Origin of the sequence: Roseomonas sp. OT10 (genome assembly GCF_020991085.1) — a bacterium.
GTDB classification, from domain to species: domain Bacteria; phylum Pseudomonadota; class Alphaproteobacteria; order Acetobacterales; family Acetobacteraceae; genus Roseomonas; species Roseomonas cutis.
In genome coordinates this window covers 1,260,001-1,370,793 of the sequence record NZ_CP087719.1, presented here as the reverse complement: position 1 = coordinate 1,370,793, position 110,793 = coordinate 1,260,001, and the positions used below count along the sequence as shown (strand labels likewise).

Genomic DNA, 110,793 nt, shown 5'->3' with positions numbered 1-110,793 from the left:
CGGCTGAGCACGATGTCGCCGAACTTCGGGTCGGGCAGGACTTCGCGCTTCTCCGCGCGGTGACGACGAGACATCCGTCTACTTCCTCACTTCGGCCGCTTGGCGCCGTACAGCGACCGGCGCTGGCGGCGCTTGGCGATGCCCTGCGTGTCGAGAACGCCGCGCAGGATGTGGTAGCGCACGCCCGGAAGGTCCTTCACGCGGCCGCCACGGATCAGGACCACGGAGTGCTCCTGCAGGTTGTGCCCCTCGCCGGGGATGTAGCTCACCACCTCGTAGCCGTTGGTCAGGCGGACCTTGGCCACCTTACGCAGCGCCGAGTTCGGCTTCTTCGGGGTGGTGGTGTAGACGCGCGTGCACACGCCCCGCTTCTGCGGGCAGGACTGCAGCGCCGGCACCTTGTTGCGGCTCGGCTTCGGCTCGCGCCCCTGGGCGATGAGCTGGTTGATCGTCGGCATGACGCCCCTTCGTGAACTCGTCCCAGCGGCCGGCAGCCTCGCTTCACGCGAGAGGGCCCGATACGGCGCGCGTTTCCGCGTCCCTCGGGCCACTGTCCCGCCCCCGGTCTCGGCCCGCTCCGGTTTCCCGGAAAGGGCGGCGCCGGCGGCGCAAAGCTGTCGTCCAAGAACAATCTTCAGGGACCGGAGCCCCCGTTGAGGGGCGGACACCTAAGCCCCAGGGGCCTGGGAGTCAAGCAAGAACCCCCCTCGACCCCCTCTTCCAGCCCCGCAGAAAACGAAGGGCCGGAACCCGAAGGCCCCGGCCCTTTGCCCTTGCCAACCCCGGGAAGGCCGGGGTTGGCGATTCGACCCTACTCGGCGGCCTGCTGCCCGCCCGGCGGCAGGGCCGGGGTGTTGGCCGGCAGGCGGCCGCGGTCGCGCTGGGCGGCCAGCGCGCGGAGCCGGTTCATCACCGAACCCGTGCCCGCCGGGATCAGGCGGCCAACGATCACGTTCTCCTTCAGCCCCGCCAGGACGTCCACCTTGCCCGCCACGGCGGCCTCGGTGAGCACCCGCGTCGTCTCCTGGAAGGAGGCGGCCGAGATGAAGGAGGTGGTCTGCAGGCTCGCCTTGGTGATGCCCTGCAGGACAGGCTCGCCCCGGGCGGGGCGCTCCTTGGCCTCCAGGCGGCGGTCGTTCTCCTGCTCGAACTCGATCCGGTCGACCTGCTCGCCCACCAGGTAGGTCGTGTCGCCGGGCTCCAGGATCTCGATCTTCTGCAGCATCTGGCGAACGATCACCTCGATGTGCTTGTCGTTGATCTTCACGCCCTGGAGCCGGTAGACGTCCTGGATCTCGTTGACCAGGTAGTTGGCCAGCGCCTCCACCCCCAGCACCCGCAGGATGTCGTGCGGCACGCGGGGCCCGTCGACCAGCGGATCGCCCGCCTTGACGTAGTCGCCCTCCTGCACGGACACGTGCTTGCCCTTGGGCACCAGGTACTCGCGCTCGATCGGCGGCTCGCCCTCGGGCACGTCCGCCTTCACGATGATCCGGCGCTTGGCCTTGTAGTCCTTGCCGAACTCCACCCGCCCGTCGATGTCGCTGATGATGGCGGCATCCTTGGGCCGGCGGGCCTCGAACAGCTCCGCCACGCGCGGCAAGCCGCCCGTGATGTCGCGGGTCTTCGAGGATTCGCGCGGCAGGCGGGCGATGACGTCGCCGGCATGCACGGAGGCGCCGTTGTCCACCGACAGGATGGTGTCGGGCGAGAGGAAGTACCGCGCCTCCGCCCCGTTGGGCAGCTTCACGATGTTGCCGCGCTCGTCCTTCAGGATCAGCCGCGGCCGCAGGTCGGCGCCCTTCGAGGCCGCCTTGTAGTCCACGACGACCTTGGAGGAGAGGCCCGTCACCTCGTCCTGCCGCTCGACCAGGGTGATGCCCTCGATCAGGTCGGCATACTCCACCACGCCGCTCTGCTCGGTGATGATCGGCAGGGTGAAGGGATCCCACTCGGCCAGCTTCTGGCCGCGCTGGACCTGGTCGCCCTCCGCCACCAGCAGGCGCGAGCCGTAGGGGACGCGGAAGCGCGCGCGCTCGCGGCCTTGGGCATCGAACAGCGCCAGCTCGCAGTTGCGGCTCATCACCACCGGCGCGCCCTGGCTGTTCTGGACCACGGCGAGGTTCTGCACCCGCACCGTGGCGTCCGTGGTCGCCTCCACCGCCGACTGCTCCGCCCCGCGCTGGGCGGCGCCGCCGATGTGGAAGGTGCGCATGGTGAGCTGCGTGCCCGGCTCACCGATCGACTGGGCGGCGATCACGCCCACCGCCTCGCCGACGTTCACCGGGGTGCCGCGCGCCAGGTCGCGGCCGTAGCAATGGCCGCAGACGCCCACGCCCGCATCGCAGGTCAGGACGGAGCGGATGTAGACCTCCTCCACCCCGGCCTTCTCGATCCGGTCGGCCAGCGCCTCCTCGATCAGCGTGTTGCTCTGCGCCAGGACCTCGCCCGTCTCCGGATGGACGATGTCGCGCTGCACCGTGCGGCCGAGGATGCGCTCGGAGAGCGAGGAGACCACCTCGCCCCCGTCCAGCACCGCGCGCACGGTCAGGCCGCGCTCGGTGCCGCAATCCTCGGTCACGATGATGCAGTCCTGCGCCACGTCGACCAGACGCCGCGTCAGGTAGCCCGAGTTCGCCGTCTTCAGCGCGGTGTCGGCCAGGCCCTTGCGGGCGCCGTGGGTGGAGTTGAAGTACTCCAGCACGGACAGGCCTTCCTTGAAGTTCGCGATGATCGGCTGCTCGATGATCTCGCCCGAGGGCTTGGCCATCAGGCCGCGCATGCCGGCGAGCTGGCGCATCTGCGCCGGCGAGCCGCGCGCGCCGGAGTGGGACATCATCCAGACGGAGTTGGTGGGCTTGCCCGCCTCCTGCTTGGAGATCTCCTTCATCATCGCCCCGGCGACCTCCTCGGTCGCGCGCGACCAGGCGTCCACCACCTTGTTGTAGCGCTCGCCCGCGGTGATCAGGCCGTCGAGGTACTGCTGCTCGAACTCCTTCACCTCCGCCTTCGTGCGGTCGATCATGGCGCCCTTCGAGTCGGGGATGACCATGTCGTCCTTGCCGAAGGAGATGCCGGCCCGCGCCGCGTTGCGGAAGCCCAGCCCCATCAGCCGGTCGGCGAAGATCACCGACTCCTTCTGGCCGCAATGGCGGTACACCGCGTCGATGACGTCGGAAATGCTCTTCTTCGTCAGCTGGCGGTTGATCAGGCTGTAGGGCAGCGCCGGGTGCAGCGGCAGCAGCGCGCCCATCATCATCCGGCCCGCGGTGGTCGCCACGCGCTCGGTCTTCGCCTCGCCCTCCGGCGTCATCGCCTTGCGGCGCGCGCGGATCTTGCTGTGCAGCGTGATGTGGCCCGCGGCCAGCGCCTGCTCGATCTCGCCCATGTCGGAGAAGGCCGGGGCCTTCTGCTCGTCCGCCTCGCGGAACTCCGGCGTCTCCAGGCTCAGGTAGTAGAGCCCGAGGACGATGTCCTGCGACGGCACGATGATCGGCTTGCCGTTGGCGGGGCTGAGGATGTTGTTGGTCGACATCATCAGCACGCGCGCCTCCAGCTGGGCCTCCAGGCTCAGCGGGACGTGCACGGCCATCTGGTCGCCGTCGAAGTCGGCGTTGAAGGCGGTGCAGACCAGCGGATGCAGCTGGATCGCCTTGCCCTCGACCAGCACTGGCTCGAAGGCCTGGATGCCGAGGCGGTGCAGCGTCGGCGCCCGGTTCAGCATCACCGGGTGCTCGCGGATGACCTCCTCCAGGATGTCCCACACCTCGGGACGCTCCTTCTCCACCATCCGCTTGGCGGCCTTGATGGTGGTGGCGTGGCCGTACTTCTCCAGCTTCGAGTAGATGAAGGGCTTGAACAGCTCCAGCGCCATCTTCTTCGGCAGACCGCACTGGTGCAGCTTCAGCTCGGGACCCACCACGATCACCGAACGGCCGGAATAGTCGACGCGCTTGCCCAGCAGGTTCTGGCGGAACCGGCCCTGCTTGCCCTTCAGCATGTCGGAGAGCGACTTCAGCGGCCGCTTGTTCGCGCCCGTGATGGCACGGCCGCGGCGGCCGTTGTCGAACAGCGCGTCCACCGCCTCCTGCAGCATGCGCTTCTCGTTGCGCACGATGATGTCAGGCGCGCGCAGCTCGATCAGCCGCTTCAGGCGGTTGTTGCGGTTGATGACGCGGCGGTACAGGTCGTTCAGGTCGGAGGTCGCGAAGCGGCCGCCATCCAGCGGGACCAGCGGACGCAGCTCGGGCGGGATCACCGGCACCACGTCCAGGATCATCCATTCCGGACGCGCGCCGCCCTCGGCGAAGCTCTCGATCAGCTTCAGCCGCTTGACCAGCTTCTTGCGCTTGGCCTCGGAGGTCGTCTCCTTCAGCTCCGCGCGCAACCGCGTGCTTTCGGCGTTCAGGTCGATGCCGGTCAGCATCTGCTTGACCGCCTCGGCGCCGATGCCGACCGAGAAGGCGTCCTCGCCGAACTCGTCCAGCTTCTCCTGGTACTGGTCCTCGGTCAGCAGCTGGTGCAGCTTGAGGTCCGTCAGGCCGGATTCGAGCACCACGTAGGACTCGAAGTACAGGACCTTCTCCAGCTCCTTCAGCGACATGTCGACCATCAGGCCGACACGGCTGGGCAGGGACTTCATGAACCAGATATGCGCGACCGGGCTGGCCAGCTCGATATGGCCCATGCGCTCGCGGCGCACCTTGGCCAGGGTGACCTCGACGCCGCACTTCTCGCAGATGATGCCGCGGAACTTCATCCGCTTGTACTTGCCGCACAGGCACTCGTAGTCCTTGATGGGACCGAAGATGCGCGCGCAGAACAGCCCGTCCCGCTCCGGCTTGAAGGTGCGGTAGTTGATCGTCTCGGGCTTCTTGATCTCGCCATAGGACCAGGAGCGGATCTGCTCCGGCGAGGCGATGGTGATCTTGATCTGGTCGAAGGTGACCGCCTGGCCGGTCTGGCCAAGGATCTTCATCAGTTCGTTCATGGGCCTTCCTTCTCGTCCAGCCGGCGACGGGGGGCGGACCGTCGCGAAATCAGCGGCCGGCCCCGCTGGCGGGGGCCGGCGCGATCCTTGGAACTCAGTTGCTGCGGGTCTCGAGGTCGACATTCAGGCCGAGGGACTTCAGCTCCTTGGTCAGGACGTTGAAGCTCTCCGGGATGCCCGCCTCGAAGCTGTCCTGGTCGCGAACGATCGCCTCGTAGACCTTGGTGCGGCCAGACACGTCGTCCGACTTCACCGTCAGCATCTCCTGCAGCGTGTAGGCGGCGCCATAGGCCTCCAGCGCCCAGACCTCCATCTCGCCGAAGCGCTGGCCGCCGAACTGCGCCTTGCCGCCCAGGGGCTGCTGGGTGACGAGGCTGTAGGGGCCGATGGAACGGGCGTGGATCTTGTCGTCCACCAGGTGGTGCAGCTTCAGCATGTAGATGTAGCCGACCGTCGTCTTGCGCTCGAACAGCTCGCCCGAACGCCCGTCGATCAGCTGCATCTGGCCGGAGGTGTCGAGCCCCGCCTGGGTCAGCATCGACTCGATGTCCGAGATGCGCGCGCCGTCGAAGACCGGCGTCGCGATGGGGATGCCCTTGGACAGGTTCTCGCCCAGCTCGATCAGCTGCTCTTCGGACATGTTCGCGACCTGCTCATCCACGATCGCGTCGCCGTAGATCTCGCGCAGCTTCTCGACCAGCGCGTCCCGGGCGGCGCCGGCGCGACGGTAGTCCTCGACCAGCTCGCCCACCTGACGGCCGAGATTGGCGCAGGCCCAGCCCAGGTGCGTCTCCAGGATCTGGCCGATGTTCATGCGCGAGGGCACGCCCAGCGGGTTCAGCACCAGATCCACCGCACGCCCGTCCTCGAGGAACGGCATGTCCTCGATCGGCACGACGCGGGAGACGACGCCCTTGTTGCCGTGGCGGCCGGCCATCTTGTCGCCCGGCTGCAGCTTGCGCTTCACCGCGACGAAGACCTTGACCATCTTCATCACGCCCGGCGGCAGCTCGTCACCGCGCTGCAGCTTCTCGACCTTGGACTCGAAGCGCTTCTGCAGGCGCTCGACGGCCGCGTCGAACTCGCGCTTCAGCGCCTCGATCTCGGCCATCGCCGCATCGTCGGCGACGCCGATCTGCCGCCAGGTCGCCTTGGCGAACTGGTTCAGCACCTCGTCGTCGATCACCGTGCCGGACTTCACGCCCTTGAAGCCGCCGCTGGCCTTGCGGTTCAGCAGCCGCTCGCGCAGGCGCGAGTGGAAGGAACGCTCCTGGATGGCGCGCTCGTCGTCGCGGTCCTTGGCCAGGCGCTCGATCTCGGCGCGCTCGATCGCCATGGCGCGCTCGTCCTTGTCCACGCCGCGGCGGGAGAAGACGCGCACGTCCACGATCGTGCCGGTCACGCCCGGCGGCAGACGCAGCGAGGTGTCGCGCACGTCCGACGCCTTCTCGCCGAAGATGGCGCGGAGCAGCTTCTCCTCCGGCGTCATCGGGCTCTCGCCCTTCGGCGTCACCTTGCCGACGAGGATGTCGCCCGGATTCACCTCGGCGCCGACATAGACGATGCCCGCCTCGTCGAGGTTCCGGAGGGCTTCCTCGCCGACGTTCGGGATGTCGCGGGTGATCTCCTCCTGGCCCAGCTTGGTGTCGCGGGCCATGACCTCGAACTCCTCGATGTGGATCGAGGTGAAGACGTCGTCGCGCGCGATGCGCTCGCTGATGAGGATGGAGTCCTCGAAGTTGTAGCCGTTCCACGGCATGAAGGCGCAGAGCACGTTCCGGCCCAGGGCCAGCTCGCCCAGCTCCGTCGACGGGCCGTCGGCGATGATGTCGCCGGCCTGCACCCGGTCGCCCACCTTCACCAGCGGGCGCTGGTTGATGCAGGTGGACTGGTTGGAGCGCTGGAACTTGCGCAGCCGGTAGATGTCGACGCCCTTGGTCGTGCCGTCCTCGGCCGAGGCGCGCACGACGATGCGCGCGCCGTCGATCGAATCGATCACGCCGTCGCGCCGCGCCACGATGGTCGCGCCGGAGTCGCGGGCGACCGCGGCCTCCATGCCCGTGCCCACCAGCGGCGCGTCGGACTTCACCAGCGGCACCGCCTGCCGCATCATGTTCGAGCCCATCAGAGCGCGGTTGGCGTCGTCGTTCTCTAGGAACGGGATCAGCGCCGCGGCGACGGAGACGAGCTGCTTCGGCGACACGTCGATCGCCGTCACCTCCTCGGGCTTCACCAGGCGGAAGTCGCCGCCTTGGCGCACGCTGACCAGGTCGGAGCGGAACTCGCCGCTCTCGCGGTCCACCTCGGCATCCGCCTGGGCGACGACGAGCTTCTCCTCCTCCATGGCGGAGAGGTAGCGCGGCTCGCCGACGATCTTGCCGTCCTGCACCATCTGGTACGGCGTCTCGATGAAGCCGTACTTATTCACCTTGGCGAAGGTGGCGAGGCTGTTGATCAGGCCGATGTTCGGGCCTTCCGGCGTCTCGATCGGGCAGATGCGGCCGTAATGCGTCGGGTGGACGTCGCGCACCTCGAAGCCCGCGCGCTCGCGCGTCAGGCCGCCCGGGCCCAGCGCCGAGAGGCGGCGCTTGTGCGTCACCTCGGAGAGCGGGTTGGTCTGGTCCATGAACTGGCTGAGCTGCGAGGAGCCGAAGAACTCGCGCACCGCGGCCGCCGCCGGCTTCGCGTTGATCAGGTCGTGCGGCATGACGGTGTCGATGTCGACCGACCCCATGCGCTCCTTGATCGCGCGCTCCATGCGCAGCAGGCCGACGCGGTACTGGTTCTCCATCAGCTCGCCGACCGAGCGCACCCGGCGGTTGCCGAGGTTGTCGATGTCGTCGATCTGGCCCTTGCCGTCCTTCAGCTCCAGCAGGGTGCGGACGGTGGCGATGATGTCCTGCTTGCGCAGGGTGCGCTGCGTGTCCGGCACGTCGCTGAGCGAGAAGCCCAGGCGCATGTTCATCTTCACGCGGCCCACGGCGGAGAGGTCGTAGCGCTCGCCGTCGAAGAACAGGCCACGGAACAGGGCCTCGGCGGTCTCCGGCGTCGGCGGCTCGCCCGGGCGCATGACCCGGTAGATGTCCATCAGCGCCTCGTCGCGGTTGGTGGCCTTGTCCACCACCAGCGTGTTGCGCATCCAGGGGCCGACCGTCTGGTCGATCGCCAGCGTCGGCAGCTGGTCGTAGCCAGCCTCCTCGATGGCGGCCAGCTTCGGCTCGGTCAGCTCGTCGCCCGCCTCGGCATGGATCTCGCCCGTGGTCAGGTCCACGAGGTCGGTCGCCACGAAGCGTCCGAGCAGGTCGGCGCGGCCGACCAGCACCTCCTTGGTGCCCTCCTCGGCGATCTTGCGGGCGGCGCGCGGGGTCAGCTTGGTGTCCTTGGCGGCCACCACCTGCCCGGTCGCGGCGTCGACCAGATCCTCCAGCAGCTTCACGCCACGGAAGCTGTCCGCCTGGAACGGGCGCGACCAGCCCTTGGGGCCACGCGAGAAGATCACCTGGCCGTAGAAATGGCCCAGGATCTCCTCGGCATCCATGCCGCGGACCTCGGACGGCTCCAGCGGCGTGCTGCCGCGCTCGGCGCGCAGGGCCTCGGTGGCCGCGCTGTCGAGGGCGTAGAGCAGCGTCGTCGCCGGCAGCTTGCGCTTGCGGTCGATGCGGACGTAGCAGATGTCCTTGGCGTCGAACTCGAAGTCCAGCCAGGAGCCGCGATAGGGGATCACGCGCGCGGCGAAGAGGTACTTGCCGCTGGAATGCGTCTTGCCCTTGTCATGGTCGAAGAAGACGCCCGGGCTGCGGTGCATCTGGCTGACGATGACGCGCTCGGTGCCGTTGATGATGAAGGTGCCGTTGTCCGTCATGAGCGGCATGTCGCCCATGTAGACATCCTGCTCCTTGATGTCGCGGACGGAGCGGGAGCCGGTGTCCTCGTCGATGTCCCAGACGATCAGGCGCAGGCGCACCTTCAGGGGTGCGGCGAAGTTCAGCCCGCGCTGCATGCACTCGTCGACGTCGTACTTGGGCTCCTCCAGCTCGTACTGGACGAACTCCAGGCGGCCGCGGCCGGCGAAATCGTCGATCGGGAAGACGGAGCGGAACACCTCCTGCAGGCCCGTCTGGGTCCGGCTGTCCGGATCCACGCCCATCTGGAGGAACGCCTCGTAGGAGGCGCGCTGCACGTCGATCAGGTTGGGCATCGGCGCGATGTCGGGCAGCCGCCCGAACGACTTGCGGATGCGCTTGCGGCCCGTGAAACCCTTGCCTTCGAACGACTTCGCGATAGCGTTCATGCGCGTCCTGCTTCCCTTCTCACCCGGCCCTCACCCTGGCCGGAGGGACCCGCTGCGCGCCCCGGGAGACCCGCGCCTTGCCGGCCCTGGCCCCGAAACGCAGGCGGGGGCAGGATTCCGTTGCCGGAATCCTGCCCCTCAACCCGGAAAAACTGTCGACCGGCCCCGGCAGCGGATGCCCGGGGCCGGCCGTAGCGGTTACTTGACCTCGACCTTGGCGCCGTTCTCTTCGAGGACCTTCTTGATCTTCTCGGCCTCGTCCTTGGAGACGCCTTCCTTCACGACCTTCGGAGCGCCCTCGACCAGGTCCTTGGCCTCCTTCAGGCCCAGGCCGGTGATCGTGCGGATCTCCTTGATCACGTTGATCTTCTTGTCGCCGGCCGAGGCCAGCGTCACGGTGAACTCGGTCTGCTCCTCGACGGGGGCAGCGGCGGCGCCACCGGCGGCCGGGGCAGCGGCCACGGCAACAGGAGCGGCGGCGGAGACGCCCCACTTCTCCTCGAGCATCTTCGAGAGCTCGGCGGCCTCGAGAACGGTCAGGGTCGACAGCTCGTCGACCAGCTTGGCGAGATCAGCCATTGTCTATGTCCTTCGATCTAGTGGCTTGGCTTGACGTTTGCAACCCTCGGCATGGCCACCCGTTCCGGGCGGCCGGCCGGGGCAGAACTACGCGGCTTCCGCCTCGTCCTTCTTGGCATATGCCCCGAACACCCGGGCCAGCTGGGCCGCGGGTGCCTGGACGACGCCGGCGATGCGCGTGGCCGGGGTCTGGATGAGACCGACCAGCTGCGCCCGCAGCGTCTCCAGAGAGGGCAGCTCCGCCAGCGCCTTGACCCCATCCGGGGCCAGGTTCTGGGTTCCGAGCGCCCCGCCCAGGATCACGAACTTCTCGTTACCCTTGGCGAACTCCACGGCAGTCTTCGCCACGGCGACCGGGTCCCGGGACCACGCGAGCGCGGTCGGGCCCTTCAGCAGCGGCGAGATGCCCTGGAAGCGGGTGCCGTCGAGGGCGAGGGCGGCCAGCCGGTTCTTCGCGACCTTGTAGGTCGCGCCCGCGCCGCGCATGCGCCGCCGCAGCTCGCTCACCTCGGCCACGGTCATGCCCTTGTTCTGGGCGACCAGGACGAAGGAGGTCTCGGCGAACACGCCGGCGAGGTTCGCGACGAAGTCGCGCTTCTCCGTACGGTCCAACTCCCGTCTCCAAACGGTGACCGGTGCCTTCTGGAAGGGCCCCGGCCGGTTCACGCGAGGGTGCGGCGGCTGCCCCACCCCCTTCGCCTGCCAGTGAGCCGGAAGGCCAAGCCGAGCCACCCCGGGGACGCGGACAGCGCCCCGGGCCGGATCGTTTCGGCACCCCGTCTACCATCGGCGCGGCTTCCGCCGCCTCAAGGCCGCCCCCGCGAGGGCCGGCCACCCATGGTCTCCGACAGGTTCGGGCAGGGACCTCGGGCCCCTGCCCTGCCCGCGCCCCGTCCCCGGGGCGCGTATTCTCGTCTCGGCCCGCCGGAGCGGGCCATCGGACCGGGCCGCCGCCGGGCCTCAGGCCAGGGGCGTCGTCCCGATCCGCAAAAGCGTCCGCTCAGCCGGAGAGGCTGGCGGTGTCCACCTTCAGGCCGGGACCCATGGAGGAGCTGAGGGCGACCTTCTTGACGTAGGTCCCCTTGGCGCCCGTGGGCTTGGCCCGCTGGATGGCGTCGATGAAGGCGCGGGCGTTCTCGACCAGCTTGCCCTCCTCGAAGGAGGCCTTGCCGATGCCGGCATGCACGATGCCCGCCTTCTCGGCGCGGAACTCGACCTGGCCGGCCTTGGCGGCGGAGACCGCGCCCTTCACGTCCATGGTCACGGTGCCGAGCTTGGGGTTCGGCATCAGGCCGCGCGGGCCCAGGATCTTACCCAGGCGGCCCACCAGGGCCATCATGTCCGGGGTGGCGATGCAGCGGTCGAAGTTGATGTTGCCCGCCTGGACCTGCTCGGCCAGGTCGTCCGCACCCACCACATCGGCCCCGGCGGCGGTCGCCTCCTCCGCCTTGGCGCCGCGGGCGAAGACGCCCACGCGGACGGTCTTGCCCGTGCCGTTCGGCAGGCCGACCACGCCGCGGACCATCTGGTCGGCATGGCGCGGGTCGATGCCGAGGTTCATCGAGATCTCGATGGTCTCGTCGAACTTCGCCGTGGCGTTGGTCTTGGCGAGGCGCACCGCCTCCTCCAGCCCATAGGACTTCTCGAGGTCCAGACCCTCGACGAGCTTCTTCAGACGCTTGCCGGCCATCGGATCAGCCCTCCACCACGGTCATGCCCATGGAACGGGCGGAGCCGGCGAGCATGCTCACCGCGGCCTCCACGTCCTGGCAGTTCATATCCTTCATCTTCACCGCCGCGATCTCGCGCAGCTGCGACTTCGTCACGCGGCCGACCGAGCCGCCCTTGCCCGTCGTCTGGCTGCCCTTGTCGATCTTGGCGGCCTTGAGCAGGAAGTAGGTGTTGGGCGGGGTCTTGGTGATGAAGGAGAAGGTGCGGTCCGAATACGCGGTGATGACGACCGGCGTCGGGGTGCCGGGCTCCATCTGCTGCGTCGCCGCGTTGAACTCCTTCACGAACTGCATGATGTTCAGGCCGCGCTGACCCAGCGCGGGGCCGACCGGCGGCGAGGGATTCGCCTTGCCGGCCGGGATCTGCAGCTTGATGTACCCGACGATCTTCTTCGCCATTGGTCTTCCCCAAGGAACCGGGGCGCGCGGTGGTGTCGGCCCAGGTCTGGACCTCCCGCGTCCTTCGGTGCGAGTGAGCCGCGGCTTCTACGCCCCCGGCCGTGCCGCGTCCAGCCGGAATCCGTGCCGGTCCCCGCCGCGAAAGCGGGTCAGCCCCGCGCCCGCAGCGCCCGGCTGGCCAGGAACCATGCCAGCCCTCCCGCCACCAGGGCCAGCAGCACCCCGCCGACCAGCGCCTCCTCCGCCGCCGGCAGCGCGGTCCTGATCCAGGCGGGCGCATGGGTCAGCCCGACCCGGAAACCCCCGGGCATCACGGCACGGCCGATCGCGTACTCGAGGGGCACCAGCACGCTGTGGGTCAGCGGGTTGCCGGCGAGAAGGCAGGTCGCCGCGGCGGCCGGCACGCTGCCCCGCAGCAGCCAGGACAAGATCGCCGCCACCACCAGGTGCAGGCCGAAGGCGGGCAGCATGGCGGCGGCGGCACCGGCCGCGATGCCGCGCGCGACGAAGGCCGGCCCGCCGGGGGAGGCCAGGACCGCCTCCCAGCGGTCGCGCAGCCCCTGCACCAACCGCCCCCAACGTGCCGACGGGCTCTGGCTCATGCGCCTGCTCAGGGGGAAGGGACGGGTGACGGACGGTTCGCCCCTCGGGGCCCGCCTCTCAGGGAAAGACGGGCGAGCCTTCAGGGCCGAGGCCGGGGATGGCCCCGGCCGGGCGGTCAGGCGGCCAGGGCTGCGGGCGCCATGCCCTGGCTGGTCAGCAGGTCACGATAGACGCCGGGCCGCGAGGCCAGCTCGTCCGGGGCGCCGTCCTCCAGCACCTGCCCGTTCTGCATGACCACGATCCGGTCGAAGCTGCGCAGCGTCGCCAGCCGGTGCGCCACGGCGATGACCGTGCGACCGGCCATCAGCCGCTCCAGCGCCGACTGCACCGCCGCCTCGGACTCGCTGTCCAGGGCGCTGGTGGCCTCGTCGAGCAGCAGGATCGGCGCATCCTTCAGCAGAGCCCGGGCGATGGCGATCCGCTGCCGCTGCCCGCCGGACAGGCGCACGCCGCGCTGGCCGACCTCCGTGTTGAAGCCCTCCGGCAGGGTCTCGATGAAGTGGCGGCAATGGGCCGCCTCCGCCGCCGCCAGGACCTCGGCATCGGTCGCATCCGGGCGGCCGTAGCGGATGTTCTCCAGGATGGAGCGCTGGAACAGCGCCACCTCCTGCGGCACCACGGCAATGGCACGGGCGAGGCTCGTCTGCGTCACGCCGGAAATGGCCTGGCCATCGATCAGGATGCTACCGGACTGCGGCACGACGAAGCGTTGCAGCAGGGAGAGCATGGTGGACTTGCCGGCGCCCGACTTGCCGACCAGCCCCACCCGCTCACCCGGGCGGATGGCGAGGTTCACGCCGCGCAGCACCGGGCCGGCGCCGGGGTAGGAGAAGCGGACGTCGTCGAAATCCACCCGGCCGCCGCGGGGCACCAGCAGGCGCGCGCCCGGCGCGTCCGGCAGGGCATGCGGGACCAGCAGCGTCGCCACCGCCTCGGCCAGGCGGGCGATGTGCTGGGTCATCTCCACCAGCGCCACGGCCAGGTCGCGGGACCCGTGCAGGATGGTGAAGCCCAGGGCGATGCTCATGACGATGTCGCCGGTGGTGGCGCGCCCCTGCTGCCAGAGCAGGATGCACCAGATGAGCAGGCCGACGGTCATCGTCGCCGTCAGCACGGCATGCGTCAGCCGCAGCTTCTCCAGGTAGCGCAGGCTGCGCCGGCGGGCCCCGACCTCCGCATCCACCTGGGCGTCGAAGCGGCCATACTCGCGGATCGTCGCCCCGAAGGCGCGGACGAGCCCGATGTTCTGCACCACGTCCACCAGTTCGCCATCCACCGCGGCGGCGCGCTTGGCGTATTCCTGGTGCAGCGGGCTGCCCTTGCGCCCCAGCCAGGCGAGCAGCGCACCCATGGACAGGGAGATGGCCAGCAGCACGCCCGCCATCGACGGATCCACGCTGGCCAGCAGGAACAGCGCGAAGCTGACCGCCAGCAGCGGCGGCAGGGTGTTCCAGGTGAAGGTGGACAGCACCGTCCAGGCGGCATTGGCAGTCGCCGTGATCCGGCTGGCCAGGACGCCGGGCGAGCGGTCCGCGAAATAGTCCAGGGCATGGCCCGAAAGGTGGCGGAACAGGTCGCGGCGGATGTCGCCGGTCACGCCGGTGAAGGCCCCCGTGGCGATCCAGCCCCCCACCCGCCAGAGCAGGTTGTCCGCGGCGACCACCACGGCCAGGATCGCCAGCGCCGCCCAGGCCGCCGTGCCGGCGCCCGCAGGCCCGGACGACAGCGTGTCCACCAGCCCCTTCACCGCATACTGGGAGCCGACCGAGCAGGCCACCGCCCCCACCACCGACAGCAGCACGATCGCATGGGCCAGCCAGCGATGGCCGACATAGCGCAGCAGGAAGGCGATCGGGCGCGTGCGGTAGGCCAGCAGCCGTTCCGTCGAATCGGTGGCCCGGGACGCGGCGGCCTTCCGGCCTGCGGCCGGGCGCGGGCTCACGACGGACGCCGTCGCAGGAAGCACTGCCTTGAGGGTCGGGGACTGACCGAGGGCGACCATGCTGTCTCCATGACTGGAGGAGGGTGCGGGACCGTCTTGCGGCCGTTGGTCTGGCGTCACGCTCTCGGCGAGACCCGCCTGTCGTGGCGGAACCCGCAGATCCGCTGCGCGATCCCCCGCGGGAAGAAGACTCGGGGCGAATGCGGATGCGCTCATACAACGCGAAGGAAAGCCTGGGTTTCTGGCGAAAGCTTGGGTCCGTCGCCGCATTGCCGACACAATCGGCCTCTCGAGGCGACGCAGGGCGCCGAATGGCCCACCGGCTGCGGCGGGTCAGCCCATCGGGATACGCAGGACCGATCGGTCCCGCCCCTGCTTGGGCAGGCCCCAGGCGTCAGGCCCGGAGGATCAGGTCCCGCGGAGGATCCGCACGCGCGGCAGGGTCAGCCATGCCCGGGTGCCGATCCCGGCGCTGGCCTCGACCCGCAGCTCCCCGCCATGGGCCCTGAGGAGGTCGCGCGCGGTGGCGAGGCCGAGCCCCAGGCCACGAGTCCCCTCCCCTTCGCCAAGGGCGAGGTCGCCGGGCGACAGGCCCGCCCCCTCATCCTCCACCACCAGGGCCAGCGTGTCCGGACCGTGTACGGCGCGCACGGCGATGCAGTCGCCCTGCCGGGTCTCGCGCACGGCGCGGGCCAGGACCTGGGTCATGACGCGGCAGAGGGCACGGCGATCGCCCAGCACCGTCAGCCCCTCCAGCCCGGGGTCGGCACGCCAGTGGCGGACGCCGTCCCCCAGCGGCCGGCGCACCGCCTCCATGGCCTGGTCGATCAGCTGGGGGAGGGCCAGCGGCTCCTCCCGCAGCCGGCGGGCGCCGCTCCGGGCGGCGAGCTCATCCGCGATCTCGTCGGACAGGCTGAGCAACCGCGCCGATTCCAGCCGCAGCACTGCGGCGGCGCCGTGGTCCGCGCCTTCCAGCCGCTCGGCCAGGCCGAGCAGGGACAGGCCCGGCTGGGCGATGTCCTGGGCCAGCAGGCCGAGGCGGCGGGTCCGTTGGGCGGCGAGCGTAGCCTCGTTCTCCGCCCGCGCCTCCGCCGTGACGAGGCGGCGGCGGAGTCGGGCGATCACCAGGGCCGCCGCGACCAGGCCCAGCACGGGCGGCAATGCGGCCAGAAGGGGGGCGATCGCGGAGGGAAGCGCGAAGTCCATGCCGGCGGTCTAGCCGGCGCAGGACTGACAAAGACTTAACCAGTCAGGCGACGGGCGGATATCGTTCCGGAACCGATCGGACGACCGCAAGGGGGGGGCATGGACACCGGGGAAACCCGTCCATGCCCGGTTGCCCTGCGCCTGCGCGCCGGCAACCATCCGGACCGCGCGGGAGGCCGGGCTCCCGCGCCCCTGGCGTCAGGCCGCCTGCTTCTTGGCCTGGGCGCGGGCGATGCGGCGCTTCAGCACCAGCGCCTCGCCGGCCAGCTTGCGGTCGGGGGTGCCCAGCAGGAAGGCGTCCAGCCCGCCATTGTGCTCCACCGTGCGGATGCCGTTGGTGGTCAGGCGCATCTGCACCGCCGTGCCCAGCACATCGGAGAAGAAGGAGGCCTGCTGCAGGTTCGGCAGGTAGCGCCGGCGCGTCTTGTTGTTGGCGTGGCTGACGTTGTTGCCGGTCAGCACGCCCTTGCCGGTGATGTCGCAGCGGCGGGACATGGGGAAACCCTCGGGAAATTGGCGTTCTTGCAACGGAAGGCGCGCGTATGGCCCACCCCCGCCCGCCACGTCAAGCCGGCCGGCCCCCGTGGCGGCCCCGGGGGCGGCAGGGCCGCCATGCGGCGCCCGGGCCGGCGGGCCCTCAGCCCTCCCGCTCGGCCTCCTCGCGCCAGCCCTGCAGCTCCCCGTTCTCGACCGAAGCGAGGGCGCTGCGCAGGACGCGGCAGATCGCCGGGTCCTCCATGCTGCGGGCCATCAGCCCCAGCGCGCCGCCCAGCAGGGCGGAGGCGACGGAGATCGGGGCGATGTTCTGCTCGATCATGTACTCGATCGCCTTGTCCACCACCGATCCGGCGTGGCTCAGATCCTCGGGCGCCATGTCCTCGGGCGCGGTCCCCTGGGGATTCAAGGACATCAGGGGCAGTCTCCCAACTCGTGTTCGGGCGCAGATGGTCACGCCGGCACCGCGGGAGAAGACCCGTGGCGCTGCCGTCCTGCCTCGGGTCCCCGGGCGCTGTCCAGATCGGCCGCCGCCGCCGCCTCGGCCGCCTCCACCGCCTGGGCCTGGCGCCGCCACATCTGGGCATAGAGGCCATCGGCCTGGAGCAGCGCCGCATGGGTGCCCCGCTCGGCGATGCGGCCGTCCTGGAGGACGATGATCTCGTCCGCCTCGACCACGGTGGAGAGCCGGTGGGCGATGACCAGCGTGGTCCGCCCGCGCGAGACGCCGCGCAGCGCGGACTGGATCTCCTGCTCCGTGCGGGTGTCGAGCGCGCTGGTCGCCTCGTCCAGGATCAGGATGCGGGGGTCCTTCAGGATGGTCCGCGCGATGGCGACCCGCTGCTTCTCGCCGCCCGAGAGCTTCAGCCCGCGCTCGCCCACCCGCGTGTCGTAGCCGTCGGGCAGGCGCAGGACGAAGTCGTGCACCTGGGCCAGCTTCGCCGCCTGCTCGATCTCCGCCTGGCTGGCGCCGGGGCGGCCGTAGGCGATGTTGTAGCGGATGGTGTCGTTGAACAGCACGGTGTCCTGCGGCACCACGCCGATGGCGGCGCGCAGGCTGTCCTGGGTGATGTCCTTCACGTCGTGCCCGTCCACCGCCACCCGCCCGCCCGTGGCGTCGTAGAAGCGGAACAGCAGGCGGGAGATGGTGGACTTGCCCGCCCCCGTCGGCCCGACGATGGCCAGCGTCCGCCCCGGCGGCACGGTGAAGGAGATGCCCTTCAGGATCTCCCGGTCGGGCCGGTAGCCGAAATGCACCGACTCGAAGCGCACCTCGCCCGGGCCGGGCGGCAGCGGCGTCGCATCCGGCGCGTCCGGGACCTCGCGCGGCTGGCGGAGGAGGGTGAACATCGCCTCCATGTCCGTCAGCCCCTGCTTCATCTCGCGATAGACGAAGCCCAGGAAGTTCAGCGGCAGATAGAGCTGGATCAGGTAGGTGTTCACCAGCACGAAGTCGCCCACCGTCATGGTGCCGTTGGCCACGCCGCGCGCGGCCATCAGCATCACCGCCGTCAGCCCCAGCGCGATCACCGCCGCCTGGCCGAGATTGAGCAGGTTCAGCGTCACCTCGGAGCGGACGTAGGCCCCCTCGTAGCGGGCGAGGGCCGAGTCGTAGCGGCGCTCCTCGTGCCGCTCGTTGCCGAAGTACTTGACCGTCTCGTAGTTCAGCAGGCTGTCCACCGCCTTGGTGTTCGCGTCCTGGTCCTGCTCGTTCATCGTGCGGCGGAAGCGCAGCCGCCAGTCGGTGAAGAGCAGGGTGAAGGCGATGTAGATCCCGATCGTCCCCAGCGTGACGGCGGCGAAGGACCAGTCGAACAGCCGCCACAGGATGCCCGCCACCAGCAGGATCTCGAACAGCGTCGGGATGATGTTGAACAGCATGAAGTCGAGGACGAAGTTGATCCCCTTCGTCCCGCGCTCGATCACCCGGCTGAGCCCGCCGGTCTGGCGATCCAGGTGGAAGCGCAGCGACAGCGCGTGCAGGTGGTGGAAGACCTGCAGCGCGATCCGCCGCCCCGCCCGCGCCTGCACCCGGGTGAACACGGCATCCCGCAGCTCCCCGAACCCCGCCGAGGCCAGGCGCAGCAGCCCGTAGCCCACGATCAGCGCCACCGGCACGGCGACCATCGCGGCCGCCGCGTTCCCCGCCGTGGCGTGCGGCGTCAGCGCATCCACCGCCCGGGCATAGACGATCGGCACCAGCACGTTCGCCAGCTTGGCGGCGACGAGGAAAAGGAGCGCGACCACCACGCGGGCGCGTAGCCCCGGCTCCCCCTCCGGCCAGAGGTAGGGGGCGAGGCTGCGCAGCGTCCGCAGGTGGCTGCGCTCGGCGGGAGGGGTCTGGTTCGGCACGGATCTCTCGATGACGGCAGGTGGCGCGGGGACAGGAACGGCGCCAGAGCGGCCCGGCGGAGTCGCGGGGGCCGGGTGGAAAGGCTGGGTTACAGATGGGGCGCGTGGCCTCGGAGGGAAAGGCGCCGTTCCGCCGCCCCGCCGTCACGGGAACGCGCCTTGCGCCCCCGGCCCGGCCCCGCGACGCTCGGGGGATGGAATCCCGCGCCGATCCTCGCCTCCTGCGGCACGTGGCCGCCTGCAACAACGCCCCCTCTCCCCACCCGCCCTTCGGCGACCGGGTGGCGCTGCGGCTGGGCGGCGAGGCGGTGGGCTGGCTGCCCCCGGTGCTGGCGGAGGCGCTGCCGGCTGCCGTCCCCGCCTTCCGCCGCGGCCCGGACGGCGTGGCGCTGGACCCGGCCCTGGACAGCGTGCCGGCCCGCAGCGCCGCGCTGGACGAGGCGGTCGGCGCGCTGGCCGGCCAGGGTGGCGTGCGCCGGCGGCAGGAGCCGTTCGACGTGCGCGCCACGCCGGACGGGCCGGTGCTGGCATGGCTGGACCGCGGGGCCGTCGCCCCCTTCGGCATTCCCAGCCAGGGGGCGCATCTGAACGGCCTGGTGCGGCGGGCGGACGGGCTGCACCTGTGGATCGGCCGGCGCGCGAAGGACAAGGCGGTGGCGCCGGGGAAGCTGGACAACATGGTGGCCGGCGGCGTGCCGGCGGGGCTGACGCCCTGGGAGACGCTGCTGAAGGAGTCGGAGGAGGAGGCCTCCCTGCCCGCCGCCCTGGCGGCGCGGGCCCGGCCGGCGGGCGAGGTCTCCTACGTCATGGTCTCCCCGGAGGGGCTGCGGCGGGATCGCCTGCTGGTCTTCGACCTGGAGCTGCCGGAGGATTTCACGCCCCGCCCCCAGGACGACGAGATGGAGGGCTTCGAGCTGTGGCCGGCCGCGCGCGTGCTGGAGGCGGTGCGCGAGGGGGATTCCGTCAAGTTCAACGTCAACCTGGTGCTGATCGACCTGTTCCTGCGGGAGGGGCTGGTGCCCGACCCCGATGGCGCGCTGCGCGCCGGGCTGCGGCGCTTCGCCTGAACGGCGGCCGGGCCGGCGGAGGGAAGGGAGAGGCATGGGCATACGACGCATGACGACGGCCGCCCTGGCGGTCTGGCTGATGGTCGCACCGACCCTGGCCCCAGGGCAGGCCCTCCAGGATCACGCCGGCCCCGGCGCGGCCAAGACGCCCATGGGCGGGCCGCCCTCCCTGCCCTCCCCGCCTCAGGTCACGCCGCCACAGGCCACGCCCCCGGGGGCCGCCCCGTCCCAGGCCGCGTCCGGGGCGGAGGGGCCACGCCTCCAATCCTCCGTCGAAACCCTGCGCCTGGTGCCGCTCCGCAGCCTGCCCCGCGCCCCTGTCCAGGCCGACGCCTCGCCGCGCCGGCTGTGCCAGCACCTGCTGACCGCCCCGCAATCCCCCGAGGCGCGGCAGGTCGAGGCGCAGGGCTGGGGCGTGAGCGGGGAGGTGCTCGTCGGCCCCTACCGGGCCGTCGGCTTCGTCGGGGCCTACGAGGTCGGCACCAGCGGCTCCTGCCGGCTGGGCGACGGCAACCTCGCCCTGTTCCGGGACGGGCGGCTCGCCGCCCTGGCCTACTCCCCCGCGGGCAGCCGGCGGACCATCGGCAGCGTCGAGCCGCTGGAACGGGACGGCGCCCGGCTGTGGGACGGCGACTACCTGCGCCAGCCCCTCGCGGACCTGCGGCTGCGGCCGGACGGGACCCTGGCGCTGCTGCCCCTGGCCGAGGCGGAGCGGGTCTGCGGCGGCGCCGCGACCGTCCCCAACATCTATGGCAGGCCGATCCGCGCGGCGCGGCGGATGCTGCAGGCTCAGGGCTGGACCCCCGTGCCCGGCCCCCCGGCGACCCGGAGGCAGGACGGGCGCGTGGCGGCGATCGTGCGCGGCGGCGTGCCGGAGGTGGAGGACTGCTCCGGCACGGGCTTCGGCTTCTGCAGCTTCGCCTATCGCGGCACGGCCGGGACCCTGAGCGTCACCACCGCGGGCGATGGCAACGACCCCGGCGTCGCGGGCTACGGCACGACGTGCCGCGCCGGGGGCTGACCGGCGTCAGCCGGTGATCAGGTCGGTGAAGCGCTCGTACACGGCGGTGTAGTTCTTCGCGTACCAGGGCTCGTCCGTCATCACCTGCTTCGCCAGGTTCTCCGGGTCCATCGGGTTGTGGGGCCGCAGCTCGGCCGGCACCAGCGGCGCCGCGGCCGGATTGGCCGGCCCGGTGCCGAGGGCCTTCAGCAGGATCACCTGCCGCTCGGGGATCAGCGTGCTGTTGACCAGGCGCATCGCCCAGTCGCGCCCGGCCGGCGGCCCCTTCGGCACCACCCAGACCGCCGGGTGCACGATGCCCTGCTCCCAGCGATAGGCGATGCGGCCCTGGGTGTCCTCGCCGACCAGCCGGGCGCGGGTGGACCAGATGGCGCCCGCCGTCACCTCCCCGGTGCGGAGGAGCTGCTGGCTGTCCGCGCCGGCGCTCCACCAGATCACGTCGTCCTTGATCTCCCGCACCTTGCGGAAGGCGCGCTCGACGTCGAGCGGATAGACCTTCTCCGGCGGCACGCCGTCCGCCATCAGCGCCGCCTCCAGCACCGCGTGCATGGTCTTGCGCATGGTGCGCTTGCCGGGGAAGCGGCGGCGGTCCCAGAACTCCGCCCAGTTGCCCGGCCCCTCGCCCAGCTTCTGCCGGTCCCAGGCGATGATCGTGGAGTAGCCCGCCATGCCCGTGCAGAAGGGCAGCGCGAAGGCCTCGGGGATGCGGGTGCGGTCGATGATGGAATAGTCCATGGGCTCGGCGAAGCCGCCCTCGCCCAGGATGAAGGAGGTCCCGGCCCCGCTGTCGCAGACATCCCAGGTGACCCGCCGCGCCTCGACCATGGCGCGGATCTTGGCCAGGGACGGGCCGCTGCTGTCGATGGCGACCGGCACGCCGTGGTCCTTCTCGAAGGGCCGGGCGATCGCCTCCTCCATCGCCTTCACCGCGTCGCCGCCCCAGTTGGCCAGCACCAGCTCGCGCGGCTTGGGCCCGCTCCCCGCGCCCTGCGCCAGCGCCCCGCCGGCCGGCAGCACGGCCAGCGCGGCCAGCAGGCTGCGGCGGTCCAGATGCCCGGCCGCCAGGCGCGCCCGCGCCACCTCGGCCGCGTCGCGCCAGAACCCGTCGGTCATTCCCTTGCCTCCGCTGCATGGCACGGGCCTGGCGGCATGCCAGCCACGGCCGGGACAGGCTGCCGCAGTCCGGCCGGGCCCGGAAGCCCGGATGCGGGCGTCAGCGGAAGGGGGCGCGGGTCAGCACCTCCGCCCCCGTCTCCGTGATCAGGATCGTGTCGCCGGAGCCGAAGGCCAGCCCCGTCTCCGCATCGCCCAGCATGGCGTGGGGGAAGAACACCATGCCCGGCACCAGCGGCGTCGGGTTGCCCGGATGCAGCATCGGCGGCACGTCCATCCAGCTCGGGCGGAAGGTGGCGCCGAGGGGATAGCCGCAGGCGGCGAACCGGTTCCGGGCCTGGCCGGCCCGGTCCAGCACGGCGCCGAAGGCCTCGGCGATGGCCCCGGCCGGGTGGCCGGGGCGGGCGGCGGCGGCCATGGCGGCGCAGGCCTCGGCCACCGTGTCCGCCATGCGCCGCTGGGCGTCGGGGACGGGGCCGAGGAGGAAGGTGCGCTCGATGCAGACATTGTAGCGGTGGAGCGTGGCGGCCAGCTCCAGCACCACCTGGTCCGTCGCCTCCAGCACCCGCGGGCCGCCCACGCCGCGGCCATAGATCGCGCGCCGCCCGGAATTGCACAGCGGCCCGGCGGGCGGCATGTCGCCGCCCCCTTCCAGGATCGCCGCGAGGGCCGCCGCGGTGAGGACGGAATCCCGCACGCCGGGCGTCGCCCGCTCCCGCGCCGCCGCCACCGCCGCATCGGCCAGGGCGGCGGCACGGCGGATGACGGCGATCTCCGAGACACTCTTCACCGCCCGCATGCCGTGGATGAGGTCCGAGGCGGGCGCCGTCGCCACCACCCCTTCCAGCGCCGCCAGCACGGCCGCGTGGTTGGCGCCGGTCAGGCCGTAGGTGGCGGTCTCGATCCCCACGCGCTCCCCGCGCAGCCCCAGCTCCACCAGGATGTCGCGCAGCTCCATCGCCGGGGCGGCGTCGTTGGCGTCGTACCAGACGCGGATGTCGCCATAGAGCGAGGTGTCGCGCGCCTGGGCCAGGTCGGGCCGGCGGGTGAGCAGGACGGGGCCCTTCGCCGGATCGGCGGGGATGATGCCGCACTGGAAGAAGACATAGCCGCCTGTGTCCAGCCCCGTGGCCCAGTAATGGCTCTCCGGCGCGAAGACGAGCAGCGCGGCGAGGCCCCGGGCGGCGACCGCCTCGCGCAGGCGGAGCAGGCGGGACCGCAGCTCCGCGATCGGGACATGGTCGGGCCGGGGATCGGCCGGCCCCGCGAAACGCTCGTGCATGATGCCTCGGGCAGTGGGAAGGCCCTATTGGGGCGCCCCGTGCCGGGTGGCGCAAGGGAGGGCAGCGGGATGCGCGTCGCGGTGCTGGGCACGGCGGGTTCGGGCAAGACCGCCTTCGCGCGTCGCCTCGCGGCGCGGGCCGGGGTGCCGCGTATCGAGCTGGACGCGATCAACGGGCAGCCCGGCCGGCGCGACCTCGACACCGGCGACCCGGAGGAGTTCCGGCGACGCGTGGCGGTGGCGCGGGAGCGATGGGTGAGCGACGGCCATTACGGCCGGGTGCGCGACATCGTGCCCGCCCGCGCCACCCACCTCGCCTGGCTGGACTATCCCCGCCGGCTGACCATGCGCCGCGTGCTGTGGCGTTCCGTCCGCCGCGCCGCCTCGGGGGAGGAATTGTGGCCCGGCACCGGCAACCGGGAGGATGCCCGGCGCTGGCTGGACCGCGGCCACCCGATCCGCTGGGCCTGGGCGCCCCCTGGCGAGCGCCGCCGGACCTATGCCGCGCTGCTGGAGGAACCGGCCCTGGCCGGCCCGGAGCGGCACCGCGTCACCCGGCCGGCCGAGGCGGAGCGACTCCTCCTCCGCCCGGGCGACGCCGCGGGGGGGACGGCTAGCGCAGCGTCTCCCGCGTGATCCCCTGATCCGCCGGCCGGCCATAGGCGGGCGCGGCCTGGCCATAGGCCTGCTGCTGCTGGGCCGGCGCCGCGGCCGCCGGGGCGGCGCCCTGCATCAGCATGGCCCGCAGCGGGTCGGAGCCGGGGTTGTGCGCCTGCATGTCCAGCAGGACCTGCCGCGCCGTCACGTCACGGCCGTAGTAGGTCCGGTTGTCCGCCTCGTTGAAGTTCAGCACCGAACCTTCCAGCGCCACCCCGGCGAAGAGGCCGCGCGAGCGGGCATAGGAGACGATGTCCGCCCCCGCCGCCGTGGTGGTGGCACCCTGGATGCCTCCGCCGATCGTCGCGATGGCGACGGAGGCGTCCGCCCCGATCTTGAACTGGTTCTCCATCACGGCGCGCAGGCCCTTGTCGGTCATGATCAGCATCAGGACCTGCATGTCCTGCACCCCGGCCTGCAGGCCGAAGGACCCGCCGCCCATGGCGTAGAAGGCCGGCGAGGACCAGGAGCCGGCCCCGTCCCGCGCCAGCAGCACGCAGGGCCCGCCCTGTCCGCCGAAGATGAAGCCCGCGCGGAAGACGCGCGGGCAGACCATGGCGGCGCGGGCGCGGGAGACGCTGCTGCGCAGGTCGGCCAGCATGGCGGCGTCGCCATGGGTCAGCATCTCCTGGGCGGTCAGGGTCGCGCGGTCGACCAGCGCCTGCTGCTCGGCCTGCGCCAGGGCCGGGCGGATCAGGGGCACCGTCGCCAGTCCGAGGCCCAGTGCCAGAAGCCGGATCGCACGGCGCATGAGAAAAACCCCCCAAACCATTGTCCCCGGTCGGGTTCTAACCCCAATGGCTGTGGCGGACCAAGTTTTCTTGAGCGCTTCCGTTCGGCCGCCGCATCAATGGGCGGCCGTGAGCCCCGCCGGCAACTCGTTCACCGCGCCCACGCGCCAGTCGCCGTTCAGGTTCTCCAGCCGTGTCAGGGACAGGTTGCGGACGGAGAACTGCAGCGCCTGGTGCGCATCCAGCCCGCAGGCATGGGCGAGCGAGGCACGGATGCTGCCGCCATGGGCGACGATCACCAGATCCTCGTCCGGGTGGTCGGCCACCAGCCCGTCCAGCACCGGACCCACGCGCGCCACCACGTCGCCGACGCTCTCGCCGCCCGGCGGACGCTCGGCGGCCGAATGCGGCCAGAAGGGGTGCGGCGGGTCGCGCAGCATGCTGGTGAACTGTTCGTGCGTCAGGCCCTGCCACTCCCCCAGGTTCTGCTCCCGCATCGCGGGCAGCACGGCGGGCTCCGCCTCCGGGTAGCCGGCGGCGAAGATGGCCGCCGCCGTGGCGCGGGTGCGGGCGAGCGGGGTGCAGAACCAGCGGGCCGGGCGCGGCAGGCGCTCGGCCAGCCAGGCATGCGCCGCCTGTTCCTGCGCCAGGGCCATGGCGCAGAGCGCCACGTCCATGTCGCCGTACATGGTCAGCCGGGCGGAAGGCTCGACGATGGCGTGGCGGATCAGGAAGAGGCGGGTCAGGGGCATGGCCCGCGGGATTACCCCGCCCGGCCGGACGGGGCCAGACGGCGGGCGCCGCCGCGCGGCCGGCCGCCGCGTCTGGCCCGGCCCTTGCTGGCGGCCGGCCCCTGCTGGCGTGCCTGCCAGCATCGGTGGCAGCGTCCCGCGCGGGCGCCCGCAATGGCCGCCGCCAGACACGAACCAGACGAAGGTCCCCGCATGCGCCGCCGGTCCCTGTTCGCCTCCACCGCCGCCCTCCCGCTCGCCCTGCCCGCGATCGGTGCCCGCGCCCAGGGGGGGCAGCAGGCCGTTCCCCGCGCCCGGACGCTGCGGGTGGTGCCGGAGACGCTGACCACCATCCTCGACCCGCACTTCACCACCAGCTTCACCGCGCGCGACTTCTGCTACCTCACCTACGACACGCTCTTCGCGGTGAACGACCGGTGGGAGCCGACGCCGCAGATGGTGGAGCGCTGGACGCGCAGCCCCGACGGCCGCGTCTGGGACTTCGCGCTGCGCGAGGGGCTGGTGTTCCACGACGGCAACCCGGTGACGGCGGAGGACGTGATCGCCAGCCTGCGCCGCTGGGGGCAGCGGGATTCGCTCGGCGGGCCGCTGCTGGCCGCGACGGACAGCCTGGAGCCGACCGGCGCGGGCCGCTTCCGCCTGACGCTGAAGCAGCCCTTCGGCCTCGTGCTCCAGGCGCTGGCCAAGCCCGGCGCGATGGTGCCGATGATCCTGCCCCGGCGCCTGGCCGAGCAGCCGCTGACGAAGCCGCTGGGCGAGGTGGTGGGCTCCGGCCCCTATCGCTTCCTGGCGGAGGAGTACCGCCCCGGCGACCGCATCGCCCTCGCCCGCCACGACGCCTATCGCCCCCGCGCCGAGCCTCTGGTCTGGGCCAGCGGCGGCAAGCGGGCGGGGTTCGACCGGGTGGAGCTGCTCTCCATGTCCGACGTGGCGAGCCAGGTGAACGCGCTGGCGACCGGCGAGGTGGACTACCTCGAACGCCTGCCGGCCGACGTGCTGCCCGTGCTGGAGCGCAACCGCGCGACGGTGGTGCGGACGGTCAGCCCCTACGGCTACCAGGGCATCCTGCGCTTCAACCACACCCAGCCGCCCTTCGACGACGTGCGGGTGCGGCGCGCGGTGATGCTGGCGGTGGACCAGGCGGACTACCTGCCCGGCGTCGCGGCGCGGCCGGAGTACCAGAAGCCCTGCCTGTCCATGTATGGCTGCGGCACGCCCTTCGAGACGAGCGCCGGCATGCCGGCGAAGCCCGACCTCGCCGCGGCGAAGCGCATGATCGCGGAGAGCGGCGCGGACCTGTCCAAGCCCGTCGTCATGCTGCACCCGGCCGATGCGCCCGGCATCGCCGCGCTGGGGCTGGTGACGCAGGACCTGCTGACCAAGCTGGGCTTCACCGTCGACGTGCAGACGATGGACTTCAACACCATGCTCGGCCGCCGGGCGCGCAAGGAGGGGTGGAACGTCTTCCACACCACCAGCGCCGTGCCCGACACCCAGACGCCGTTGCAGAACGTCTACATGAACGGCGGCGGCGACGCCGCCTTCGTCGGCTGGCCGAACGACCCGGAGGTGCAGCGGCTGCGCGCCGAGTTCGCCGCTGCCCCGGATACGGCGGAGCAGAAGCGGCTGGCGGAGGAGGCGCATCGCCGCGCGGCGGAGGGCGGGTTCTACATGCCGCTGGGGCAGTTCCTGGCCGCCTCGGCCTGGCGGGCGGACCTCGCGGACGTGCCGATGGGGCCCGCGATGTTCCTGTTCGGCATCCGCCGCGCGGGGTGAGGACGGTCGGGATGCAGTGGTGGGGCGGCGGTTGACGGTCGGCCGCAGGATATGGTCTCGGGCGGCTCCTGCCGGCATCGGCGCGCCGCCCTCCTCAACCGCCCCCCTTCCTGGCCGGGAGTGTCCATGATCCGCCTCGACTCCATCACCAAGCAGAACGGCCGGCAGCTCGTCTTCATCGAGGCCTCGGCGGCGCTGCTGCGCGGCGACAAGGCGGGGCTGGTCGGCCCCAACGGGGCGGGCAAGACGACGCTGTTCCGCATGATCACCGGGCAGGAGCCGCCGGATGACGGGCAGGTGCTGGTGGACCGGGGGGTGAGCATCGGCTTCTTCGGCCAGGATGTGGGCGAGATGTCGGGCCGCACCCCGGTGGCGGAGGTGATGGACGGGGCCGGCGACGTCAGCGCCGTGGCGGCGGAGCTAGCGGGGCTGGAGGCGGCGCTGTCGGACCCGGAGCGGGCCGACGCGCTGGACGCCATCCTGGAGCGGTTCGGCGAGGTGCAGGCGCGCTTCGAGGAGCTGGGCGGCTATGCGCTGGAGGGCCGGGCGCGGGAGGTGCTGGACGGGCTGGGCTTCAGCCAGGAGATGATGGAGGGCGATGTCGGCCGGCTGTCCGGCGGCTGGAAGATGCGGGTGGCGCTGGCGCGCATCCTGCTGATGCGGCCGGACGTGATGCTGCTGGACGAGCCGAGCAACCACCTGGACCTGGAGAGCCTGATCTGGCTGGAGCAGTTCCTGAAGGGGTATGACGGGGCGCTGCTGATGACCTCGCACGACCGCGCCTTCATGAACCGCATCGTCAACAAGGTGGTGGAGATCGATGGCGGGACGCTGACCTCCTATTCCGGCGACTACGAGTTCTACGAACAGCAGCGCGCGATGAACGAGCGGCAGCAGCAGGCGCAGTTCGAGCGGCAGCAGGCGATGCTGGCCAAGGAGATCGCCTTCATCGAGCGGTTCAAGGCGCGGGCCTCGCACGCCGCCCAGGTGCAGAGCCGGGTGAAGAAGCTGGAGAAGATCGACCGCGTCGAGCCGCCGAAGCGGCGGCAGGCGGTGGCGTTCGAGTTCGGCCAGGCGCCGCGCTCCGGCGACGACGTGGTGAACCTGAAGGGCGTGCACAAGCGCTACGGCAGCAGGGTGATCTACCAGGGGCTGGACTTCCTGCTGCGGCGGAAGGAACGCTGCTGCGTGCTGGGCGTCAACGGCGCCGGCAAGTCCACCCTGCTGAAGCTGGTGGCCGGTGCCTCGGCGCCGGACGAGGGCAGCGTGTCGGTCGGCGGCAGCGTGAAGATGGGCTACTTCGCGCAGCACGCCATGGAGCTGCTGGACGGCGACCGGACGGTATTCCAGTCGCTGGAGGACGCCTTCCCGCAGGCGGCGCAGGGGTCGCTGCGGGCGCTGGCCGGGTGCTTCGGCTTTTCGGGCGACGAGGTGGAGAAGCGGTGCCGCGTGCTGTCGGGTGGCGAGAAGGCGCGGCTGGTGATGGCGCGCATGCTCTACGACCCGCCGAACCTGCTGGTGCTGGACGAGCCGACCAACCACCTGGACATGGCGACCAAGGAGATGCTGATCGCGGCGCTGTCCGAGTACGAGGGGACGATGCTGTTCGTCTCGCACGACCGGCATTTCCTGGCCGCGCTGTCGAACCGGGTGCTGGAGCTGACGCCGGACGGCATCCACCGCTACGATGGCGGCTATACCGAATACGTGGCGCGCACCGGGCAGGAGGCGCCGGGCCTACACTGAGCGGGCTCGCAAGGCGGGCGGATCGGCGGCCCGTAAGGCCGTACACCGGTTCGGCGGCGGCGCCTTCCGCCCTGCCGCTCCCCTCTTGCGGCCGCGCCCCGCCCGCCCGACTCTGGCGCGCATGACCGCCCCTCTCTCCTTCTCCGACTATCTCGACCTCGTGCCCAAGGTCGAGCTGCACCTGCACATCGCGGGCGCCATCCGCGCGACGACGCTCGTGGAGCTCGCCGCGAAGAACGGCGTGCGCCTGCCGCGCCCGGCGGAGACGCTGTACCAGTGGCAGGATTTCTACGGCTTCCTGGAGGTGCTGCGCCTCGGCGCCCTCTCGCTGCGCCATCCGGCGGACTTCGCCCGCGCCGCCTACGAATGCGTCGAGGACCTGCACCGCCACGGCAACGTCCGGCACGCGGAGATCTTCTTCAACCCGCACTACTTCACCCCCAACGGCGCCACCTATCCGGAGATCGCGGACGGGCTGATCGAGGGGCTGGCGCGCGGGGAGCGGGAATTCGGCGTCTCCTCCCGCCTGATCGCCTGCATCGACCGCAGCGTCTGCCTGCCCTCCGAGGCGTTGCAGATGCTGGAATGGATGGCGGCGCACCCGCGCGAGGCGGTGATCGGCATCGGCCTGGACGGCGCCGAGCGCGTCGGCCCGCCGCTCGCCTGGCTGGAGGCCTGGCGCCGGGCGGGCCGCGCCGGGCTGTTCCGCACCGCCCATGTCTGCGAGGACAACCAGGCGCTGTTCGAGGGCCCGCCGGAGCACGTCACCCATTGCCGCGACGCGCTGGGCTGCGACCGGCTCGACCACGGCTACAACATGCTGGCCGATCCGGGGCTGGTGGCGCGCATGGCGCGCGAGCAGGTGCCCTTCACCATGGCCTGCTGGTCCTCCATCCCACCCAACCGCGCGCCGCGGCGCGAGCGCATCCGCCGCATGCACGAGGCGGGGCTGCTGCTCGTGCTCGGCACGGACGACCCGACCATGTTCCACACCACCATGGGCCATGGCTGGCGCAGCGTCTTCGCGGGCAATGGCTGGGGACCGGCGGAGGCGCGCCGCCTCAGCCTCGCCGGCGTCACGGCGAGCTGGCTGCCGGCGGATCGGAAGGCAGCACTGGCGGCGGAGTTCACGGCGAGGCTCGACGCGCTGGATGCGGCGCTGGACCCGGCGGACCGGGCCATCGACCTCGCCGTGGAGCGGCCGCTGCCGCGACTTGGGTGACACCGCTTGCTCCGAAGGCTCCGTCTTGGTCATATATTCCCATAAACACCCCTGCTCTGTCCGGCTCCCCGGGGATCACGGCCGCTGTGGCGCTCCCGCATGGGCCACATGGGTAGGGCCGTAAGATGGTCCGGCGGCGGTAAGGCCCCGCCCTACCCCGCCCCCTTCGCGGCCCGCTGGCCCAGCAGCCCCGCCGCCACCACGATGACGGCGCCGATCCAGGTCGCGGCCGGCGGCCAGTGCCCCCACAGCGCCACGTCGAACAGCACCGCCCAGACCAGGGCGGTGAACTCCACCGGCGCCAGCCGCGCCGCGCTGGCATGGCGGAAGGCGGCGGCGAGGCAGAGCGTCGCCCCGCCGGCGAAGACCCCGTTGACCGCCAGGGCCAGCGCGTCCCCCGCCGTGGGCGGCACCCAGACGGCCAGGGCGAAGGGCGCCACCGCCAGCAGCCCCGGGGCGGAGGACCACAGGATCAGCCGCGCCTGCCCCGGCTCGTGCCGCAGGGCGCGGTTGATGGTCATCACCGTCGCGTAGCAGAGCGTGCCGAACAACGCCCAGCCATAGGCGGCCCACTCGCCGCCCGCGCGTAGCCCCGGCCAGAGCGCCACCAGCACGCCGGCGAAGCCCAGGGCGCAGCAGGCCCAGGCGGCCGGCGGGGCGCGCTCGCGCAGGACGAGGTGGAACAGCCCCAGCACCATGAAGGGCGCGGTGAAGTAGACGAGGTAGCCCTCGGCCAGCGGCAACCGGCGCAGCGCCAGGTAGAAGGAGAAGGCGCTGCCCACCATCGCCGCGGAGCGCAGCACCTGGAGGCCGGGATGCCGCGTCGCCAGCGGCCCGCCCGCGCCGGAGCGGAGCAGCCGCGCCAGGACCAGCAGCGCCAGCAGCACGACGTAGCGGGAGGCCACCACCTGGGCCGGCGGATAGGCGCCCGACAGCAGCTTGCTGTTGGCATCCAGCATGGCGAAGAGGCCCAGCGCGGCCACCAGCAGCAGCGGTCCGCGCAAACTGTCCCCCTGTCCCGGAACCCTTGTGGGCCGGTCTTCTCCCCGCGCGGCGGGGCGGCGTCAACGCGCCCCGCCGCGCCGCGGCTCAGCCCGGCAGCGCGGCCGGGGTGACCTTCACGATGGTCAGCGGACGCTCATGCCCCGCCCGGTCGGGCCAGAGGATCGACCGGCCCTCGGCCAGGCCGATCAGCCCCGCCCCGACCGGCGTCAGGATGGAGACGCGGCCGGCGGCGATGTCCGCCTCGTGCGGCCAGACGAGCTGCACGGTGCGGTGCGTGCCGCTGCCCTCGTCCACGAACTCGACGGTCGCGTGCATGGAGACCACCCCCGGCGGCAGCTTCCCCGGCGGGTGGACCTTCGCGCGGTCGATCTCCGCCTGGAGCAGGGCGGAGACGTCCGGCAGCCGGTCCTCGACGCTGAGCGCGAGGTCGAGCAGCCGGTCGCGCTCGCGGTCGATCAGGTGGACCGGCGGACGGCCGGAGGGGGAGCGGGACATGGCGGGGGAAGACCCTGAGGAGAAAAACTGCCGCGACGGGCGGAACGGGGCTGGGGAACGGGCCGGGGCGGCGGGCCTGCGGGATGGCCGCAGGGGCCCTGCGCGCCGCAGGGCTGCCGCTTAGCGAACCGGCTTGCCGGAACGCTCGGAGACGGGCGCCACGAGGACGCCGGCCAGCCGCCAGGATGACATGCCGTTCACGCTCCGATCATGTCGGCGGGGTCATGGCCTGTCAAACGCGCACCCCCATCCCGCGACGGCGCCACCTTTCCCTCGGGCCCGGCCCGGGCGAGAAGGCGCGGGACATGACCCCTGCCCTCGCCTCCGCCCTGATGCCGCTGCTGCGCGGCCTGGACCCCGAGCGCGCGCACGAGCTGGCGCTGCGCGGCCTCGGCCTGGGCCTCGCGGGGCGGGATGGCGGCGCGGACGACTCGGCGCTGGCGGTGGAGACGCTGGGGCTGCGCTTCCGCAATCCGGTCGGGCTGGCGGCGGGCTTCGACAAGAACGCGGTCGCCGTGCTGCCGCTGATGCGGCTCGGCTTCGGCTTCGTCGAGGCCGGCACGGCGACGCCGCGGCCGCAGGACGGCAACCCGAAGCCGCGCCTGTTCCGGCTGGCCGAGGACCGGGCGGTGATCAACCGCATGGGGATGAACAACCGCGGGCTGGCGGAATTCGCCGCGCGGCTGGCCGCCCTGCCGCGCCCCCTGCCCGCCGTGCTGGGCGCCAATGTCGGCATCAACAAGGAGGGGGCGGCGCCGGAGACGGACTATCCCGACCTCTACGCCGGGGTGGCGGAGCAGGCGGACTACGTCACCATCAACGTCTCCTCGCCCAACACGCCCGGGCTGCGCGACCTCCAGGGCGAGGCGCGGCTGGCCGTCCTCCTGGAGCGCACCATGGCCCGGCGCGCGGAGCTGCCGAGGCGCCCGCCGGTGCTGGTGAAGATCGCCCCCGACCTGGCGGAGGAGGCGGTGCCCGCCCTGGTCGAGACCTGCGTCGAGGCGGGGGTGGCCGGGCTGATCGTCTCCAACACCACCATCGCCCGGCCGGATTCGCTGCGCTCGGCGCATCGGGGGGAGACGGGCGGCCTCTCCGGCCCGCCGCTCTTCGGCCCCTCCACGGCGCTGCTGGCGCGGGTGCACCGCCTCGCGCGCGGGCGGCTGGTGCTGATCGGCGTCGGGGGCGTGGGCAGCGCGGAGCAGGCCTATGCCAAGATCCGCGCCGGGGCGTCGCTGGTGCAGCTCTACGCCGCGCTGGCCTATGACGGGCCGGCGCTGATCCCCCGCCTGAAGGCGGGGCTCGCCGGTCTGCTGCGGCGGGACGGCTTCTCCTCGGTGTCCCAGGCGGTGGGGGTGGATGCGCCATGATGGTGCTGGACGGGCTCTCGGCCCTGGCGGATCGCTACGACGGCTTCATCGTGGACCTCTGGGGCGTGGTGCATGACGGCACGCAGCCCTATCCGGGCGTGGCGGAGGCGCTGGCCGCCATGCGCGCCGCGGGCAAGCGGATCTGCTTCCTCTCCAACGCGCCGCGCCGCTCGCATGTGGTGGCCGACCAGCTGACCGAGTTCGGCATCGCCCCCGCGCTCTACGACGGCATCGTCACCTCCGGCGAGGCGAGCTGGGAGCTGCTGCGCGACCGCAGCCATCCGGGCTTCGACACGCTGGGCACCCGGGCCTTCCATCTCGGGCTGGTGCGCGACCGCTCCGTGGTGGAGGGGCTGGGGATCGAGCTGCTGGCCACGCCGGAGGGGGCGGAGTTCATCCTCAACACCGGCCCCGACCCGGTGGTGGGGCGCGAGAGCGTCACCCCCTACGAGCCGGCGCTGGCCGCCTGCGCCGCGCGCAAGCTGCCGATGGTCTGCGTGAACCCCGACCGCGAGGTGGTGGTGGGTGGCAAGCTCGTGCTCTGCGCCGGGGCGCTCGCCGACCGCTACCTCCAGCTCGGCGGCGGGCCGGTCCATGAGGTGGGCAAGCCCGACCCGACCATCTACGGCCCGGTGCTGCGCCGCCTGGGCGTGGCGAAGGACCGCGTGCTGGCGCTGGGCGACGGGCCGCACACCGACCTGGCCGGGGCGAAGGCGGTCGGGCTGGACGCGGTCTGGGTGCTGAACGGGCTCTCGGCGGGCCTCGCGGACGACCAGCTCGACGCGGCCGCGGCGGCCGAGCACGTCGCCCCGATGGCCGCCCTGCGCGGGCTGCGCTGGTAGCCGCCCCTGGCGGCCACGGCCATGGCCGGCCCCTTCCGGCGATCACCCCTCCGGCAGCCAGCGGGCGGTGCGTTCCGCTGCGGCCTGTCCTGCTTTAGCCTGCGGGGCATGCAACCTCCGGCCGCGCGACCCTCTCCCCCCCTGCCCGATCCGGCCCGGCGCAGCTTCCGCGACGGCGACCCCCGGGGGGTGGCGGGTTGACCCCGCGGGACCTGGGCTACGAGGCGCCGACCGGCGACGAAACCCCGCCCGACGCCGCCCGCAGGGCGCCGCCCCTCTGGCTGCTGGTGGCCATGACCGGCCTCGGTCCCTTCGCCATGCAGCTGGTCATTCCGACCCTGCCGGTGCTGGCGCAGGTCTTCGGGGCGCCCTATGGCCAGGCGCAGCTGACCCTGACCCTCTACCTGATGGGCGTGGCGCTGGGCCAGCTTCTCTACGGCCCGCTCTCCGACCGCTACGGGCGCCGGCCGCTGCTCTTCGCCGGGCTCGGCCTCTACCTCGTCGCCTCGCTCCTCGCGGCGCTCGCCCCCTCGATCGGCTGGCTGATCCTGGCGCGGGTGCTCCAGGGCACCGGGGCCTGCGCCGGCATGGTGCTCGGCCGGGCCATCGTGCGCGACGTATGGCCGCGCGAGCAGGCGGCGAGCCGCATGGGCTACGTCATGATGGGCATGACCGTCGCGCCCATGCTCGGCCCGATCGTCGGCGCGGTGGTCGAGGAGTTCGTCGGCTGGCGTGGCACCATGCTGATGGCGGCGCTGGTCGGCATCCCCGTCCTGCTGGTCGCGCGGGCCAGGCTGCGTGAGACCCTGGTCCGGCCCCAGGCCCTGCCCGGCCTGGCGGGCCTGCTCGGCGCCTATCTCCAGCTGCTGACGTTGCAGGGCTTCCGCGCCTGTGTTGCCATCGTCGCCTGCACCAGCGGGGTGTTCTTCGGCTTCCTGGCCGGGGCGCCGCATGTGGTGGTGCAGGGGCTGGGCCACAGCCCGCGCACCTTCGCCATGATCTTCGTGGTGATCGCCGTCTGCTTCGCCGCCGGCTCCTGGATCGCCGGGCGGTACAGCATCCGCCTGGGCATGCGCGACACGCTGCGCCTGGGCCTGCTCGTGACCACGGCCGGGTCGGTGCTGTGCCTCGCGTTGCAGCTGACGCTTCCCCCGGCGCTCGCGGCCTTCTTCCTGCCGATGGCGCTCATCGCCCTGGGCAACGGCATCAGCCAGCCCGCCGCCGTCACCGCCGCGATCAGCGTGCGGCCGCAGCTCGCGGGCACCGCCTCCGGCCTCGTGGGCGCGATCCAGATGACCTTCGGCGCGCTGATGACCGTCCTGGCGGGCTGGGTCGAGGCGGGGCACGGGATCGGCACGGCCTTCGTCATGCTGGGCTGCGCCCTCGGCGCCCAGCTCGCCCTGCGCGGCGCGCAGCGGGCGCTGTCCGGATCGGGCGGCCGATGACGTCGCGCCCCACCCTTGCGCGCCAGCCCGCAGCGGCAAGAATGCGCCGCGTGCCAGAGGGGGAGTCCGGATGAAGGTGATCGATCCCGAGGTGGCTGGCGCCCTCGCCTCCGAGCTGCCGCCGGAGGTCTTCGCGACCATCGTCCAGACCTTCGAGGCCGACGTCGCGCGCCTGCTGCAGGAGCTCGTGGCCGCCAGCCGGACCGGCGACACCGTGGCCTGGCACCGGGGCGCGCACAGCCTCGCGGGGGCCGCGGGCGGCGTCGGGGCGACGCAGCTCGAGGCGCTGGCGCGCGAGGCGATGCGGCCCGACCACCTGCCCTCGGCCACGGTCGCGCTGCGGCTGGGCGAGGCGGCGAAGGCGGCGCTGGAGGAGCTCGGCCAGCTCGCCGCCGCCGGCTAAGGCGGATCGCCGGGCGGGGCCGCCCGGCCGGCCGGCCCCGGCGCTACAGGGCGGGCATCGCCTCGGCCGTGGCGGCGCGCAGCGGCAGCTTGCCCCAGCCGCGCTCGTATTGCGGCGGGATCGCCAGCCGGTCGGTCGCCCCCAGCGCCTCGGCGGCGCGCCAGGCCCAGTAGGGATCGCGCAGCATGGCCCGGGCCAGCAGCACGACATCGGCGCGGCCCGCGGCCACGATGTCCTGGGCCTGCTGCGGCTCGGTGATCATCCCGACCGCGGCGACGTCGATCTCCGCGCCCCGCTTCACCGCCTCCGCCCCCGGCACCTGGTAGCCCGGGCCGAGCGGGATCTTCGGCGCGGCGAGGTTCCCGCCGGAGGAGACGTCCATCGCATCCACCCCCAGCGCCTTCAGCCGGCGGGAGACCTCGACCGTCTCCTCGGTGGTCCAGCCGGCGGGGTCCCAGTCGGTGTGGCTGATCCGCACCCAGAGCGGGATGGAATCCGGGATGGCGGCACGCACCGCCGCCGCGGCCTCGCGTAGCAGCCGGGTGCGCCCCTCGAAATCGCCACCCCAGCCGTCGTCGCGCCGGTTGGCCAGGGGCGAGAGGAACTGGTGCACCAGGTAGCCGTGCGCCGCGTGCAGCTCGATCACGCGATACCCGACCTCCACCGCCCGCCGCGCCGCCAGGGCCAGGGCCCCGATCACCGCGACGATCTCCGCCTCGCTCATGGCGCGGGGGGTGGCATAGCCCTCGAAGGCGAGGGCGGAGGGCCCCACGGGCTCCCAGCCCTGCGCCGCCGGGCCACCCCGCCAGGGTGGGTTCCGGCTGGCCTTGCGCCCGGCATGGGCCAGCTGGATCGCCGGCACCGCGCCGGCCCGGGCGATGGCGTCCGTCAGCCGGGCATGCCCCGGCATCTGCGCCTCCTCCCAGAGGCCGAGATCCTCCGGGGTGATCCGCCCCTCGGGCACCACCGCCGTCGCCTCGGCCATCACCAGCCCGGCCCCGCCCAGGGCACGGGAGACGAGGTGCTGAAGGTGCCACTCGGTCGGCCTGCCGTCGCCGGCGCAGCAGTACTGGCACATGGGAGAGACGCCGATCCGGTTCGGCAGGGTCACGCCGCGCTGGGTCAGGGGATCGAACAGTCCGGTCATGATCCGGGCACTCCTGGAGGAATCGGGGCGGGTGCGGCAGGTGCCGGCACGGCGTCGAAGGGGGGCAGCCGGCCCAGCCGGTTCTCCATCACCACGAAGAAGGCCGGCTCGCCGGGCGGGCGGGGCAGCAGGCGGCCGGTGCCGTCGGCGGCGAAGCGCGAGAGCGTCACCGCATCGGCGACGTTGCCGCCCACGGCCTCCACCGCGAAGGGGCCGGCGCGCACCACGATGTCGCAGTGCATCGGGCGGAACTGCCCCGTCTCGGCCATCCGTTCCTCCCAGCCGGAGAGCGGGCGGCGAGAGCGGTCGGCACAGACCAGGTCGCCCGTCTGCGGCGCCCGCTCCGACACCGCATGCGGCACGAAGGGCGCGGAGGCGGGGAAGTCCCGCGCATCGGCCAGCAGCCCGTCCAGGTAGAAGGCATGGGCCGCGCTGCCGGGGAACTCGCGCGAATCGACCCCTGCGGAGCGCATCACCCAGGAGACGAAGGCCGCCGACCAGGCGGGCTCACCCCAGGCGCCGTCGCCCACCCCCTGCAACGCCGCGGCGTAGCGCGAGCGGTTGCGCCGGATCGCCCCGGCCTCGTCCGGCACGGCGCGCCAGTAGGCGAGCACGCGCGGGAAGGCCTCGGTCCGGCTTTCCGGGCCGGCCTGCCCCCGCGGTGCCGGGCGGCGCAGGCCGGGCTCGACCACCACCCCGCCCCATTCATGCCATTCCCCCAGGGCGAAGCGCTGGATGCGGTCCCGCACCGAGGGCGGGTAGGAGAGCGGCGCCTCCCGCACCGCCACCGGGGCGGGCGCGGCACAGGCGAGGAGGGCCAGCGGCGCCAGCAGCGCCGCCCCCCGCAGCAGGACCATACCCCTCACCCGGCGGCCACGCCCCTGGGACGCGGGGCGGCCCTGGCCGGGCGGAGATCGGCGAGCAGCCCCTCCGGGTGCCCCAGCCCGAGCGTGACCCGCACCTGCGCCAGCAGGTCGGGCCGCGCGTCCAGCGGCGTCCCGGGCGCCGCCAGGATCTGCACCCCCGACGCGCCGCGGTCGCAGGCGGCCATCTGCAACCGGCGCAGCAGCGCCTCGGTCAGCGCCTCGGCCCGGGCGACGGCCTCGGGCGGCAGCGCCAGGTCGCCGCGCTCGCCGGCGAGTCGCAGCGCGGACACGGCGCGCAGCAGCAGCCCGGCCAGGGAGCTGTCCATTCCGGCCGGCATGTCTTCCGGCCAGGCCATGAGGCCGGCGGCCGCCTGCTCCGCCAGCCCGGGCACGGCCACCCCATGCAGCCCCAGGCGGGCCAGGGCCAGCAGCCGCAGCGCCGCCGCCTCGCCGGGCTCCGGCGCGGCGAGGCCCGCGAGGCGCGCGCCCAGCGCCGCCAGCCGCTCCTCGTCGCGCGGCTCCCGGTCGGCGCGGGCCAGCGCATCCAGGGCGCAGACGGTGCGGGACAGGGCGGCGGCATCCCCCAGCCGCGGCTCCAGCGCGGCGAGGTGGCGGTCGAGCCACTCCCGCAGCCCGGCGGGCGCGGCATAGGCCCCGGAGGCGGCGAAGAGACGCACGGTGGCCACCGCCTCCAGCGCCGCCGCGGCCTCCGCCGGCAGGGCGAACTCCGCGGCCCGGGGGGCGCCGTCCTCCAGCCGCGCGGCGGCGGCCTCGGGCGGCTCCGTGGCGCCGGCGGGCTCCAGCAGCCGGTCCTCGGTCAGCGTCGCCTCGCCGCCGCCCGGCACGGTGCCGACCGCATGGCGCACCACCACCCAGTGCAGCCGGCCGCCGGGGCGGGGATGGCCCCTGACACCCAGCACGGCGGCGGGGTCGCGCGGCCGGGCGTGCAGGGCCGGGGCCGCGCCGCCCTCGGCCAGCAGCGCCAGGTTGCGCAGCGGCCCGTCGAAGAGCGGGACCGCGCCCGCCTCCTCCGTCACCATCCGCCGCTCCCAGCCGGAATCGCGCTGTCCCGCCACGGCACGGTAGGCGGCGCGGGCACCCAGCTCGTCCCAGGCGGTGGTCAGCCGCGCGCCGCGGAGGGTCTGCCCCGGCGCCGCGCGCAGCGTGACGACAAGGCGCAGCACCGGGCGGTCCGCCTGGAGATGGTAGGCGTAGCGCACCGTCCCCACCGGCGCCGCCTCGCGCTGCCAGGGCCAGCGGCCGGGCACCGCGAGCGGGCTCTCATGGTACAGCACCACCCCCTCGCCTTCGCGCTCGAGGCCGTAGGCGGCGATGCGGTCCTCCACGTCCAGGCAGTGCCAGAGGCCGCGGGCGCGGAACTCCACCAGGTTGCCGGTGTGGCGCGCCTCCGCCTCGCCGCCTGGTCCTGGGCGGGTCTCCACCACCTCGCCGCGCGACAGGTCGCCGGTGAAGCGGGCCCAGGCAGTCTCGATGACGAAGCGCCGCGGATCGGCGGCGCGCACCGTCAGCCGCTGCGGCGGCGCCCAGCCGCGGAGGATGCCCTCCCCCTCCCCCATCGCCAGCACGAAGCCGAGCAGCCCGCGCGCCCGGACGGGATCGCGGCGCCAGGCCTCCGGCAGGGCGAGCAGCGCGGCCGCCTCGGCCGTCGCCCCGGTCCAGGCCGGGTCGGCCTCCGCGGCGACGCCGGCCGCCTCCAGCGACGGTCGTCCCCCGCCGGCCGGGATGGTGCGGATCAGGCGGCGGCGCAGGAAGTCCAGCAGCCGGTCGCGCTCGGTCTCGTGCAGGACGGGAATCATCGTCCGGGCAGGATAGGCCGGAACCGGGCGCCGGTCACAGCGGGGCCGTTCCGAAGGGCGGCAGGTCAGGGCTCGCGGGCCGGACGGAGGCCCATCATCGCCTCCGCCGTGACCAGCCCGGCCAGGCGTGCCGCCTCCCAGCCCTCCGTCCCGCCGGGGCGGAGCGGCAGCACCATCCAGCGGTAGTCGGCGGTGCTGTCCACGACCTGGAGGGACACGCCCTCGGGCAGGGTCGTGCCCCATTCCGCCAGCAGCCCGCGCGGGTCGCGCACCGCCCGCGCCCGGTAGGCGGCGGACTTGAACCAGCCGGGCGGGTAGCCGAGCACGGCACGCGGGTAGCAGGAGCACAGGGTGCAGACGACGAGGTGGCGGCGGTGCTCCGTATCCTCCAGCACGCCCAGCGGCGGCATCCCCGCCATGGAGACGCCCATCGCCTCCGCCGCGGCGGTGCCGTCGCGCAGCATCAGCGCGCGGAAGGCGGGGTCGGTCCAGGCCCGCGCCACCATGGCGGCGCCGATCGCGGGCGAGGCGCGGTCCGTACTCTCCTGCCGGGCATCCAGCTCCGCCGCCGTGACCACGCCGCGCGTCGCGAGCGCGGCGAGCAGGCGGTCCAGCAGCGCGACGGATTCCCCGCGTGGCGGCGCGGCCATCAGCCTCCCCCCCGCACCGGCTCCAGCCAGTGCCCGAAGATCTCGACCAGGACCGTGTCGCCGGCCCGCCCCTCGCCGAAGAGCGGCGGCTGGGTGAACTCCACATGGTAGAGTGGCCGCACCGGAGCCGGGCGGCCGAAGGCGAGGTCGGAGGGGTCGGGGAAGTCCCCCAGGTGCCGTGCCACCCGTCCCGCCCGGCCGCGCAGGTAGTGCGGCGTGCGGACATGGCAGGGCCCGCGCGTCTCCGGCCAGTCGTCGCGCACCCGCACCGGCTGGCCGGGGGCGAGCGCGGTCACCGCAGCACCTCGGGCGGGACGATGCCCTTCTCCACCATCAGCCCGGCGATGGAGCGCAGCCAGCGCTCGTAATAGCCCAGGGCGTGGTACTCGGCCTCGGGGATCGCCTCGATGCCACGGCGCATCTCGTCCACGCTCATCAGCCCCTTGGCGCCGAGCAGCTGGCGCAGCGCGTCCACCCGCTTGCCGAAGGCGTCGGGCGGGGCGTCGTCCCCCGGCTCCACCGCCGTGCAGAGGAAGCGCGGATGGCCGCCCAGGTCGTGATGCGCCGCGCGCGGATCGCGCCCCGGTGCCGCGATGCCTTCGGAATCGCTCATTGCCCGATCACCTCGTCCGGGGTGACGCCGAATATCTCGTCGCGCTTCAGCCAGCCGCGATGCTCGCCCACCTGCACCTCGCACCAGGCGCTCCCGGCGGCGCAGCTGCGGATCCGCCCGGTCACCCCGGGGGAGAGGCGGGCCACGGCGTTCGCGCCCTCCTCCCCGCGGCGGCGCAGGGTGCGCTCGTGCTCGCGGATCATGAAGGTGCGGCGGCCGAGGCCCAGGTTGGACTGGTGGACCCAGCCCTCCGTCCCCTCGAAGTCGCGGATGCGCCGCCACTGGTCGAACTCGCGCACGATCTCCACCGGCAGGTCGCGGCGCTGGTACGTCCATTCGATCGGGAAGCGCGTGCCGGGGCCGGCGCGCATGTTCACCTCGTCCGACCGCAGCGGCGCGAAGCGGGGCAGCGGCAGGCCGGTGACGGCGCCCACCGCGGGCTCCGGCTCGGGCTCCGGCGCGGGCTGGGGCGGGGCCGGGCGCGCCGCGGCGGCGGCGGCGGCAGCCCCGGCCGCGGCGGCGCGCCGCTTGGTCGAGGGCTGGGCGGGGGCCTGCCGCGGCGGGGCAGCGGAACGCTGCCGGCTGGCCTGCGTCCCCTGGGCGGCGGAGGGGCGCGAGGCGGCCGGGGCCGGCGGGCGCTGGGCAGCGCCGCTCCCCGGGCGGGAGGCGGTGCTGCCGGGGCCGGCGGTCTGCGCCATCGGCACGCCCGGCAGCGCCGCCAGGGGCAGCGCGAGGGACAGGAGCATCGGCAGGATGAGGGAGCGTCGCATCGGCGGGCTATTGAGGGACGCATCCTTCCGCGCGGGTCAAGCCGCCTGCGGCCCGATCACGTGCAAATCCACCGCGGCGCAGCAACCTTGCCACGCGGCGGCCTCCCCTCCTCCACCCGGGACGCCGCGCCTCCCCGGGGCGCGGCACGGGACGGGACACGAACCGGTGAGCCGGGCGCCCGACCCCTCCCCCCGGCCGCCCCGGCGCCGCCCCGGGCTGACCGCGCCACGCAGCCGGGCTAGGCTGGGCCGCATGTCCGACCAGACCGATTTCGGCTTCCGCCAGGTACCCCGCACCGCCAAGGCGGGACTCGTGCGCGAGGTCTTCGACAGCGTGGCCCCGCGCTACGACGTGATGAACGACCTGATGTCGCTGGGCATCCACCGGGTCTGGAAGCGCATCTTCGTCAACGCCATCGCCGCCTCGCCGCGCGAAACGCTGCTCGACCTCGCCGCCGGGACGGGCGACGTCGCCTTCCTGGCGAAGGAGCGGGGCGCGGGGCGGGTGATCCTGGCCGACATCAACGCCGCCATGCTGGGGGTGGGGCAGGGCCGGGCGCTGGAGCGGGGCCTCGCCTCCGGCCTCTCCTTCGTCTGCTGCGACGCGGAGCGCCTGCCCTTCCCGGACCGCAGCGTGGAGAAGGTCTCGATGGCCTTCGGCCTGCGCAACTGCACGAACAAGGACGCGGTGCTGCGCGAGGCGCGGCGGGTGCTGCGCCCGGGCGGGCGCTTCCACTGCCTGGAGTTCTCGCGCCTGCGGATCGACGCGCTGGCGAAGCTCTACGACGCCTGGAGCTTCAGGGCGCTGCCGGCGATCGGCCAGCGGGTGGCGGGGGATGCCGACAGCTACCGCTACCTCGCCGAGAGCATCCGCCAGTTCCCCGACCAGGAGACGCTGGAGGGAATGATGCGCGATGCCGGGCTGGAGCGGGTGACGCATCGCGACCTCTCGGGCGGGATCGTGGCGATCCACACCGGCTGGCGGCTCTGACGGGGGCGCCGTCATGGCCGCCGCCGCCAACGAGGCCTGGTACCGCGACAGCAACTGCCGGCTGGAGGCGGAAGGCTACCAGTGGCGCGACGCCTCGCACGGGCGGGGCAAGCGGCTGGCCACCCTGCCCGATCCGGACGCGCCCAAGGGCTACGTCTTCGCCCGCACCGGCGGGCTGATCGCCAAGCGCCGCGTGCTGCTGGCGGAGGACAACCTGCTCTACCGCTTCGCCGCCAGGCGCTACCTGGGCCAGGGCGCGCCGGGGCTGGAGCCGCTGCTGAACTCCCCCTGGTGGATGGAGGAGGACCGCATGCTCCTCCTGCTCGACCGCGCCCGCACCGCCGGCAGCCCGCTGGCGGAGATGGCGCGCAACCAGCTCGCCCTGCCGGTCGCCTGGACGGATTGCGACATCATCGTCCGCGTCCGGCTCCGCCCGGGCATCCTGCTCGCGGCCCATGCCGGGCCGGGGATCACCGCCCAGGGCGCCCCCGGCGACCGGCGGGTGGTGGCGACGGAGGCGCCGCACCTGTTCATGGACCAGCTCTACATCCCCGGCCTGGGCCGGCTCTTCTCGCTGGGCGGCGCCGGCCAGCACAACGTCACCGCGTGGCTCGACACCGCCACCGCGCGCGCCTTCGACCCGAACGCCCGGGGATTCAATCCGTGAGCGACACATCCCGCCTCGCCGGCCGGCGCATCCTCCTCGTGGTCTCCGGCTCCATCGCCGCCTACAAGGCGCTGGAGCTGGCGCGGCTGCTGGGCAAGGCGGGGGCGGAGGTCACCGGCCTGCTGACCGGGGGCGGCACCCGCTTCGTCACCCCGCACGCCTTGCAGGCCATCACCGGCCGGCCGCTGGCCCAGGACCTCTGGTCGCTGGAGGAGGAGGGCGAGGGGCGCGGCCACATCGCCCTCGCCCGCCAGCACGACCTCATCGTGGTCGCCCCCGCCTCCGCCGACCGCCTCGCGCGCATGGCGGCGGGCTTCGCCGAGGACCTGGCCGGGGCGACGCTGCTCGCCACCCAGGCGCCGGTTCTGGTCGCGCCCGCGATGAACTGGGCGATGTGGTCGCACCCCGCGACCATCGCCAACGCCGCCATCCTGGCCAATCGCGGCGTGCGCTTCGTCGGCCCCGAGGACGGCGCCATGGCGGAGGCGGAGAGCGGCCCCGGCCGGCTGGCCGAACCGCCCGCCATCCTCGCCGCCATCGCGGAGCTGCTGGCCGATCCGGCGCCGCAGGAGCCCGACCTCGCGCTGGAGGCCGCGCTGGACGAGGCCATCGCCGCCGGGGACGCACCCGGTCCCCTGGAGGGCCGCCACGTCCTGGTCACCAGCGGCCCGACGCACGAGCCGATCGACCCCGTGCGCTACATCGCCAACCGCTCCTCCGGGAAGCAGGGCCATGCCATCGCCGCCGCCCTGGCCGCGCTGGGGGCGCGGGTGACGCTGGTCGCCGGCCCCGTCGCCATGCCCGACCCGGCCGGGGTGGAGGTCGTGCGGGTGGAGAGCGCGCGGGAGATGCTGGCCGCCTGCGAGGCCGCCCTGCCGGCCGAGGCCGCCATCTGCGCCGCCGCGGTGGCCGACTGGCGGCCGGCGCACCTCGCCACGGGCAAGATCAAGAAGCGCGAGGGCGCGGCGCCCCCGTCGCTGGAGCTGGTGCCGAACCCGGACATCCTGGCCACCCTGTCGCACCACGCGCGGCGCCCCCGCCTCGTCGTCGGCTTCGCGGCGGAGACGGAGGCGCTGATGGCGAACGCCCGGGCCAAGCTGGCGCGCAAGGGCTGCGACTGGATCGTGGCCAACGACGTCTCCGGCGACGTGATGGGGGGCGACGAGAACGCCGTCCACCTCGTCACGCGGGAGGGGGTGGAGGACTGGCCGCGCATGGCCAAGGAGGCGGTCGCGGCACGGCTGGCCGCGCGGGTCGCGGCGGAACTGGACGCGATGACGGCGGGGGCCCCGCCGGTGCCGGGGGAGAGGCCATGACCGCGACGATCCGGGTGGTGCGCCTGCCGCATGGCGAAGGGCTGCCGCTGCCCGCCTATGCCACCGCCGGCGCGGCGGGGATGGACCTGCTCGCCGCCGTGACCGGGCCGCTGACCATCCCGCCCGGCGGGCGCGTGCCCGTGCCCACCGGGCTGCGCATCGCCATCCCGCCGGGGCACGAGCTGCAGGTGCGGCCACGCTCCGGCCTCGCCCTGCGCCACGGGCTGACCATGCCCAACAGCCCCGGCACCATCGACGAGGACTATCGCGGCGAGCTGCAGGTGCTGCTGTGGAACGCCGGGGCCGAGCCCTTCACCGTCGAGCGCGGCATGCGCATCGCCCAGGCGATCCTGGCCCCGGTCGTTCGCGCCGCCTGGGAGGTGGTGGAGGCGCTGCCGGACACCGCGCGCGGCGAGGGCGGCTTCGGCTCCACCGGCACGGGCCATCCCGGGAGTGGCGGCCCCGGCTGAGCCGGAGCCGGTGCCGTGCTGCCGCGCGCGCTGCTCTACATGGACGCGATCGCCCGCGCGGGCTCCGTGCGCAAGGCGGCGCAGCGGCTGAACGTCGCCGCCTCGGCGGTGAACCGGCAGCTTCTCGACCTGGAGCAGGAACTCGGGGTGGAGCTGTTCGAGCGGCTGCCACGCGGCATGCGGGCGACGGCGGCGGGGGAGACGCTGCTCGCCCATATCCGCCGCCAGCGCCGCGACTTCGAGGCGACCCGGCAGCAGCTCGAGGCGCTGCGCGGGCTGCGCCGCGGCCGGGTGCGCATCGCCGCGCATGAATCCGCCACGCGCGACATCGTCCCCCGCGCGGTCGCCCGGCTGCGCGCCGAGCATCCGCGCGTGACCTACGAGGTGCGCATGGCCAATGCCGCGCACATCACCGCGGCCCTGCTGGACGACAGCGTGGAGCTGGGCCTCGTCTTCAACCCCGTGCCCGACCCGGCCCTGCGCCAGCTGGCGCAGGTGCAGGCGCCGCTGCATGCCATCCTGCCCGCCGGGCATCCCCTGGCCGGGCACGACGGGCTGCGCCTCGCCGAATGCCTGGAATACCCGGTCGCCCTCACCGTCGCGCCCGACGGCATGGCGACGGGCGGCCGGGCGCTGGTGGAGGCACTGGTGCAGCGCTCCAGCCTCAGCCTGGAGCCGGCGCTGGAGACGGACAGCTTCGACCTGATGGCCCGCTTCGCGCGGGAGGCGGGCGGCGTCTTCTTCCAGATCGCCGCCGGCGTGGCGCCGGAGCTGCGGCGCGGCGACCTCGTCGCGGTGCCGCTGCGCGAGCCCTCCCTCGCCCGCGGCCGCCTGACCCTGCTGGCACGCCGCGACCGCACCCTCTCGGCCCTGGCCGCCCGCTGCGCCGAGCACCTGGCGGAGGAGATGCGGCAGGCGCCGGAGCGTTCGGAAAATCCGCACCCCCCAGCCGGAAACTAGCGCTTTTCGCGAGAGGCCACGCCGCGCTTTCCTCCCCTCCGCAGACAGCAGGACCAGGAGGAAGGCACGAGCATGCTGGCCGAGATCGAGACGCCATCCCGCATCCGGGCCGTGCCCGCGCCGGGCGCGCCGCTGGGCGCGGTGGTCGAGGGCTTCGACCTGCGGGGCCTCACGGCGGCGGAGGTCCCCGGGCTGAAGCGGCTGCTCGCCGACCACGGCGTGGTGGCCTTCCGCGGGCAGACGGTGACGCCGGACGAGCTGGCGGCGCTGGGGGCGCTGCTGGGCCCGCTCGAGGACAACGTGCTGAAGGAGTTCACCCGGCCGGAGCAGCCCAAGGTCTTCGTGCTCTCGAACATCATCGAGGCCGGCCGCGCGATCGGCAGCGTGAAGTCGGGCACCGGCTGGCACACCGATCAGGGCTATCTGGAGCACCCGACCAGCTACACCCTGCTCTACGGCGTGGAGGTGCCGCCGGAGGGGGGCGACACGCTGTTCGCCAGCACCGTGCGCGCCCTGGAGGCCCTGCCGGCCGCCGAGCGGGAGCGGCTGGCCGGGCTGAGCACGCTGCAGTCCTATCGCTACTTCTTCGCCAACCGCTACCTGCAGCCCGGCGCCGGCGGCAGCGTGCCGACCATGACGACCGAGGACTGGGCGCGGCTGCCGGATGTCGAGCACCCGCTGATCCGCCGCAACGTGGTGAACGGGCAGCTCGCCATCTACCTCGGCGGCAACTCGCTGGCCGCCTTTCCGGGGCTGGACGCCGCGGCGGGCCGTGCCCTGGCGGAGCGTCTCTTCGCCCATTGCACGGAGGAGCGCTTCGTCCACGCGCATCGCTGGCAGGCCGGCGACCTCGTGATCTGGGACAACAGCGTCACCATGCACCGGGCGGGCGCCTATGACCGCTCGCGCTATCGCCGCCACCTCTGGCGCGTCAGCGTGACGGGCGAGCGGCCGGTCGGCGCCTGAGCGAAACGGCGTCCGATCGGAGCGGTGCCCGATCGGAACAGCACCTGAGCGCGGCGGCGCCACGCCGTCGCCGCGACCGGCCGCGGACGCCAGCCCGGCGCCCCCGGCCATGGCTTGAGGAGCGGGTCCGCGCCGCCGGGCGATGGACCCTGCGGCGACCCGCTCCGGGGAAGGAAGCGCCCGGCCGATCAGAACCGGCCGCCACCGGGGCATCCCGCGACAGGGAAGCCCCGACCGGCGGCCATGGCCCCGGGGGCAGCCACGCCCCGGGGCGAAGTCCGGAGACGCGACACCACGATGCTGAACCGACGCACCCTGCTGCGGGGCGCCCCCCTGATCACGGCGGCCCTCGCCTTGCCGGCCCTGCGCATCCGCCCCGCCGGCGCCACCGCCGCCGCCGCCTGGCCGGAACGCACCCTGCGTTGGGTCAGCCCCTTCCCGCCCGGCGGCTCGCTGGACTTCTCGGCCCGGCTGATCGGCGCCCGGATGCAGGACCGGCTGGGCCGGCCGGTGGTGATCGAGAACCGGGCCGGCGGCGCCGGCGCCGTCGGCTCCGCCTATGTCGCGAACGCGGCACCGGACGGATACACGGTGCTGAGCAGCAGCATCGGCCCGCAGTCCCTGGCGCCGGGCCTGACACCCGACCTCGGCTACGACGTGCTGCGCGACCTGACCCATATCGGGATCATCGGCACCTCGCCCTACCTCCTGGTGGTGAAGGCGGACGCGCCCTGGGGCGACGCCGCGGCGCTGGTCGAGGCCGCCCGGCGGGCCCCTGGCCAGTTGACCGGCGGGTCGAGCGGCGACGGCACCGTGGCCCACATCGCCCTGGCCCGCTTTGCCGCCGCGACCGGGACGCAGATCCTGCACGTGCCCTACCGCGGCAGCACGGCGGCGCTGAACGACCTGATGGCGGGACGGATCTCGCTGATGCTGGAGGGCGTCGCCGCAGCGCGCGGGCTGGTCGAATCCGGGCAGCTGCGGGCCCTGGCCATCACGCGGGCGCAGCGCAGCCCGCTGCTGCCGGAGGTTCCGAGCTTCGCGGAAGCGGGCCTGCCGGACATGGTCTTCGCCGGCTGGCAGGGCGTGGCCGGGCCACGCGGCCTGCCGCCGGAGCTGGCGAGCCGGATCAACGCGGAGATGAACCGCGAGCTGGCGCAGCCCGCCGTGCAGGCGCGGCTGGCCGAGATCGCGCTGGAGACCAGGCCCTGCTCCCCGGCCGAGGCCACCGCCTTCGTGGCGCGGGAGCTGGAAACCTGGCGGCCGCATGTCCTGGCCGCCCGCCAGCAGCAGAGCGGCAGCTGATCCGGCGCCGCGGCCCGGGCCCCGGGCAGGCCGCCGGAACTTCGCGCGGGGAGGCCCGGCCGGGCGGGCTGCGCCGCCTCGCCCGGCCCGCTGTGTCCAGCCCGGCCCCATCCTGCTAGCATCGTCGCCACATCGCACGAGCGAAGGAGAACACCTTGGGAATCCCGTTGGCCGGCGAGCTCGGCCTGCTGTCCGAGAACGAGCGCGAGCCGATCCTGCGCAGCCACTACCCCCTGCTGGACGGGCTGCCGCAGGAGGAAGTGCTGGAGCTCGCCCGGTGGCTGCGGCAGCAGCGCAACCGCAACCGCGACCTGATCAGCGGCCGCCGGCGCGCCCGGCGCGGCAAGGCGGACGCCCGCAGCCCAGGCGCCGAGGCCGCGAGCGAGCGCGGCCTGGCCGCCAAGAAGCAGGTCTTTGCCCAGGCCCTGAAGCGGGTGAATGCCCGGCTCGACACCCTCAACGGCCTGAAGCGCCGGGAGCGGAACAACGCCCGGCTGCGCGCCGCCCTGGCCCGGCGCCAGGGACAGGAGGCGGCGCATCCGGAGAGCGGCCAGACCGCGAATCCCGGCCTCGCCCCCCGCAAGGACCGCGGCATCCGCGTGCGCGTCGATCCGCGCGAGGTCGGGCGGGTCTCGCAGTTCGTGCGCGACGCCCAGGCCCGTCGCGACCGGCGCCGCGCCCAGGCCTAGGGGCGGCCGGCCCTCAGCGCGGGTGCCGCCCGGCCGGCGGGACGTAGTGCCGGCCGATCTCCGCCGCGGTGATCTCCGCGCCGATGGCCTCGTGCAGCATGGCCGCCACCCGCTCGTCGCTGAAGCCGGCGGCGCGGAGCTGCTCGATGGCGGCCGAGAGCGCGGCGACCGCCTGGGCGACGTCCAGCCGCCGCGGCGGCAGGTCCAGGGCGGCGCGGAGGATGGTCTCGGCCCCGGCCACCTGGGCGGGGGTGAAGTGGCGGCCGTCCTCCGCCGCCGTCGCGTCCCCGGTCATGGCCCGAACCCTCCCTGGCTGGCGGCGGCGCCGGCGCCCCGCGCCCGGCCACTCTGGTCCGGCGGCCGGGGCCGCGCCATATGCGCGGCCATGGATCTCGACTTCTCCGAGGCGGAGCTGCACCGCTACTCCCGCCACATCCTGCTGGGTGAGGTCGGCGCCACGGGCCAGGCGCGGCTGCGCGCGGCACGGGTGCTGGTGGTGGGGGCGGGCGGGCTCGGCTCTCCCCTCGCCCTCTACCTCGCGGCGGCCGGGGTGGGGACGATCGGGCTGGTCGACCACGACACGCTGGAGCTGTCCAACCTCCAGCGGCAGGTCGCGCACGACACGGGGCGCCTCGGGCAGAACAAGGCGGACAGCGCGGCCCGGACCCTGCGGGCGCTGAATCCGGAGGTCTCGGTGGAGGTCCATGCCGTGCGGCTGGACGCGGCGGCCGCCACCCCGCTGATTCCCCGCTACGACCTGGTCTGCGACGGGACGGACAACTTCGCCACCCGCTTCCTGCTGGGCGATGCCTGCCACCTGCTCGGCCGGCCCCTGGTGACGGCGGCGGTGCTGCGCTTCGAGGGGCAGCTCACCACCTACAAGTCGCATCTCGGCGCTCCGCATCCCTGCCACCGCTGCCTGCACCCCGAGCCGCCGCCGCCGGGGCTGGTGCCGACCTGCTCCGAGGCCGGCGTGATGGGCGCGGTCACCGGCGTGATGGGGACGTTGCAGGCAACGGAGGTGATGAAGGAGATCCTGGGCATCGGCGAAGGGCTGTCGGGCCGGCTGCTGCTCTGGGACGCGCTGGCGGCGCGCTTCCGCGACATCCGGCTGCGGCGCGACCCCGAATGCGCGCTGTGCGGGCCGGCGGCGACGATCCGCGACCTGTCCGCGCATGGCGCCGCCGCCCCGGCCGCCTGCGCCCTCCCGGCCTGAAGCCCCGTGCCCCGTTCCCCGCTGGGCGTCCTGCTGACCCGCGGCACGCATGAGGACTCGCATTACGCGCTGGTCGTGGCCACGGCCGCCGCCGCGCTGGGGCGGCCGGTGACGCTGTTCTGCACCAATGGCGGCTGCCGCCTGCTGCTGCGCGACCCGCCCCTGCTGGGCGAGGCGCGGGAGGCACGGCTGGCGGAGCGCGGCGTCGCCACCCTGGCGGAGCTGCTGGAGGCGGCCGAGGCGCTGCCGCTGCGCCTCGTCGCCTGCGAGGCGGGGCTGCGCGCGGAGGGGATCGCGGCCGGGGCGCTGCGCCCGGGGGTGGAGGTCGCCGGCATCGTCACCTTCCTGGAGGCGGTGGGACCGGGGCAGATCGTCACCCTCTGACGGCGCGCCGACCCCCAGGTTCCGCCGCCGCCCCGCCCGGTCCATCCTGCGCCCGCATGCCCGACGACATCCCGACCCTGCTGCGCCAGGCCGCCGCGCACCATGCCGCCGGGCAGCTCGACGCGGCCGGGGCGCTCTATGCCCGGATCCTGTCGCTCTCCCCGGACGAGCCGAATGCGCTGAACCTTGCCGGGGTCCTCGCCCGCCAGCGGGGCGATGTGGAACGCGCCCTGGCCCTGACGGGCCGCGCCCTGGCGCTGCGCCCCGACGCGCCCGTCTTCCTCGCCTCCCACGGCGCCTCGCTGGCCGAGGCCGGGCAGCCGGGCCAGGCGGTGCCGCTGCTGCGCCGCGCGATCCTCGCCCGCCCCGACGACGCCGTGTCCCGGCGCAACCTGGGCCAGGCGCTGGGCGCGCTGGGCCGGCATGACGAGGCGCTGCCGCCTCTGCGCGACGCGGTGGCGCTCGCCCCCGGCCCCGAGACGCGACTCGCCCTGGCCCACGGGCTGCGACACCTGGGCCGGGTGGCGGAGGCGGTCGGCGCCGCGCGCGACGCGCTGCGCGAGGCGCCGCCGGAGGTCGCGGAGCAGGCGCGCTTCCTCCTGGCCGCGCTGGGCGCGGCCGAGGCGCCGGGCCGGGCCCCCGCCGGCTATGTGCGCGACCTCTTCGATCGCTACGCCAGCCATTTCGACGCCCATCTGGTGGGACATCTCGGCTACCGCACGCCGGCCCTGCTGGCGGCGCTGCTGGAGGGGGCCGGCCTCGCCCCGGACGCCTCGCACGCGGTGCTCGACCTGGGCTGCGGCACGGGGCTGTCGGGCCGGGCGCTGAAGCCCTTCGCCCGCCGGCTGGAAGGGGTCGACCTCTCCCCGCGCATGCTGGCGGAGGCGGCGCGCACCGGCCTCTACGACGCGCTGCACGAGGCGGACCTGCTGGAGTTCCTGCCGCGCCACCCCGCCGCCTTCGGGCTGGTCGCGGCGGCGGACGTGCTGAACTACCTGGGCGATCTCGGTCCGGCCCTGGCGGGGATCGCCGGGTCCCTGGCCCCGGGCGGGATGGCCGCCTTCAGCCTGGAGGCGGGGGAGACGGCGCCCTACGCCCTCGGCGAGGGCATGCGCTACCGCCACCATCCCGGGCACGTGCTGGAACTGGCCGCGCAGACCGGGCTGCGGGTGCTGGCACGGGAGGAGCAGGCGCTGCGCCAGGAGAAGGGCGCGGCGGTGGGTGGCCTGCTGCTGGTGCTGGGCCTGGCGTAGAGGGCGAGAGGACGAACGGATGCTGCCGTCGATCGACAAGGATACCCTGCTGTGCATGTCCCTGGCCGCGCGGCCGGGGAATTTCGGCACGCGCTTCCACAACTTCCTCTACCGCGAGCTGGGGCTGAACTTCGTCTACAAGGCCTTCACCACCACGGACCTGCCGGCGGCGATCGGCGGCATCCGGGCGCTGGGCATCCGCGGCTGCGCCATCTCCATGCCGTTCAAGGAGGCGGTGATCCCGCTGCTGGACGAGATCGCGCCCTCGGCGGCGGCCATCGGCTCGGTCAACACCATCGTCAACGACGGGGGCCGGCTGACCGCCTACAACACGGACTACATCGCCGTGCAGGGCCTCCTCGCCTCGCACGCCGTGCCGAAGGACACGCCCTTCCTGCTGCGCGGCAGTGGCGGCATGGGCAAGGCCGTCGCCGCCGCCCTACGCGACGCGGGCTTCGCCCGGGGCACCGTCGTCGCGCGCAACGGGCAGGCCGGGCGGGCGCTGGCAGACTCGCTCGGCTATGACTGGCGGCCGGAGGTGGGCGAGGCGCGCGCGGCGATGCTGGTTAACGTCACCCCCATCGGCATGGCCGGCGGCCCCGAGGCAGGGGACCTCGCCTTCGGCGCGGCCGCGCTGGAGGCGGCGGAGATCGTCTTCGACGTGGTCGCCCTGCCGCCCGAGACGCCGCTGATCCGCGCCGCCCGCGCCCGCGGCAAGCACGTCATCACCGGGGCGGAGGTCGCCGCGCTCCAGGCGCTGGAGCAGTTTGTCCTCTACACCGGCGTCCGTCCGGAGGCGGCGCTGGTGGAGCGCGCCGCCGCCCACGCCCGGGGGTGAGGCCCGGGCGTCACGCCGCCCGGCGCACCCCCAGCTCGGCCAGCGCCTCTCCCATCGCCACGACCGCGCCGCGCATCTGGTCGGGGGTGACGGCACCGATGCAGCCGATGCGGATGGTGGGCTGCTCCGTCGTGTAAAAGTTGGAGATCAGCACGCCGCGCCGCTTCAGCGCGTCCACGAAGCCCTGGAGGTCGAAGCCCGGCGGCTGGCGGAAGGTGGCGATGATCGGCCCCTGGTGCTCCGCATCGAGATACGGCTCCAGCCCCAGCGCCGTCGCGCCCTCGATCAGGATGCGCAGGTTCTCGCGGTAGCGGGCGAGGCGCGCGGGCTGGCCGCCCTCCGCCTCGTACAGCCCCATCGCCACCCCGAAGGCATGCAGCGCCTGCACCGGCGGGGTGAAGCGGTAGGAGCCCCAGCCCGCGCGCTCGGCATGCAGCAGGACGTCGCCCAGGTCGAAGGACCAGGAATTGGCCTTGCCCGCCCGCTCCCGCACCCGGTCCACCGGGCAGACGGCGAAGCCGATCCCCGGCATCCCCTCCAGGCACTTGTTGGAGGTGAAGGCGACCGCGTCCACCTCCGGATGCTCCGACAGGGTGAAGGGCAGCGCGCCGAAGGCCGAGACGGCGTCGAGGATCATCCGCCGCCCCGCCGCCCGCACCACCGGCCCGATCGCGGCCGGGTCGTTCACGATGCCCGTGCCCGTCTCGCTGTAGACCATGACCCAGTGGCTCGCCTCGGGATGGGCGGCCAGCGCCGCCTCCGCCTCGGCCGCCGTCACGCCGCGGGTGTCGGGCACGGAGACGGGGATCGGCCGCCGCCCGGCCTCGCGCCCCAGCCGCTCGATCCGCCCGGCATAGGTGCCGTTCATCGGCACCAGGTAGGCCCCGCCCTCCGGCACGAAGGTGCGGATCGCCGCCTCCATGATGAAGTGCCCCGCCCCCTGGAGCGGCAGGGTGGCGTGCACCCCGGGGACACCGCCGGCGATGGCCGTCACCGTCTCGCGGATCGCGGCATACTCGGCGCGGAACTCCATGTCCCAGGGCGCGATGTCCACGGCCATGGCGGCCCGGGTGCGCGGGTCGGTCTGGACCGGGCCTGGGGTGAGGAGAAGCATGCGGGCGAACCTCCGGGAGCGGCGCGGCAAACTGCACCCGGCGCGCCGCCGGGGGAACCCCGGGCGGGCCGGCCGCGTCAGGCGGAGACGCCGCCCTGGATCTCCCGCAGCAACTTGCGGGCGATGGCCGCCGCGAAGTCCCCGTAATCGGCGCAGGTCATGGCGAAGGCACCGGGACCGCCGATCACCTCCGCCTGGTAGTGCGCCAGCAGGTCGGGCTCCTCGTTCAGCACGGCCAGCCCGTTGATGGTCACCCCCGCCGCCACGGCCAGGTCCCGCACCGGGCCGGAGGGCCGCCCCGCATTCCCTGCGCCGTCGCCCGAGATGTCGAGCACCAGCCGCTCCGCCGGGGCGTCGTAGCGGCCCAGCAGGGCGAGGCCGGCCGCCATGCCCTCCCCCAGCGCGGTCGCCCCGGCGGGCGGCAGGCGCGGCGCCATGTCCATCGCCCCGGCCAGGGCGGCCGCGGCGGCGGCACCGTCCACCACCTGCCATGGCACGGCCACCGCCTGCGCCCCCGGCCCGGACCATTGCACCAGGCAGACGGCCACGGCGCCGCGCGGCCCGGCGGTGGCGGCGGCCAGGATGCCCTCCTCCCGCCAGGCCGCCGCCAGGCCGCCCATCATCAGCCCGAACTCGTCGAAATCGACCGAGGCGGAGACATCCACGGCGAGGCAGAGCGCGAGGTCGACAGGCTGCATCGGCACAGCTCAGCACGATCCGCCCGGCCGGGACGAGGCGCCGGGGCCTCCCGGCACGTTAACCGATCCTTCACCTTTTCCGGCGAAGGATGCGCGCGATGCGCGCCGCCCTGCTGTCCGGCCTGTTCCTGCTCTGCGCGGCCCCGACTGCCCAGGCCGACGGGCTGTGCACCGCCCGCTTCGCCCAGAACGACCCGCTGCCCCTGGAACACCGCTTCGCCGCGATCCTGGCCGGCGGCGGCTGTCGGTCGGGCGACCTGCTGCACCTGGTCTTCGAGGGCGCGTCGCACGGTGCCGCGGCGGCGGCCGCGCGCCACTGCCGCTTCGACCACCCGGTGCTGCTGCAGGCCGGGGCGGAGACGCACCTCGTCTGCGTCTGGCACGGCGCGATGCGCGAGCTCCGCGAGTGAGGCCGGGCCGGAGCGGCCCTGCCGCGCGGGGCGGCGCCGCGCCGCGCCTCAGCCGACCTGCCGCAGGCCCTTCGCGAAGCGGCGTGCGTTCTCCACGTAGTACGCGGCCGACTGCCGCAGCCCGGCGACGGCCTCCTCGCCCAGGACACGCACCGCGCGCGCCGGGGCACCCACGATCAGCGAGTTGTCCGGAAAGACCTTGCCCTCGGTGACCAGGGCGTTCGCGCCGACCAGGCAGTTGCGCCCGATCACGGCGCCGTTCAGCACCGTCGCGCCCATGCCGATCAGCGAGTTGTCGCCCACCGTGCAGCCGTGGAGGATCGCGTGGTGGCCGACCGTGACCCCCTCCCCCACCGTCAGGGGAAAGCCTTCATCGGCATGCAGCATCGCCCCCTCCTGGATGTTGGTGGCGGCGCCGATGGCGATGGGCACGTTGTCGCCTCGCAGCACGGCGCCGAACCAGATGCCGACATCCTCGCCCAGCGTGACCATGCCGATCACATGCGCGTCCGGCGCCACCCAGTAGCGGCCCTCGGCCGGCAGGCTGGGACGGTGATCGTCCAGGGCATAGATCGGCATGGCGGCGGCTCCTCCCGTTCGGGTCCGGGCGCTGTTGTGCCAGGGCGGGCCGGCCCTGTCTTCCCGCGCCGCCCCATCCCGGCCCGGCATGGCTGACGGGCGGATCGCGCCGGCCCCGGCCCCTGGTTCCGCCGGCCGCGGGGGTGCACACGGGACGGTGGCCGGCATGCCGCCGGCGGCAGCGGATTCGGCGGGGTCGCGGGGCGTGGCGCGCGTGGGGTGCAGCAGGGACGAGGACCGGATGCCTGGCCGGGGCTCCCCGCCGCTGCCTGCCTGCCGCTCCCCCGGCCGCTGAAGCCCGGGCATGCGCGGCCACCCCCGCCACCACGTCGCCGCCGCCTTCCTGCTCGCGGCCGTCGCCGGCTTCGTGGACGGCATCGGCTTCCTGCACCTGGGCGGCATCTTCGTCTCCTTCATGAGCGGCAACTCGACCCGGCTCGGCGTGGAGATGGCGGCCCTGGACGGGCCGGGCGCCCTGCGGATCGCCGCCATCCTGCTGACCTTCGTGATCGGCGCGGGGCTGGGCTCGCTGGTCGGGCGCCACGGCCAGCCGGGGCGGCGGCGGCACGTGCTGGTGCTGGTGGGCGTGCTGCTGCCCCTCGCCGACCTGCTGCACATGGCCGGCGCGGGGATGCCGGCGATGGTCGCGCTGGTCCTCGCCATGGGCGCGGAGAACGCCGTCTTCCAGCGCGACAGCCACGACCCGGGCATCGCCCTCACCTACATGACCGGCGCCCTGGTGAAGGTGGGCCAGCGCCTGGCCGCCGCGCTGAGCGGGGGGGACCGCTGGGCCTGGGTGCCGAACCTGCTGCACTGGCTCTCCCTCAGCCTCGGCGCGCTGTGCGGCGCCCTCGCCTATGGCCAGTTCGGGCTGCACGGCCTGTGGCTGGCGAGCGCCGTCGTGCTCGCCCTCGCCGCGATGCGGCCGCCGCCGCGCCCGGTACGCCTGCGGGTGCGGGCCCGCGTGCGGGTGGCACGCCGCGCCGCCCGGCGCGCCCCGGTGCCGGCATCGAAGCCGCGCGCCTGATCCGGGGGTTCGGCGCGGCGGCCGTACCACCCTATGCTGCGCCACGGGGACCGGTTCGGCCCTGCCTGGGGAGACCGGGATGGACAGCCTCGCCCTCTACGTCGCCGCGCGGGCCCTGCTGGCCAGCCTCTTCATCACGCTGGGCGCGCAGCGGCTGGCCGCCGCGCTCGGCGGGGCCGGCACGGCGCCTGCACCGGGCCGCCTGGTCTTCGGCACGCTGGAGTTGCTGGCGGGGCTGGCGATCCTCATCGGCTGGCAGGCCCGCTGGGTGGCGCTGCTGATGGCGGCCGTCCTGGTGGTGGACGCCCTGGCGGCGCATCCCTTCTGGCAGTCCGACCCGCCGGCGCGGGAGGAGCAGAGGCTGCACTTCGTGAAGAACCTTGCGATCAGCGGCGGCCTGCTGCTGCTGGCCTGGGCCGAGACGGTACGCTCCGTCTTCCGCCACCCCTGAAGGACGAGGAGCGACGAGCATGGCGGCGGAGGGCACGGGCAGCGAGCTGGTGCAGGTGGTGGCGCTGCTGGGCGCGGGGGTGGTGGCGGTGCCGCTGTTCCAGCGTCTGGGGCTGGGCTCCGTGCTCGGCTACCTGGCGGCGGGGCTGGCGATCGGGCCCTTCGGGCTGGGGCTGTTCAGCGACCCGCAGGCGATCATCCACACCGCCGAGCTGGGCGTGGTGATGTTCCTCTTCGTCATCGGGCTGGAGATGCAGCCCTCCCACCTCTGGCACCTGCGGAAGGAGATCTTCGGCCTGGGGGTGGCGCAGGTGGCGGCCTGCGGCCTGCTGCTGACCGGGCTGCTCATGCTGTTCGGCCTGTCGCCCGCCATCGCCTTCGTGGGCGGGATGGGCTTCGTGCTGACCTCCACCGCCGTGGTGATGCAGGTGCTGGAGGAACGGCGCGAGGTCGGCAGCGAGCCCGGCCAGCGCGTCGTCTCCATCCTGCTGCTGGAGGACCTCGCCATCGTGCCGCTGCTCGCCGCGGTCACGCTGCTCTCGCCGGATCACGGAGAGGCGGAAGGCTCGCGCTGGGTGACCATCCTGGTGGCCGCCGGCTCGCTCGCCGCGCTGCTCGCCGCGGGGCGCTGGCTGCTGAACCCGCTCTTCCTGCTGCTGGCCGAGTCCCGCGCGCGGGAGGTGATGACGGCCGCGGCGCTGCTGGTCGTGCTGGGCGCGGCACTCGCCATGCAGCTCGGCGGGCTGTCCATGGCGATGGGTGCCTTCCTGGCGGGGGTGCTGCTATCGGAATCCTCCTTCCGGCACCAGCTGGAGGCGGATATCGAGCCCTTCCGCGGCATCCTGCTCGGCCTGTTCTTCATGGGCGTGGGCATGTCGATCGACCTGGCCCTGATGGCCCGGCAATGGCCGCTGATCCTCGCGGGCACCGTGGCGGCCATGGCGGTGAAGGGCGCGGGCATCTACGCCGTCGCCCGCCTGTTCGGCGCCGGCCGCCGCGAGGCCGCCGACCGCGCCGCGCTGATGGCGCAGGGGGGCGAGTTCGCCTTCGTGCTCTATGCCGGGGCGACCAGCGCCGGCGTGCTGCCGCCAGGGGAGAACGCGTTGCTCACGGCGAGCGTGATCCTGTCCATGGCGCTGACGCCGCTGGTGACGATCCTGGTGCGCCGGGCGCTGGCACGGCGCGGCCCCTCGCTGGAGGGGGTGGAGGAGGCGCGCGACCTGAAGGCGAACATCCTGATGATCGGCTTCGGCCGCTTCGGGCAGGTCGCCAGCCAGGCGCTGCTCGACAACAGCTGCGCCATCACGATCATCGACAGCAACCCGAACGCCGTCCGCGAATCCCGCGACTACGGCTTCAAGCTCTACTACGGTGACGGCACGCGGCCGGAGGTGCTGCACGCGGCCGGCGCCGGGACGGCGAAGGCCATCCTCGTCTGCGTCGACGACAAGGCGGCCGCGACCCGGATCACCGAGCTGGTGAAGGCGGAGTATCCGCGCACGCCGCTGCTGGTGCGGGCCTATGACCGGCTCCACGCCGTGGAGGTGGCGCATGCCGGCGCCGACTATCACATCCGTGACACGTTCGAATCCGCCATGCGCTTCGGCGAGGAGGCGCTGCGCCGGCTGGACCTGGACGAGGACGCGATCGCCGAGACGATGGAGCGCACCCGGCGGCGCGACGAGGAGCGGCACGAGCTGGAGCTGGTCGGCGGCCTCGAGGCCGGGCGCCGGCACATGCTGGGCAACACGATACGGACGGAGCCGGCGGAAGTGACAGGCCCCGCCGCGCCGGGCAGCTGATCCCGCGCGGGGCGCCGCCGCTCAGGCGGCGCGCAGGTGCTCCTGCAACCGGGGCATCAGCTCCACCAGGTTGCAGGGCTTGTGCCGGACGTCGAGCTGGAAGCGCAGGATGTCGTCCCAGCCGTCCTTCACCGCGCCCGTGCTGCCCGGCAGGGCGAAGAGGTAGGTCCCGCCCGCCACGCCGCCGAGGGCGCGCGACTGCATGGTGGAGGTGCCGATCTTGGCGTAGCTGAGCATGCGGAACAGCTCGCCGAAGCCCTGGATCTCCTTCTCCAGCACGCGGGCGAAGGCTTCCGGCGTCACGTCGCGGCCGGTGATGCCCGTGCCGCCGGTGGTGATGCCGACATCCACCTGCGGGTCGGCGACCCAGCGGCGCAGCACCGCCTCGATGGCGTCGGGATCGTCGCGCACGATCTCCCGCCCGGCGAGGCGGTGGCCGGCCGCCTCGATCCGGTCGGCCAGCGTCTGGCCGGAGCGGTCCGAGGCCAGGTCGCGCGTGTCGCTCACCGTCAGCACGGCGATGTTCACGGGCAGGAAGGTCAGGCTCTCGTCGATCGGCATCGCAGGCTCCGGCAGGTTCGGCGCGGGGAGCGGGCGCACCCCTCCCCCGCGGCGGTATCGGTCGCGGCCGCCGGCCGCGCGGTCACAGCCCGCTGGGCGGGGTGGCCGGGGCCGGGGGCGTCACGTCGACCCGGGCCGCCAGCAGGGCGCGGCGGATCTCCGCCTCCGCCCCCTCCAGCTCGCGCGTCGCGGCGGCGCGCTGGGCGCGGCCCTCCTGGGCGATGCGCAGCGAATCCTCGATGGTGCCGACCAGCGCGGCATTGGCCTTCTTCAGCGCGTCGAGGTCCACCACGCCACGCTCGATCTGCTGCCGTGCCTGGGCATTGCCCTGGCGCAGCGCCTCGGCATTGGCGGTCAGCAGCTTGTTCGTCAGGTCGGTCGCCGCCTGCACGGCGCCGCTGGCCTCGCGCATGCGGTGGATCGCCAGCGCCTGCGCCAGCTGCGAGCGCCAGAGCGGGACGGTGTTGGCCAGCACCGAGTGGATCTTGGCCGCCAGCGCCTTGTCGTTCTCCTGGATCAGCCGGATGCCGGGCAGCGCCTGCATCGCCACCTGCCGCGTCAGGCGCAGGTCGTGGATGCGGCGGTCCAGGTCGTCGCGCGCGGCGCGCAGGTCGCGCAGACGCTGCGCCGCCAGCGGGTCGCGCGCCGTCTCGGCGGCCCACTCGGCCTGCGGCACCGCCTCGCGGTCGGTGCGCGCCAGCACCTGCTCGCCCGCCTCGATATGCTCGGCCAGGGCGTGGAACCAGTCGAGCGTGGCGCCGTAGAGCCGCTCCAGCCGCTCCACATCCTCCAGCAGCCGGGTGCGGTGCTCCTGCAGCCGGTCGCCCGCCGCCTCCACCTGGCCGCGCACGGTCTCGTACTTCTGCAGGATCTGAAGCGTGCCGCTGCCGCCGCGCCCCAGCAGCCGCGCCACCAGCCCCGGCTTCTCCTCCCCGGCGCCCGGGTCGAAGCCGCGCAGATGGGTCAGCAGGCCGGACAGCGCGTCCCCCGCCTCGCCGGTCGCATCGTTGCGCGCGGCGCCCAGCATGGCGTCCGCCGCCGCGGCGGCCTTGCCCTGCGCCTCCTGCCCGAAGCGGATGATCGAGGCCGGGTCGGACAGGTCGATGCGCGCCGCCAGGTCGGCGACGCGCGGGCTCGGGCTGCCCTGCGCCCGCGTGGTTTCCACCGGTTGGCTCATGCCACGCCCTCCTCCCGCAGCCGCTGTCGCAGCACGTTCACCTGCACCTCCAGCGCCTCCGTCTCCGCGGCGCGCATCCGCGCGGCGGCGTCGCGCGCCGCCCGCTCCACGTCGCCGACGGCGTCGTTCAGCCCGGCCGGCGGCTCGGCCCCGCGGGCGAGGCGCTGGGCGATCCGCTCCAGCCCGTCCAGCCCGACCACCAGGATGCCGCGCGCGTCGCCCGCCTGGGCCGGGCGGAGCCGCATCTCCTCCAGCAGCTCGCGCAGCGCCGCCACGGCGCCGGTCATGCCCGGCCCGGCCGAGGCGCCGAGCGTGCCCAGCCGCGCGCGGAAGCCCTCCAGCGCCGGGTCGCCCGGCATGGCGACGGGCGCCGGCGGCGGGGGCGGCGGCTCCGGCAGGAAGCCGTAGGTCCAGCGGGCGCCGACGAAGGCCGCGAGCGCCAGCACCAGCGCGCCCACCGGCCCGGTGCCGGCGGCCATGTTCGCGGCCAGCGCCACGCCCAGGGCGAGCACGAAGGCCGCCTTGCGCGAATCGCCGTGGCGGCCGCGGCGCAGCAGGTAGACGGTGGCGCCCACCCCGGCCATCCCGGCGATGACGCCCGTGATGGTGCGCGACTGGCCGCTGGCCAGGGCCAGGAACAGCGCCGGCAGGAAGGGCAGCGCGAAGACCGGCAGGGCGAGGCCCCGCAGGGCGCGGGACAGCGAATCCGGGTGCATCAGCGGAACAGCCGGCCGATGGCCTGCAGGAAGGAGAAGAAGGAGACGAAGCCGACGCTGCCCAGCATCAGCGCCGCGCCAAGCAGGCGGCGGGCGGGGAAGTCGGCGGAGGTCAGGGCGTGGAGAGGCTTCATCGTCCCCGTCAGATGCGGGCCGCATCGGTTCTCTTCAAGCGGTGGCCGGGCCCCGGCGGATGGGCGGGACCGAGGAGCCCTCTCCCGCGGAACGGGCGGGCGCGACGCGGCTGCGTCAGGCCCTTGCCAGCACCAGCATCCAGTCCTCCAGGCTCTCGCGCGCCAGGATGGCGTGCCGGTCCACCGGTTGGACGCCGCGGGCGAGGTCGATCTGCCCCATCGAGAAGCCGTGCTCCTCGATGCTGGCGAGGAAGCCCCCGGGATCGGCGTAGCGGTGCCGGTTGAACTCCAGGAAGATCGCCAGGGGCTGCCGCCGCGCCAGCACGCCCCGCATGCCGCGCCAGACATCCTGCTCGGCGCCCTCGACGTCGATCTTGATGAAGTCCACCGGGCCGTCGCCGACGATCTCGTCCACCGTGGCCGTGCTCACCGCGCCCTTGCCGCCGCCCGGGACGACGTAGCCGTTCTGCGGCAGCCCCTCCGGCACGTGCAGCGTCACCGGCTGGCCGCTGACCGCGCCGAGCGGCCGCGTGTGCAGCACCGCCCGCTCGGTGAAGCCGTTCACCGCCAGGGATTGCCGCAGCAGCCCCGCGAGCCGCGGATTCGGCTCCACCGCGTGGACGCGGCCCTGGGCGCCCACCAGCTCCGACAGCAGCAGGGTGAAGTAGCCGAGGTTGGCGCCGACATCGACGACGGTCATGCCGCCGCGGACGAAGCGCACCATCGCCTCCGTCACCCACATCTCCCAGTAGCCGTCCAGCATCAGGTGGACGGAGAAGCCGATGTCGCGGGTGTCGACGAAGATCTTGTAGCGCCCGAGGGCGCGGCAGAGCGCCGTGTCGCCGCCCAGCGGCACCGTCTGGCACAGCGCGCGGATCTCCGCCTCGCAGGCCACCCGGCGCTGCGGGTCGAGGCGCCCGAGGTCGAAGAGCGGCAGGGCATGCGGCCCCTCGCCCCGGACCCGGCCGCGCGGACGCGGCCGGTGCCCCAGCCCCATGCCGCCGGCCAGGAAGCTGGATGGTTTGAGGAAACGAAAATCCGCCATGTCACTCCCCCGGCCCGGGGGCACCCTAGATCGCACCCGGTGGCCTCGCCAGGGGCCCGCCCGCGGTTGCGTCACCCCCGGTTGAGGGGCCCCGTGGCGTCCTCTACCCTCGCGGGATGGCCCTTGCGCGCGTCGCCACCTTCGCCTTCAGCGGCATCGACGCCATCCTGGTCGAGGCGCAGGTGCAGATCGCCGCCGGGCTGCCAGCCTTCACCGTCGTCGGCATGCCCAGCAAGGCGGTGGCGGAGAGCCGGGAGCGGGTGCGCGCGGTGCTGGGCAGCCTGGGGCTGGCGCTGCCGCCGAAGCGGGTGCTGGTGAATCTGGCCCCGGCCGACCTGCCCAAGGAGGGCACGCATTTCGACCTGCCCATCGCCCTCGCCCTGCTGGCGGCGATGGAGGTGCTGCCGCCCGACGAGATGCTGGGCTTCGCCGCGCTGGGCGAGCTGGCGCTGGACGGCAAGATAGGCCCGGTCCCCGGCATCCTGAACGCGGCGCTGGCCGCCGGCGAGCGCGAGCTGGGGCTGATCTGCCCGGCGGCGCAGGCGCCGGAGGCGGCCTGGGCGGCCAGCACGGAGGTCCTGGCCGCGCCCGACCTGCCCGCGCTGGTGGCGCATTTCCAGGGGCGGCAGATCCTCTCCCCGCCGCCGCCGCCCGAGGTGGCCCGCCCCGCCACGCGCGGCCCCTGCCTGTCCGAGGTGCGGGGGCAGGAGAGCGCCAAGCGCGCGCTGGAGGTGGCGGCCGCCGGGCGGCACAACCTGATGATGATCGGCCCGCCGGGCTCGGGGAAATCCATGCTGGCCGCGCGCCTGCCCGGGCTGCTGCCGGACCTGACGCCGATCGAGGCGCTGGAGGTCAGCCAGGTCCACTCCGTCGCCGGCCTGCTGGAGGGTGGCCGGATCAGCGCCCGCCCGCCCTTCCGCGACCCGCATCACTCCGCCTCCCAGGCGGCGCTGACCGGCGGCGGGCCGAAGGCGCGGCCGGGGGAGATCAGCCTCGCCCATCGCGGCGTGCTGTTCCTGGACGAGCTGCCGGAATTCCCCCGCCCGGCCCTGGAGGCGCTGCGACAGCCGCTGGAGAGCGGCCGCGTCGTGCTGAGCCGTGCCAGCGCCCACATCACCTACCCGGCCCGCGTGCAGCTCGTGGCGGCGATGAATCCCTGCCGCTGCGGCTACCTGGGCGCGCCGCCGCGCGAGTGCGGCCGCGCCCCGCGCTGCGGCGAGGAGTACCGCGACAAGCTCTCCGGCCCGGTGCTGGACCGGCTCGACCTCACCGTGGAGGTGCAGCCGATCGCGCCCTCCGAACTGGCCCGCGCGCCCCTGGGGGAGCCCAGCGCGGCGGTGGCCGCCCGTGTCGCCACCGCGCAGGAGCGCGCCCGCGCCCGCTGGGGCGGGTCCGGCCCGCGCAGCAACGCCGAGGCCCCGCTGGAGGCGCTGCAGCCCGCCACCGCGAGCGAGGCGATGACCCTGCTGGAGCAGGCGGGCGAGCGGCTCGGCCTGTCCAGCCGTGGGCTGATCCGCACGCTGCGGGTGGCGCGCAGCATCGCCGACCTGGCCGGTGCCGTGGTCGTCGCCCGGGCCCATGTGGCGGAAGCCCTGGCCTACCGCCCCCGCCTCGCCCCCCGCTGAAGGGGGCCGCGCCGCCCCCGCGCGCCCCCCTGGGCACCGCCACGCGGCCGGTGCAGAGGAGGGGGCGATGCCCACGCCCCCGCCGCCCTCGCCCCGCCGCCTCGCCCTGGGCGGGCTGATCGCCCTCGCCGCCGGGATGGGCATCGGACGCTTCGTCTACACCCCCATCCTGCCGGTCATGGTGGAGGCGCTGGGACTGTCGACGTCCGAGGCGGGGCTGATCGCCTCGGCCAATTTCGTCGGCTACCTCGCGGGCGCGCTGCTGGCGGCGGCGCCACGCCTGCCCGGCTCCCGCCGCACCTGGCTGCTCGCGGCGCTGGCGCTGGGCGGGGGCTGCACCGCGCTGATGGGGGTGACGGCCTCCCTGCCGGGCTTCCTGGCGCTGCGCTTCGCCGGCGGGCTGGCCAGCGCCTTCACCCTGGTCTTCGCCTCGGCCCTGGTGCTGGACCGGCTGGCGGCGCAGGGGCGCAGCGGGCTGGCGGCGCTGCACTTCGCCGGGGTGGGCTGCGGCATCGCCTTCTCCGCCCTGCTGGTCTCCGGGCTGCTGGCCGGCGGCAGCGGCTGGCGGGGCCTCTGGCTGGCCTCCGGCGTTGCATCGGCCGTCGCGCTGGTGGCGGTGGCCGGTCTGCTGCCGGGCGAGGCCGCATCCCCGCCCGGCGCCGCGCCGCATCCCGTCCCGGCCGCCGCCCCCCTGCCCGCCGGCAGGCGCGGCCTGCCGGCCCTGGCGGGAGCCTATGGGCTGTTCGGCTTCGGCTATGTCGTCACCGCCACCTTCCTGGTCGCCATCATGCGCTCCAGCCCGGACCTGCGTCCGGTCGAACCGCTGATCTGGATGGTGGTGGGCCTCGCCGCCGCGCCCTCGGTGGCGCTCTGGGCCTGGCTCGGGCGCCGTCTCGGCCTCGCCCGGGCCTTGGCCCTGGCCTGCCTGGCCGAGGCGGCGGGCGTGGCCGCCAGCGTCCTCTGGCTGGACGAGGCCGGCGCACTGCTCGCGGCGGTGCTGCTGGGCGGGACCTTCATGGGTATCACCGCCCTGGGCCTCGCGGCCGGCCGGCTGCTGGCCGGGGGCGACCCGCGGCGCGTGCTGGCCCTGCTGACCGCCGCGTTCAGCCTCGGGCAGATCCTCGGCCCGGTCGTGGCCGGCATGCTGTTCGACCGCACCGGCAGCTTCCTCCTGCCCTCCCTGCTCGCCGCCGCCGCCCTCCTGGCCGCGGCCGCCCTGGCGCTGCGGGTGCGGCTGCCGACTGATCCCAACGGCGGGATGACCTGACCCGTCATGCTGTGGTGTTGCGGCGGCGGACCGGGAGGGGACGCCGTCCCCTCCCAGACCCTCCCCTGCCGGGGCCACAAGCGGGCCCCGGTCCCCGCTGGGAGCTGGTTCTGTGCGGTGGGCGTCAGCCTCCGGGCTGAACCCTGACGGAACGCGGACAGGCGGGACTCTGGAAAAGCTTCAAAGGCGTCAGGGAGTGCGGCGGCCGTACCCGCCGAGGAGCCAAGCTCCTCGGCGCATTGACCCCGTCGCACTCATCCGCGCGGCAGCGTCGATTGGGTCCAGGGCCCGCAGGGTCCTGGCGGAGTGGGGGTATCGGGGGCGAGGCAGGGCCTTGCCCCCGGGCCACGAGCGCTCCCCACGCCGGCACGGATCAGGGCATCGCGCCATCCCTATGAGGGCCGCCGGGGTCGGTCAGGGCGCGGGCGTCGGCGTCCCCCGCTCCGGCGGGGCGGGCCACTCCTCCCGCAGCAGCTGCCGCACGGCGGCGCAGGCCGGGTTGGCCGTGTCCTCGCGCCAGGCGAAGACCAGTTCCACCCGGATGGCGGGCTGGGCCGCCAGGGGCCGCAGCGCCACGTCGGACGGGCACAGCCGCGCCGCGGCCTGCGGCACCAGGGCGATGCCCAGGCCGATGCCGACCAGCGGCAGGATCGAGTGCGTCTGGCTGATGTGCTGCACCCGCGACGGCGCGATCCCGGCCGCGCGATAGGCGCCCAGCACCGCATCGTGCAGGTAGCGCCCCTCGACCGGCGGGTAGGTGATCAGCGGCAGCCCGTCCAGCGCCGCCACCGGTACCTCCTGCTCCTGCGTGAGCGGGTGGCCGAGGGGCAGGGCGACCAGCAGCGCCTCCCGCTCCAGCGCCATGCCGCGCAGCCCCGCCTGCCGCAGCGGCGGGCGCAGCAGGCCCAGGTCGAGCTGGCCGGCCTGCAGCGCCTGCACCTGCTCCTGCGTCACCAGCTCGCGCAGGTTCAGCTCCACCTCCGGCAGCCGCGCGCGGATCAGCGCGACGACCCGCGGCAGCACGGCGTAGCCGGAGGCGGCGGTGAAGCCGAGGGTCACCGCCCCGGCCTCGCCCAGCGCCACCCGGCGCGCCGCCTGGACGCTGCCGGCGGCCATTTGCAGCAGCCGCCGCGCCTCGGCCAGGAAGACCGCCCCCGCCGGGGTGAGGCGGACGGAGCGGCTGCTGCGCTCCAGCAGCCGGAAGCCCACCTCGTGCTCCAGCATCTGGATCTGCCGGGTCAGCGGCGGCTGAGACATGTGCAGCCGCACGGCGGCGCGGTGGAAGTGCAGTTCCTCGGCGACGGCGACGAAGCCGCGCAGCTGGGCGAGTTCGAACATCGATCCACAATCCGCATTGAACGATGCGGGATCAAGCTTGGACAGGTATCAGCCTGAGCCCCTAAGCGTGGAGCGCCGCTGGCGGGCCGGGACCCGGCGCCGGAAGGCCGAGAACGGAGGAACGACAAGAATGCAGCGTCGCTTATTGCTGCGCAGCGCAGCCCTGGCCCTTCCCGCCCTGTCGCCGCTCGCCGCCCCGGCGCTGCGGGCCCAGGGGTCCGGTTCGGGCTTCGACCACAGCCTGCGGGTCGTCGTCCCCAATGCCCCCGGCGGTACCAGCGACATCCTGGCGCGGCTGATCGCGCCGGAGCTGACGCGCGTGCTCGGCCAGCCGGTGGTGGTGGAGAACCGCGCGGGCGCCGCCGGCAACATCGGCGCCGACGTGGTGGCGAAGAGCCCGCCCGACGGACACACGCTGCTGCTGATGGACATCTCCACCCTGGCCATCAACCCGAGCCTGTTCCCGCGCATGCCCTTCGACGTGCAGCGCGACCTGGCGCCGGTGACGATGCTGATCTACGCGCCCTACCTGCTGGCGGTGAAGAACGCCCTGCCCGCGCGCAACGCGACGGAGCTGGCGGCGGCGGCGAAGGCGCAGCGCGGCGGGCTGAACATCGCCAATTCCGGGATCGGCAGCCTGACGCACCTGACCTCGGTGGAGATCGCGAGCCACCTGGGGGTCGAGGCGACCACCGTCCCCTATCGCGGCGGCGCCCCGGCGCTGCTCGCCGTCGCCAATGGTGAGGCGGACATGATCATCAACGGCGCCACCGCCACCCTGCCCTTCGTCAACAACGGCCAGATCCGCGCCCTCGCCGTCTCCGGCCCGAAGCGCCTGCCCGCCCTGCCGGAGGTGGCGACCTTCGCCGAGCTGGGCTGGCCCATGGCCGATGCCGGCACCTGGCAGGGGGTGATGGTCCAGGGCAACACCCCACGCCCGCTGGTGCAGAAGCTGGAGGCCGCGCTGCGCGAGATCCTGGCACAGCCGAACATCGCCTCGCGCCTCGGCGACCTGGGCGGCGAGGCGAAGACCGAGGGGCCGGACGCCTTCCGCACCTGGCTCGCCCGCGCCACCGACGAGTTCGGGCGCGTGGTGAAGACCCACAACATCCGCCCCGAGTGAGCGGCGAGGCCCCGTGACGACATCCGATCCCGCACGCCTGCCCGCCGGGGCGCTGACCCGCCTCGCCGCCGACCTCTTCGCCGCCGCCGGGCTGGACGCCGGCAAGGCGGAGAGCATGGCCCGGCTGCTGGTGCTGACGGACATGATGGGCCGCCAGACCCACGGCCTCGCGCAATGCGCGACCTACCTGGCCGAGGTCGAGGCGGGGCGCATGGCCGGCACCGGCGAGCCGGAGGTGCTGCGCGACACGGGCGGCACGCTGGTCTGGGACGGGGGCTACCGCCCCGGCCTGTGGCTGGTCGAGCGCGCCATGGCCGAGGGCTTCGGCCGCGTGGCCACGCACGGGACCTTCACCCTGGCGATGCGGCGCAGCCACCACATCGGCTGCCTCGCGGCGCTGGCGAAGCAGGCGACGGATCGCGGGCTGTTCGTCATGCTCGCCTCCTCCGGCCCGCACAGCCGCATCGTCGCGCCCTTCGGCGGGCGGGAGGCGCTGTTCAGCCCCAACCCCTTCGCCGTGGGCTTCCCGGCCAGCGACTTCCCCGTGCTGGTGGACATCTCCGCCTCGATCACCACCGTCTCCATGACGCGGGAGAAGGCGAAGGCGGGCGTGCTGTTCGACCATCCCTGGCTGCTGGACAGCGCGGGACGGCCGACCCGGGACCCGACGGTGATGGAGCGGACCGGCCCCGACCGCGGCAGCCTGATGCTGCTGGGCGGGACGGAATCCGGCCACAAGGGCTTCGGCCTGGCGCTGATGGTGGAGGCGCTGACCCAGGGCCTCGCCGGCCATGGCCGGGCCGACGCGCCGACGCGCTGGGGGGCCAGCGTCTACCTCCAGCTCATCGACCCGGCCGCCTTCGCCGGACGGGAGGCCTTCGCGGCGCAGATGGACTTCCTGATCGACCGCTGCCACGCCAACCCGGCGATCGACCCGGACCAGCCCGTGCGCCTGCCGGGCGAGCAGGCGGCGCGCCGGATCGCCGAAGCCGAGGCGCAGGGCGTGCCGGTCCGCGAGGGCACCCGCACCGCCCTGCGCGACGCGGCCCGGCGCCTGGGGGTGGAGGCGGCGATCCTGGGCTGAGCAGCAGCCCCGGCGGCGGGGGCTCAGCCCGCCGGGTGCAGCCGCCCGCCCGGCATCGGGTGAGGCACCCCCGTGGTGGCGGGCAGGCTGAGCGGCAGGCCACGCGCCGCGCGCACGGCGAGGTAGGCGAAGCACTGCGCCTCCAGCGCGTCGCCGTCCCAGCCCACCGCCTCCACCGGATCGACCGGCACGCCGAGCCGTTCGCGGAAGCGTGCCATGAAGAAGCGGTTGTGCCGGCCGCCGCCGGTCACCAGCCAGCGGCGCGGCGGGACGGGCACGTGCTCCAGCGCGGCCGCCACGGCTTCCACGGTCAGCGCGGCCAGGGTGGCGGCGCCGTCCGCGTCGGAGAGCGGCGCCACCGCGGCGACGAGGCCGTGGAAGGCGTTGCGGTCGAGGGATTTCGGCGGCATCCGGCGGAAGAAGGGCTGGCGCAGGACGTCCCGCACCACCGCCGCATCCGCCGTGCCGGCGGCCGCCAGCGCGCCGTCCGCGTCGAAGCTCTGGCCGCGCCGCTGGCGCACGAAGTCGTCCAGCAGCGCATTGGCCGGGCCGGTGTCGAAGGCGATCAGCGAATCGCCGTCGATCCAGGTGACGTTCCCCACCCCGCCGAGGTTCAGCACCATCAACGGCCCGTCACGCTCGCCGGGCATCCCGGCGGTGAGGGCGCGGTGGTAGAGCGGCGCGAAGGGGGCGCCCTGCCCGCCCGCCGCGACATCGGCATGGCGGAAGCGGTCCACGACGGGGATGCCCAGCCGACGCGCGGCACGGTCGCCCAGCACGAGCTGGCGGGTGAAGCGCTCCTCCGGCCGGTGCAGCACCGTCTGCCCGTGCAGCCCGACCAGCGCGACGGCGCCACGGTCGAGCCCCGCATCGCGCAGGAAGTCCTCGACCGCCGCGGCATGGGCGTCGGTCACGGCCGCCTCCAGCTCCGGCAGCGGGTCGTGGCGGGCGCGTTCCGGATCGGCCAGCAGGTCGAGCAGCGCCGCCCTGGTCGCGGCCGGGTAGGCGTAGCCGCGCGCGGGACCCGGCTCGACCCACGCCTCGCCGTCGGTGCGCAGGAAGGCGACGTCGATGCCGTCCATCGAGGTGCCGCTCATCACCCCGATCGCGCCGACCCGCTCCGCCATCGCCTGCCTCCGCCCGTGCCGCGCCGTTGTCGCGGGTCGCCGGCGCGGCGGCAATCCTTCAGGGCAGGCGGCGGAGCCCCGCCGCCGTGCCGATCAGCGCCTCGTTCGCCAGGCCCAGGAACAGCCCGTGCCCGACGACGCCGGTGAGCGCCTTCAGCGACCGGGCCAGGGGTTCCGGGTCGGGGATGGTGCCACAGGCGGCGTCGTAGATCAGGTTGCCGTTGTCGGTGACGAAGGGTCCTTCCACGCCGCCGCGCAGCCGCAACTCCGCCTCCAGGCCGCACGCCCGCACCACCGCCGCGATCCGCGCGGCGGTGGTGCGATGGGCGAAGGGCACCACCTCGACCGGCAGCGGGACGGCGCCGAGGGCCGTCACCCGCTTCCCCGAGTCGGCGACGACGACGCAGCGGTCGGAGGCCTCCCAGACCAGCCTCTCCCGCACCAGCGCCCCGCCGCCGCCCTTGAGCAGCGCGAGGCCGGGTGCGATCTCGTCCGCCCCGTCCACGGTGAGGTCGATGCGGCCGACCGCCTCCGGCGCCAGCAGCCGCAGCCCCAGCGACTCCGCCAGCCGCGCCGTGGCGCGCGAGGTCGGCACGCAGGCGATATCCAGGGCACGCCGCGCCAGCGCCACGACGAACCACCGCGCCGTGGAGCCCGTCCCCAGCCCGACCACCATGCCCGGCGCGGCCAGCCCGGCGGCGGCCTCGCCCGCGATCCGCTTCTCCGCCTCCGTATCGGCCATGGCGCCCCCCTCGCCGCAGCAAAGCACGCGCGGGCGCGCCCGTGTCAGGGGCCGGGTGTCAGGGGCCGGCGCCGTCCGGCAGCCCCGCCATGGCGCGGACCTCCGCCGGGCTGCGTCCCGCCGCGCGCAGCTCGCGCAGGGCGGGCGCGCCGTCCCGCTTGGCCAGGCGCCTGCCGTCCGGGCCGAGCAGCAGCGGATGGTGCGCGTAGCGCGGCGCCGGCCAGCCGAGCAGCCCCTGGAGCAACCGGTGGATGTCGGTCGCCGCGCGCAGGTCCGCGCCGCGCGTCACCAACGTCACGCCCTGGAGCGCGTCGTCATGGGTGACGCAGAGGTGGTAGGAGGCGGGCGCGTCCTTGCGCGCCAGCACCACGTCGCCGAAGCGCCCCGGGTCGCAGGCGACGCGGCCCGCCCCCTCCTCCTCGTAGTCCGGCGGCCCTCCCGCCGTCGCCAGCGCCGCCGCCATGTCCAGCCGCAGCGCATGCGGCTCGCCTGCCGCCAGCCGGGCGGCCCGCACCCCCGACGGCAGACGTCGGCAGGTGCCGGGGTAGACGGGGCCGTCGGGGCCCATGGGGGCGAGGTGCGGGGCGTGGCCACTGGCGGCGATCTCCCGCGCGATCTCCGCCCGGGTGCAGAAGCAGGGATAGAGCAGCCCCCGCGCCGCCAGCCGGTCCAGCGTGGCGGCATAGTCCGGCAGGTGCTCCGACTGCACCCGCACCGGTCCGTCCCAGTCCAGGCCCAGCCAGGCCAGGTCCTCGGCGATCGCCGCGCGGTATTCGGGGCGGCAGCGGGTAGGGTCGATGTCCTCGATCCGCAGCAGGAAGCGCCCGCCCGCCGCCCGCGCCGCGCGCCAGCCGCGCAGGGCGGAATGGGCGTGGCCCAGATGCAGGAAGCCGGTCGGGCTGGGCGCGAAGCGGGTAACGATGGACGTCATCGCGCCCTCCGGTTAGCGGAAGCCCCCCGGCACAGGAAGGACGGCGCAGGATGGATCGGACGGGCGAGAGGCGCCGTGACCCGCGATCGGGCGGCGCGCCGCGGCGGCTGGTGGTGCTGCTGCACGGGGTCGGCGCCGATGCGGACGACCTGATCGACCTGGCCGCGGAATGGGCCACCGCCGCGCCGGACGCGCTGTTCCTGTCGCTCGACGCGCCCGACCCCTATGCCGAGGCCCCCTTCGGCCGGCAGTGGTTCCCTCTCTCCGACCGCCGGCCGGCGGTGCTGGCGGCCGCCATCCGGGCGGCGGCGCCCGCGCTGGAGGCCCGGCTCGCCGCGATCCTGGCGCGGGAGGGGCTGCCCGACTCGGCCCTCACCCTGATGGGCTTCAGCCAGGGGGCGATGATGGCGCTGCATGCCGGGCTGCGCCGTGCCGTCCCGCCTGCCGGAATCCTCGCCTATGCCGGGGCGCTGCTCGATCCCGCGACCCTGGCCGCGGAGGCCACCCGCCCGCTGCCGCCCGTCCTGCTGGTGCACGGTCTGGCCGACGAGGTCGTGCCGGCACAGGCGTCGCAGCTGGCGGAAGCCGCGCTGCGCGGACTCGGCGCGGCGGTGGAGGCGCGCTTCATCCCCGGGCTGGGGCACGGCATCGACGCGGCCGGCTTGGCCGCCGGCGCGGCTTTCCTGGCACGCCGCGTGACGCCTGCGTGACGTCTGCGGCGGTGGTGTTGCGACGCGGCGTGGTGCGTGGCACACCTTGGGGCGTATCGGGCGGCGCCACTGCATCTGGGGCCTGACCGCCCGGGTCGGCCCCAGCGCTGGTGGCCCGTGTCCCGACAACGGCACGGGAGCGGCGCTTGCCCGACGGCGGCCAGACATTCCCCGCATTGGTGTTGAACGCGGATTTCCGTCCGCTGTCCTACTACCCGCTATCGCTCTGGTCCTGGCAGGACGCGGTGAAGGCGGTGTTCCTGGACCGGGTCTCGGTGCTCAGCGAGTACGAGCATGCGGTGCATTCGCCCACGCTCACCATGCGCCTGCCCAGCGTCATCGCGCTGCGCGAGTACATCCCCGCGGCGCGGCGGCCGGCCTTCACCCGCTTCAACGTCTTCCTGCGCGACCACTTCGCCTGCCAGTACTGCAGCCAGGGCTTCCCGACGCCGGAGCTGACCTTCGACCACGTCATCCCCCGCTCGCGCGGCGGGCGGACGAGCTGGGAGAACGTCGTCACCGCCTGCGGCCCCTGCAACCTGCGCAAGGGCTCCAAGCTGCCGCGCGAGTGCCAGATGCTGCCGCGGGTCACGCCGCGCCAGCCCACCTCCTGGGAATTGCAGGACAACGGCCGCGGCTTCCCGCCGAACTACCTGCACGAGAGCTGGCGCGACTACCTCTACTGGGACAGCGAGCTGGAGGGCTGAGGCGGGCCCACCGGGTCCGGGTCCACCCGGTCGGGCGCAAGCAGGCCGGGCGCAGACGGGCCGGCCCTCACCTCTCCTTGCGGGCGAAGTGCGACCAGCGTTCGCTGGAGCCCCGGTGCTGGCGGAACTCCGCCGCAGGATAGGTCACGCCGTTCCACGGATCGACGACCACGGCGCGCGGCCCCCAGGTCGAAAGGTCGTACACGTCGCCGGCCTGCCGTCCCAGCAGCGCCATGCGGTGGTCGCCGCCTTCCCACTCGATGCCGTCCAGCGGCACCTGCCCGTAGCCCGAGAGGAACCACAGGGCGATGGCCGTCTGCTCGTTGCAGTTGCCGCAACCACGGCGCTTGGCGATCTCCGCAATCTTCATCTGGAAGTCCCAGGCGCCGTACTGCGACGCGACGGCATCCTCCTCCGCCCGCGCCTGCGACACGCAGCGGAGGGACTGGAGGCCGGAGCTGATCAGGTCGGACACCTTGTTGCTGGCGCCGATGGTCATGTAGCGGCGGACATAGGCATTCGTCGCCTCGCCCCAGGCCAGGCCGTTCTTCACCGCGTCCACGTCGGACAGGATCTTCACGTAAGGGGTCGTCGGAACGCCGGTGTTGGGATCCAGCGGATAGACCGGCATGCCGTTGTCGCCGATCGTCGGGGGCTTCGGCTGCCATTCTTCGCCCATGCGCCAGGCTCCTGTTCCGCTGGCGTCACCGTAGCATGTCGTTCCGGCAAGTCACCGTTCCCGTGGGAACGCACGGGCGCCGCGCGACCCGACCCGTGTGCCCGGTCAGGCCGGCGCCGACCCCGATCCGGCCCGCGCCACCATCCAGCCGGCGGCCATCCCCGTGAAGCGCACGCCCGGCGGCAGCGGCGGCAGGCCGGACAGCGCCTCGATGGCCTCCACGCCGAACAGGATCACCGTCCGCGCCACCGCCACCCGCTCCCGCGCGCCGTGGCGGATGGTGGCGCGCAGCAGGAAGAGCCGGCCCGCGGTTCCCGTGGCGCAGACGAACTCCGTGGTCACCACCTGCGCCGGCGGCCGCGGCGTCTCGTGCATCAGGCAGCGCAGCAGCGGCGTGCCCTCCCGTGCCATGGCGGCGGAGCGGCGCGTGCCACCGGCCCGGCCGCCCGCCGCGGGCAGGCCGCGCCCCGCCTCCGCCAGCAGCTCCCGCGCCAGCGGGGTATCCGGCCCATCCGGCACCGGCCCGTCGGTGGGGGCGAAGAGGCGGATGCTCGCGGCCCCGCCCTCGATCTCATAGCGGGCGATCAGGCCCTCCCGCTCGCCCGGGGTCGGATCGGCGGCGGGCAGGCCGATCATGCGGAAGCCCCTCGCCTCGGCGGGCAGCCGGGCGCCGGCGATCTCCAGCGGCTCAGGCCCCTCGTCCGGCGCCGGCGGTGGCGGCAGCGGCCGGTTCAGCCAGCGTGACAGGCCGGGAAGGCCCGGCAGCTCCGGCAGGCTCGGCAGCTCGGGCAGGCCCGACAGTTCCGGCAGGCGCGGCAGCTCCGGCAGGCGGGGCAGTTCCGGGGCGCCGCAGCCGGCCAGCATCGCCATGGCCAGCCCTCCGGCCAGATTGGCCCCGCCCGTCCCTTTGCCGCGTCGGATCATGCGGTCAGGCCGGCGCGCCGGCCCGTGCCGGCCGACGGGCCCCGCCCCGGATCGTCGCCGCCATGCTCACGCCCTCCCACCCCGGCGGGCCGCCCATAGCGCCCAGCCACCGAGGGCCAACGCATAGACGAGGTTCATCGCTGCCATGGAGACGGGCAGCCCGGGGATGAGGAAGGCCGGGGCGTCACAGGGCTTGGCCGGCTTGGCGGCGAGGCTGCGCATCAGGTCGTCGACGGTGCCGCCGCCCGTGGAGACCGGCGCCGCGCAGGACGGCAGCGGCGAGGGCCACCAGTGCTGCTCCACCCCGACATGCAGCCCGGCGATCGCGGCGGAGGCCAGCACCGCCACCCCGGCCAGGGCGAGCAACGCGCGGGAGCGCAGCGCGGCGGCCGCGAGGGCCAGCGCCACGGCGAGCCAGTAGGGCCACCGCTGCCACAGGCACAGGGCGCAGGGCGCGAGGCCCAGCCAGCCTTCCGAGGCCATGGCGAGAAGCGGCGCCGCGGCAGCCAGCAGGGCGAGCGCGAGGGCAGCACGTCGAAGGGTCATGCGCGCAACCTGCGGCCTGCCCCCTGGGCCGGCAAGGCGGCTGCACGCCGCCCTGCCATTCCCCTTCCATCGGGCCAGGGGGACGGCTTCCCCGCCGCCGCCATCTGCGCCACCGTCGCGGGACGGGCTGCGGCCAGGGGGGAAGGATGACGCGATGCTGACGATCTGGGGCCGGACCAACAGCAGCAACGTGATGAAGGTCCTCTGGCTCTGCCACGAGCTGCAGCTGGGCTACAGGCGCGAGGATGCCGGCGGCGTCTTCGGCCGGACCCGCGACGCGGCCTACCGGGCGATCAACCCGAACAGCCTGATCCCGACCATCGAGGATGACGGCTTCGTCCTGTGGGAGAGCAACGCCATCCTGCGCTACCTGGCGCGGACGCGGCCCGGCGGCATCGCGCTCTACCCGGAGGAGCCGCGCGGCCGCGGGCTGGTGGACCAATGGCTGGACTGGCAGCTCGGCACGCTGACGCCCCAGATGGCGACCATTTTCTATACCTTCATCCGCCTCCCGGAACCGGAGCGCGACCTCGTGGCAGCGGCGAAGGCGCGGGACGAGGCGGAGCGGCTGTGGCGCATCCTGGATGCGCGGCTGGCCGGGGAGGAGTACGTGGCAGGCGCCTTCTCCCTCGCCGACATCGCGCTGGGTCCGTTCGTGCACCGCTGGTACGCCCTGCCCGTGCAGCGGCCGGAGCTGCCGAACCTCGCCGCATGGTACGCGCGGCTGCGGCAGCGGGAGGGGTTCCGGACGCATTGCGACCAGCCGCTGACCTGACGGCCGGCGTGAAGGAGGACAGAGGATGCGGACCACCGTCTCCAAGGCTGCCGGTGCCGGCTACGATGCCGGGCTGCGCGCCTTCTTCGCCTACCGCGACCTGGGCGTGCGGGAGGCGACCGGCGGCGCCTTCGGGGCGCACGTGATCCGCGCCGTCCCCGGCGAGGGGCCGAAGCCGCAGTGGCACACGCACGACCTGGCCTTCCAGCTCGTGCTGGTGCTGCGCGGCTGGGTGCGCTTCGAGTACGAGGATGTCGGCGAGGTGCTGCTGGAGCCCGGCGACAGCGTGATGCAGCCCCCGGGCGTCCGCCACCGCGAGGTGGAACACAGCGACGACCTGGAGATGCTGGAGGTGACGGCGCCGGGCGAGTTCCCGACCCATGGTGCCGAGGCCCCCGGGCGGGCCGCGGCGGCGCCCATCCCCGGCTGACGGCGGCCGCCCGGGCGGCCGGGGCTGTCGTGTCGCGGCCGGTTCCGCTATAGGGGGAGGCCACGGGCGCGGGCCGGACTTGGTGGCCCGCTGGCGGGCGTGGTGGAATGGTAGACGCAGCGGACTCAAAATCCGCCGTCCTCACGGACATGTCGGTTCGAGTCCGACCGCCCGCACCAGGCCGCCGTTCGCCCGATCGACAGTCCCGCGCCGCGCCGCCCGGGTGCGCGTCCCTTTCGCAAGGATCATGGCGGGGCTGCCGGCAACCATCGGTCACGGCGCCGCTTCGGCGTGGCAGGTCCTGCCGTCCCGCTTCGCCTCACCCGGACGATGGCCCGGACCCGGCGCCATGCGGGATGTGCCGACAGGGCAGCAGCAGTACGATGCCGCGCATATAACTTGAATACCAATTATTGGTATCATACCATATCGCCATGGATTCCTCTTCCTCCCTGCGGGCCCGCTTCGGCATGCTGTTCGTCGGAACCGCCCGGCGCTGGCGCGCAGCGGTGGATGCCCGCCTCGCCGGCCTTGGCCTTTCCGATGCCACCTGGCCGCCGCTGATCCATATCGATCGCAGCGGTGGCGGCATCTCCCAGACGGAGCTGGCCGCCCGCGTCGGCATCGACGGCTCCAGCCTCGTCCGGCTGCTCGATATCCTGGCCGGCAAGGGGCTGATCGAGCGACGGCAGGACCCGGCCGACCGGCGCTCCAACCTCCTGTTCCTCACCCCGGCCGGGCAGGTGGCCGTGGCGGAGATCCGGCGCATCCTGATCGAGACGGAGGAGGCGATGCTCGCCGACCTCGACGATGCCCGGATGGAGGCGCTGACCCACGCGCTGGAACGGATCGACGCGCGCATCCGCCACCTCCGCGACGGCGCCTCCGGCCCATGAGCCCCGCCGTGAGGCTGGAGCGGCTGGGCTTCGACCCGGCCCGGCTGCGCTTCGCCCTGCGCACCGCGCTCGCCGCCTGCTGCGCGGTGGTGCTGGCTTGGCTGCTGGGGCTGGAACATCCGCAGTGGTCGGGCATGACGGTCTGGGCCGCTTCCCTGCCCGTCCGCGGCCATCTGCTGGAGAAGGGCCTCTTCCGCGCCCTCGGCACGGTGGCGGGCTCGGCCTTCGGCATGGGGCTGCTGCTGGCGGCGGGGAACGACCCCTGGTGGATCGTGACCGGCCTCGCGCTCTGGCTCGGCCTCTGCGCCGGGGCGGGCAACCTGCTGCGCGGCTTCGCCTCCTACGGCGCGATCCTGGCGGGCTATTCGGCCGCGATGGTGGCGCTGCTGCACAGCGCGCGCTGGGCCAGCCCGCTCGCCATCGGGATCGACCGCATGCTGACCGTGCTGGTCGGCGTGGCGGTGGCGCTGGCGCTCGGCTGGATCTTCGCCGCCGCCACCGATCCCGCGGACCCGGCGCGGCGGGCCCGGGACCTCTCCGCCCGTCTGCTGGCCGCGGCGGCCGCCCATCTGGCCGGCCGCGGGCCGAGGCCGGCGGAGGAGGACGAGCGCCTGCTGTCCGGGATGGCGGCGATCGAGGACGGGTTGGACAGCCATGCGGCCGGCTCCCTGCGCTCCCGCGCCATGGTCCGGTCGGTCCGCCGCCTGCTCTCCGCCCAGGTCGCCCTGCTGCTCTGGATGCGGCGTCCGCCCTCTCCCGGCCCGCACGAGGCGCTGGCAGCGGCGCTGCGCGAGGCGGCGGACGATCCGGCGCCCGCCCCGCTGCAACGGGCGGCCGCGCTCGCCGGGAACGATCCCCTGCTGCGCGAGGCGCTGACCGCACTGGCCGCGGCGGCGGGCGAGGCACCGGGGGCGGGTCCGGGCGGCGTGCCCCTGCATCGGGACTGGGTCGGCGCGCGCGAGGCGATGCTGCGCGCCGTCGCGGTCAACGCCACGGTCGGCGCCCTCTGGCTGGCGACGGGCTGGGAGGCGGGCGTGTTCATGCTGCTCGGCACCGCCATCATGACCACGGTCTTCTCCACCGCGGACCAGCCGACGCGGATCCTGCCGCAGGTCCTGCTGGGCCAGGCGATCGGCATCGCCGCCGCCCTGGCCTGCCGCTGGCTGGCCTGGCCGCTGGCCGGCGGCGAGGCGGGGCTGGTGGCCCTGATGCTCCCCTTCATCCTGGCCGGCGGGGTGCTGTTCGGCCACCGGCGCGGCAGCGGGCCGGTCGGCTTCGATGCCAACATGGTCCTGCTCCTCCTCCTCCAGCCCAGCTGGCCGCTGGCCGGCAGCCTGGAGCATTCGCTGACGGTGGGCGCGGCCGTGCTGCTGGGCCCGGCCATCGGGCTGCTCGCCTTCCACCTGGTCTTCCCCGTGGATGGCCGCCGGCGGCTGCGGATGCTCTCGGGCATGATGGTCCGCGAGGTCGAGGCCATGGCGGCGCGGCGCGGTGCCTCACTGCATCGCCCGGTCTGGCGCGCGCGGCTGTACCATCGCGTGCTGCGGCTGGTGCGCTGGGCGGAGAAGACCGGCACCAGCCGGGCGCAGGTGGCGGAAGGCGGCTTCGCCCTGCTGCTGCTCGGCTCCGCCGTGCTGCACCTGGACGAGGTGCTGCGCGAGCCCGGGCTGGAAGCGCGGGTGGCGCGGCCGCTGGCGCTGGCGCTGGCGCGGCTCCGCCAGGTCGGGACGCAGCCGGGCCGGGCGGCGCGGGCGTTGCGGCGGGCGGCGGACCGCCTGGCCGCCGATCCGCGGGTCGATACCGCGCTGCTGCGGGAGGCGGCGGCGGAGCTGTCCGGCCAGGCGGGGTTCATCGGGCAGGCCGCCGCCCGCCATCCGGCGGCGGCCTGAAGCCGCGCCCGCCGTCCGGGCGCGGCTTCACATCCTTCCGAGCGGCGGCGCGGGCCCCTTCCCGCCCGGCGGCCGCCGGGCGAGGCTGGCACCAGGGATCGGCGGCGCGGCGCGACCGGCGCCCTCACGACCGATTCGTGTCCCCGCCCTGGAGCGCCGCCGGATGCCCCTCGCCCTCCCCTCGCCCACCCGCCGCGCCGCGCTGCTCGGCGCGCTGGCCGCCACCCTGCCCCTGGCCGCGCGGGCGCAGGGCCGGCCGGTGGTGGTCGCCTCCAAGCTCGACACGGAAGGGGCGCTGCTGGGCGAGATGATCGCCCAGGTGCTGGCGGCGAAGGGCGTGCCGGTGGAGCGCAAGCTCCAGCTCGGCCCGACGCGGATCGTGCGCGGTGCCATCCTGGCCGGGGAGATCGACGTCTATCCGGAATACACGGGCAACGGCGCCTTCTTCTTCCAGATGGAGAGCGACCCCGCTTGGCACGACCCGGCCGCGGGTGCGGCCAAGGTGAAGGCGCTGGACGCGGAGAGGAACGACCTGGTCTGGCTGGAGCCCTCCCCGGCCAACAACACCTGGGCCATCGCCGTGCGCTCGGACCTCGCCGCCAGCGCCCGGCTCGCCAGCCTGGAGGACCTCGCCCGCCACCTCGCCGCGAACGGGCCGTTCAAGCTCGCCGCCTCGGCCGAGTTCGTGGAGAGCCCGGCCGCCCTGCCCGCCTTCCAGCGGGTCTACGGCTTCACCCTGCCCCCCGACCGGCTGGTGGTGCTGGCCGGCGGCGACACGGCGGTGACGATGCGCGCGGCGGCGGAGCGGCTGAACGGGGTGAACGCCGCCATGGTCTACGGCACGGACGGCGCCATCGCCGCGCTGGACCTGAAGGTGCTGGCCGACCCCAAGGGGGCGCAGATCGTCTACCGCCCCGCCCCGGTGGTGCGCGGCGCGGTGGCGAAGGCGCATCCGCGGCTCGGCGAGTGGCTGAACCCCGTCTTCGCCTCGCTGTCGCTGGAGACGCTCCAGAGGCTGAACAGCCGGGTGGTGGTGGAGGGCCGGGATGCGCGCGAGGTGGCGCGCGAGCACCTGAAGACGCTCGGCATCGGCTGACCGGCGCCCCGTGACCGCCCCGGCGCCGCGCGAGGCCCCGGCCACGGCGCTGCTCGCGGCCGTGGCGGCGGGCGCGCCCTTCCTGCTGGGCTGGCTGTCCGCGGCGCCGAACCGGCTGCTCAGCCCCCGCCCGGTGCCGCTGCCCGCCTCGCCCGGGGTGCTGGTGGCGGTCGCGGCGTTCCTGGCCGCCTGCGCCGCGCTCGCCTGGTGGGCGCGGGACGCGCGCCGCCTTGCCCGGGCGGAGGTCGCGGCGGCGATCGCCTTCCTCGCCCTATTGCTGGCCGTGGGGCTGGCGGCGGAGGCGGCGCTGGCCGGCCTGCCGTCCCTCGCCCGCGCCTCGCCGGCCGCCGGGGTCTGGCTGGCGCTGCTCGCCTTGCCCCTGGCGGCCGGCTGCTGCGCCGCCGGGCATGGGCGGCCGCCCATGCTGTTCCTGCTGCTCGCCCTGGGGGGCTCGGCCGCGCTCGCGGGATCCGGCCGGCTCGACGCCCTGTCGCTGCTGCGCGAGGCCGCCAACCGGGGCGCGGAGCTGCGCGGCGCCCTGGCGGAGCACGTCCTGCTGGCCGGGCTGGCGCTTGCCCTGGGGCTGGCCGTGTCGCTGCCGCTCTGCCTCCTGGCGCTGCGCCGGCCACGGCTGGAGGCCGGGCTGCTGGCCGTGGCGAACGGGTTGCAGGTGGTGCCCTCCATAGCCCTGTTCGGCCTGCTGATGGCGCCGCTCGCGGCGCTGGCCCATGCCGTGCCGGCGCTGCGGGCGCTGGGGGTGGCGGGGATCGGGCCGGCCCCGGCGGTGCTGGGGATCGCGGCCTACCTCGTCCTGCCGGTCGCCGCCGCCACCCTCGCCGGGCTGCGCGCCGCGCCCCCGGGGGTGCTGGACGCCGCCACCGGCCAGGGGATGAGCGAACGGCAGGTGCTGCGCCGGGTCCGCCTGCCGCTCGGCGCGGGCGCCATCCTGGGCGGGGTGCGGGTGGCGGCGGTGCAGGCGGTGGGGCTCGCCACCCTGGCCGCGCTGGTCGGCGGCGGCGGGCTGGGGCGGCTGGTCTTCCTCGGCGTCGGGCAGCTCGCGGCCGACCTGATCCTGCTCGGCGTGCTGCCGGTGGTGGCCCTGTCGCTCGCCGCCGATGCCGGGCTGGGCGCCGTGCAGCGGGCGCTGTCGCCGGGAGGAGGCGCGGCATGATCCGCTTCGAGGCGGTGAGCCGCCGCTACGGCGCGCGCGCGGCGGTGGACGGCGTCAGCCTGGGCGTCCCGGCCGGGTCCTTCTGCGTCCTGCTGGGCGAATCCGGCTCCGGCAAGTCCACGCTGATGCGGATGGTGAACCGCCTGGTGGAGCCCTCCTCCGGCCGCGTGCTGCTGGGCGGGCGCGACGTGGCGGGCGAGGACCCGGAGGCGCTGCGCCGGGGCATCGGCTACGTCATCCAGTCGGTCGGGCTGTTCCCGCACTGGCGGGTGGCGGAGAACGTGGCGACGGTGCCGCGCCTGCTCGGCTGGGAGGAGGCGCGGATCGCGGCGCGGGTGGCGGAGCTGCTCGCCCTGGTCGGCCTGCCGCCCGCCGAGTACGCGGCGCGCTGGCCGCACGAGCTGTCCGGCGGCCAGGCGCAGCGCGTCGGGCTGGCCCGGGCGCTGGCCGCCGACCCGCCCGTGCTGCTGATGGACGAGCCCTTCTCCGCCCTGGACCCCGCGACGCGGCGGACGCTCCAGCGGGAGATCCGCCGCATCCACGCGGCGACCGGCAAGACCATCCTCTTCGTCACCCATGACGTGGAGGAGGCGCTGGTGCTGGCCGACACCCTCGTCGTGCTGGAGGCCGGCCGGGTGGTGGCGCGGGGCAGCCCCGGCGAGGTGCTGGGGCCCGCGGCCGGCCCGACGGTGCGGCGGCTGCTGGGCGAGGAGAGCCTCGCCTTCCACCGCCTCGCCACCCGCCCGGCCGGAGCCCTGGCCCGCCCGGGCGCGGCCGAGGGCCTGCCGGCGCTGCCCGGCGAGGCCAGCCTGAAGCAGGCGCTGCTGCTGATGCTCGACCGGCGCAGCGAGGCCGTGGCCCTGCCGGGGGCGCGGGTGCTGCGGCTGGCCGACCTGCTGGCCGGGGGCTGAGGCGTGCGACGTTGGGCGCCGGTCGCTCTGAACGCCGCTGCCTTCCTGGCCGCCCTGGCCGCCGCGCCGCATCTGGGGGCCATCTGGGGCGGACTGTTCCCGGAGGTGTCGCGGCCCGTCTGGACCTCCGAATCCTGGTTCTCGCTGCTGGGCCAGCATCTCGCCCTGTCGCTCGGCGCGGCGCTGGCGGCGGCCGCACTGGGCCTGGGCGCCGGGGTGCTGGCGACACGGCCGGCCGGGCGCGGGCTGCGGCCGCTGCTGGATGCGGTCTTCTCCCTGGCCCAGGCGGTGCCGCCGGTGGCGGTGATCGCCCTCGCCCTGCCGCTGCTGGGCTTCGGCGCCGCGCCGACCCTGCTGGCGCTGGTGCTCTACGCTGCCCTGCCGGTGATGCGCGCGGCCGTGGCCGGGCTGGACGGGGTGCCGCCAGGGGTGCTGGACGCCGCGAGGGGCGCCGGGATGGGCCCGGCGCGGCGGCTGTGGTCGGTCGAGCTGCCGCTGGCCCGGCCGGTGGTGCTGGCGGGGCTGCGGGTCGCGGTGGTGCTGACGGTCGCCACCGCTGCCGTGGGCGCGGTGGCCGGGGCGCGCTGCCTGGGGACGCCGATCGTGACCGGGCTGGCCAACGGCAACGCCGCCTGGGTGCTGCAGGGCGGGCTGTTCACCGCCTGGCTGGCGCTGCTGGCGGACCAGGCGCTTCGGCGGCTCGCGCCCCGGCGCGGTACGGCGCTGCCGGTCAGCCCCGCGACGCCGGCTCTGGACACCCGGGCCGTTTCCGGTCCATCACCCGCCCCCTGACCCACCGCGTAACGTCCCGGCCCCGAGGGGGGCGCCGGGCGTTGGCGCGCCGTGCCCGCACCCTTCCGGCCCCGCCATGACGGGCCCGTTCCCAGGAGCCGTCCATGGCCTCGGCCTTCGAGCGCATCGCCGACATCATCGCCGCCAACTCCGAAGTGCCGCGCGAGAAGATCACCCCCGACAGCCACGTGACCGAGGACCTGGGCATCGACAGCCTGGACTTCCTGGACATCGTCTTCGCGATCGACAAGGAGTTCGGCATCAAGGTGCCGGTCGAGAAGTGGACCCAGGAGGTGAATGCTGGCAACGCCCCGGCCGAGCACTACTTCGTCATGAAGAACCTCGCCGACCGGGTCGAGGAGCTGGTCGCCGCCAAGGCGGGCTGAGGAATCCTTGCGCCTCGAATACTTCCAGATGATCGACCGGGTGCTCTCCTTCGACGGGGAGAGCATCGCGATCGAGAGCACGGTCCCCGACGCCTCGCCGGTCTTCGAGGGACACTTCCCCGGCTATCCGCTGGTCCCCGGCGTGCTGCTGACCGAGACCATGGCCCAGGCCAGCGGCTGGCTGCTGCTGGGGCGCAACCGCTTCTCCGCCATGCCCTTCCTGGCCAGCGTGAAGGAGGCGAAGTTCCGCTCCTTCGTCGGGCCGGGCGCGAAGCTGGAGATCGCCTCGAAGCTCACGCATGACGGCTCCGGCTACGCGGTGACGGAGGCGCGGATCATGAGCGGCGGCAAGCGGCTCTGCGACGCGGAGATCGTGCTGCGCATCATGCCCTTCCCCGCCCCGGAGCTGGAGGCCGCGATGCGCGCCACGGCGGAACGGATCGGCCTGCCCGGGATCGCCAGCGAATGAACAGCCAGCGCGACGTCGTCATCACGGGCATCGGCCTCGTCACCTCGCTCGGCGAGGGGCGCGAGGCGCACTGGGAGGCGCTGACCGGCACCGGCCGCGCGCCGGTCGTGGACGAGGCCGCCTTCGCCCCCTGGCCGCACCACCCGCTGCCCGCGCTGGAGCTGGACCGCCAGATCCCCAAGCGCGGCGACCAGCGGCAGATGGAGCCCTGGCAGCGCCTGGGCACCTATGCCGCCGGCCTCGCGCTGGACGATGCCGGGGCGCGCGACCTCGTCGCCGACATGCACCTGCTGGTCGCTGCCGGCGGGGGCGAGCGCGACGTGGCGCTGGACGAGCAGATCACCGCGGCGCTGGCCGGCTCCAACGACGGCGCCCGGCTGAACGAGATGCTGGCGACCGGGCTGCGGCCGACGCTGTTCCTGGCGCAGCTCTCGAACCTCGTCGCCGGCAACATCTCCATCGTCCACGGCGTCACCGGCTCCTCGCGCACCTTCATGGGCGAGGAATCCGCAGCGGCCGACGCGCTGCGCATCGCCCGCGCGCGGCTGTCCGAGGGGCGCGGCGAGATCGCCCTGGTCGGCGGCGCCTTCGTCGCGGCGCGCTGGGACATGCTGATCCTCTACCAGGGCGGCGGCGGGCTGTGGCGCGGGCCCTTCGCGCCGCTCTCCACCCGCGCGGCCAGCGATGCCGGGCCGGGCGCGGTGCTGGGCAGCATGGCCTGCTTCCTGGTGCTGGAGACCGCGGCCCACGCCGCCGCCCGCGGCGCGACGCCGCTGGCCCGGCTGGATGCCGTCGCCACCGACTGGACCCATCGCGAGGCGCCCGGCCGCTCCCGCGAGGCGGCCGAGGCGCTGCTGGGGAAGGTCGGCGGCCCGGCGCCCGCGGTGATCTCCGCGGCCTCCGGCGCGCCCGGCGCCTGGGCGGAGGAGCAGGGCTTCCTGGCCGGGCTGGAGGGTGCGGCCATCCGCCGCCCCGGCAGCCTGATCGGCCATGGCGTGGAGGCGGCCTTCCCGGTGAACGTGGCGCTGGCGGCGCTGGCCCTGTCGCGCGGCGGCTTCTACCCGGCGCTGGACCCGGCCGATGCGGGCGAGGCGGAGGCCCCGGACCGCATCCTGGTGACCGGCTTCGGCCAGTGGCGCGGCGAGGCGCTGGCCAGCGTCTCGCGCGCCCCATCGGCAAAGGCGGAGGGCTGAGCCCGTGCAGGACCATTTCGGGCGGCGCGTCGTCGCCGTCACCGGCATCGGCGCCGTCACCCCGCTGGGCTTCGGCATCGTGGACAACTGGTCGGCGCTGCTGGCCGGGAAGTCGGGCATCCGGCGGATCACGCGCTTCCCGACCGAGCACCTGAAGACCACCATCGCCGGCACGGTGGACCTGCCGGAGGAGGCGGGGCGCACCCCCTATTCCAGCCCCGTGCGGGTCGAGAAGCTGGCGAGCCTCGCCATGGAGGAGGCGCTGGCCATGGCCGGGCTGGGCGCCCCGGGCGACTTCCCCGGCCCGCTCTTCCTGGGCATGCCGCCGGTCGAGATGGAGTGGCCCGACCGCTTCACCCTGGCGCAGGAATCCGGCCCGACCTATGCCGAGATGGTCCCCGCCGTGACCCGGCACCCGGAGATCCACGAGGCGATCGTCTTCGCCGGTATCGGCGAGCGCCTCTCTGCCCGCTTCGGCACGCGCGGCGCGCCGATCAGCACCACCACCGCCTGCGCCACGGGCGCGACCTCGATCCAGCTCGGCGTCGAGGCGATCCAGCGCGGCGAGTGCGCCGCCTGCATCGCTGTCGGCGCGGACGGCACGGTGCAGCCGGAATCGCTGATCCGCTTCTCGCTGCTCTCGGCGCTCTCCACCCGCAACGAGGAGCCGGAGAAGGCGAGCCGGCCCTTCGAGAAGCACCGCGCCGGCTTCGTGATGAGCGAGGGCGCGGCCGCGCTGGTGCTGGAGGATTACGACGCCGCCGTGGCGCGCGGGGCGACCATCATCGGCATCGTCTCCGGCGCGGGCGAGCGCGCGGACAGCTTCCACCGCACCCGCTCCAACCCGGACGGCCGCGCCATCCTGGGCGCCATGCGCAACGCGCTGGCCGATGCGGGGCTGGAGCCGGGCGACATCTCCTATGTCAACGCGCACGGCACGGGCACGCCCGAGAACGACAAGATGGAGAATTTCGGCATGCGCGCCGTCTTCGGCGAGAACGCGCCGCCCATCTCCTCCAACAAGTCGATGATCGGCCATACCCTCTCCGCCGCCGGGGCGCTGGAGGCGGTGTTCAGCCTGCTCACCCTGCGCGACCAGCGCCTGCCGCCCACCATCAACTACGACGAGCCCGACCCGAGCATCACGCTCGACGTGGTGCCGAACGTGGCGCGCGACGCCACGGTGCGGCACGTGCTGTCCAGCTCCTTCGGCTTCGGCGGCCAGAACACCTGCCTCGTCCTCTCGCGGGAGCCGAAGTGATGCGGACCATCGACCGGAGCCGCCGCTGATGCGCGCGCTGCGCCTGCACGGCGACCGCGACCTGCGGCTGGAGGACATCGCCCCGCCGCCGCCGCCCGGGCCGGGCGAGGTGCAGCTCCGCGTCCTGGCCGTCGCGCTGAACCACATCGACGTCTGGGGCTGGCGTGGCATGGCCTTCGCCCAGCGCAAGCTGCCGATCTGCACCGGGGCCGAGGCGGTGGCCGAGGTCGTCGCCGTCGGCGAGGGCGTCACCGCCTGGAAGCCCGGCGACCGCGCCGCGCCCTATGGCGCGCAGACCTGCGGGCATTGCCGCGCCTGCCGCGAGGGGCGCGACAACCTGTGCGAGAACGTGCAGGGCGTGATGGGCTTCCACCTCGACGGCTTCGCCTGCGAGCGGGTGAACATGCCCGAGCGCCTGCTGGTGCGCGTGCCGCAGGGCGTCGCCACCAACGACGCCGCCTGCGCCGCCATCACCTTCTCCACCGTCGAGCACATGCTGTTCGACAACGCGAAGCTGGAGCCGGGCGAGACCATCCTCGTCCAGGCCGCGGGCTCGGGCATCGGCACCATCGCGGTGAAGGAGGCGAAGGCGCTGGGCTGCACCGTCATCGCCACCGCCGGCGACGACGAGAAGTGCGAGAAGGCGAAGGCGCTCGGCGCCGACCACGTCATCAACTACACCACGCAGAACTTCCCCACCGTCGCCCGCCGCCTGACCGGCAAGAAGGGCGTGGATGTCGTGTTCGAGCATGTCGGCGCCTCCACCTGGAACGGCTCCATGCTGGCGCTGAAGATGGGCGGGCGTCTGGTCACCTGCGGTTCCACCTCCGGCGTCACGGCGGAGATGAACCTGATGATGCTGTTCCAGCGCCAGTTGCGGATCTTCGGCTCCTTCGGCGCCTCGATGCGCAACGTCGCGGACGGGCTGGCGAAGATGGCCGGCGGCATGACGCCCGTGCTGGACACGGTGATCCCGCTGGAGCGCTTCACCGAGGGGCTGGACCGGCTGGAGAGCCGCAGAGTCTTCGGCAAGATCGTCGTCACGCTCTAGGTGTCCGCCCCGATGGGACTGGCCGACACCGCGCTGGCCCTCCTCGTCCGCGGCGCCTTCGCGGTGATGCGGGCGCTGGGACCGGATCTCGGCCCGCGCCTGGGCGGGGCGGTGGCGCGCACGCTCGGTCCCCTCACCCCGGCGCACCGGATCGGCGCCGCCAATGTCGCGGCGAGCTTCCCGGAGCAGACGGCGGCCTGGCGTGCGGGGGTGATGCGCGAGGCCTGGGACAATCTCGGCCGCGTCGCCGGGGAGTACGTCCATCTCGACCGCATCTGGGACCTGACCGAGGAGCGCCGGCCGGACGGGCGGATCGAGATCGACGACGCCACCGCCGCGCGATTCGTGGAGCTGCGCGCCGCCGGCGGGCCGGTGCTGGTCTTCGCCAGCCACCTGGCCAACTGGGAGCTGCCGGCCGTGGCCGCGGCGCAGCACGGGGTGCGTGCCTCGGTGCTGTACCGCACGCCCAACAACACGGCGATCGCGCGGATCATCCTGGAACTGCGGCGCGGGCTGATGGGCGAGCTGATCCCCGCCGGGCTGATGGCGCCGACCAAGATGGCCAAGGCGCTGCAGGACGGCGCGCTGGTGGGGATGCTGGTGGACCAGCGCTTCGGCCGCGGGCCGCGAATCCAGTTCCTGGGGCGCGAGGCCGCCGCCAACCCGCTGCTCGCCAACCTCGCGCGGCGCTTCGACTGCCCGGTGCGCGGCGCGCGCGCCATCCGCCTACCCGGCGGGCGCTTCCGGCTGGAGCTGACCGACCCCATCGACCTGCCGCGCGACGCGGAGGGGCTGATCGACGTGGCGGGCGCGACCCAGGCGATGAACGACGTCATCGCCGGCTGGATCCGCGAGCATCCCGGCCAGTGGCTGTGGATGCACCGCCGCTGGCGATAGCGGCGCCCGGCGTGGCACTCTGCGCGCCTTCGCGAAAGGCCCGCATGCCCGCCGATCCCGCCCGCGACCCGCTCACCGATCCGCTGATCCTGGCCGCCCCGCCGGGGATCGACGAGGCGGCGCTGCTGGATGCGCTCGCCGCGTCCTATGGCGTGCGGGGCGTGCTGGCGCCGCTGGCCGGGGAGCGGGACCGCAACTTCCGCCTGGACCGCGACGGCGCCGCGCCGCTGCTGGTGAAGGTGGCGCATCCGGACGAGGACCCGGCGATCACCGGCTTCCAGAGCGCGGCGCTGCTGCATCTGGAAGCGGCAGACCCCGGCCTCCCCCTGCCCCGCATGCTGCGCGGCCGCGACGGCGCCACGGAGGTGCCGCATCCGGCACGGGACGGGCGGCCCTGCCTGCTGCGGGTGCTGACCTACCTGCCCGGCACGCCGTTGACGGACGCGGTGGGGCAGGAGCAGGCGCTGGGCGCCCTGACCGCGCGGCTGGACGCGGCGCTGGAGGGCTTCGCGCATCCGGCGGACACGCGGCGGCTGCTGTGGGACGTCCGCGAGGCGCCGTCCCTGCGCGCCCTGCTGCCGGAGGTGGGCGACCCCGCCCTGCGCGGGCTGGCGGAGGACGCCATCGCGCGCTTCGAGACCGAGGCGGAAGCCGCGCTGGGCGCGCTGCCGCGCCAAGTGATCCACAACGACCTGAACCCACACAACGTGCTGACGGAGGGCGCGGCGCTGTCGGGGATCATCGATTTCGGCGACATGGTCCGCGCCGCGCGGATGCAGGAGGTCGCGACCGCCTGCGCCTACCTGCTTCGCCCGGGCGATGCGCCGCTCGCGGGGCCGGCGGCCTTCCTGGCCGGCTACCGCGCCGTGCTGCCGTTGCCGGCGGAGCAGGCGGCGCTGCTGCCCGCGGTGGTCGCGACCCGCATGGCGCTGACCGTGCTGATCACCCATTGGCGCGCGCGGCGGCAGCCGGAGAACGCGCCCTATATCCTGCGCAACATGCCGCGTGCCCGCACCGGGCTGGAGATCCTGGCCCGCCTGCCGTCGCACGCCCTGGAGGAGTGACCGCGATGCCCGATGACGGGGCGCCGAAAGGCATGGCGATGATCAACGCCTTCGACCCGAAGCGGGCGGACGGGCTCACCCCGCGCGAGCAGGCGATGGTGTCGCGGCGGCAGCGCCTGCTCGGCCCGGCCTACCGGCTGTTCTACGAGCATCCCGTGCATCTGGTGCGCGGCGAGGGCGCCTGGCTGTTCGACGCGGAGGGGAACCGCTACCTCGACTGCTACAACAACGTCGCCTCGGTCGGGCATGCGCACCCGCACGTGGTCGCGGCGATCGCGGCGCAGGCGGCGCGGCTCAACACCCACACGCGCTACCTGCACGAGACGGTGCTGGACTACGCCGAGGCGCTGCTGGCGACGTTTCCGGCCTCGCTGGGGCACGTGATGTTCACCTGCACGGGGTCGGAGGCGAACGACCTCGCGCTGCGCGTCGCCCGCGCCCATACCGGCGGCGAGGGGATCGTCGTCACCTCGCTCGCCTATCACGGCGTGACCAGCGCGCTGGCGGCGCTGTCGCCGTCCCTGGGAGAGGGCGTGCCGCTCGGCCGCCATGTCGCGACGGTGGCGCCGCCGGACGCCTATCGCGGCGGGCCGGACATGCCGCAACGCTTCGCCGCCGACATCGCCGCCGCCTTCGCCGGGCTGGCGCGCCACGGCATCCGCCCGGCGGCGCTGCTGGTGGACACGATGTTCACCTCGGACGGCGTCTTCCCCGATCCGGCCGGCTTCCTGCGCCTGGCCGCCCAGGCCGCGCGCGAGGCGGGCGCGCTGTTCATCGCCGACGAGGTGCAGCCGGGCTTCGGCCGCACCGGCGCCATGTGGGGCTTCGCGCGGCATGGGGTCGAGCCCGATATCGTCACCCTGGGCAAGCCGATGGGCAACGGCCATCCGCTGGCCGGCATGGTGATCCGGCCGGAGTTGCTGGAGCGCTTCGGCGGGCAGGTGCGCTACTTCAACACCTTCGGCGGCAACCCCGTCTCGGCGGCGGCGGGGATGGCGGTGCTGGAGGTGCTGCGCGACGAGCGCCTGCCGGAGAACGCGGCCGCGGTCGGCGCGCACATGCAGGCCGGGCTGCGGGCGCTGGCCGAACGGCACGGGATCATCGGCGACGTGCGCGGCGCCGGCCTCTCCATCGGCGCGGAGCTGGTGCGCGACCGGGAGACGAAGGCGCCCGCGACGGCGGAGACGACGCGGGTGGTGAACGCGCTGCGCGAGCGGCGCGTGCTGATCAGCGCCAGCGGGCCGGGGGCGAACATCCTGAAGATCCGCCCGCCGCTCTGCCTGAGCCGGGCGCAGGCCGACCTGTTCCTGGAGACGCTGGATTCGGTGCTGGCGGAGGCACGCTAACCCGGCAGCGGGATGAACTCCGTCTCCCCGGGCACGGGCAGGTTGAAGCGGTCGCGCTGCCAGTCCTGCTTCGCCTGCTCGATCCGCTCCTTGCGGGAGGAGACGAAGTTCCACCAGATGTGGCGCGGCCCATCCAGGGGCTCGCCGCCCAGGGCCGCGAGGCGCGCCGGGCCGCCGCGCGCGGCGATGTCCACCGGGCGCCCCGGGGCCAGGACGAGGAGCTGGCCGGGCGCGTGGTCCGTGCCGTCGAGCGTGACCGTCCCCTCCAGCAGCAGCAGCGCCCGCTCCTCGTAGGTGGGCGGTAGGGTCACGGTGGCGCCCGCCTCCAGCGTCAGGTCGTAGAGGAAGGCGGGCGAGAGGGTGCGCACGCCGGAGCGCGCGCCGAATCCCTCCCCCGCCGCGATCCGGGCCGTGACGCCCTCGCCCCGCACCAAGGGCACCTCCTGCGGGGCGTAGTGGACGAAGCCCGGATCGGTCTCCTCCAGCGCGCGCGGCAGGCCGACCCAGAGCTGGAGGCCGTACAGCACCTCCTGCCCATCGCGGTGGTCGGGCGGGGTGCGTTCCGAATGCACCACGCCGCGCCCGGCGGTCATCCAGTTCACCGCGCCGGGCGCGATGGCCTGGACGCTGCCCAGGCTGTCGCGGTGCAGGATGCTGCCGCCCAGCAGGTAGGTCATGGTGGCCAGGCCGATATGCGGATGCGGGCGGACATCCATCCCGGCGCCCTGGCGGAACACCACCGGCCCGAACTGGTCGAGGAAGAGGAAGGGGCCGACCATGCGCCGCTTCACCGAGGGCAGCACGCGCCGCACCTCGAAGCCGCCCAGGTCGCTGGTGCGCGGCGCGATCACCGCCTGCACGGAAGGCTCCGGCGGGGTGTCGTGCTCCACCGGGGGGTCGCAGGGCAGCCAGCTCATGCCGATGGGCTCCGCTCGTGAAGGACGCAGGATAGGGCCATCGCAGCCGGGGGCACCCCACAGGCCCGTGAATGGCCGGCATCACCGGGGCACGGGCTCGCCCGGCACGGCACCGGGGCCTACACTTCCGCATCCCGTCTGCGAGGAGGCTCCTCTTGGCCCTGAAGCTCAACATCGTCATCGCCAGCACCCGGCCCGGGCGCATCGGTCCCAAGGTGGCCGACTGGTTCGACGGCTATGCCCGCGCGCATGGCGGCTTCGATCCCGTCCTGGTCGATCTCGCGACCTTCGACCTGCCCGTCTACGACGAGCCGAAGCATCCGCGGATGCAGCAGTACCAGCACGCGCACACCAAGGCCTGGTCGGAGAGCGTCGCCTCGGCCGACGCCTTCGTCTTCGTCACGCCGGAATACAACTTCTTCCCGCCGCCGAGCCTCGTGAACGCGCTGAACTACGTCTACAGCGAATGGAACTACAAGCCGGCGGGCTTCGTCAGCTATGGCGGCGCCTCGGGCGGGCTGCGCTCCGTGCAGGCGGCGAAGCTGCTGGTCACCACGCTGAAGATGATGCCGATGGTCGAGGGCGTGATGGTGCCGATGGTCGCCAAGGCGATCGGCGAGGATGGCCGGATGCAGTCCAACCCGCTGATCGACGACAGCGCGACGTCCATGCTGGACGAGATGCTGCGCTGGGCCGAGGCGCTGAAGCCGATGCGCGCCAAGGGCTGAGCCGCCCGACGGGCGCCGCGACGGCCTGTCGCGGCGCCCAGTCCCGCCTTCGGGCGGCGCCGGACCCGTTGTTCCCGGCACACCGGCCGCGCGGCCAGGGCCGGGCGCCCCTCCCCGGCCTGGCGGCATGGCCGTGCCGCGGGGTGGCTCGCCGGGCGCGGGACGGGCCGGTTACACTCCCTGCGCCATGCCCAGCCGCCCCCGATCGCCCTCCCCGCGCGGCCCGTCCCGCGCGTGAGCGGCCCCGCCCTCGCCTGGCTGCTTGCGCTTCCCGGCGTCGTGGTCGCCGCCTTCTGGGCCTGGGCGCCGCTGGCCTGGCTTCGCCGGGCGCGCCCCGCCGGGGTACGCCGCGACGGGCCGGTGACGCTGATCCTGCCGCTGGCCGGGAACCCGCCGGGACTGCCGGCGCTGCTGGGCGACCTTGCGGCCCAGAGCCTTCGCCCGGCACGGCTGATCGTGGCCGTGGAAGCCGGCGACGCGGCGGCGCGCGCGGCCGGCCTGCATGCCCCGCTGCCCTTCCCGGTCACGGTGGTGGAGGCCCCGCAGGCCGCCGACTGCGGCCAGAAATGCGCCAACCAACTCGCCGCCCTGGCGCGGCTGGACGGCACGGAAGCCGCCGTCGTGCTGCTGGACGCGGACATCCGGCCGCAGCCCTGGTGGCTCTCCACCCTGGCCAGCCCGATCCTGGATGGCAGCGCCGACATGGTCACGGGCTACCGCTGGCTGCTGCCCCGGGGCGGGCTGGCCACGCAGGCGGTGGCCTGGCTGGACCGGGCGCTGGCGCTGGTGCCGCGCTCGGGGATGCTGCCGCTGTGCTGGGGCGGCTCGCTGGCGCTGGGGCCGGCGGCGCTGCCGCAGGCGGCCCGGACGCTGGAGCGGGTGCTGTCCGACGACCTCGCCCTGTCCGCCATGGCGCGGCGGGAGGGGTTGCGGGTGCTGACCCGGCGCATCCTGCTGGTGCCCAGCCCCTTCGCCGGGACGGCCGGGGCCGTGCTGGGCTTCTACCTGCGCCAGCACCGCATCCTGCACCTCTACGCGCCCGGGACGTGGCGGGTGGCCTTCGCCGCGGGGCAGGCGATGCTGGCGCTGTGGCTGGCCCTGGCCGTCGCGGCGCCCCTGCTGCTGCCCCTTCTGCCGGCGGCGGGCGCGCTGCGCTGGTGGGCGCATGGTGCGCTGGGCCGGCGCATCGGGGCGCCCGATCCGTTCGGCACGCGGGCGGCGCAGCTCGCCCTGGCGCTGACGCCGCTGCCGGACCTGCTGAACGCCGCCATCCTGTGGGCGGCGCTGCGGACGCGGCGGATCGCCTGGCGCCACGTCACCTACGAGGTCACGGCGCCGGACCGGGTGCGGGTGGCGTCGCGGCGGCCGCCCGGTCAGCCAGGGGCGTAGCGGAAGCCCAGCCCGGCCAGCACGTCCCAATAGTCCGGGAAGGTCTTCGCCACGCAACCAGGGTCGAGGATGGTGATCCCCCCGATCCGCAGCCCGGCCAGGGCGAAGCTCATGGCGATGCGGTGGTCGGCATAGGTCTCGATCCGCGTGGGCAGGGTCTGGCCGGAAAGGCCGGGGTCGGAGGCCACGATCAGGTCGTCGCCCGCCTCGACGCCGAGGCCCGGGCGGATGCGCGACAGCTCCGTCGCCAGCGCGGCGACGCGGTCGCATTCCTTCACCCGCAGGTTGGCGATGCCGGTGAAGCGCACCGGCGTCGCGTTGAAGGCGGCGAGCACGGTCAGGGTCGGCACCGCATCCTGCATCTGCGCGCCGTCGATCACCGGCGGCAGGTGGGGGAACTGCCGGATGATCTCCCACGCCTTCGCATCCGGCTGGGTGAAGTCCCGCGCCGCCACGCCGAGGTCGATGGCGCCGCCGGTCAGGACCTCCGCCGCCCAAAGGTAGGTGGCGGCGGAGGCGTCGGGCTCGATGGCAAGGTCGGTCGCCGCGTAGCCGGTCGGCTCCACCCGCCAACGCGAGCCGTCCTCCGCCGCCACCCGCGCCCCGAAGGCCGCCATGGCGGCGGTGGTCAGGTCGATGTAGCCGCGCGCCCCGATCCCATCCCCCGCCAGGGCCACGGTGGTCGGGCCCGTCCCGCAGGCGGCCAGCATCAGCAGGGCGGAGACGTACTGGCTGGAGAGTCCCGCATCGATGGTGACCGTCCCGCCCGCGAAGCCGCCGCGCCCCCGCACCGTGACGGGCGGGCAGCCGGTCGGCGCCTCGGCATCGATGCCCAGGCTGCGCAGGGCGGCCACCAGCGGCGCGATGGGACGCTTGCGCATGTGCGCGTCGCCGTCGAGCACCACCGTCCCGTCCGCCAGCGCCGCCGCCGCGGTCAGGAAGCGCGTCGCCGTGCCGGCATTGCCGAGGAAGAGCGGCGCATCCGGCGCGGCGAGCCGCCCGCTGCCGGTGACGAGGAAGGTGGTGGCATCCGGCTCCTCCACCGTCACGCCCAGGGCGCGCAGGGCGGTGGCCATGTGCCGCGTGTCGTCGCTGCGCAACGCGCCGGTCAGGCGGCTGGTGCCCTTCGCCAGGCCGGCGAGCAGCAGGGCGCGGTTGGTGACCGACTTGGACCCGGGCGGCACGGCCCGGCCGCGCAGGGGGGCTGCGGGCGGCAGGATGGTGATCGCCGCGCCGTCCCGTGCCATCACATCCGCCATGTGGCGCCCTCCCCCCGGTCGAACCTGCCCGCCCGATAGCGCAAAGCGGCGCGCGGCAGCAGGGGCATGGCACGCGGGTCCGGGCGGCGTGGCGTGACGGCGCCGCGCTGCCCGGTCACCGGGGATGCCAGCCCCGTGCTGGTGCAACGACTCAGCCGGCGCTTCCTCCACGCGCTGTGGCGGCTGTCGCACGGGGTGCGGCCGACGCCCATCGCGGTGGAGGGGCCGGCGATCGGGCTGTACCGCTCCGCCTGCGGGGTGATGTTCTTCCACCCGCCGATCGCGGGGGACGCCGCCTTCTACCGCGCGCTCTACCGCCAGTTCGGCGCGCTGGACGCCACCGCCGAGGCGCCGGAGGCCCGGCCGGAATTCGTCGAGGCGGCGAAGCACGTGGCGCCGGGCGAGCGGGTGCTGGATGTCGGCGCCGGGCGCGGCGGGCTGGAGCGGCTGCTGCCGCCGGGTGCCGCCTGGCAGGGGCTGGACCCCTATCTGGGCCAGGACGTGCCCGGAGTGGCGCGCGAGACCCTGGCCGAACACGCGGCGGCGCATCCGGGGGAATACGACGTCGCCTGCGCCTTCCAGGTGCTGGAGCATGTCGAGGACCCGCGCCGGATGGCGGAGGAGATGGTCGCCTGCCTGCGGCCCGGCGGGCGGCTGGTGCTGTGCGTGCCGCTCTGGCCCTCCGTGCTGACGGAGATCCCCAACCTCGCCATGAACGCGCCGCCGCACCACCTTTCCTGGTGGACGCCGGGCGCGCTGCGGGCGCTGGCGGAGGCGCTGGGGCTGGAGGTGCTGCGGGCGGAGACGCTGCCGCCCTCGCGCCACGCCGCCACGCTGTTCTGGATGCACCGGCTGCTGCCGCTGCGGACCGCGCCGGAGCGGTACTTCCGCCACGCCTGGTCCTGGTGGGCGGCGCTGCTGCTGGCCGGGCTGGTGGGGCGGCCGATGCTGCGCTGGCGCCGCCCGCCTCTGCCCAAGGGGGCGACGCCGATCGATGCGTTCCTGGTGGCGCGGAAGCGGGGCTGATCCCGCTCCCGCCGGCGGCTCACCCGGCCGGCCGCTCCCAGGCGACGTTCAGCTCCTCCCGGAAGGCGAAGCGCACCAGGTGGCTGCCCATGACCTGCTCGCCGCGCGCCAGGTTCTCCGCGTCGGGCGATTCGATGGTCATGGTCAGCGCCTCCGGGCCGGAGGCCAGGGAGACGGTGCCGAAGCCGAACTCGATCCGGCCCCGGTCCCCCTCCTGGCTGGCCGGCACCTTGTGGCCGAAATGCTTGACCAGCTGGCCCAGGTAGCGGCTGGCCGAGGCGGTCGGGACGCGCGCGGTGGTCGTGGGCATCAGGCCTGCTCCACCTGCTGCGCCGCCGTGTCGATGGCGGCCACGATGGTCCGGAGCTGGGCCTCGGAGAGGTCGCCCCGGGCGAGCCGCAGCCGCAGCGCCATCTTCAGGTTGTGCATGGCGCGCAGCCCCTGCGGGATGGCCCCGGCCGGGCGCTCGCCCCCCATGGCCTCCATCCGGGCGAAGAGGGTGTCCACCTCGGCCTTCGCCTCGGCCAGGACGCGCTCCCCCTCCGGGGTGACGGCGTAGAGCTTGCGGGCGCCCTCGGTGGCGCTGACGGCGATCTGGCCCAGCTCCTCCAGCAGGGTGAGCGTGGGGTAGATGGTGCCGGGGCTGGGGGAGTAGCTGCCGCCCAGGCGCTCCTCGACCTCCTTGATCAGCTCGTAGCCGTGGCGCGGCTTCTCCGCGATCAGGCGGAGCAGGACGAGGCGCAGGTCGCCGCTCTCGAAGAAGCGGCCGCCCCGGCCGCCGCGCCGGTGCATCCGGCCGAAGGGTCCCTCGCGGCCGCCCTCGCCCCGGTGGAAACGGCGGCCCTCGCCGCAGAAGCGGCCGTGGCCGCGGTGGTGTCCGAACATGCCGTGGTCTCCGATGGAGTTTCGATATATCGATTTCATGCCACAGCGATATATCGCGACGACCCGCCCCGTCAAGTATCGATATATCGAAAACCTGTCGGACCGATCCCGCACCCCCTCCCCCTCCGGCTGAACCCCCTCAGGACGCTTGGTCCCGGGGCCGGGCTGCCTTATCTGGGGGCCGACACGTCGCGCGCGGCCGAACGCCCGCATCCCGGCCGGATTTTCATGACCGATACCCCTCTCTCCCGCATCCGCAACTTCTCGATCGTGGCGCATATCGACCATGGCAAGAGCACGCTGGCCGACCGGCTGATCCAGAAGACCGGCGCCCTCTCCGACCGCGAGATGACCAACCAGGTCCTCGACAACATGGAGCTGGAGCGCGAGCGCGGGATCACCATCAAGGCCCAGACCGTCCGGCTGGACTACAAGGCGGCCGACGGCGAGTGGTACCAGCTCAACCTGATGGACACGCCGGGCCACGTGGACTTCGCCTACGAGGTCTCGCGCAGCCTCGCCGCCTGCGAGGGCTCGCTGCTGGTGGTCGACGCCTCCCAGGGGGTCGAGGCGCAGACGCTCGCCAACGTCTACCAGGCGATCGAGGCGGGGCACGAGATCGTCCCCATCCTGAACAAGGTGGACCTGCCGGCGGCCGAGCCGGAGCGGGTGAAGCAGCAGATCGAGGACGTGGTCGGCATCCCCGCCGACGACGCGGTGCTGATCTCCGCCAAGACGGGGCTGAACATCGAGGGCGTGCTGGAGGCGATCGTCACCCGCCTGCCCGCGCCCAAGGGCGACCCCGACGCGCCGACCAAGGCGCTGCTCGTCGATAGCTGGTACGACGCCTATCTGGGCGTCATCATCCTGGTGCGGGTGAAGGACGGCCATCTGAAGCGCGGCCAGAAGATCCGCATGATGGCCAACGGCACCACGCATGTCATCGACCAGGTCGGGGTCTTCCGCCCGAAGATGCAGGCCGTCGAGAGCCTCGGGCCGGGCGAGATGGGCTTCGTCACCGCCGCCATCAAGACGGTGGCCGACACCAATGTCGGCGACACCCTCACCGACGACCGCAACCCGGCGCCGGAGCCGCTGGCGGGCTTCAAGCCCTCCATCCCCGTCGTCTGGTGCGGGCTCTACCCGGTCGATGCCGATGATTTCGAGAAGCTGCGGGAATCGCTCGCCAAGCTGCGGCTGAACGACGCCTCCTTCCACTACGAGGCGGAGACCTCCGCCGCGCTGGGTTTCGGCTTCCGCTGCGGCTTCCTCGGCCTGCTGCACCTGGAGATCATCCAGGAGCGGCTGTCGCGCGAGTTCGACCTCGACCTGATCGCGACCGCGCCGAGCGTCGTCTACAAGATCAACAAGACCAACGGCGAGCAGATCGAGCTGCACAACCCGGCCGACATGCCGGACGGCTCGGTGATCGACACGATCGAGGAGCCGTGGATCAAGGCGACGATCTTCGTCCCCGACGACTACCTCGGCTCCGTCCTCGCGCTCTGCTCCGAGCGGCGCGGGCAGCAGGTCGACCTCACCTATGTCGGCAACCGCGCCATGGCGGTCTACAAGCTGCCGCTGAACGAGGTGGTGTTCGACTTCTACGACCGGCTGAAGTCGATCTCCCGCGGCTATGCCTCCTTCGACTACACGATGGACGGCTACGAGGAGAGCGACCTCGTGAAGATCTCCATCCTGGTGAACGCCGAGCCGGTGGACGCGCTGTCCTTCATGGCCCACCGCTCCCAGGCGGAGAAGCGCGGGCGGCAGATCTGCGAGCGGCTGAAGGAGCTGATCCCCAAGCAGCTCTTCAAGATCGCCATCCAGGCCGCGATCGGGTCCCGCGTCATCGCGCGCGAGACCATCGGCGCGCTGAGCAAGGACGTCACCGCCAAGTGCTACGGCGGCGACATCAGCCGCAAGCGCAAGCTCCTGGAGAAGCAGAAGGAGGGCAAGAAGCGCATGCGGCAGTTCGGCAAGGTCGAGATCCCGCAGAGCGCCTTCATCGCCGCCCTGAAGATGGAGGCCTGACGCGGCCGCCGCCACACGCCCCGGTTTCGCGGGGACGGTCCGGCGCGGCCCATCCGGCCCAATTCCTGCCGCCGGCGCAGGGGGTGAGACGTTTCCCAGCAGGGTGCGAAAGATCACTTGACGGCGCCTCCCCTGGCGCCGCAAGCATCCTGCACCCTGTGAACGATACATTACGGAAACGTCATGATCCCTCGCCGCCTCCTGCTCGCCGCCTTGGGGACGCTTGGCCTCGGCGCCGCGCCTGCCCTGGCCCAGGGCGCCTTTCCCACCCGCCCCATCTCGATGGTCGTGCCCTTCGCCGCCGGCGGGCCGACCGACACCGTGGCGCGGCTCGTCGCGGAGGCGATGAGCAAGGATCTCGGCCAGACGATCGTCGTCGAGAATGTCGGCGGCGCCGGCGGCACGCTGGGCGCCAGCCGCGTGGCCCAGGCCCGGCCGGATGGCTACCAGATCCTCATGCACCACATCGGCATGGGAACCACGCCGTCGCTGTACCGGCGCCTCTCCTATGACCCGGTGAACGGCTTCGAGACGGTGGGGCTGGTCACGGAGGTGCCGATGACCGTCGTCGCGAAGAAGGGCATCGCCGCGAACAACTTGGCCGAGCTGGTCGCGCTGATGAAGAAGGAGGGCACGGGGATCAACCTGGCCAATGCCGGGATCGGCGCGGCCAGCCATCTCTGCGGCCTGCTGCTGCAGACGGCGATGCAGACCCAGGTGACCACGGTCCCCTATCGCGGCACCGGCCCGGCCATCACCGACCTACTGGGCGGCACGGTGGACGTGATGTGCGATCAGACGACCAACACCACCGAGCAGATCAAGGCCGGCGGCATCCGCGCCTTCGCCGTGACGACGCGCGAGCGGCTCGCCGCCCTGCCCGACCTGCCCACCGCGAACGAGGCGGGGCTGCCGGGCTTCGAGGTCTCCGTCTGGCACGGGATCTACACGCCCAGGGGCACGCCGGATGCCGTCAACCAGCGCCTCTCCCGCGCGCTCCAGGCCGCGCTGCGCGACGAGCGGGTGATCGGCCGCTTCGCCGAGCTTGGCACGACGCCGGTGAGCCAGGAGATGGCGACGCCGGAGGCGCACCGCCGCTACTGGCAGGCGGACATCGCCAAGTGGCGCCCGATCATCCAGGCTGCCGGGCAGTACGCCGACTGACGCGCCGCCCCCGCTCCGGCGGCTTTCGCCGGGGCGGGCGACCTCCCCGCCCGGCCGGGCCTGACACGCTCATCCACACTGATTCGAAAGCGTTATTTCACACGAACACGTGAGGCCGGGTGCTCTTCGCGCTCCGCGTCCACCCACTACAGTGCAGCCACCCCAAGCGGTCGCTCGCCGCCATGCGCGCCACTCAGGAAGCGCTCCATGCACAACCAGGATACCATGATGAGCAAGCTGGAGGGACGCCGGGTCCTCGTGGTCGAGGACGAGACGCTGGTTGCCATGCTCGTCGAAGATACGCTGCTGGATGCCGGGGCGCAGGTGATGGGACCGGTCGCCTCCGTCGCCGCCGCCCTCGCGCTGATCGCGGAGCAGGTGCCCGATGTGGCGGTGCTGGACCTCAACCTGGCGGGCGAGACCTCGGAGCCGATCGCGGACGAGCTGACGCGGCTCGGCGTGCCCTTCGTGGTGGCCTCCGGCTATGGCCAGTCGGGCGTGCCGGAGCGGCATGCCAACGTCCCCGTCCTGGCCAAGCCCTATGCCCCGGAGGAGCTGACCGCCGCGCTGGCGCGCCTCGGCGGCTGATCCATCCACGCGCCGCGGGACCCACCGCGGCGCGCCGCTTGCTATGATGCGGCCATGCCGCTCGCCACGCCGTCCGCCATCGCCTTCCGATTGAACGGGGAGCCGCTCCGCCTCCCGCCCGGCCTCTCGCCCACCACGACCCTGCTCGACTGGCTGCGCGGCCCCGGCGGGCTGACCGGCACCAAGGAGGGCTGCGCCGAGGGCGATTGCGGCGCCTGCACCGTGGTGCTGGAGGCAGCGGACGGGGTAAGGGTGCCGGTGAACGCCTGCCTGCTCATGCTGGGGCAGTTGCATGGCCGAGCGGTGCGCACGGTGGAGGGGCTGCGCGGCGCGGATGGTGCGCCGCATCCGGTGCAGGCGGCCATGGCGGAGGCCCATGCGACGCAGTGCGGCTTCTGCACCCCGGGGATCGTCATGACCGCCTGGGCGCACGCCATCGAGGGCGGCGACCCGCACGAGGCGCTGGCGGGGAATCTCTGCCGCTGCACCGGCTATCGTCCCATCCTGGACGCCTTCGCGCGGCTCGATCCGGGCGAGGCGGCGCTGCCCCCGCCACCGCCAGAGGCCGCGGCCCTGTTCGCCACGCCGGAGCAGGCCTTCCACCGCCCGACCTCGCTGACGGAGCTGGTGGCGCTTCGCGCCGCGCATCCCGAGGCCTGGCTGCTGGCGGGCGGCACCGATCTCGGGCTGCGCGTCTCCGAGCACCGGGAACGCCCGGCGGCGGTGATCGGCGTGCTGGACGTGCCGGAGTTGCAGGTGCTGGAAAGCCGGCCGGAGGGGCTGCGGATCGGCGCCGCCGTGCCCTATCGGCAGGTGCTGGCGCTGGCGGCAGCCGAGCCGGGCTTCGGCCCCTTCGCCGACCTGCTGCGCCGCCTGGGCTCCCGCCAGATCCGCGGCATGGGCACGCTGGGCGGCAATCTCGGCACGGCCTCGCCGATCGGGGATGCGCTGCCGCCGCTGCTGGCGCTCGGCGCGGCCATCCGCATCGCCGGGCCGGAGGGCGAGCGCGACCTGCCGGTGGAGGAATTCCTCACCGGCTACCGCCGCAACGCGTTGAAGCCCGGCGAGGTGGTGCGCGACGTCTTCCTCCCCCGCCCGCCGCAGGGTGCGCTCCTCGCCTGCGAGAAGCTGTCGCGCCGGCACGACCAGGACATCACCGCCGCCGGGCTCTCCGTGTTGCTGACGGTCGAGGGCGGCACCATCGCCACGGCCCGCATCGCCCATGGCGGGCTGGGGCCTAGCGCCGCCCGCGCGCCACAGGCCGAGGCCGCGCTGGCCGGCGCGCCCTTCGCCCAGGCGAGCTTCGCGGCGGCGGCGACGGCCCTGACCGGCGAGGTCGCGCCGCTCTCCGACCTGCGCGCGACGGCGGAGTACCGCCGCCTCGCCGCCGGCAACCTGCTGCGACGGCTGTGGTGGCGCTTCAACCCGGCGGAGGCGGCGTGATGGACGGTCTTCCTGCGCGGGGCGGCGTCACCGGCGCCAGCCTCGCCCATGACAGCGCCCTGTCCCACTGCACGGGCGAGGCACGCTTCGCCGACGACCTGCCGGAGCTGCCCGGCCTGCTGCATGCCGCGCTGGCGCTGTCCGATGCCGCGCATGCCCGGCTGCTCTCCCTCAACACGGAGGCGGCGCGCGGCATGCCGGGCGTGGTCGCCGTGCTGGGGCCGCGCGACATCCCCGGGCGCAACGACGTCTCGCCCTCGCACCGCGCGGGGGAATTCCTCTTCGCGGAGGGGGTGATCGAGCATTGGGGCCAGGCGCTGGCCCTGGTCGTGGCGCGGTCGCGCGACGAGGCCGTGGCCGCGGCCAAGGCCGTGCGCGCCGTCGTGGAGCCGCTGGAGCCGGTGCTGTCGGTCGAGGCGGCGCTGGCGCGGGATGCGCTGCTGCTGCCGCCCATGGTGCTGGAACGTGGCAATGTGCCGGCCGCGCTCGCCGCCGCGCCACACCAGGTCTCCGGCGAGTTCCGCTGCGGCGGGCAGGAGCATTTCTACCTGGAAGGCCAGATCGCCGTCGCCGTGCCGGGCGAGGATGGCGACATCGCGATCCACTCTTCCACCCAGCACCCGACGGAGGTTCAGCACATCGCCGCGCGCGTGCTCGGCTGCGACTTCAACCGCATCACCGTGCAGGTGCGGCGCATGGGCGGCGGCTTCGGCGGCAAGGAGAGCAACGCCTCCTGGGTCGGCGCCGCCGCCGCGCTGGCCGCGCGCGCGACGGGCCGGCCGGTGAAGCTGCGCCTGGCCCGCAAGGCGGATATGGCGGTGACCGGCAAGCGGCACCCGTTCCTGTACCGCTGGACCGCCGGCTTCGACGACACGGGGCGCATCACCGCGCTGGACGCGCTGTTGGCCGGTGATGGCGGGCATGTGCTGGACCTCTCCGCCGGTGTGCTGTTCCGCGCCGTCACCCACGCGCTGAACGCGCTCGACGTGCCTTCCGTGCGGATCGACGGGCGGATCGTGAAGACCAACACGGTCAGCAACACCGCCTTCCGCGGCTTCGGCGGGCCGCAGGGCGTGCTGCTGACGGAGGACGTGGTCCGCCACGTCGCCCGCGCCACCGGCCTGTCGCCCGAGGCGGTGCGCGAGCGCAACTTCGCCGGCGGGGAGAACGGGGCCCTCACCCCCTATGGCCAGGCGATGGAGGGCGACCTGATCCGCCGGGTCTGGGCGGAGGCGAAGGCGCTCTCCGGCTGGGAGGAGCGGCGTGCGTCCGTGGATGCCTTCAACGCCGCGCATCCCTACCGGCGGCGCGGCCTGGGCAGCTTCGTGCTGGCCTTCGGCATCTCCTTCGGCGTGATGCACATGAACCAGGCGGGGGCGCTGGTGCATGTCTACGCGGACGGCTCCATCCGGCTGAACCATGGCGGTACGGAGATGGGCCAGGGGCTGTTCATCAAGGTCGCCGCGATCGTGGCGGATGTCTTCGGCGTGCCGCTCTCGCGCGTGCGGATCACCGCGACCAGCACGGCGGAGGTGCCCAATACCTCGCCCACCGCCGCCAGCACCGGGTCGGACCTCAATGGCTGGGCGGCACAGATCGCGGCGAAGGCGGTGCGCGACCGCATGGTGGCGACGGTGGCCGCCGAATGGGGCGTGCCGCCGGAGGAGGTGGAGCTGGCGGAGGGCGAGGCCCGGTCCGGCAACCGCCGCATGGGCTTCGGCGAGCTGGCGACGCTGTGCCACATCAAGCGCGTCTCGCTCTCCGCCACGGGCTTCTACAAGACGCCGCATATCCATTGGGACCCGCAGACCCTGCGCGGGGAGCCGTTCTTCTACTTCTCCTACGGCGCCTCGGTGGCCGAGGTGGAGGTCGATACGTTGACCGGCGAGAATCGCTGCACCGGCGCCTGGCTGGTGCAGGATTGCGGACGCTCGCTCAACCCCGTGGTGGATCTCGGCCAGATCGAGGGTGCCTTCGTGCAGGGGCTGGGCTGGCTGACCTGCGAGGAGCTGTGGTGGGACCAGCAGGGCCGGCTGCGGACCCTGGGGCCCAGCACCTACAAGATCCCCGGCTCGCGCGACGTGCCGCCGGACTTCCAGGTGCGGCTGCTGGCCGATGCGCCGGCGCGGGCGGAGACGATCTTCCGCTCCAAGGCCGTGGGCGAGCCGCCGCTGATGCTGGCGACCAGCGTGTGGAACGCGCTGCGCGACGCGATCGGCGTGGATTCGCTCGACCTGCCGGCGACGCCCGAGCGGGTGCTGATGGCCCTGGAGGCGGGACGGCGTGGCGCGTAGCGTCCTCCCGCGTGGGAGGACGACATATGCTCAAGGGCATTGACCCGTTGCTGACGCCGGATCTGCTCTGGCTGCTGGCCTCGATGGGCCATGGCGACGAGGTGGCGCTGGTCGATGCGCTGCACCCGGCCGAACGCATCGCACGCCGGACCGGGTACGGGAAGCTGATCCGCCTGCCCGGCGTGGCGATGGAGCGGGCCTTGCGCGCCGTGCTGTCGGTGATGCCGCTGGACGATGCGGTGGAGAGCCCCGTGCGCCGGATGGAGGTGACCGGCGCCCCGGGGGAATGGCCCGAGGTGCAGCGGGCCGTGCGGGCGGAGGTGGAGCGCGCGGCGCCCGGTACCGTCATCGGCGGCATCAAGCGCTTCGACTTCTACGAGGCGGAGGCGGCCGCCTTCGGCGTGGTGCAGGTGGGCGACGCCCGGCCCTGGGGCTGCTTCCTGCTGCGCAAGGGGAATGGCGGGCTCGGCTGAGCCCTCACCCGAAGGCGCCACATTCCAGGGAGATGATGGCGCTGACCTCGCGGATCATCGCGAACATCTCGCGCAGGGGCTGGATGATCTCCTCTTGCTCCTGGCCATAGCCGCTGTGGCGCGGCGCCGGGGGCTCGGCAAAGTCCAGCGCCGCCTCGGGCGGCTCCGCGGTCGGGAAGACCTGGTCGAGCAGCGCGGCCGCCGCCTCCACGTCCAGGCGCAGCAGGCGCTGCACCAGCCCGTCGCGCGTGACCCCGTGGCGGGGGGAGAAGTCCGGCACGTCCACGGCGAGCAGCCAGATCCGGTGGATCAGGCAGAGGCGCAGGGCGTGCAGGGCGAAGAGCCGGTCGCTCATCCGCGGCTTCTCGCCCCCCTCCGCGACGGGCCAGGCGGCGCGCAGCCCGATGTCGTCCGCCTGGAGCCGGCGCAGCACCGCCCGCGCCGGATCGCCGAGCCCGAGCTGCTCCAGCGCCTCCGCCACCTTCACGAGGCGGGGCGCGCGGCCCGGCCGCTTGGTGCGCGAGGCCCGGTCCAGCCACATGCCGGGATCGAGGCTGCTGACATAGCCGCGCAGCACGTCCGTATCGGAAAGGCTCAGCCCGGCGCGGGCGAAGGCCATGGCGTTGGCGAAGCGCGGGCTGCGGTGCAGCAGGTCGGCGAAGGCCTCGGGCTCGCGCGAGGCCCCCTCCCCCAGCCCGTGCATCAGGTTGGCGAGGAAGCCGAGCTGCTGCAGCACGGCGTTGTTGGGGATGGCGCGCAGCTCGCGCGGGTGGCGGATGACGGCCGGGCCGCCCTGGTCGCTCTGCCGCGCCGCAGGGCGGGAGCCGGTGCGGTCGAGCAACGCCGGGCCGAAGGCGCCGAGCAGCGCGGCGTATCCCGGGTCGTCCACCAGCCCCGCCATGGCGGCACGCGCGCCCGCGAAGAGATCGGCGGCGAAGCCGGCTTCGGCATAGACCGGGTCGGGCTCCCTGCCCTGCGTCGCGCCCGGCGGCGGGAAGGCGTGCTCGGCGATCCGGGCGATCGTGGCATGGGCCAGGGCCGGGGTGCCGAAGTTCACGTAGCCGTCCGTCCCCTGGAAGCTGGTCTCCAGCCGGGTCGGCGTGCCATGGGCGGCGAAGGCGGCCCGCACCGCCGGCGGGTCGAGGTACTCGAAGCGCGCGGCCAGGCCATCGGGATGGCCGGCGCGGCCGAGCCCCTCGCCATGCGTATCGAACAGGACGACTTCCAGATTCGCCAAGCCGTGCCGGCCGAGCAGATCGGCGACGCGAAGCTTCAGCCGCTCGATCAGATGCGTCGCCGCTTCCTGGCCAACGTAACGGCCGGAGTCGGAGTAGCCGAACTGGAGGCAGAGGCGACCGACCCGGCGGAGATAGGCGCGCCAGTGCGGGCTGCGCAGCGCCTCCTCGACAACGCGTTCGCCGCGGCGTTCCAGCGCCTCCGCCGTCTCGAAGAGCGGGCTGATTTCGATCCGGTCCTCGACGCCGCAGATCCGGGCCAGGAGCAGGGCCGTCAGCAGGGTCAGGCCGCTTTCCGTCTCGGCGATCAGGAAACGGACCGGCTGGCTGGCATCGATGTGCTTGGTGATCTGGGTCACCGTCATGATCAGCTTCAGCGCGCTGGCCTGCTCCGCCATCAGCCCGCCGATATCGACCGGCTCGGAACGTGCCTGCTCCAGCGCGGCATTGACCGCGGCGAAGAGACCGCGCCGGCGGGTCGCATCCTCGGGCCCGCCCATGAGCTCCGGAAAGCGCAAGCGGGCGGCGTTGTGGAGCTGGGTGGAGTTCAGGCGGACATGGGTGTGCGCCAGGGAGAGGCCGTGCGCCACCAGCCCCGCCCGCGCTACGCAGAGCGCTAAGCGGGTCTGGTCGTCCGGGGCCTTCGACAGCGCTTCGGAAAACAGGGCCAGGAGGGGGTCCGGCGTGGTCATCGCCGCCTCCCGCTGGCCGATGAGAACCTGGGCGAAGTGCTGGGCAGCCGCTGGCTTCGGAACGCCCGAGGGCGGACACGCGGCGATTTGCGCATCCACGGCCTCCAGCGCCTGGGAGGTGCGGTGATGCAGCGCCCCCGCGGCCTCCTGGGGTAGGGCGGAGAACTGCGCCGCCAGACGTGCCAGTTGCAGGCGCTTCATGGACAGCCGCAGGCGAAGCGTATCCTGCCAGCCGATGTCGGTGCGGCCATCCGTGTCGTAGCCGACCCAGGAGGCAAGGATCACCGGGCGCGGATCGAGCCGGGTCCAGCGATCCGGCCAGATGGCCTTCGCTTCCGTCAGGATGGCGACAGTCAGGCGATCCAGCGCGTCCCGGCCATTGGTCATGGCGCCCACGGCCAGGGAGAACTCCTGGTCCAAGGTGGGCGGCTCCGGCCGCAGGGGCAGCTCGCCATCCGGCAGGACGCCACCAGCTGCCAGGGCCAGTGCATTCACGGTGGCCGGTGGCAGGCTGAAGGTGGGGTGGGCGGTGAACACCGCGGCCGACCGCGGGCGCTCCACCGCCGCACGGAACGTCGCCAGCGGCACAGGGCTGTCGGTTGGATCCGGCCGCAGCAGCTGGCTGGCGATGGTCGCCAGGGTGCGATCGGCGTCCTGGCTGGAGGCGCCGCCGACGGCCTGATCCAGGCGAGCCGCGCGGTCCAGGAAGGCGGCACGGCCCAGCCTTCCCAGCAGCCCAAGAACTTCCGCGCGGGTCAGGAGGCCGTCATCCAATTGCCGGCTTAGCAACAAGGCCACCGTCAAAGCCGGGCTTCCAAAGGGATCATCAGCCGCCGTCTTGCGCGCAGACGCGACGAGATCGAGGAAATCGGTGTCGATGGCGGTCAGCATGGGCGACATGCTGCACCCGCGAAAGGTGGCTTGTCGCGGGGCTTTTTCGCGAACTCCCCCTACGGACGTGCGAAAGCCCCCTGGGCGGGCGATGCCTGGGGGGATGGGTTCTGATGGGGGGGGGTGTCTGTGATGTGAGATGGATGCGGGGACAGGATTTGAACCTGTGACCTTCAGGTTATGAGCCTGACGAGCTACCGGGCTGCTCCACCCCGCGGGGGTGATGTTGAAGGGATCCCGTCTGGCGGCCTGGCGGCGACCGACTCTCCCGCAGCTTAAGCTGCAGTACCATGGGCGCAGGGGCGTTTCACGGCCGAGTTCGGGATGGGATCGGGTGTGGCAGCCCCGCAATGGCCACCAGGCCACCGGACGGGAACGGATGTGGGGATTGGGTGTGAGGGGGGAGCTATGGCCGGAACTGGGTGATGGCGGTGTGAGAGAGGCGGCGTATCGAGGTGGGTGACAAGCCTGCCTGAACCTCCCGAAGGAGCGATACGCCATGACGAAAGATACCACTGTCGTTCCACTTCGTCAGCCTGAGACGGTGGAGGACCCGCTGACGGCGGTCCTGAGGAGCGGGGCCCGCCGGTTGCTGGCCCAGGCGGTTGAGGCCGAGGCGGAGGCCTTCCTGGCCGAGATGAGGGGCTTGCGGCTGCCGGATGGGCGCGAGCGCCTGGTGCGGCACGGGCATGGCCCGGAGAGGCTGGTGCAGACCGGGATCGGCCCGGTGCCGGTGCAGCGGGTCAAGCTGCGCGACCGCGGTGCTGGCGAGGAGGCGGGCGGCGAGCGCATCCGCTTCGCCTCGGCTCTTCTGCCGCGCTGGGCGCGGCGGACGCGGAGCCTGGATGCCCTGCTGCCGATCCTCTACCTGCGCGGGGTCTCGATGGGCGACTTTCAGGAGGCGCTCGGGGCCCTGCTGGGCCGCGAGGCGCCGAACCTGTCGCCCTCGGTGATCGCGCGGCTGCGGGACGACTGGGAGGCGGACTACACGCGCTGGCAGCGGCGCGACCTGTCGGCCCGTCGCTACGTGTATGTCTGGGCCGACGGCGTCTACCTGCAGGCCCGGATGGAGCCGCAGGCCGAATGCATGCTGGTGCTGATCGGCGCCACGCCGGAGGGCAGGAAGGAGCTGCTTGGCTTCCAGGTGGGCCTGCGCGAGAGCGCGCAGAGCTGGCGGGAACTGCTGGTCGACCTCAAGGCCCGTGGCCTGATGATCGCGCCCGAACTGGCCACAGGCGATGGCGCGCTCGGCTTCTGGAAGGCGCTCGAGGAGGTCTGCCCGGCCACCCGTCATCAGCGGTGCTGGGTGCACAAGACCGCCAACGTCTTGGATAAGCTGCCGAGGTCGGTCCAGCCAGCCGCCAAGGCCGATCTACGCGAGATCTGGCAGGCGCCGGACCGCGCGACAGCGGAAGCGGCGATCACGACCTTCGCCGAGAAGTACGGGGCCAAATACGAGAAGGCGGCCACCTGCCTGCTGAAGGACCGCAACGCTCTGCTGACCTTCTACGACTTCCCCGCCGAACACTGGGACCACCTACGCACCTCGAACCCCATCGAGAGCGTGTTCGCCACCGTCCGGCACCGGACCGTCCGCACCAAGGGCGCACTGTCGCAGGACACCGCTCGGCTGATGGTGTTCAAGCTCGTCATGGCTGCGGCCAAAACCTGGCGCCGGCTGAAGGGAGAGAACCAGTTGCCCAAGCTGATCCAGGGCATCACATTCAAGAACGGCGTCGAGGTTACCAACACGCCAGCGCAGCACGCCGCCTGATCACGGCGTCACCCAGTTTCCAGCATAGCTCGTGAGGGGGTGAGTGGGAGTGCGCTTTGGTGCTGCGTGCGGCGGGGTTTTTGAGGCCCCGGCGGCGGCTGTGGTGGTGATGGAGTTCGATCGGGCGATTAGGACCGCTCGGCTGCATCCGTTACCGGACTTCTACCTGCGGCCTATCGACGTGGTGGTCTTCCACGGCCCTTGGGGAGACCTCGTTTAGAGGCTGGTTTCCCGCTTAGATGCCTTCAGCGGTTATCCGTTCCGCACTTGGCTACCCGGCGATGCTCCTGGCGGAACAACCGGTGCACCAGAGGTACGTCCATCCCGGTCCTCTCGTACTAGGGACAGATCCTCGCAAGTCTCCAACACCCATGGCAGATAGGGACCGAACTGTCTCACGACGTTCTAAACCCAGCTCACGTACCGCTTTAATCGGCGAACAGCCGAACCCTTGGGACCTGCTCCAGCCCCGGGATGCGATGAGCCGACATCGAGGTGCCAAACCTCCCCGTCGATGTGGACTCTTGGGGGAGATCAGCCTGTTATCCCTAGAGTACCTTTTATCCGTTGAGCGATGGCCCTTCCACGCGGGACCACCGGATCACTAAGGCCGACTTTCGTCTCTGCTCGCGCTGTCGCGCTCGCAGTCAGGCGGGCTTATGCCTTTGCACTCAACAGCCGATGTCCGACCGGCCTGAGCCCACCATCGCGCGCCTCCGTTACCATTTGGGAGGCGACCGCCCCAGTCAAACTGCCCACCACGCAGGGTCCTGGCCCGGGCTGACCGGGCTCAGTGAGATGCCAGAAAGGCGCAGGGTGGTATTTCAAGGTTGCCTCCACCGAAGCTAGCGCCCCGGTTTCCATGGCTCCCACCTATCCTACACAGCCCCTTCCTGGCACCACTGCGAAGTTGCAGTAAAGGTTCATAGGGTCTTTCCGTCTGACCACGGGTACCCCGCATCTTCACGGGGAATTCAATTTCGCTGAGCCCATGCTGGAGACAGTGGGGAGGTCGTTACGCCATTCGTGCAGGTCGGAACTTACCCGACAAGGAATTTCGCTACCTTAGGACCGTTATAGTTACGGCCGCCGTTTACCGGGGCTTCAGTTCGGAGCTTGCACTCCTCCCTTTAACCTTCCGGCACCGGGCAGGCGTCAGACCCTATACGTCATCTCTCGATTTCGCAGAGCCCTGTGTTTTTACTAAACAGTCGCCACCCCCTGGTCTGTGCCACCCCACACTGGTTGCCCAATGCGGGGTCTCGCTTATCCCGAAGTTACGCGAGCAATTTGCCTAGTTCCTTCAGCATGGTTCTCTCAAGCGCCTCGGTATACTCAACCAGTCCACCTGTGTCGGTTTCGGGTACGGTCTGTACGACAGCGCTATTTCCTGGACCGCTCCACCAGCCACCCCAATCCGATAAGGGAT

106 protein-coding genes, 2 tRNA genes and 2 rRNA genes (2 of these 110 cut by a window edge) are annotated in these 110,793 nt (G+C 73.7%); 59 read left to right on the top strand and 51 right to left on the bottom strand.

Annotation, left to right across the window (positions count from 1 at the left end; genetic code table 11):
* The 14 genes from rpsG to LPC08_RS06215 form a co-directional block, all read right to left on the bottom strand.
* On the bottom strand, positions 1-74 hold the start of the coding sequence (rpsG, locus tag LPC08_RS06280) for a 30S ribosomal protein S7 (protein WP_230451859.1). Its footprint begins 403 nt before the window's first position; the window shows 74 of its 477 coding nt (coding positions 1-74); it begins with the start codon at positions 72-74; the stop codon falls past the left edge of the window.
* A gap of 12 nt (positions 75-86) precedes the next feature.
* Positions 87-458, bottom strand: coding sequence for a 30S ribosomal protein S12 (rpsL, locus tag LPC08_RS06275; RefSeq protein ID WP_073139794.1), 372 nt, complete (start codon positions 456-458; stop codon positions 87-89).
* Positions 459-811: 353 nt separating this feature from the next.
* Positions 812-4,990 (bottom strand): DNA-directed RNA polymerase subunit beta', encoded by a 4,179-nt coding sequence (gene rpoC, locus LPC08_RS06270; protein ID WP_230451858.1) that lies wholly within the window; start codon positions 4,988-4,990, stop codon positions 812-814.
* 94 nt (positions 4,991-5,084) lie between these two features.
* Positions 5,085-9,281, bottom strand: a complete 4,197-nt coding sequence (rpoB, locus tag LPC08_RS06265) for a DNA-directed RNA polymerase subunit beta (protein ID WP_230451857.1) — start codon at positions 9,279-9,281, stop codon at positions 5,085-5,087.
* Positions 9,282-9,479: 198 nt separating this feature from the next.
* A complete protein-coding gene (gene rplL, locus LPC08_RS06260; RefSeq protein WP_230451856.1) occupies positions 9,480-9,860 on the bottom strand; it encodes a 50S ribosomal protein L7/L12 in 381 nt (126 codons plus the stop codon).
* A gap of 87 nt (positions 9,861-9,947) precedes the next feature.
* Positions 9,948-10,472 (bottom strand): 50S ribosomal protein L10, encoded by a 525-nt coding sequence (rplJ, locus tag LPC08_RS06255; RefSeq protein ID WP_230451855.1) that lies wholly within the window; start codon positions 10,470-10,472, stop codon positions 9,948-9,950.
* Positions 10,473-10,860: 388 nt separating this feature from the next.
* Entirely contained in the window at positions 10,861-11,550 is a 690-nt protein-coding gene (gene rplA / locus LPC08_RS06250) for a 50S ribosomal protein L1 (RefSeq protein WP_230451854.1), read from the bottom strand.
* Between the two features lie 4 nt (positions 11,551-11,554).
* On the bottom strand, positions 11,555-11,989 hold the full coding sequence (rplK, locus tag LPC08_RS06245) for a 50S ribosomal protein L11 (protein WP_230451853.1): 435 nt from the start codon (positions 11,987-11,989) through the stop codon (positions 11,555-11,557).
* Between the two features lie 149 nt (positions 11,990-12,138).
* Positions 12,139-12,591: a DUF2062 domain-containing protein gene (locus LPC08_RS06240; protein ID WP_230451852.1), complete on the bottom strand. Its 453-nt coding sequence runs from the start codon at positions 12,589-12,591 to the stop codon at positions 12,139-12,141.
* Between the two features lie 116 nt (positions 12,592-12,707).
* On the bottom strand, positions 12,708-14,594 hold the full coding sequence (locus LPC08_RS06235) for an ABC transporter ATP-binding protein (RefSeq protein ID WP_370643310.1): 1,887 nt from the start codon (positions 14,592-14,594) through the stop codon (positions 12,708-12,710).
* Positions 14,595-14,942: 348 nt separating this feature from the next.
* Complete coding sequence (locus tag LPC08_RS06230; protein ID WP_230451850.1) at positions 14,943-15,740, bottom strand: sensor histidine kinase; 798 nt, start codon at positions 15,738-15,740, stop codon at positions 14,943-14,945.
* A gap of 198 nt (positions 15,741-15,938) precedes the next feature.
* Positions 15,939-16,235: a 50S ribosomal protein L28 gene (gene rpmB, locus LPC08_RS06225; protein WP_230451849.1), complete on the bottom strand. Its 297-nt coding sequence runs from the start codon at positions 16,233-16,235 to the stop codon at positions 15,939-15,941.
* Between the two features lie 142 nt (positions 16,236-16,377).
* On the bottom strand, positions 16,378-16,650 hold the full coding sequence (locus tag LPC08_RS06220) for a hypothetical protein (RefSeq protein WP_230451848.1): 273 nt from the start codon (positions 16,648-16,650) through the stop codon (positions 16,378-16,380).
* Positions 16,651-16,688: 38 nt separating this feature from the next.
* The gene (locus LPC08_RS06215) at positions 16,689-18,587 is read right to left on the bottom strand and encodes an ABCB family ABC transporter ATP-binding protein/permease (RefSeq protein ID WP_304622067.1); all 1,899 of its coding nucleotides are present in this window, start codon (positions 18,585-18,587) and stop codon (positions 16,689-16,691) included.
* A gap of 194 nt (positions 18,588-18,781) precedes the next feature.
* Between LPC08_RS06215 and LPC08_RS06210 the strand changes: the two genes are divergently transcribed.
* Entirely contained in the window at positions 18,782-19,654 is an 873-nt protein-coding gene (locus LPC08_RS06210) for an NUDIX hydrolase (RefSeq protein WP_230451847.1), read from the top strand.
* A 49-nt stretch (positions 19,655-19,703) separates the two neighbouring features.
* Positions 19,704-20,675 carry a hypothetical protein gene (locus tag LPC08_RS06205; protein ID WP_230451846.1) on the top strand — a complete coding sequence of 324 codons (972 nt, stop codon included), beginning with the start codon at positions 19,704-19,706 and terminating at the stop codon, positions 20,673-20,675.
* A 6-nt stretch (positions 20,676-20,681) separates the two neighbouring features.
* Here the strand turns inward: LPC08_RS06205 and LPC08_RS06200 are convergent, their stop codons facing one another.
* Both LPC08_RS06200 and LPC08_RS06195 read right to left on the bottom strand, forming a co-directional pair.
* On the bottom strand, positions 20,682-21,788 hold the full coding sequence (locus LPC08_RS06200) for an ABC transporter substrate-binding protein (protein ID WP_230451845.1): 1,107 nt from the start codon (positions 21,786-21,788) through the stop codon (positions 20,682-20,684).
* Positions 21,789-21,888: 100 nt separating this feature from the next.
* On the bottom strand, positions 21,889-23,070 hold the full coding sequence (locus LPC08_RS06195) for a M24 family metallopeptidase (protein ID WP_230451844.1): 1,182 nt from the start codon (positions 23,068-23,070) through the stop codon (positions 21,889-21,891).
* Between the two features lie 69 nt (positions 23,071-23,139).
* Between LPC08_RS06195 and LPC08_RS06190 the strand changes: the two genes are divergently transcribed.
* Complete coding sequence (locus LPC08_RS06190; protein ID WP_230451843.1) at positions 23,140-23,706, top strand: P-loop NTPase family protein; 567 nt, start codon at positions 23,140-23,142, stop codon at positions 23,704-23,706.
* On the opposite strand, the gene LPC08_RS06185 is transcribed toward LPC08_RS06190, so the two are convergent.
* Together LPC08_RS06185 and LPC08_RS06180 are read right to left on the bottom strand one after the other, a co-directional pair.
* Positions 23,684-24,478, bottom strand: coding sequence for a lipid-binding SYLF domain-containing protein (locus tag LPC08_RS06185; RefSeq protein ID WP_230451842.1), 795 nt, complete (start codon positions 24,476-24,478; stop codon positions 23,684-23,686). The two genes, LPC08_RS06190 and LPC08_RS06185, sit on opposite strands and share 23 nt — an antisense overlap.
* 96 nt (positions 24,479-24,574) lie before the next feature.
* Positions 24,575-25,210 carry a histidine phosphatase family protein gene (locus LPC08_RS06180; protein ID WP_230451841.1) on the bottom strand — a complete coding sequence of 212 codons (636 nt, stop codon included), beginning with the start codon at positions 25,208-25,210 and terminating at the stop codon, positions 24,575-24,577.
* A 192-nt stretch (positions 25,211-25,402) separates the two neighbouring features.
* Between LPC08_RS06180 and LPC08_RS06175 the strand changes: the two genes are divergently transcribed.
* The 3 genes from LPC08_RS06175 (at position 25,403) to add (ending at position 29,954) form a co-directional block, all read left to right on the top strand.
* Entirely contained in the window at positions 25,403-26,986 is a 1,584-nt protein-coding gene (locus LPC08_RS06175; RefSeq protein ID WP_230451840.1) for an ABC transporter substrate-binding protein, read from the top strand.
* Positions 26,987-27,112: 126 nt separating this feature from the next.
* Positions 27,113-28,732 (top strand): ABC-F family ATP-binding cassette domain-containing protein, encoded by a 1,620-nt coding sequence (locus tag LPC08_RS06170; RefSeq protein ID WP_230451839.1) that lies wholly within the window; start codon positions 27,113-27,115, stop codon positions 28,730-28,732.
* 121 nt (positions 28,733-28,853) lie between these two features.
* Positions 28,854-29,954 (top strand): adenosine deaminase, encoded by a 1,101-nt coding sequence (gene add, locus LPC08_RS06165; protein WP_230451838.1) that lies wholly within the window; start codon positions 28,854-28,856, stop codon positions 29,952-29,954.
* Between the two features lie 152 nt (positions 29,955-30,106).
* Here add and LPC08_RS06160 read toward each other — a convergent pair whose 3' ends face one another.
* Positions 30,107-30,958, bottom strand: a complete 852-nt coding sequence (locus LPC08_RS06160) for a DMT family transporter (protein WP_230451837.1) — start codon at positions 30,956-30,958, stop codon at positions 30,107-30,109.
* A gap of 85 nt (positions 30,959-31,043) precedes the next feature.
* A complete protein-coding gene (gene rnk, locus LPC08_RS06155; protein ID WP_230451836.1) occupies positions 31,044-31,454 on the bottom strand; it encodes a nucleoside diphosphate kinase regulator in 411 nt (136 codons plus the stop codon).
* Positions 31,455-31,759: 305 nt separating this feature from the next.
* Here rnk and LPC08_RS06150 point away from each other — a divergent pair, with 305 nt between their 5' ends.
* The 4 genes from LPC08_RS06150 to LPC08_RS06135 all read left to right on the top strand — a co-directional run bounded on the left by LPC08_RS06150 (position 31,760) and on the right by LPC08_RS06135 (position 35,511).
* Positions 31,760-32,821: a quinone-dependent dihydroorotate dehydrogenase gene (locus tag LPC08_RS06150; protein WP_230451835.1), complete on the top strand. Its 1,062-nt coding sequence runs from the start codon at positions 31,760-31,762 to the stop codon at positions 32,819-32,821.
* Positions 32,818-33,663 carry a TIGR01459 family HAD-type hydrolase gene (locus tag LPC08_RS06145; RefSeq protein WP_230451834.1) on the top strand — a complete coding sequence of 282 codons (846 nt, stop codon included), beginning with the start codon at positions 32,818-32,820 and terminating at the stop codon, positions 33,661-33,663. The genes LPC08_RS06150 and LPC08_RS06145 overlap by 4 nt, the downstream gene beginning before the upstream one ends.
* Before the next feature lie 197 nt (positions 33,664-33,860).
* Positions 33,861-35,108 carry a multidrug effflux MFS transporter gene (locus LPC08_RS06140; protein ID WP_230451833.1) on the top strand — a complete coding sequence of 416 codons (1,248 nt, stop codon included), beginning with the start codon at positions 33,861-33,863 and terminating at the stop codon, positions 35,106-35,108.
* Between the two features lie 70 nt (positions 35,109-35,178).
* Positions 35,179-35,511, top strand: coding sequence for an Hpt domain-containing protein (locus LPC08_RS06135; protein WP_230451832.1), 333 nt, complete (start codon positions 35,179-35,181; stop codon positions 35,509-35,511).
* Between the two features lie 43 nt (positions 35,512-35,554).
* On the opposite strand, the gene LPC08_RS06130 is transcribed toward LPC08_RS06135, so the two are convergent.
* The 7 genes from LPC08_RS06130 to LPC08_RS06105 all read right to left on the bottom strand — a co-directional run bounded on the left by LPC08_RS06130 (position 35,555) and on the right by LPC08_RS06105 (position 41,374).
* On the bottom strand, positions 35,555-36,658 hold the full coding sequence (locus LPC08_RS06130; protein WP_230451831.1) for an NADH:flavin oxidoreductase/NADH oxidase: 1,104 nt from the start codon (positions 36,656-36,658) through the stop codon (positions 35,555-35,557).
* The gene (locus LPC08_RS06125; RefSeq protein ID WP_230451830.1) at positions 36,655-37,515 is read right to left on the bottom strand and encodes a DUF2272 domain-containing protein; all 861 of its coding nucleotides are present in this window, start codon (positions 37,513-37,515) and stop codon (positions 36,655-36,657) included. Before LPC08_RS06125 ends, LPC08_RS06130 begins: the two co-directional genes overlap by 4 nt.
* A gap of 5 nt (positions 37,516-37,520) precedes the next feature.
* A complete protein-coding gene (locus LPC08_RS06120; protein WP_230451829.1) occupies positions 37,521-39,341 on the bottom strand; it encodes a hypothetical protein in 1,821 nt (606 codons plus the stop codon).
* Positions 39,342-39,406: 65 nt separating this feature from the next.
* A complete protein-coding gene (locus LPC08_RS06115; protein WP_230451828.1) occupies positions 39,407-39,991 on the bottom strand; it encodes a nitrile hydratase subunit alpha in 585 nt (194 codons plus the stop codon).
* Complete coding sequence (locus LPC08_RS26285) at positions 39,991-40,287, bottom strand: SH3-like domain-containing protein (RefSeq protein ID WP_370643309.1); 297 nt, start codon at positions 40,285-40,287, stop codon at positions 39,991-39,993. Before LPC08_RS26285 ends, LPC08_RS06115 begins: the two co-directional genes overlap by 1 nt.
* A complete protein-coding gene (locus LPC08_RS26280) occupies positions 40,284-40,604 on the bottom strand; it encodes a nitrile hydratase (protein WP_370643308.1) in 321 nt (106 codons plus the stop codon). Before LPC08_RS26280 ends, LPC08_RS26285 begins: the two co-directional genes overlap by 4 nt.
* Complete coding sequence (locus LPC08_RS06105) at positions 40,601-41,374, bottom strand: SH3 domain-containing protein (RefSeq protein WP_230451827.1); 774 nt, start codon at positions 41,372-41,374, stop codon at positions 40,601-40,603. Before LPC08_RS06105 ends, LPC08_RS26280 begins: the two co-directional genes overlap by 4 nt.
* 253 nt (positions 41,375-41,627) lie before the next feature.
* Between LPC08_RS06105 and LPC08_RS06100 the strand changes: the two genes are divergently transcribed.
* The 8 genes from LPC08_RS06100 to LPC08_RS06065 all read left to right on the top strand — a co-directional run bounded on the left by LPC08_RS06100 (position 41,628) and on the right by LPC08_RS06065 (position 48,738).
* On the top strand, positions 41,628-42,365 hold the full coding sequence (locus LPC08_RS06100) for a class I SAM-dependent methyltransferase (protein ID WP_230451826.1): 738 nt from the start codon (positions 41,628-41,630) through the stop codon (positions 42,363-42,365).
* Positions 42,366-42,378: 13 nt separating this feature from the next.
* Complete coding sequence (locus LPC08_RS06095) at positions 42,379-43,032, top strand: hypothetical protein (protein ID WP_230451825.1); 654 nt, start codon at positions 42,379-42,381, stop codon at positions 43,030-43,032.
* Positions 43,029-44,348 (top strand): bifunctional phosphopantothenoylcysteine decarboxylase/phosphopantothenate--cysteine ligase CoaBC, encoded by a 1,320-nt coding sequence (gene coaBC, locus LPC08_RS06090; RefSeq protein WP_230451824.1) that lies wholly within the window; start codon positions 43,029-43,031, stop codon positions 44,346-44,348. Before LPC08_RS06095 ends, coaBC begins: the two co-directional genes overlap by 4 nt.
* The gene (gene dut, locus LPC08_RS06085; protein ID WP_230451823.1) at positions 44,345-44,818 is read left to right on the top strand and encodes a dUTP diphosphatase; all 474 of its coding nucleotides are present in this window, start codon (positions 44,345-44,347) and stop codon (positions 44,816-44,818) included. Before coaBC ends, dut begins: the two co-directional genes overlap by 4 nt.
* 15 nt (positions 44,819-44,833) lie before the next feature.
* Positions 44,834-45,778 (top strand): LysR family transcriptional regulator, encoded by a 945-nt coding sequence (locus tag LPC08_RS06080; RefSeq protein ID WP_230451822.1) that lies wholly within the window; start codon positions 44,834-44,836, stop codon positions 45,776-45,778.
* 72 nt (positions 45,779-45,850) lie between these two features.
* Positions 45,851-46,744 (top strand): TauD/TfdA dioxygenase family protein, encoded by an 894-nt coding sequence (locus LPC08_RS06075; protein WP_230451821.1) that lies wholly within the window; start codon positions 45,851-45,853, stop codon positions 46,742-46,744.
* Between the two features lie 297 nt (positions 46,745-47,041).
* Complete coding sequence (locus LPC08_RS06070; RefSeq protein ID WP_230451820.1) at positions 47,042-48,049, top strand: Bug family tripartite tricarboxylate transporter substrate binding protein; 1,008 nt, start codon at positions 47,042-47,044, stop codon at positions 48,047-48,049.
* 155 nt (positions 48,050-48,204) lie between these two features.
* Positions 48,205-48,738: a hypothetical protein gene (locus tag LPC08_RS06065; protein WP_230451819.1), complete on the top strand. Its 534-nt coding sequence runs from the start codon at positions 48,205-48,207 to the stop codon at positions 48,736-48,738.
* Positions 48,739-48,751: 13 nt separating this feature from the next.
* Here the strand turns inward: LPC08_RS06065 and LPC08_RS06060 are convergent, their stop codons facing one another.
* Positions 48,752-49,033, bottom strand: a complete 282-nt coding sequence (locus LPC08_RS06060) for a hypothetical protein (RefSeq protein ID WP_230451818.1) — start codon at positions 49,031-49,033, stop codon at positions 48,752-48,754.
* 90 nt (positions 49,034-49,123) lie between these two features.
* Between LPC08_RS06060 and LPC08_RS06055 the strand changes: the two genes are divergently transcribed.
* Genes LPC08_RS06055 through LPC08_RS06040 form a run of 4 tightly spaced genes read left to right on the top strand, consistent with a single transcriptional unit; the run spans position 49,124 to position 52,429 of the window.
* Positions 49,124-49,954 carry a HesA/MoeB/ThiF family protein gene (locus LPC08_RS06055; protein ID WP_230451817.1) on the top strand — a complete coding sequence of 277 codons (831 nt, stop codon included), beginning with the start codon at positions 49,124-49,126 and terminating at the stop codon, positions 49,952-49,954.
* Positions 49,955-49,960: 6 nt separating this feature from the next.
* A complete protein-coding gene (locus LPC08_RS06050; protein ID WP_230451816.1) occupies positions 49,961-50,338 on the top strand; it encodes a DsrE family protein in 378 nt (125 codons plus the stop codon).
* Positions 50,339-50,394: 56 nt separating this feature from the next.
* A complete protein-coding gene (locus LPC08_RS06045) occupies positions 50,395-51,591 on the top strand; it encodes a methyltransferase domain-containing protein (protein ID WP_230451815.1) in 1,197 nt (398 codons plus the stop codon).
* A gap of 19 nt (positions 51,592-51,610) precedes the next feature.
* Positions 51,611-52,429, top strand: coding sequence for a shikimate 5-dehydrogenase (locus LPC08_RS06040; RefSeq protein WP_230451814.1), 819 nt, complete (start codon positions 51,611-51,613; stop codon positions 52,427-52,429).
* A gap of 10 nt (positions 52,430-52,439) precedes the next feature.
* Here LPC08_RS06040 and LPC08_RS06035 read toward each other — a convergent pair whose 3' ends face one another.
* Together LPC08_RS06035 and LPC08_RS06030 are read right to left on the bottom strand one after the other, a co-directional pair.
* The gene (locus tag LPC08_RS06035; RefSeq protein ID WP_230451813.1) at positions 52,440-53,543 is read right to left on the bottom strand and encodes a 2-aminoethylphosphonate--pyruvate transaminase; all 1,104 of its coding nucleotides are present in this window, start codon (positions 53,541-53,543) and stop codon (positions 52,440-52,442) included.
* Positions 53,544-53,620: 77 nt separating this feature from the next.
* Positions 53,621-54,241, bottom strand: a complete 621-nt coding sequence (locus LPC08_RS06030; protein WP_230451812.1) for a DUF1194 domain-containing protein — start codon at positions 54,239-54,241, stop codon at positions 53,621-53,623.
* A gap of 98 nt (positions 54,242-54,339) precedes the next feature.
* Between LPC08_RS06030 and LPC08_RS06025 the strand changes: the two genes are divergently transcribed.
* Positions 54,340-54,651 carry a hypothetical protein gene (locus LPC08_RS06025; RefSeq protein ID WP_230451811.1) on the top strand — a complete coding sequence of 104 codons (312 nt, stop codon included), beginning with the start codon at positions 54,340-54,342 and terminating at the stop codon, positions 54,649-54,651.
* A 48-nt stretch (positions 54,652-54,699) separates the two neighbouring features.
* On the opposite strand, the gene LPC08_RS06020 is transcribed toward LPC08_RS06025, so the two are convergent.
* Positions 54,700-55,230 (bottom strand): gamma carbonic anhydrase family protein, encoded by a 531-nt coding sequence (locus LPC08_RS06020; protein WP_230451810.1) that lies wholly within the window; start codon positions 55,228-55,230, stop codon positions 54,700-54,702.
* 304 nt (positions 55,231-55,534) lie between these two features.
* Between LPC08_RS06020 and LPC08_RS06015 the strand changes: the two genes are divergently transcribed.
* The 3 genes from LPC08_RS06015 to LPC08_RS06005 all read left to right on the top strand — a co-directional run bounded on the left by LPC08_RS06015 (position 55,535) and on the right by LPC08_RS06005 (position 58,509).
* Positions 55,535-56,257: a YoaK family protein gene (locus LPC08_RS06015; protein WP_230451809.1), complete on the top strand. Its 723-nt coding sequence runs from the start codon at positions 55,535-55,537 to the stop codon at positions 56,255-56,257.
* Between the two features lie 79 nt (positions 56,258-56,336).
* The gene (locus tag LPC08_RS06010; RefSeq protein WP_230451808.1) at positions 56,337-56,708 is read left to right on the top strand and encodes a DoxX family protein; all 372 of its coding nucleotides are present in this window, start codon (positions 56,337-56,339) and stop codon (positions 56,706-56,708) included.
* A gap of 19 nt (positions 56,709-56,727) precedes the next feature.
* Positions 56,728-58,509: a monovalent cation:proton antiporter-2 (CPA2) family protein gene (locus tag LPC08_RS06005; protein ID WP_230451807.1), complete on the top strand. Its 1,782-nt coding sequence runs from the start codon at positions 56,728-56,730 to the stop codon at positions 58,507-58,509.
* A gap of 21 nt (positions 58,510-58,530) precedes the next feature.
* On the opposite strand, the gene moaB is transcribed toward LPC08_RS06005, so the two are convergent.
* The 5 genes from moaB to LPC08_RS05985 form a co-directional block, all read right to left on the bottom strand.
* The gene (gene moaB, locus LPC08_RS06000; RefSeq protein WP_230451806.1) at positions 58,531-59,070 is read right to left on the bottom strand and encodes a molybdenum cofactor biosynthesis protein B; all 540 of its coding nucleotides are present in this window, start codon (positions 59,068-59,070) and stop codon (positions 58,531-58,533) included.
* An 82-nt stretch (positions 59,071-59,152) separates the two neighbouring features.
* Positions 59,153-60,247: a toxic anion resistance protein gene (locus LPC08_RS05995; RefSeq protein ID WP_230451805.1), complete on the bottom strand. Its 1,095-nt coding sequence runs from the start codon at positions 60,245-60,247 to the stop codon at positions 59,153-59,155.
* Entirely contained in the window at positions 60,244-60,963 is a 720-nt protein-coding gene (locus tag LPC08_RS05990) for a hypothetical protein (protein ID WP_230451804.1), read from the bottom strand. Before LPC08_RS05990 ends, LPC08_RS05995 begins: the two co-directional genes overlap by 4 nt.
* On the bottom strand, positions 60,963-61,097 hold the full coding sequence (locus tag LPC08_RS26065) for a hypothetical protein (protein WP_255702302.1): 135 nt from the start codon (positions 61,095-61,097) through the stop codon (positions 60,963-60,965). The genes LPC08_RS05990 and LPC08_RS26065 overlap by 1 nt, the downstream gene beginning before the upstream one ends.
* Before the next feature lie 115 nt (positions 61,098-61,212).
* Entirely contained in the window at positions 61,213-62,142 is a 930-nt protein-coding gene (locus LPC08_RS05985; RefSeq protein WP_230451803.1) for an FkbM family methyltransferase, read from the bottom strand.
* Positions 62,143-62,258: 116 nt separating this feature from the next.
* On the opposite strand from LPC08_RS05985, the gene LPC08_RS05980 reads away from it, so the two are divergent.
* Both LPC08_RS05980 and LPC08_RS05975 read left to right on the top strand, forming a co-directional pair.
* Positions 62,259-63,767, top strand: coding sequence for a YifB family Mg chelatase-like AAA ATPase (locus LPC08_RS05980; protein WP_230451802.1), 1,509 nt, complete (start codon positions 62,259-62,261; stop codon positions 63,765-63,767).
* 67 nt (positions 63,768-63,834) lie between these two features.
* Positions 63,835-65,034 carry a YbfB/YjiJ family MFS transporter gene (locus tag LPC08_RS05975; protein WP_230451801.1) on the top strand — a complete coding sequence of 400 codons (1,200 nt, stop codon included), beginning with the start codon at positions 63,835-63,837 and terminating at the stop codon, positions 65,032-65,034.
* A gap of 414 nt (positions 65,035-65,448) precedes the next feature.
* On the opposite strand, the gene LPC08_RS05970 is transcribed toward LPC08_RS05975, so the two are convergent.
* The gene (locus LPC08_RS05970; protein WP_230451800.1) at positions 65,449-66,372 is read right to left on the bottom strand and encodes a LysR family transcriptional regulator; all 924 of its coding nucleotides are present in this window, start codon (positions 66,370-66,372) and stop codon (positions 65,449-65,451) included.
* 130 nt (positions 66,373-66,502) lie between these two features.
* Here LPC08_RS05970 and LPC08_RS05965 point away from each other — a divergent pair, with 130 nt between their 5' ends.
* Complete coding sequence (locus LPC08_RS05965; protein ID WP_230451799.1) at positions 66,503-67,495, top strand: Bug family tripartite tricarboxylate transporter substrate binding protein; 993 nt, start codon at positions 66,503-66,505, stop codon at positions 67,493-67,495.
* A 13-nt stretch (positions 67,496-67,508) separates the two neighbouring features.
* Positions 67,509-68,579 carry an Ldh family oxidoreductase gene (locus LPC08_RS05960; protein WP_230451798.1) on the top strand — a complete coding sequence of 357 codons (1,071 nt, stop codon included), beginning with the start codon at positions 67,509-67,511 and terminating at the stop codon, positions 68,577-68,579.
* A 23-nt stretch (positions 68,580-68,602) separates the two neighbouring features.
* Here the strand turns inward: LPC08_RS05960 and LPC08_RS05955 are convergent, their stop codons facing one another.
* From LPC08_RS05955 to gluQRS, 3 genes are read right to left on the bottom strand one after another with little or no spacing between them, the layout of a single operon-like run.
* A complete protein-coding gene (locus LPC08_RS05955) occupies positions 68,603-69,706 on the bottom strand; it encodes an anhydro-N-acetylmuramic acid kinase (protein ID WP_230451797.1) in 1,104 nt (367 codons plus the stop codon).
* A gap of 58 nt (positions 69,707-69,764) precedes the next feature.
* Positions 69,765-70,448 carry a ribose-5-phosphate isomerase RpiA gene (gene rpiA, locus LPC08_RS05950; RefSeq protein ID WP_230451796.1) on the bottom strand — a complete coding sequence of 228 codons (684 nt, stop codon included), beginning with the start codon at positions 70,446-70,448 and terminating at the stop codon, positions 69,765-69,767.
* 58 nt (positions 70,449-70,506) lie between these two features.
* A complete protein-coding gene (gene gluQRS / locus LPC08_RS05945) occupies positions 70,507-71,379 on the bottom strand; it encodes a tRNA glutamyl-Q(34) synthetase GluQRS (protein ID WP_230451795.1) in 873 nt (290 codons plus the stop codon).
* A gap of 50 nt (positions 71,380-71,429) precedes the next feature.
* On the opposite strand from gluQRS, the gene LPC08_RS05940 reads away from it, so the two are divergent.
* Both LPC08_RS05940 and LPC08_RS05935 read left to right on the top strand, forming a co-directional pair.
* Positions 71,430-72,089 (top strand): alpha/beta hydrolase, encoded by a 660-nt coding sequence (locus LPC08_RS05940; RefSeq protein ID WP_230451794.1) that lies wholly within the window; start codon positions 71,430-71,432, stop codon positions 72,087-72,089.
* A gap of 146 nt (positions 72,090-72,235) precedes the next feature.
* Positions 72,236-72,796 carry an HNH endonuclease gene (locus LPC08_RS05935; RefSeq protein ID WP_230451793.1) on the top strand — a complete coding sequence of 187 codons (561 nt, stop codon included), beginning with the start codon at positions 72,236-72,238 and terminating at the stop codon, positions 72,794-72,796.
* Positions 72,797-72,863: 67 nt separating this feature from the next.
* On the opposite strand, the gene LPC08_RS05930 is transcribed toward LPC08_RS05935, so the two are convergent.
* From LPC08_RS05930 to LPC08_RS05920, 3 genes are all read right to left on the bottom strand, one after another.
* Positions 72,864-73,475 carry a hypothetical protein gene (locus LPC08_RS05930; protein ID WP_230451792.1) on the bottom strand — a complete coding sequence of 204 codons (612 nt, stop codon included), beginning with the start codon at positions 73,473-73,475 and terminating at the stop codon, positions 72,864-72,866.
* Positions 73,476-73,580: 105 nt separating this feature from the next.
* Positions 73,581-74,345 (bottom strand): hypothetical protein, encoded by a 765-nt coding sequence (locus LPC08_RS05925; protein WP_230451791.1) that lies wholly within the window; start codon positions 74,343-74,345, stop codon positions 73,581-73,583.
* A 120-nt stretch (positions 74,346-74,465) separates the two neighbouring features.
* Positions 74,466-74,945 carry a disulfide bond formation protein B gene (locus LPC08_RS05920; protein ID WP_230451790.1) on the bottom strand — a complete coding sequence of 160 codons (480 nt, stop codon included), beginning with the start codon at positions 74,943-74,945 and terminating at the stop codon, positions 74,466-74,468.
* Between the two features lie 154 nt (positions 74,946-75,099).
* Between LPC08_RS05920 and LPC08_RS05915 the strand changes: the two genes are divergently transcribed.
* From LPC08_RS05915 to LPC08_RS05835, 17 genes are all read left to right on the top strand, one after another.
* On the top strand, positions 75,100-75,720 hold the full coding sequence (locus LPC08_RS05915; protein ID WP_230451789.1) for a glutathione S-transferase family protein: 621 nt from the start codon (positions 75,100-75,102) through the stop codon (positions 75,718-75,720).
* 25 nt (positions 75,721-75,745) lie between these two features.
* Complete coding sequence (locus LPC08_RS05910; RefSeq protein ID WP_230451788.1) at positions 75,746-76,150, top strand: cupin domain-containing protein; 405 nt, start codon at positions 75,746-75,748, stop codon at positions 76,148-76,150.
* 93 nt (positions 76,151-76,243) lie between these two features.
* Positions 76,244-76,329, top strand: a tRNA-Leu gene (locus LPC08_RS05905).
* 255 nt (positions 76,330-76,584) lie between these two features.
* Entirely contained in the window at positions 76,585-77,046 is a 462-nt protein-coding gene (locus tag LPC08_RS05900) for a MarR family winged helix-turn-helix transcriptional regulator (RefSeq protein WP_230451787.1), read from the top strand.
* Positions 77,043-78,935 carry an FUSC family protein gene (locus tag LPC08_RS05895; protein WP_230451786.1) on the top strand — a complete coding sequence of 631 codons (1,893 nt, stop codon included), beginning with the start codon at positions 77,043-77,045 and terminating at the stop codon, positions 78,933-78,935. The genes LPC08_RS05900 and LPC08_RS05895 overlap by 4 nt, the downstream gene beginning before the upstream one ends.
* A 163-nt stretch (positions 78,936-79,098) precedes the next feature.
* Complete coding sequence (gene osmF, locus LPC08_RS05890; protein ID WP_230451785.1) at positions 79,099-80,031, top strand: glycine betaine ABC transporter substrate-binding protein OsmF; 933 nt, start codon at positions 79,099-79,101, stop codon at positions 80,029-80,031.
* A gap of 10 nt (positions 80,032-80,041) precedes the next feature.
* Entirely contained in the window at positions 80,042-81,202 is a 1,161-nt protein-coding gene (locus LPC08_RS05885; protein ID WP_230451784.1) for an ABC transporter permease, read from the top strand.
* Positions 81,199-82,113: an ABC transporter ATP-binding protein gene (locus tag LPC08_RS05880; RefSeq protein WP_230451783.1), complete on the top strand. Its 915-nt coding sequence runs from the start codon at positions 81,199-81,201 to the stop codon at positions 82,111-82,113. The genes LPC08_RS05885 and LPC08_RS05880 overlap by 4 nt, the downstream gene beginning before the upstream one ends.
* 3 nt (positions 82,114-82,116) lie before the next feature.
* Positions 82,117-82,905 (top strand): ABC transporter permease, encoded by a 789-nt coding sequence (locus LPC08_RS05875; RefSeq protein ID WP_230451782.1) that lies wholly within the window; start codon positions 82,117-82,119, stop codon positions 82,903-82,905.
* A gap of 104 nt (positions 82,906-83,009) precedes the next feature.
* Complete coding sequence (locus tag LPC08_RS05870) at positions 83,010-83,291, top strand: acyl carrier protein (RefSeq protein ID WP_230451781.1); 282 nt, start codon at positions 83,010-83,012, stop codon at positions 83,289-83,291.
* A 7-nt stretch (positions 83,292-83,298) separates the two neighbouring features.
* Entirely contained in the window at positions 83,299-83,760 is a 462-nt protein-coding gene (locus LPC08_RS05865) for a 3-hydroxyacyl-ACP dehydratase FabZ family protein (protein WP_230451780.1), read from the top strand.
* Positions 83,757-84,953 carry a beta-ketoacyl-ACP synthase gene (locus tag LPC08_RS05860; RefSeq protein ID WP_230451779.1) on the top strand — a complete coding sequence of 399 codons (1,197 nt, stop codon included), beginning with the start codon at positions 83,757-83,759 and terminating at the stop codon, positions 84,951-84,953. The genes LPC08_RS05865 and LPC08_RS05860 overlap by 4 nt, the downstream gene beginning before the upstream one ends.
* Positions 84,954-84,957: 4 nt before the next feature.
* Entirely contained in the window at positions 84,958-86,214 is a 1,257-nt protein-coding gene (locus tag LPC08_RS05855) for a beta-ketoacyl-ACP synthase (RefSeq protein WP_230451778.1), read from the top strand.
* A gap of 28 nt (positions 86,215-86,242) precedes the next feature.
* Positions 86,243-87,265, top strand: a complete 1,023-nt coding sequence (locus LPC08_RS05850; RefSeq protein ID WP_230451777.1) for a zinc-binding dehydrogenase — start codon at positions 86,243-86,245, stop codon at positions 87,263-87,265.
* A gap of 12 nt (positions 87,266-87,277) precedes the next feature.
* Positions 87,278-88,162: a lipid A biosynthesis lauroyl acyltransferase gene (locus LPC08_RS05845; RefSeq protein WP_230451776.1), complete on the top strand. Its 885-nt coding sequence runs from the start codon at positions 87,278-87,280 to the stop codon at positions 88,160-88,162.
* Between the two features lie 44 nt (positions 88,163-88,206).
* Positions 88,207-89,226, top strand: a complete 1,020-nt coding sequence (locus LPC08_RS05840) for a phosphotransferase (protein WP_230451775.1) — start codon at positions 88,207-88,209, stop codon at positions 89,224-89,226.
* A 38-nt stretch (positions 89,227-89,264) separates the two neighbouring features.
* Positions 89,265-90,572 (top strand): aspartate aminotransferase family protein, encoded by a 1,308-nt coding sequence (locus LPC08_RS05835; RefSeq protein ID WP_441295838.1) that lies wholly within the window; start codon positions 89,265-89,267, stop codon positions 90,570-90,572.
* Here LPC08_RS05835 and LPC08_RS05830 read toward each other — a convergent pair.
* Positions 90,569-91,489, bottom strand: a complete 921-nt coding sequence (locus LPC08_RS05830) for a pirin family protein (RefSeq protein ID WP_230451774.1) — start codon at positions 91,487-91,489, stop codon at positions 90,569-90,571. The genes LPC08_RS05835 and LPC08_RS05830 overlap by 4 nt on opposite strands.
* Positions 91,490-91,644: 155 nt before the next feature.
* On the opposite strand from LPC08_RS05830, the gene LPC08_RS05825 reads away from it, so the two are divergent.
* Both LPC08_RS05825 and LPC08_RS05820 read left to right on the top strand, forming a co-directional pair.
* On the top strand, positions 91,645-92,217 hold the full coding sequence (locus LPC08_RS05825) for an NADPH-dependent FMN reductase (RefSeq protein WP_230451773.1): 573 nt from the start codon (positions 91,645-91,647) through the stop codon (positions 92,215-92,217).
* 234 nt (positions 92,218-92,451) lie between these two features.
* Positions 92,452-93,606, top strand: coding sequence for a glycosyltransferase (locus LPC08_RS05820; RefSeq protein WP_230451772.1), 1,155 nt, complete (start codon positions 92,452-92,454; stop codon positions 93,604-93,606).
* Here the strand turns inward: LPC08_RS05820 and aroA are convergent.
* Positions 93,591-94,865 carry a 3-phosphoshikimate 1-carboxyvinyltransferase gene (gene aroA / locus LPC08_RS05815; protein WP_230451771.1) on the bottom strand — a complete coding sequence of 425 codons (1,275 nt, stop codon included), beginning with the start codon at positions 94,863-94,865 and terminating at the stop codon, positions 93,591-93,593. The genes LPC08_RS05820 and aroA overlap by 16 nt on opposite strands.
* A gap of 66 nt (positions 94,866-94,931) precedes the next feature.
* Here aroA and LPC08_RS05810 point away from each other — a divergent pair, with 66 nt between their 5' ends.
* The gene (locus tag LPC08_RS05810) at positions 94,932-95,891 is read left to right on the top strand and encodes a class I SAM-dependent methyltransferase (protein WP_230451770.1); all 960 of its coding nucleotides are present in this window, start codon (positions 94,932-94,934) and stop codon (positions 95,889-95,891) included.
* A 19-nt stretch (positions 95,892-95,910) separates the two neighbouring features.
* Here the strand turns inward: LPC08_RS05810 and LPC08_RS05805 are convergent, their stop codons facing one another.
* On the bottom strand, positions 95,911-96,201 hold the full coding sequence (locus LPC08_RS05805) for a DUF2218 domain-containing protein (RefSeq protein WP_230451769.1): 291 nt from the start codon (positions 96,199-96,201) through the stop codon (positions 95,911-95,913).
* A complete protein-coding gene (locus LPC08_RS05800; RefSeq protein ID WP_230451768.1) occupies positions 96,201-96,776 on the bottom strand; it encodes a PadR family transcriptional regulator in 576 nt (191 codons plus the stop codon). The genes LPC08_RS05805 and LPC08_RS05800 overlap by 1 nt, the downstream gene beginning before the upstream one ends.
* Before the next feature lie 228 nt (positions 96,777-97,004).
* Between LPC08_RS05800 and lepA the strand changes: the two genes are divergently transcribed.
* From lepA to LPC08_RS05770, 6 genes are all read left to right on the top strand, one after another.
* Complete coding sequence (gene lepA / locus LPC08_RS05795) at positions 97,005-98,810, top strand: translation elongation factor 4 (protein WP_230451767.1); 1,806 nt, start codon at positions 97,005-97,007, stop codon at positions 98,808-98,810.
* 183 nt (positions 98,811-98,993) lie between these two features.
* Positions 98,994-99,974, top strand: a complete 981-nt coding sequence (locus LPC08_RS05790; RefSeq protein WP_230451766.1) for a tripartite tricarboxylate transporter substrate binding protein BugD — start codon at positions 98,994-98,996, stop codon at positions 99,972-99,974.
* Between the two features lie 207 nt (positions 99,975-100,181).
* On the top strand, positions 100,182-100,562 hold the full coding sequence (locus LPC08_RS05785; protein ID WP_230451765.1) for a response regulator: 381 nt from the start codon (positions 100,182-100,184) through the stop codon (positions 100,560-100,562).
* A gap of 54 nt (positions 100,563-100,616) precedes the next feature.
* Positions 100,617-102,005, top strand: a complete 1,389-nt coding sequence (locus LPC08_RS05780) for a xanthine dehydrogenase small subunit (protein ID WP_230451764.1) — start codon at positions 100,617-100,619, stop codon at positions 102,003-102,005.
* Positions 102,005-104,299 carry a xanthine dehydrogenase molybdopterin binding subunit gene (gene xdhB, locus LPC08_RS05775; protein ID WP_230451763.1) on the top strand — a complete coding sequence of 765 codons (2,295 nt, stop codon included), beginning with the start codon at positions 102,005-102,007 and terminating at the stop codon, positions 104,297-104,299. Before LPC08_RS05780 ends, xdhB begins: the two co-directional genes overlap by 1 nt.
* Before the next feature lie 26 nt (positions 104,300-104,325).
* A complete protein-coding gene (locus LPC08_RS05770) occupies positions 104,326-104,772 on the top strand; it encodes an RbsD/FucU family protein (RefSeq protein WP_230451762.1) in 447 nt (148 codons plus the stop codon).
* 4 nt (positions 104,773-104,776) lie between these two features.
* Here LPC08_RS05770 and LPC08_RS05765 read toward each other — a convergent pair whose 3' ends face one another.
* The 3 genes from LPC08_RS05765 to rrf all read right to left on the bottom strand — a co-directional run bounded on the left by LPC08_RS05765 (position 104,777) and on the right by rrf (position 107,952).
* Complete coding sequence (locus tag LPC08_RS05765; RefSeq protein WP_230451761.1) at positions 104,777-107,590, bottom strand: phosphoenolpyruvate carboxylase; 2,814 nt, start codon at positions 107,588-107,590, stop codon at positions 104,777-104,779.
* A gap of 140 nt (positions 107,591-107,730) precedes the next feature.
* Positions 107,731-107,807 (bottom strand) — tRNA-Met (locus LPC08_RS05760).
* 30 nt (positions 107,808-107,837) lie between these two features.
* Positions 107,838-107,952 (bottom strand): 5S ribosomal RNA (gene rrf, locus LPC08_RS05755).
* A 137-nt stretch (positions 107,953-108,089) separates the two neighbouring features.
* On the opposite strand from rrf, the gene LPC08_RS05750 reads away from it, so the two are divergent.
* Positions 108,090-109,364, top strand: a complete 1,275-nt coding sequence (locus LPC08_RS05750; protein WP_230448719.1) for an IS256 family transposase — start codon at positions 108,090-108,092, stop codon at positions 109,362-109,364.
* A gap of 107 nt (positions 109,365-109,471) precedes the next feature.
* Here LPC08_RS05750 and LPC08_RS05745 read toward each other — a convergent pair.
* Positions 109,472-110,793 (bottom strand): 23S ribosomal RNA (locus LPC08_RS05745); it runs 1,420 nt beyond the window's last position.

Coding starts and splice junctions, on each gene's coding strand:
- rpsL (WP_073139794.1), bottom strand. CDS start 458: ATGCCGACGATCAACCAGCTCATCGCCCAGGGGCGCGAGCCGAAGCCG.
- rpoC (WP_230451858.1), bottom strand. CDS start 4,990: ATGAACGAACTGATGAAGATCCTTGGCCAGACCGGCCAGGCGGTCACC.
- rpoB (WP_230451857.1), bottom strand. CDS start 9,281: ATGAACGCTATCGCGAAGTCGTTCGAAGGCAAGGGTTTCACGGGCCGC.
- rplL (WP_230451856.1), bottom strand. CDS start 9,860: ATGGCTGATCTCGCCAAGCTGGTCGACGAGCTGTCGACCCTGACCGTT.
- rplA (WP_230451854.1), bottom strand. CDS start 11,550: ATGGCCGGCAAGCGTCTGAAGAAGCTCGTCGAGGGTCTGGACCTCGAG.
- rplK (WP_230451853.1), bottom strand. CDS start 11,989: ATGGCGAAGAAGATCGTCGGGTACATCAAGCTGCAGATCCCGGCCGGC.
- LPC08_RS06240 (WP_230451852.1), bottom strand. CDS start 12,591: ATGAGCCAGAGCCCGTCGGCACGTTGGGGGCGGTTGGTGCAGGGGCTG.
- LPC08_RS06235 (WP_370643310.1), bottom strand. CDS start 14,594: ATGGTCGCCCTCGGTCAGTCCCCGACCCTCAAGGCAGTGCTTCCTGCG.
- LPC08_RS06230 (WP_230451850.1), bottom strand. CDS start 15,740: ATGGACTTCGCGCTTCCCTCCGCGATCGCCCCCCTTCTGGCCGCATTG.
- rpmB (WP_230451849.1), bottom strand. CDS start 16,235: ATGTCCCGCCGCTGCGACATCACCGGCAAGGGCGTGCTGACCGGCAAC.
- LPC08_RS06220 (WP_230451848.1), bottom strand. CDS start 16,650: ATGTCCTTGAATCCCCAGGGGACCGCGCCCGAGGACATGGCGCCCGAG.
- LPC08_RS06210 (WP_230451847.1), top strand. CDS start 18,782: ATGGAATCCCGCGCCGATCCTCGCCTCCTGCGGCACGTGGCCGCCTGC.
- LPC08_RS06205 (WP_230451846.1), top strand. CDS start 19,704: ATGACGACGGCCGCCCTGGCGGTCTGGCTGATGGTCGCACCGACCCTG.
- LPC08_RS06200 (WP_230451845.1), bottom strand. CDS start 21,788: ATGACCGACGGGTTCTGGCGCGACGCGGCCGAGGTGGCGCGGGCGCGC.
- LPC08_RS06195 (WP_230451844.1), bottom strand. CDS start 23,070: ATGCACGAGCGTTTCGCGGGGCCGGCCGATCCCCGGCCCGACCATGTC.
- LPC08_RS06190 (WP_230451843.1), top strand. CDS start 23,140: ATGCGCGTCGCGGTGCTGGGCACGGCGGGTTCGGGCAAGACCGCCTTC.
- LPC08_RS06185 (WP_230451842.1), bottom strand. CDS start 24,478: ATGCGCCGTGCGATCCGGCTTCTGGCACTGGGCCTCGGACTGGCGACG.
- LPC08_RS06180 (WP_230451841.1), bottom strand. CDS start 25,210: ATGCCCCTGACCCGCCTCTTCCTGATCCGCCACGCCATCGTCGAGCCT.
- LPC08_RS06175 (WP_230451840.1), top strand. CDS start 25,403: ATGCGCCGCCGGTCCCTGTTCGCCTCCACCGCCGCCCTCCCGCTCGCC.
- LPC08_RS06170 (WP_230451839.1), top strand. CDS start 27,113: ATGATCCGCCTCGACTCCATCACCAAGCAGAACGGCCGGCAGCTCGTC.
- add (WP_230451838.1), top strand. CDS start 28,854: ATGACCGCCCCTCTCTCCTTCTCCGACTATCTCGACCTCGTGCCCAAG.
- rnk (WP_230451836.1), bottom strand. CDS start 31,454: ATGTCCCGCTCCCCCTCCGGCCGTCCGCCGGTCCACCTGATCGACCGC.
- LPC08_RS06150 (WP_230451835.1), top strand. CDS start 31,760: ATGACCCCTGCCCTCGCCTCCGCCCTGATGCCGCTGCTGCGCGGCCTG.
- LPC08_RS06145 (WP_230451834.1), top strand. CDS start 32,818: ATGATGGTGCTGGACGGGCTCTCGGCCCTGGCGGATCGCTACGACGGC.
- LPC08_RS06135 (WP_230451832.1), top strand. CDS start 35,179: ATGAAGGTGATCGATCCCGAGGTGGCTGGCGCCCTCGCCTCCGAGCTG.
- LPC08_RS06130 (WP_230451831.1), bottom strand. CDS start 36,658: ATGACCGGACTGTTCGATCCCCTGACCCAGCGCGGCGTGACCCTGCCG.
- LPC08_RS06125 (WP_230451830.1), bottom strand. CDS start 37,515: ATGGTCCTGCTGCGGGGGGCGGCGCTGCTGGCGCCGCTGGCCCTCCTC.
- LPC08_RS06120 (WP_230451829.1), bottom strand. CDS start 39,341: ATGATTCCCGTCCTGCACGAGACCGAGCGCGACCGGCTGCTGGACTTC.
- LPC08_RS06115 (WP_230451828.1), bottom strand. CDS start 39,991: ATGGCCGCGCCGCCACGCGGGGAATCCGTCGCGCTGCTGGACCGCCTG.
- LPC08_RS26280 (WP_370643308.1), bottom strand. CDS start 40,604: ATGAGCGATTCCGAAGGCATCGCGGCACCGGGGCGCGATCCGCGCGCG.
- LPC08_RS06105 (WP_230451827.1), bottom strand. CDS start 41,374: ATGCGACGCTCCCTCATCCTGCCGATGCTCCTGTCCCTCGCGCTGCCC.
- LPC08_RS06100 (WP_230451826.1), top strand. CDS start 41,628: ATGTCCGACCAGACCGATTTCGGCTTCCGCCAGGTACCCCGCACCGCC.
- LPC08_RS06095 (WP_230451825.1), top strand. CDS start 42,379: ATGGCCGCCGCCGCCAACGAGGCCTGGTACCGCGACAGCAACTGCCGG.
- dut (WP_230451823.1), top strand. CDS start 44,345: ATGACCGCGACGATCCGGGTGGTGCGCCTGCCGCATGGCGAAGGGCTG.
- LPC08_RS06075 (WP_230451821.1), top strand. CDS start 45,851: ATGCTGGCCGAGATCGAGACGCCATCCCGCATCCGGGCCGTGCCCGCG.
- LPC08_RS06070 (WP_230451820.1), top strand. CDS start 47,042: ATGCTGAACCGACGCACCCTGCTGCGGGGCGCCCCCCTGATCACGGCG.
- LPC08_RS06060 (WP_230451818.1), bottom strand. CDS start 49,033: ATGACCGGGGACGCGACGGCGGCGGAGGACGGCCGCCACTTCACCCCC.
- LPC08_RS06055 (WP_230451817.1), top strand. CDS start 49,124: ATGGATCTCGACTTCTCCGAGGCGGAGCTGCACCGCTACTCCCGCCAC.
- LPC08_RS06045 (WP_230451815.1), top strand. CDS start 50,395: ATGCCCGACGACATCCCGACCCTGCTGCGCCAGGCCGCCGCGCACCAT.
- LPC08_RS06040 (WP_230451814.1), top strand. CDS start 51,611: ATGCTGCCGTCGATCGACAAGGATACCCTGCTGTGCATGTCCCTGGCC.
- LPC08_RS06035 (WP_230451813.1), bottom strand. CDS start 53,543: ATGCTTCTCCTCACCCCAGGCCCGGTCCAGACCGACCCGCGCACCCGG.
- LPC08_RS06030 (WP_230451812.1), bottom strand. CDS start 54,241: ATGCAGCCTGTCGACCTCGCGCTCTGCCTCGCCGTGGATGTCTCCGCC.
- LPC08_RS06025 (WP_230451811.1), top strand. CDS start 54,340: ATGCGCGCCGCCCTGCTGTCCGGCCTGTTCCTGCTCTGCGCGGCCCCG.
- LPC08_RS06020 (WP_230451810.1), bottom strand. CDS start 55,230: ATGCCGATCTATGCCCTGGACGATCACCGTCCCAGCCTGCCGGCCGAG.
- LPC08_RS06015 (WP_230451809.1), top strand. CDS start 55,535: ATGCGCGGCCACCCCCGCCACCACGTCGCCGCCGCCTTCCTGCTCGCG.
- LPC08_RS06010 (WP_230451808.1), top strand. CDS start 56,337: ATGGACAGCCTCGCCCTCTACGTCGCCGCGCGGGCCCTGCTGGCCAGC.
- LPC08_RS06005 (WP_230451807.1), top strand. CDS start 56,728: ATGGCGGCGGAGGGCACGGGCAGCGAGCTGGTGCAGGTGGTGGCGCTG.
- moaB (WP_230451806.1), bottom strand. CDS start 59,070: ATGCCGATCGACGAGAGCCTGACCTTCCTGCCCGTGAACATCGCCGTG.
- LPC08_RS05995 (WP_230451805.1), bottom strand. CDS start 60,247: ATGAGCCAACCGGTGGAAACCACGCGGGCGCAGGGCAGCCCGAGCCCG.
- LPC08_RS05990 (WP_230451804.1), bottom strand. CDS start 60,963: ATGCACCCGGATTCGCTGTCCCGCGCCCTGCGGGGCCTCGCCCTGCCG.
- LPC08_RS26065 (WP_255702302.1), bottom strand. CDS start 61,097: ATGAAGCCTCTCCACGCCCTGACCTCCGCCGACTTCCCCGCCCGCCGC.
- LPC08_RS05985 (WP_230451803.1), bottom strand. CDS start 62,142: ATGGCGGATTTTCGTTTCCTCAAACCATCCAGCTTCCTGGCCGGCGGC.
- LPC08_RS05980 (WP_230451802.1), top strand. CDS start 62,259: ATGGCCCTTGCGCGCGTCGCCACCTTCGCCTTCAGCGGCATCGACGCC.
- LPC08_RS05975 (WP_230451801.1), top strand. CDS start 63,835: ATGCCCACGCCCCCGCCGCCCTCGCCCCGCCGCCTCGCCCTGGGCGGG.
- LPC08_RS05970 (WP_230451800.1), bottom strand. CDS start 66,372: ATGTTCGAACTCGCCCAGCTGCGCGGCTTCGTCGCCGTCGCCGAGGAA.
- LPC08_RS05965 (WP_230451799.1), top strand. CDS start 66,503: ATGCAGCGTCGCTTATTGCTGCGCAGCGCAGCCCTGGCCCTTCCCGCC.
- LPC08_RS05955 (WP_230451797.1), bottom strand. CDS start 69,706: ATGGCGGAGCGGGTCGGCGCGATCGGGGTGATGAGCGGCACCTCGATG.
- rpiA (WP_230451796.1), bottom strand. CDS start 70,448: ATGGCCGATACGGAGGCGGAGAAGCGGATCGCGGGCGAGGCCGCCGCC.
- gluQRS (WP_230451795.1), bottom strand. CDS start 71,379: ATGACGTCCATCGTTACCCGCTTCGCGCCCAGCCCGACCGGCTTCCTG.
- LPC08_RS05940 (WP_230451794.1), top strand. CDS start 71,430: ATGGATCGGACGGGCGAGAGGCGCCGTGACCCGCGATCGGGCGGCGCG.
- LPC08_RS05930 (WP_230451792.1), bottom strand. CDS start 73,475: ATGGGCGAAGAATGGCAGCCGAAGCCCCCGACGATCGGCGACAACGGC.
- LPC08_RS05925 (WP_230451791.1), bottom strand. CDS start 74,345: ATGGCGATGCTGGCCGGCTGCGGCGCCCCGGAACTGCCCCGCCTGCCG.
- LPC08_RS05920 (WP_230451790.1), bottom strand. CDS start 74,945: ATGACCCTTCGACGTGCTGCCCTCGCGCTCGCCCTGCTGGCTGCCGCG.
- LPC08_RS05915 (WP_230451789.1), top strand. CDS start 75,100: ATGCTGACGATCTGGGGCCGGACCAACAGCAGCAACGTGATGAAGGTC.
- LPC08_RS05910 (WP_230451788.1), top strand. CDS start 75,746: ATGCGGACCACCGTCTCCAAGGCTGCCGGTGCCGGCTACGATGCCGGG.
- LPC08_RS05900 (WP_230451787.1), top strand. CDS start 76,585: ATGGATTCCTCTTCCTCCCTGCGGGCCCGCTTCGGCATGCTGTTCGTC.
- LPC08_RS05895 (WP_230451786.1), top strand. CDS start 77,043: ATGAGCCCCGCCGTGAGGCTGGAGCGGCTGGGCTTCGACCCGGCCCGG.
- osmF (WP_230451785.1), top strand. CDS start 79,099: ATGCCCCTCGCCCTCCCCTCGCCCACCCGCCGCGCCGCGCTGCTCGGC.
- LPC08_RS05880 (WP_230451783.1), top strand. CDS start 81,199: ATGATCCGCTTCGAGGCGGTGAGCCGCCGCTACGGCGCGCGCGCGGCG.
- LPC08_RS05870 (WP_230451781.1), top strand. CDS start 83,010: ATGGCCTCGGCCTTCGAGCGCATCGCCGACATCATCGCCGCCAACTCC.
- LPC08_RS05860 (WP_230451779.1), top strand. CDS start 83,757: ATGAACAGCCAGCGCGACGTCGTCATCACGGGCATCGGCCTCGTCACC.
- LPC08_RS05850 (WP_230451777.1), top strand. CDS start 86,243: ATGCGCGCGCTGCGCCTGCACGGCGACCGCGACCTGCGGCTGGAGGAC.
- LPC08_RS05845 (WP_230451776.1), top strand. CDS start 87,278: ATGGGACTGGCCGACACCGCGCTGGCCCTCCTCGTCCGCGGCGCCTTC.
- LPC08_RS05840 (WP_230451775.1), top strand. CDS start 88,207: ATGCCCGCCGATCCCGCCCGCGACCCGCTCACCGATCCGCTGATCCTG.
- LPC08_RS05835 (WP_441295838.1), top strand. CDS start 89,265: ATGATCAACGCCTTCGACCCGAAGCGGGCGGACGGGCTCACCCCGCGC.
- LPC08_RS05830 (WP_230451774.1), bottom strand. CDS start 91,489: ATGAGCTGGCTGCCCTGCGACCCCCCGGTGGAGCACGACACCCCGCCG.
- aroA (WP_230451771.1), bottom strand. CDS start 94,865: ATGGCGGATGTGATGGCACGGGACGGCGCGGCGATCACCATCCTGCCG.
- LPC08_RS05810 (WP_230451770.1), top strand. CDS start 94,932: ATGGCACGCGGGTCCGGGCGGCGTGGCGTGACGGCGCCGCGCTGCCCG.
- LPC08_RS05805 (WP_230451769.1), bottom strand. CDS start 96,201: ATGCCCACGACCACCGCGCGCGTCCCGACCGCCTCGGCCAGCCGCTAC.
- LPC08_RS05800 (WP_230451768.1), bottom strand. CDS start 96,776: ATGTTCGGACACCACCGCGGCCACGGCCGCTTCTGCGGCGAGGGCCGC.
- lepA (WP_230451767.1), top strand. CDS start 97,005: ATGACCGATACCCCTCTCTCCCGCATCCGCAACTTCTCGATCGTGGCG.
- LPC08_RS05790 (WP_230451766.1), top strand. CDS start 98,994: ATGATCCCTCGCCGCCTCCTGCTCGCCGCCTTGGGGACGCTTGGCCTC.
- LPC08_RS05785 (WP_230451765.1), top strand. CDS start 100,182: ATGCACAACCAGGATACCATGATGAGCAAGCTGGAGGGACGCCGGGTC.
- LPC08_RS05780 (WP_230451764.1), top strand. CDS start 100,617: ATGCCGCTCGCCACGCCGTCCGCCATCGCCTTCCGATTGAACGGGGAG.
- xdhB (WP_230451763.1), top strand. CDS start 102,005: ATGGACGGTCTTCCTGCGCGGGGCGGCGTCACCGGCGCCAGCCTCGCC.
- LPC08_RS05770 (WP_230451762.1), top strand. CDS start 104,326: ATGCTCAAGGGCATTGACCCGTTGCTGACGCCGGATCTGCTCTGGCTG.
- LPC08_RS05765 (WP_230451761.1), bottom strand. CDS start 107,590: ATGCTGACCGCCATCGACACCGATTTCCTCGATCTCGTCGCGTCTGCG.
- LPC08_RS05750 (WP_230448719.1), top strand. CDS start 108,090: ATGACGAAAGATACCACTGTCGTTCCACTTCGTCAGCCTGAGACGGTG.